Origin of the sequence: Streptomyces sp. NPDC058240, from assembly GCF_042882135.1 — a bacterium.
Lineage (GTDB): Bacteria > Actinomycetota > Actinomycetes > Streptomycetales > Streptomycetaceae > Streptomyces.
In genome coordinates, this window is record NZ_JBHVWT010000016.1 from 71735 (window position 1) to 155384 (window position 83650).

Here is an 83650-nt window from a genome sequence, read left to right on the forward strand (position 1 = left end):
ACCGGGGGGGGGGGGGGGGGGGGGGGGGGGGGGGGGGGGGGGACAGCACACCCCCCCTGGGGGCGGGGGAGGGGGGGGGGGGGGCGGGGACACCCACCGGGGGCCCCCCGGCCCTCTCTACGTGTCCGGGACGGCTACAGCCCCTGCCACGACGGCTTAGCCGCGTACGTGGCGCGGAAGTAGTCCGCCAGCTTCAGCTTCGACGCCGCGGCCTCGTCCACCACCACTGTCGCGTGCGGATGCAGCTGGAGCGCCGACGCGGGCACGATCGAGGCGACCGGCCCCTCCACCGTCTGTGCCACGGCGTCCGCCTTGCCCTCGCCGGTGGCCAGCAGGATCGGGTGACGGGACTCCAGGATGGTGCCGATGCCCTGGGTGATCACGTGGTGCGGCACCTGCGCGATGTCGTTGTCGAAGAAGCGCGCGTTGTCGATCCGGGTCTGCTCGGTCAGCGTCTTGATCCGGGTACGGGAGGCGAGCGAGGAGCACGGCTCGTTGAAGCCGATGTGCCCGTCGGTGCCGATGCCGAGGAGCTGCAGATCCACCCCGCCGGCCTCGGCGAGTGCCTGGTCGTACGCCAGGCAGGCCGCCCGGACGTCCTCGGCGGAGCCGTCGGGGCCCATGAAGGACGCCTCGGACAGGCCGAGCGGTTCGACGACCTCGCGCAGCACCACGGAGCGGTAGGACTCGGGGTGGCCCGCGGGTAGCCCGACGTACTCGTCGAGCTGGCAGATGCGGGCGCGCGAGGCGTCGACGGCACCGGAGCGGACCTTGGCCGCCAGCGCCTGGTAGATGGGCAGCGGGGTCGAGCCGGTGGCAACGCCGAGAAGGGCGTCGGGCTTGCGGCTCAGGAGGGTGCCGATGGCCTCCGCGATGAGTTCGCCGCCTGCCTTGGCGTCCGGGACGATGACAACTTCCACGCGGGGCCTGCCGATCTGAAGAGTTGAGTCAGGTGGTATAGACCAATCGGTCTCCAATCTAGCAGACCCCGGCAACGCGGGCACGGGGGATGTGCCCGTCCCGGACGCGGTCCGCTGGCGGCCGTCCGGTCCTGCGTGGTCGACTGGTCCGGACGGCGCTGCCGCGACGCACCGGGACCCCGCTGGGAGGCACTCGACATGTCCGCCACATCTCCGGCCGAGGAGAGCGAGCAGCCGGGCCGGATCATGTCCGGCGAGATGGCCGAGCAGCCCGCGATGCTCCGGCGCATCCTCGACCGGGGCGCCCCCGGGATCCGCGAGGTGGCCGCCGCCGTCGCGGCGAGGAAGCCGCGCTTCGTCCTGCTCACCGCCCGGGGCACCTCGGACAACGCCGCGCTGTACGCCAAGTACCTGCTGGAGATCCGGCTCGGCCTGCCCTGCGGTCTCGCCTCGATGTCGACCACCACCGCGTACGGTGCGAAGCCGGACCTCAGGGACGTCCTCGTCATCACCGTCAGCCAGTCCGGCGGCTCGCCCGACCTGGTGGCCTCCACCAGGGCGGCGCGCGAGGCCGGCGCCATCACCCTGGCCGTCACCAACAACCGGGACTCGCCGCTGTCCGCCGTCTCCGAGTACCACATCGACATCCTGGCCGGCCCGGAGAAGGCCCTCCCGGCCACCAAGACGTACACGGCGTCACTCCTGTCCCTCTACCTCTTCGTGGAGGGGCTGGCCGGCGGCGACGGCTCGGCGGCCGAGGTCCTGCCGGAGCGGGCCGAGGAGATCCTGGCCCGCAAGGACGAGGTCAGGGCCCTGGCGTCGCGCTACCGCTTCGCCGAGCGCATGGTCATCACCTCCCGCGGCTACGGCTACCCCACCGCCAAGGAAGCCGCCCTGAAGCTGATGGAGACCAGTTACATCCCGGCTCTCTCGTACTCGGGCGCCGACCTGCTGCACGGCCCGCTCGCCATGGTCGACAACATCTCCCCGGTGATCGCCGTGGTCACCGACGGCCGGGGCGGCGAGGCGCTCCAGCCGGTCCTGGACCGGCTGCGCGGACGCGGCGCGGACCTCTTCGTGGTCGGCCCGAAGGCCCAGGTGGAGGCGGCGTCCGCGGGCTTCGTACTGCCGACGGCCGGGGTCGCCGAGGAGCTCCAGCCGGTCCTGGAGATCCTGCCGCTGCAGATGCTGGCGTACGAGGTGACGATCGCCCGGGGTCAGGACCCGGACGCGCCCCGCGCCCTGGCCAAGGTCACCGAGACCCGCTGAACGCGGCGAACGGCCCCGGGAACACCCGCGGGCCACGGCGCCGGGACGGGACCCTCGGCCCGTCCGGCACCGCAGCCCGGAGTAAGACCGGCCATCACGGACGGTCTGCTCGGCCGGCGGTGTGCGGTGCCCCCGGCCGGGGAGAGGTACCGACGCGGTCAGGGCAGAGAGCGCGGTACCTCGATCCGCCCTCCTGTGCGGGGAGAGCGGAAGATCTGTCTTCAGCATTGTGGACTAGACCATTCGCCCGTGTCCATCCATAGGAGAGCCGCAATTTTCCGGCCTCCTCCCCTTGCACGCGCGGCCAGGTCGTTCGGTTCGGAACCATTGCCCATCCGCGGGTACGCTCGCACACGTGCCCTCCATGAACGACCTCGTCCGCCAGCACACAGCCCTCAGCGACACCGACCTGGAGTGGCTGCATCTGCTGGTCTCGGAGTGGCAGCTGCTCTCCGACCTGTCCTTCGCCGACCTCGTGCTCTGGGTTCCCACCCGCGACGGCACCCGCTATGTGTCCGTGGCACAGATGCGCCCCAACACCGGCCCCACCTCCTACCAGGACGACATGGTCGGGCACCTGGTGCCGCGCGGCCGGCGTCCACTGCTGGACGCGGCGCTGGACGAGGGCCGGATCGTGCGCGAGGGCGACCCGGAGTGGCGCGAGGAGGTGCCGGTACGGGTCGAGTCGATCCCCGTACGCAGGGAGGGCCGGGTCCTCGGGGTCATCGCCCGCAACACCAACCTCCTCACCGTCCGGACCCCGTCCAGGCTGGAGCTCACCTACCTCCAGTCGGCCTCCGACCTGGCCCAGATGATCGCCGCCGGGTCCTTCCCCTTCCCCGGCCAGCAGGTCGACATGGACGCCTCGCCGCGCGTCGGCGACGGGCTGATCCGGCTCGACGCCGACGGAGTCGTCCAGTACGCCAGCCCCAACGGCCTGTCCGCGTACCACCGGCTCGGCCTCGCCTCCGACCTGGTCGGCCAGCACCTGGGCGGGATCACCGCCGAACTCGCCCCTTCCCGGGGCCCGGTGGACGAGGCCCTGGTCAAGCTGGCCAGCGGCTACGCGCCCAGGGAGTTCGAAGTCGAGTGCGCGGGCGGGGTGATCCAGCTCCGGGCGATCCCGCTCAAGCCCAAGGGCGTCCGCATCGGCTCCCTGGTCCTGCTCCGGGACGTCACCGAACTCCGCCGTCGCGAACGTGAGTTGATCACCAAGGACGCCACCATCCGGGAGATCCACCACCGGGTGAAGAACAACCTCCAGACCGTTGCCGCCCTGTTGCGGCTCCAGGCCCGGCGGATGGACTCCGTACGGGGCCGCGAGGCGCTCAACGAGGCGGTACGGCGCGTCGGTTCGATCGCCATCGTCCATGAGACGCTGTCCCAGAATCTGGACGAGCGGGTGGAGTTCGACGAGATCGCCGACCGCGTCATCGCGATGGTCGCCGAGATCTCACCGGGCAAGGTCACCTGCCGCCGGACGGGACGCTTCGGCATCCTCGACGCCGAAGTGGCCACGCCGCTGGCGATGGTGCTCACGGAAGTCCTGCAGAACGCCCTGGAACACGCTTTCACGCCCGCCGAGTCCGGCACGGTGGAGGTGTCCGCGGTGCGCGGCGGCTCCTCCGCCGGGACGCGGCTGCTGATCACGGTCCAGGACGACGGATGCGGCCTGCCCGAGGGATTCGACCCGCAGCGCGCCGGCAATCTGGGGCTGCAGATCGTCCGGACGCTGGTGGAAGGCGAGTTGGGCGGAACCTTCGGCATGGTCCCGGCCCCCGAGCGCGGCACCCAGGTCGTGCTCGACATCCCGGTCCGGTCCGAGAAGTAGCCCTTCGGGTCCGCCTGCTCGTCCGTTCGCCCGCGTGGACGGACGGGCGGCGGCATGAACGCGGCCATGAACACAGCAGTGAGCCCGGACCGTTGTCACGGTCCGGGCTCACTGTTCATGCATGCGCTTCGGGGGTACTGCGCGCTGCGACTCGGGGGGCGGGGTTGTGCGTACGCTCTGTACGCGCCGCCTGGCCGAGGCTCGTAGCGGTGGCGTCGGTCAGGCGCTGGCGTTACGCGCCCGGTTGCGAGCGGCACGGCGCTTCATCGCGCGGCGCTCGTCCTCGCTGAGGCCACCCCAGACGCCGGAGTCCTGGCCGGACTCGAGCGCCCACTGCAGGCACTGCTCCATGACGGGGCAGCGACGGCAGACGGCCTTGGCTTCCTCGATCTGCAGCAGCGCAGGACCGGTGTTGCCGATGGGGAAGAACAGCTCGGGGTCTTCCTCACGACAAACGGCGTTGTGACGCCAGTCCATGGCTGCTACCTCTCCTTGGTATTACATACTGTTGCTTGTGAATGTGAACGCTTTCACGAATCCCCCCGCGGATGACGGGCCGACGCCCAGATGAACTGGTTGTGGTCCTGTGCAGTGAGGAGGGGTTCTGGCTTTCAGTGGAGGCTGGTGTTGCGGGCCGTCCCGATCGCCATGTAGAGATTCGCAAACCTCAGCGGCGGATACAACCCCTTCTGGAAACTTTTTTTTGATTCCTCGGTGTCGACTAGGTCACAGCCGTACTTCTATGGGGTGGAGCCCAGCCCAAACGTTCGAGTTAAAGGACTTTGGTCCCTTCCACTCACACAATCACACGCAGTGCACGGCGTACGCCTGTGAACGTCACACTTGTGCGCACTCCCAGGTGGTCGCCGTCCATCTGGAAAGGTAGTGGCACCTTTGAATGCAAGGTGAAGTCCGTGAGGTCATGAAGTGAAACGGCGTGCTTGCCGGACGGGCCTTTCTCCGGGCTCGAAGTGAGCAACTGGGTGCCGTAACGAGCGACCGCCGGAGTGGAGAGCCGCTTCAGTCCGAGCACGTCCAGGCCGGTGTCGAAAGTGGCCTTCGGGGACGCGTACAACGGACGATTGCCCAGGTAGGACCAGGGTGCGGTATTGGAGATTATGGACAGAGCCAGGTCGGTGACCGGTTCCTGCCCGGGGGTCTCCAGGGTCATCACGCCCTGTCTGCGGTGCGGCTCGTCGAGGAATTGCCGGACCACCTGGCGTACATAGAGCGCGTGCGTGGAACGCTTGCCGCGTTCGCGTTGCTGTTCGACCCGGCCGACCACGCCCGCGTCGAATCCGAGTCCGGCACAGAAGGTGAACCAGCGCTCCGGGACCGACTCGTCCTCGGTGCCGGGGGTGCCGGCCGCCAGTCCGAGGCCGACCGTGCGTTCGGTCCGGTTGGCGAGCGCGTCCAGGATCGCGCCGGTCGCCTCCACCGCGTCGTTGGGCAGGCCCAGGGCGCGCGCGAAGACATTGGTGGAGCCGCCGGGAACCACCGCGAGGCTCGGCAGGCGATCCAGATCGGGGCCGTTGTGGAGGAGACCGTTGACGACCTCGTTGACCGTTCCGTCGCCGCCCAGGGCGACCACCAGATCGATGTCGTCGGCATCCGCGGCCCGCCGCCCCAGGTCCCGGGCGTGGCCCCGGTATTCCGTGGTCACGGCCTCCAGCTTCATCTCGCTGGCCAGCGCGTGGATGAGCACGTCACGCGTCCGCGCACTGGTGGTGGTAGCAGCTGGATTGACCACGAGGAGTGCGCGCATGACCGCCAGACTACCTACCGCGCGGTATCACTCTGAAGTCCCGCCCCATGACATTCACGCTCGGTGACGACCCGGGTGCTGCGGGGCGGGCCGGACGTCCGTTCCCGTAGCGATTCCGACCCCGGCTTCGCTTTCGCGGCGCCAGGATGCCAACCTGCAAGGGTGAGTACTCAGCAGAACACGCCCGCCTCGTCGCCCTCGCCGAGGCTCGAACCGGCGAAGCCGAGCAGGATCACTCTCGTTGCCGCACTCACCGCCCTGGAAGGGGCGGCGCTGGCCATCGGCGGGATCTACATGCTGGTCATGGGTCTGCTCGGACGCCCCGAGAGCCCGCAGCAGGCGGAGATGGGCGGCCTGACGCTGATCGCGCTCGCCCTGATCCCGTTGTTCGCCGCCCGTGGTCTGCTGCGGCGGCGCAGCTGGAGCCGCGGCCCCGCGCTCATCACGCAGATCATCGCGCTCCCGGTGGCCTGGACGCTGCTCAGGTCGCACGGCGTGCTGATCCCGGCCGGGATCGTTCTCGCCGCGGTGACGCTGACGGCGCTCTACCAGCTGGTCAGGCCGACGACCATCGAGGCACTCGGCATCCGCCGGCCGGGCACCACGCCGGAGGGCTGAGCCGACCGCCCGATGTCCGGGCGGAGCGGCACGGCGGCACCGGACGGCCGCGGGCACGGGAGGGCCCGCGCCCGCGAGCGGCCCTGCCCGCTACTCCTCGACGAGCAGCCGCTCGCGCAGCTGTGCGAGCGTGCGGGCCAGCAGCCGCGAGACGTGCATCTGCGAGATGCCGACCTCCTGCGCGATCTGCGACTGGGTCATGTTGCCGAAGAAGCGCAGCAGCAGAATCCGCTTCTCGCGCGGCGGCAGGTCCTCCAGCAGCGGCTTGAGCGACTCCCGGTACTCGACGCCCTCCAGCGCCTCGTCCTCGGAACCCAGCGTGTCCGCGACCGCGGGGGACTCGTCGTCCGTGTCCGGCACGTCCAGCGAGAGCGTGCTGTACGCGTTCGCCGATTCCAGGCCCTCCAGGACCTCTTCCTCGGAGATGCCCAGCCGCTCCGCCAGCTCGTGGACCGTCGGCGAGCGGCCGTGTTGCTGGGAGAGCTCGGCGGTGGCCGTGGTCAGCGAGAGCCGCAGCTCCTGGAGCCGGCGCGGCACCCGGACCGCCCAGCCCTTGTCGCGGAAGTGGCGCTTGATCTCGCCGACGACCGTCGGGGTCGCGTACGTCGAGAACTCGACGCCGCGGTCCGGGTCGAACCGGTCCACCGATTTGATGAGGCCGATCGTGGCGACCTGGGTCAGGTCGTCCAGCGGCTCGCCGCGATTGCGGAACCGGCGGGCCAGATGCTCCACGAGCGGCAGATGCATCCGCACCAGCCGATTGCGCAGCTCCGCCTTCTCGGGCGACCCGTCGGGCAGCGCGCGCAGTTCGATGAACAGCGCCCGCGCCCCGCTGCGGTCGTGTGGATCGTGGTGCCCGTGCTCGCTCATCTGGCCTGCCCGCTCCGCCTGCGACTGCTCCACCGCGACCGTACGGCCCACAGGCCCGTCCGCCCCGTCCACCGGATGGGGCAGGGCCTGCTGTTCCGGGATGCCTGCTGCGCGCACCACCCCTGGTCGCATCGTTTCGTCCCGCACAGGACCGTCCCCGTTCCCGTTGCTCACGCCGGCCCGGGTCCCGCGCCGCGCTGTTTGTAGAGGCTGATGCTGACCGTACGGTCTTCGGCCACCGAGGAGTCGACCTTCCCGGCCAGTGCGGAGAGCACCGTCCAGGCGAAGGTGTCGCGCTCCGGTGCCCGTCCGTCCGTCGTGGGGGCGGCCACCGTGACCTCGAGAGAATCCTCGACGAGCCGGAAGACGCAGCTGAGGACGGAGCCCGGCACGGCCTGCTGAAGCAGGATCGCGCAGGCCTCGTCGACCGCGATGCGAAGATCCTCGATCTCGTCGAGAGTGAAGTCCAAGCGTGCTGCGAGACCGGCCGTGGCCGTACGCAGCACCGACAGGTAGGCACCCGCAGCGGGCAGCCGGACCTCTACGAAGTCCTGATTCCCGGGCTCGCCTGCGATCTGGGACACCCTCACCTCCAAGGTGGCACAAACTCTTTCGAGGATCCGGGAAGGGTGCCCCGGAGCCATGTGGTACGTCTTCGGTTCTGGTCCGCGACGCTATCGTGACCCATGATGCCGTGTCGCCAGAGCCCCAGCCCATGGCTGTCACTCATGGTAAACCCATGAGTACACACAGTGGCTAGAGGTCTGCGGCGGTCAATTACGAACAACCGGCGCCGGTTTGACGTACCCAGACGTCAGACGATCGAACCGTCCTCGAAGCACCAGCGCCAGCTCTCGCCGGGCTCGAAGCTCCGCATCACCGGGTGACCGGTCTCCTTGTAGTGCCCCGTGGCGTGCTGCAGGGGCGACGAATCGCAGCAGCCGACATGGCCGCAGACCAGGCAGAGCCGCAGCTGCACGGGGTGGGTGCCGGCCGCGAGGCAGCCCGGACAGGTCCCGCTGAGCGGGGCCGGTTCGGGGCGCGGCAGTCCGGACACGTGAGGGCAGTCACTCATGATTGTCAGGTTACGACGGATGCGTGGACCGTGAAATGCGGATGCGAGGACCGTGGAATGGACGTATTGCCGCTGGTGGGACTGGTCGCGGTCAGTGCGGCGGTCGCGGGGGCGGCCCGCCGCACCCCGGTGCCGGCGCCGCTGCTGCTCGTCGCCGTGGGCCTGATCGCCTCCTATCTGCCCGGGGTGCCCACGTACACCCTGGACGCGCACGTCGTGCTGCCGCTGCTGCTGCCGCCGTTGCTCTACACGGCGGCCGTCGACAGCTCGTACCTCGATCTGCGGGCCAATCTCCGGCCGGTCGCGCTGCTCTCGGTCGGTTACGTCCTGTTCGCGACCGTCGCGGTCGGCTGGCTGGCGTACCGCCTGGTGCCCGACCTGCCGCTCACCGCCGCGCTGGTGCTCGGCGCGGTCGTCGCCCCGCCGGACGCGGTCACGGCCGCCGCGATCGCGCGCCGGGTCGGGCTGCCCGGCCGGGTCACGACGGTCCTGCAGGGCGAGTCCCTGGTGAACGACGCCACCGCGATCACCGCGTACAAGGTGGCGCTCGCAGCCGCCGTGGGCGAGGGCATCAGCTGGGGCGCGGGGATCGGCGAGTTCTTCCTCGCCGCGGTCGGCGGCGTCGTGGTCGGCCTGGCGCTGATGGTGCCGCTGCACTGGCTCCGCACCCACCTCAAAGAGGCGCTGCTGCAGAACACGCTGTCACTGCTGATCCCCTTCGTGGCGTACGCGGCGGCCGAACGCGTGCACGCCTCCGGGGTGCTCGCCGTGGTCGTCGTGGCGCTCTATCTGGGGCACCGGTCCTGGCAGGTGGACTTCGCGACCCGGCTCCAGGAGGCGGCAGTCTGGAAGATGGTCGCGTTCATCCTGGAGTCCGCGGTCTTCGCGCTGATCGGGCTCCAGCTGCCCTTCGTGCTGAAGGGGCTCGGCGCGTACGCCGTGGGCGAAGCCGCCCAGTACGCGGTGCTTGTGTTCCTCGCCGTGGTCGTGGTCCGCTTCATCTGGGTCTACCCGGCGACGTATCTGCCCCGGTGGCTGTCGAAACGGATCAGGGAACGCGAGCCCGACACCAACTGGACGGCGCCGCTGATCGTCGGCTGGGCCGGGATGCGCGGGGTCGTCTCGCTCGCCATCGCCTTCTCCATCCCGTTCGCCATGTCCGACGGGAGCCCCTTCCCGGCCCGCAACCTGGTGCTGTTCCTGACGTTCACCACCGTCATCGGCACCCTGGTCGTCCAGGGGCTCAGCCTGCCGCTGCTGGTGCGGGTCCTGAAACTGCCGGGGCGCGACGCGAAGGCCGAGACGCTGGCAGAGGCGCAGGCCCAGAGCGAGGCCTCCGCGGCCGCCGAGGCGCGGCTGGAGGAGCTGCTCGCCGATGAGCGCAACCAGCTGCCGGGACCCCTCGCCGACCGGCTGCGCACCGTTCTGGAGCGCCGCCGCAACGCCGTGTGGGAGCGACTGGGTGCGGCCAATCCGGTGACCGGGGAGTCGGCGGACGACACCTACCGGCGCCTGGCCAGGGAGATGATCGACGCCGAGCGCTCGGTCTTCGTGACGTTGCGGGACGAGCGGCGGATCGACGACGAGATGCTGCGGACGCTGCTCAGACGGCTCGACCTGGAGGAGGCGGCGGCCTACCGGGAGGAGTCGGACGCTCCTTGAGAGCCGCCCGTGACGACCGCCGCGACCGTGGTTCCCGGAGGGAACGCACCCTCCTCGGCCAGTTCGGTGAGCGCGTACAGCAGCTTGGCGACGTAGAGCCGCTCGACGGGCAGGCCGTGTCGCTGCTCGAAGTCGTCGGCGAAGGCGTGCAGGGCCGGGGTCGTACGGGCGTAGCCGCCGAAGTGGAAGCGTTCGTCCAGGGACCACGACCCGGCCGGGCCGCCGAAAGCCTCCTCCTGCAGTTCCCGCACCGCGTCCCCGAGGAAGCCGCCGCGCAGCACCGGGACGCCGAGCGCCCGCTGCCCCGGCGCGAGGCCTGCGGCGAGACCGGCCAGGGTGCCCCCGGTGCCGCAGGCCACCGCGACCACATCGGCCCGGCCACGCAACTCGCGCCCCAGCTCTGTACAGCCCTGTGCGGCCAGGGCGTTGCTGCCGCCCTCCGGGATGACACAACACTCCCCGAAGGCGCTCAGCAGCCCCGCCAGGACCTCTGGATCGCCCTTCGCGCGGTAGGTCGCGCGGTCCATGAAGTGCAGGGTCATCCCGTCGGCGGCGCACCGGGCGAGCGAGGGGTTCAGCGGGCGGCCGGCCAGCTCGTCACCGCGCACGACTCCGACGGTGGGGAAGCCGAGCAGCCGCCCGGCCGCGGCGGTGGCCCGCAGATGGTTGGAGTACGCGCCGCCGAAGGTCAGCACGGTGCGCCCGGCGGCGGCCCGCAGGTTGAGGGAGAGCTTTCGCCACTTGTTGCCGGGCAGGTCGGGGTGGATGAGATCGTCGCGCTTGAGCAGCAGCCGTACGCCGTGGCGTGCGAAGCGCTCGTCCTCGACCGGCCGCAGGGGCGAGGGGAGCACCGGCCGCAGCCGGGAGAGGTCGAGAGCTTCGGAGGGCATGCCGCAATTGTCGCCGGGCCGGGCGGGCACCGGTCACTTGAGGCGCTCGTGGATCCGGGATCGCATGGAGTCCATCGTGAAGCCGCGCGGGTCGACCTTGCCCGGCTGCCACTCCTTGTGGCCGATCACCGAGCGGGAGCCCCAGTCGTGGTGACGGCAGATCGCGGCGGCGGTCTTCTCGACGGCTTCGAGCTGGACGTCGGGCCAGGGGTCCTTGCCGTCGCCGAGGTTCTCGCACTCGAAGCCGTAGAAGTGCCTGTTCCCGTCGGTATTGGCCTCGTTGTCGCCCGGGAGGCGCTTCTCGGCGACGACGGCGCGCAGTACGTCGTCGTCGCCGAGTCCGGCGTGGTTGGCGCGGCCGTAGCCGACCAGATGGACCCGGCCGTCCTTGGCGATCACGCCGTGGCAGAGCGGGCCGGGCAGATCCGGGTAGCCGTCATGGCAGATGCGCACGGTGGACTCGGTGCCCTCGGTGACCGTGTGGTGGATCATCACGCCGTTGACCGGGCCCCAGGGGCCCTTGTCGTCGCGGTTGTGGGTACGCCAGTCGCCGACCTGGACGACGGTGAGCCCTTCGTTCATCAGGACTTCCAGGAACCTGCTCGCGGACATGGGGGAGGACATGGCCGTCTCCTTCGTGCGTGGGGGGAACCAGCCTTGATCCGCTTTTACCGGAATGTCGCTCTCCGGACCATCCCTTCGGCGGTTGTTCGGGCTGTGTGCGATCCGATCCGGTCAACTCCGCGAGCAGTGGGCCGGATTCAGTCCTGGGCCAGCCACATGTCGGGGCCGAACACCTCGTAGTGGATGTCGGTCGCCGGGATGCCCTTGGCCAGCAACTGGGTGCGTACGGCGCGCATGAAGGGCAGGGGGCCGCAGAGATAGGCATGGGTGCCGGGGGCGACGGCGAGGCCGCTCAGATCGACCTGGCCGGTGCGGTCGGCGGGGTGGCCGGTCTCGGGGTCCTCGTACCAGAAGTGGGCGGCGGCGTCGGGGAGTTTGCCGGTGAGCAGGGCGTGGTCGGTGCGCATCGCGTGGGTGGCGGGGGAGCGGTCGCCGTGCACGACGGTGACCGGGGCGCGGTGGCCGGTCGCCGCGAGGTGTTCCAGCATCGACAGCATCGGGGTGCAGCCGATGCCCGCGGAGGCGAGCAGGAGCGGTGCGTCGGTGGAGTCGAGCACGAGATCGCCGTACGGGGCGGAGACCCGCAGCACGTCACCGGCCGCCACCTCGGTGTGCAGATGGCGGGAGACCTCGCCGTCGGGCGAGCCGCCGCCGTGCACCCGCTTGACGGTGATCGAGCGGAGCCGCGAGCCGGGGGCGCAGGAGAGGCTGTACTGGCGTATCTGGCGGGCCCCGTCAGGGAGTTCCACCTGTACGGAGACGTACTGGCCGGGCCGGAAGGCGGGCGCGGGCGCTCCGTCGGCCGGGCGGAGCTGGAAGGTGGCGACGTCGGCGGTCTCCTCGATCCGGGCGGCCACCTCCCACTCGCGCCACACGTCGCCGGCGACGACGCCCTGCTGCGCGTACAGCCGCTCCTCGATCGAGATCAGGGCGCCGGCCATCAGCCAGTAGACCTCGTCCCAGGCGGCGGCGACCTCCGGGGTGACCGCGTCGCCGAGCACCTCGGCGATGGCGGCGAACAGGTGGGTGTGCACGACGTCGTACTGGGCGGCGTTGACGCCGAGCGAGGCGTGCTTGTGCGCGATCCGGCCGAGCATCACGTCGGGGCGGGTGTCCGGGTGCTCGATCAGCTGGCTCGCGAAGGCGGCGATGGAGCCCGCGAGGGCCTGCCGCTGGGCGCCGGACGCCTGGTTGCCGCGGTTGAAGAGGTCGCGCAGCAGTTCGGGGTGGGCGTCGAAGAGCTTGCGGTAGAAGAGATCGGCGATGTCTCCGACGGCCGCGCCCACGGCGGGGAGGGTGGCACGGACGGTGACGGTCGACGTCTCGGAGAGCATCGGGACTCCTTGGATGTTAATTGGTATTTGAGATTCGTATTTTTGGGCAGTGTGGAACCGGGCAGCGCGAAACCGGGTGGAGCGAGGTTGGGTGGAGCGAGGCCGGGCGTGGGGCCCGTGGTGTGGTCGGCGGCGGCTCAGAGCCTGTGGCTCTGAGCCGACAGGCTCTCAGCCGGTGTCCGGGCGGCCGCGGCTGATGCCGATCAGCAGCGGTCCGGTGGGGGATGCGACGAGTTCGGTGATGGTCAGCGGATCGAGGGCGGCGTAGAAGGCCTCCTCCGCGCGGCGCAGGGCGCCGCGCAGCCGGCAGGCCGAGCGCAGCGGGCAGGGGGTGGTGCCCTCGCAGTCGACGACGTCTCCGGGCCCTTCCAGCTCCCGGACGAGCCCGCCGATCGAGGCGGAACGGCCCGCTCCGGTGAGGCTGAGCCCGCCGCCGCGGCCCCGTCGCGCCTCGATGAGGCCGAGGTGCTGGAGCCTGGCGACGACCTTGGCGGCGTGGGTGTACGGCACCTGCATGGTGGCCGCCACCTCCCGGGTGGTCGGCGGGTCCTCGTTCTCCGCGACGGCGAGGCGCATCAGTACGCGCAGCGCCACGTCGGTGAATCTCGTCAGCCGCATGACAATCACCGTAGATAAGTTGCATCGAGGATGCAAATTAAAGTGTCGCGCGGGTATCGCTGTGCGTGGTGCCCAGCCCAAAGCCGATTAATCACACTCTTTTGTGTAATGGCGTGGGTGCTCTCCGTGCTGAAAGGCTTCTTCTCGCAGGTCAGCCGAAATCGAGAGGACCACAGATGTCCGTTGGTGAAGAGGTTCAGAACGCGTCGGTGCCGCCGCAGCAGAGTCTGGGGACGGCAGCGGCGCGGAACCTCGCGACGACCACCAAGTCCGCCCCGCAGATGCAGGAGATCACCTCGCGGTGGCTGCTGAAGATGCTGCCGTGGGTGCAGGTGCAAGGTGGTACCTACCGGGTGAACCGCAGGCTGAGCTACTCGGTCGGGGACGGCAGGGTGACCTTTGTGCAGACCGGTGACCGGGTCGCGGTCATCCCCGCCGAGCTAGGAGAGCTCCCCGCCCTGCGGGACTTCGGCGACGAGGAGGTGCTGGACGAGCTCGCCCGGCGGTGCGAGCAGCGCGAGATCGCGGCGGGACAGGTACTGGCCGCGTCGGGGGACGCGGCGGACAGCGTCCACCTCCTGGCGCACGGCAAGGTCGAGAGGATCGGCACCGGCCCCTACGGGGACGAGACGGTGCTCGGGGTCCACGCCGACGGGGCCTACTTCGGGGACCAGGCCCTGGTCGACGGCGACGCCGTCTGGGAGTACACGGCCCGTGCCGTCACCGCCTGCACGGTGCTGACGCTGAGCCGGGCGGACGTGCTGAACCTCGCCGAGCGCGCGGACTCGCTCCGCGAACATCTCGACGGACTGCTCAGCATCCCGGAGCAGCGCACCAACAAGTACGGCGAGGCGGCGATCGACCTCTCCGCCGGCCATGTCGGCGAAGCCGTCGTCCCGCACACGTACGTCGACTACGACGCGGCGCCACGGGAGTACGAACTGAGCGTCGCCCAGACCGTGCTGAAGGTCCACAGCCGGGTCGCCGACCTCTACAACCAGCCGATGAACCAGACCGAGCAGCAGTTGCGGCTCACGGTCGAGGCGCTGCGCGAGCGCCAGGAGCACGAGCTGATCAACAACCGCGAGTTCGGGCTGCTCAACAACTGCGACTACGGGCAGCGCCTCCAGCCGCACGACGGTGTGCCCAGCCCCGACGACATGGACGAGCTGCTCTCGCGCCGCCGCGGCTCGAAGCTCTTCCTCGCCCACCCGAGGGCCATCGCCGCATTCGGCCGCGAGTGCAACAGGCGCGGCCTGGTGCCGGAGAGCGTCGACATCGGCGGACACCATGTGCCGGCCTGGCGGGGGGTGCCGATCTTCCCGTCCAACAAGATCCCGATCACCGACGCCCGGACCACGTCGATCATCTGCATGAGGACGGGTGAGGCCGAGCAGGGCGTCATCGGACTCCAGCAGTCCGGCATCCCCGACGAGATCGAGCCCAGCCTCTCGGTCCGTTTCATGGGGATCGACGAGCAGGCGATCATCTCCTACCTGGTGACGGCCTACTACTCCGCGGCCATCCTCGTGCCGGACGCCCTGGGCGTACTGGAAAACGTCGAGGTCAGCCGCTGGCGGTAGCCCCTCGGGGGCCCGGACGACGATGTCCGGGCCCCCGTCAACCTCCGCCACCGGGCAGCCGTGCCCGGGGCGGCCTCGGGAGGACGCCCCAGTGAAGACCCACCACGCACCCCAACCACCCACACCCCGGGCCCCGGGCGACAACGCCCCACCCGTCAGTGCCCCGACCGCCCCCGCGGCGCAGGGCCAGGAGGCCGAGGTCCTCCTGGAGCAGACCAGGGCCCTCGTGGATCCCCAACTGCGCGCCGCCGTCGAATCCCTGCCCGGATCGATCCGCCGCGTCGCGATGTACCACTTCGGCTGGCAGGAGGCCGACGGCAGCCCGTCCTCGGGACCGGCGGGCAAGGCGATCAGACCCGCACTGGTCCTCGCCGCCGCCCGCGCACTGGGCGGCGACCCGGCACAGGCGGTACGGGCAGCCGTCGCCGTGGAGCTGGCCCACAACTTCACCCTGCTGCACGACGACGTCATCGACGAGGACCGGACCCGTCGGCACCGGCCCACGGCCTGGGCGGTCTTCGGCATCCCCGACGCGGTCATCGCGGGCGACGCCATGCTCGCCCTCGCCCAGCGGCTGCTCGCCGAGGATCCGTCCCCGGCCGGGGCCCGTGCCTCGGCACGGCTCTCGACCTGCGTCATCGAGCTGTGCGCGGGCCAGCAGGCCGACTGCGCCTTCGAGGACCGGGGCCCAGACGAAGTCACGCTGGACGAGTGCCTGACCATGGCCACCGCCAAGACCGGCGCCCTGCTCGGCTGCGCCTGCGCGCTGGGTGCGTTGTACGCGGGCGCGGGGGAGCGGGCGGTCGGCGCGATGGACGGATTCGGCCGGGAGGCGGGCCTCGCCTTCCAGCTCATCGACGACCTGATCGGCATCTGGGGGGACCCGGCACGGACCGGGAAGCCGGTCGGGGCGGATCTCGTCGCCCACAAGAAGTCCCTCCCCGTAGTCGCCGCGTTGACCTCCGGCACCCCGGCGGCGGCCGAACTCGCCACGCTCTACCGGGGATCGATGAGCACACCCGGCGAGGTGAGCAGCGCCGCCGACGCCGTCGACCGGGCCGGCGGCCGGGACTGGGCGCAGATCGCCGCGGCGGACCGGATGGCCCGCGCGGTCCACCACCTGTCCCGGGCGGTCCCCGACCTGGCCGGTGCCGGCGACCTCCTGACCCTGGCGGAGTTCGTCACCCGCCGGACGCACTGAGAGCGGGGAGCGGAGAGCAGAGCACGGAGCCGAGAACGGTGAAGGGGGCGGAGGAAGGAGAACGGAACAAGGTGCCGAGGTCACAAGGCCCGTGAGCCGAAACGGAGGGCGAGAGGGCGACTGTCATGGGCACGGGCTACAGTCCGTGCCCATGACAGATGAGTCATGGGCAGGGTGGTACCGGGACCGACAGGGTTCCGACGCCGTCGTCCTCACCACCGACGGACAGCAACTACGCCTCCGGACAAGGGGCATCGACTTCGAGGGCGCGAGCTTCGACGGCCTCACCCCGGCCGATGGCACGCCACCGGCCGACGACCGGTTCACCCTGGTGGACGGTGCGCTGAGCGACTGCGTCCTGGAGTGGGACCTCCCGCTCCCGGTCATCTGGGAGGGAGCCGTCCACCAGGCCACGCTCAGTTGCCTGTTGTCGCTGCGCCGCCCCGATTCGTACCTCGGCCTGGAACTGCAGTTCGGCGGTGCGGCCTACACGTCCCATCGCGCCGAGAACGACTTCGCGTCCGCGCTCGCCACGATCCAGCGCGCCCTGCCGCCCGGCGTGCGCCTCCAGACCTGCATCGCCTGCGCCTTCTCGGACTACTTCCCGGCCCCGGCCGCGGTGCGCGGACTGTCCGGCGGCCTGGCATGCTTCCGGGGCGCCAAGGACGCCTACCGCGGGGCGGCAGGTGAGGGCGATGTCCTGGACCTGTGGGACCGGCGCACGGGATTCGTCCAGGAGATCTGGAGCTGCCGCGAGTACGAGCCCCGCCCGGAGCAGGGTGCCGGTACGGGGCACCGCGGCGCGTTCCCGTTGGAACACGCCTGATCGTCCCGGCCCCGGGCCGTGACCGACTGCCGGGTTCGGCCCGGCAGTCGGTCCGTGGGCCCGGCCCGGCCGGGAGGACGGCGTGGTGCCGTGCCACCTGACCCGTACCGCGTTCGGAAGCCGGTGGGCAGGGCGGAGGGGCCACCCCGTCCTACGAGGTGGCCCCGATGGTGCGACGCGTCCGGACCGGGGTCAGGAGGCGCTGCGCGCGAGTGCGGCCGCGAAGCCGTTCTGCCACAGGTAGTTGACCTGGCTGCGCTCGTTCGCGTCGGGATACGGGTTGGTGCAGGACGGGCCGGGGCCGCCGCCCGACATCAGCTCGCTGCACGGACCGGAGTAGTGGTCCGGAAGGCCGAGCACATGCCCGGTCTCGTGCGTGGTGACGCGGGTCGAGTCGTACTGCTGGTTCTGCGCGTAGTCCAGGAAGATGTATCCGTTGCCGTGCCCGTCGGTGCTCGCGTACGAGCCCCTGGAGTCATTGCCCTCGTAGTAGGTGAAGTCGGCGTTCGAGCCTTCCTGCAGCCGGACGCTGGAGACGGAGCTGTTCCAGATCTGCGCGCTGTTGGATATCTGGGTGCGGAAGCTCGGCGCGTTGGCGGTGCTGTAGACGACGGTGACCGACTGGGCGCCGGGGTTCGCCGCACGCTTCTTCGCCACGGACTTGGCGACCGCCTCGAAGAACGCCTTGTTCGCGGCGGCGTTCTCGTGCGACCCGGCGTAGGCGGTGTAGCCCGCCCGGACGTCCGACGTGGTGGTGACGGGTGCTGCGGCGGGGGCCGAGGAGGCGATCGCCGGTGCCGTGCCCAGCGCGGCCGCGAGGCCGAAGCCGAGGCCGACCACGGCCGACATGACGGTCCTGGGGTGTCTCATGGGGGGTCTCCTACCGTTACCGGTCCGATGAACCCGTCCGATGATCGGACTCGGACGGGTGCGGTACGGAGAGAGTGTCGGGGAGCGGAAGCCGTGGCGGATGATGTCAACCGGCGATAGCACCGAACTATCGCCAACTCCGGTACCGCCGTCGAAGAGTCCCACAACTCCAGGTGAATTAACGGACTTTGGTGCGATTGGGGAGTCTGGTGCGACAGCCGCCCGCCGCCCTACGCTCGACCGTATGGAGCTTGAGGTGAGACACCTCAGGGCGCTGTGCGCCATCGCGGATACGGGCAGCCTGCACCAAGCCGCCCGCAGGCTGGGCGTGAGCCAGCCCTCCCTGACCACCCAGCTGCGCCGGATCGAGAACACCCTGGGCGCCGAGCTGTTCCGCCGTGAACGGACCGGCTGCCGCCCGACGTTGCTCGGCCGTTCCGTTCTCAGCCGGGCCCGCCCCCTGGTCGACGGAATGACCGCGCTGGTCAGCGACGCGAAGGCGGAGGCGGATGCGGATGCGGTCCGGGCCTCCGGGCCCCGGCTGCGCATCGGCTGTACGGCGAGCCGGGTCATCGGCGGCTGGCTGCGCAGGCTGCGGCTCCGGCTGCCCGGTACGGACATCTCGCTGCGGGTCGACGTATCGGCCGGCGCACTGCTGCGCGATGTCGGGGCGGGCGGGCTCGACGTCGCCTTCGTGCACGAGGTCGAGGGCTGCCCGCTGGCCGTCCCCGACGGCCTGGAACAGCGCGTACTCCTGGACCGCGAACCGCAGTTCATCTCCATGGCCCGGGACCACCCGGCCGCCGCCCGCCCCGTGGTCGACCTCGTCGACCTGGCGGCCGACCGGTGGATGGTCGACCCCACGGTGGACGGCGAATGGGACGGGCTGCGCCGGGTGTTCGGCGAGGCCGGCCTGGCACCGACCGTCCTGCACGGCGACTACCTCACCGCCGCCTCCCTCGTCGTGCTCGGCGAGGCGGTCGCCCCCTGCCAGCCCACCTCCGGACCGCGCGACGACATGGCGATCCGCCCGCTGCGCGACGACCCCCTCGCCGTACGGCTGCTGCTGGTGTCCCGGCCGGGCACCGACACGGCCACGGTGTACGGGGAGTTGGAGGCGGCCTACCGGGAGGCGGCCCGGCGCGCGGCCGGGTACCACCAGTGGCTGCTGCGCAACCGCAGCCCGCTGGCCCGCACGCCGTGAGGGACCGGTTCCCGATTCCGCCGAGAGCGAGGACCGGTTCCCACCGGGCCGCCCGGCGGGCAGAGTCGGTCCCATGAGGCTTCTGATGCTGGGTGGTACGGAATTCGTGGGGCGCGCCGTCACCGAGGCGGCGCTGGCGCGCGGCTGGGACGTCACGGTGTTCCACCGCGGCCGGCACGCACCCCCGCCGGGCGTGACGGAACTCCTCGGCGACCGCACCACCGAGGACGGCCTCGCGGCCCTGGCCGGATCCGGCGAGGGCCCCGGCGGGTACGCCTGGGACCTGGTGGTCGACACCTGGAGCGGTGCCCCCTCGGCCGTACGGGACGCGGCCCGTCTGCTGGCCGGCCGGGCCGCCCGGTACGCCTATGTCTCCAGCCGCTCCGTGTACGACTCCCCGGCCCCGGCCGGTCTGCCGGAGGAGGGCCCGGTGGTGTCCGGCGCCTCGCCCGACGCGGGCGGGGACGTCTCGTACCCCCTGGCCAAACGCGGCGGCGAACTGGCCGCGCTCGACGCCTTCGGCGACCGGGCCCTCCTCGCCCGCGCGGGGCTGATCCTGGGTCCCTGGGAGAACATCGGCAGACTGCCCTGGTGGCTGCTGCGGATCGCCCGCGGAGGACCCGTACTGGCCCCGGGCACACCGGATCTGATGCTTCAGTACATCGACGCCCGCGACCTCGCGAACTGGCTGCTGGACGCGGCCGGCAGCGGTCTGCACGGGCCGTACAACCTGGTCAGCCGCTCGGGCCACGCCACCATGGGGCAACTGCTGGACGCCTGCGTACGGGCCACCGGCTCCGACGCGGCACTGCGCTGGACGCCCGCGGAGAAGATCCTCGCGGCGGGTGTGGAGCCGTGGACCGATCTGCCGGTCTGGCTGCCGCCGGGCGAGCTGTACGACACGATCCACGGGGGTGACGTCGGCAAGGCGTACGCGACCGGCCTGCGCTGCCGCCCGGTCGAGGAGACGGTCGCCGACACCTGGAAGTGGCTGGAGGAGCTGGGCGGGAAGCCCCCGCAGCGACCGGACCGGCCCGCGGTCGGCCTGGACCCGCGCGTGGAGGCCGAACTCCTGGCGGACTCGGCCTGACGCACCGCCGGACACCATGGGCACGCTGCCGGGGACGGCCCGGCGCGCGCTCGCACGCACGGGCGTACCCGGTCGCGGCCCCGTGTATCCGGGTGCATAGGGCTCGATCCGGGCGTGGCATTCCTGTCACTTGGTACACAAAGCTGCATATTGCCCCTTATGGCAACACAAGTGCGGAGGCGCGGCAAAGGTATCCGAGCGGCGGTGGCCACGGCGGCAGCCGCGGCCATGGTGGGCACGACGGCGTCCATCGCTCTCGCCGACCCGCTGCCCGGCGGGCTCGGCCCGTGTCTGGGCAGCGACTGCCCGACGACCTGGCTCGATCCGAACAACGGGCCCGTCACCCATCACGACAGCAACATCAACATCTTCGTCGGCGGCGACTTCCTGGTCCGGGAGGCCGCCGCCGAGGCCGAGGGGAAGATCGTCACCCTCGGACAGTTCGACATGAACAAGCGCGAAGGCGCCTCGCAGATCTACAACGTCGGCGTGGCGGGCGTGGGCTCCCGGGTGCCGCCCCCCAACGGCTCCGACCATCTGACCGTGGGCGGGGACCTGACCGTCGCGAACGGGCAGCGGCTGCTCGCCGAGGAGGGAGCGAACCACGGTGTGGTCAAGTACGCCCGGAACGTCGGCGGAACGGTGATCCCGGCCCCGGTCCGCGACCCGGCCGCCACGGACCCGTACACGGCGCTGCGCGACCAGCTGACCGCGGCCAGCCACTGTTACGCGTACGACGACAACCAGGACCACCGCCGTCCCGCCACGGGCGCCGTGGTGAACTCCGGTTTCGAGACCGTCTTCACCGGTGACGGCACTTCGCCCCTCCAGGTCTTCGCCGTGGACGCGGATGTGGTGTCGGCGCAGGGCGGCCAGCAGGGCATCTCGTTCAACGCCATCCCGGACGGTGCGACGGTGCTCGTCAACGTCTACGGGAGCAGCCGCAACATCAACACGCTGATGGGCTCGCTGCCGCAGGCCGGACTCCGCGAGCACCTGCTGTGGAACTTCCCGGACGCCACCGAGGTCGGGCTGCACGGCACCGGTCAGTTCCAGGGCAGCGTGCTGATCGGCCAGCAGTCGAGTACGGCCACCTTGGACATGAGCGGCACCAACGGCCGCTTCTGCACCGCCGGTTCACTGACCCACACGTCGGCGGGCGAGTCGGGCGGCCAGGAGCTGCACGCCTACCCCTTCGACGGGGACCTGCCGACCTGCGGCGAGGAGCCGACGGACACGCCGACCCCGACTCCGACGGACACGCCCACGCCGACCCCGACCCCGACCCCGATCCCGACTCCGACGGACACCCCCACCCACACGCCGGGGCCGAAGCCCACGCCGACCCACACCTGGCCGCACAAGCCCGACGAGCTCGACGAGCCCGGCACCTGGCCGCACAAGCCCCATCCCGGAGGGGAGCTCCCGCACACGGGTGCGCACGGCGGTGAGTGGATTCTCGGCGGGATCGCCGCCGTTCTGCTCGTGGCCGGATCGGCGGCCACGCTGATGGCCCGCAGGGCGCGTCGACGCGGCTAGTTTTGGCCCATGGCCGAACTGCTGCTGCACCTCACCGAAGGCCCCCTGTGGGAGGCGGCCCGCGGGATCGGGACGTACGAGATGTCCACCCGCGGCCGCACCCTGCACGAAGAGGGCTTCATCCACTGCTCGCTGCCGCACCAGCTCACCGGCGTGGCCGAGATGCTGTACGGCGCCGGGAGCGGGGCCGGGACCGGCGACCAGGAACTCGTGGTCCTCGTCATCGATCCCGACCGGCTCCCGGTGTCCGTACGGTACGAGTCCGTCGCGCCCGGCGGCGAGGAGTTCCCGCACATCTACGGCCCCGTCCCGGTGGACGCGGTCGTGGAGGTGCGGCCCTGGCCACGCAAGGAAGGTGACCCCGCATGAACAACCCACCCCCCACCGTCCCGGAAAATCCGGGCGCCCCCATCGTCGCGGTCACCGGCGCGAGCGGAGCCGTCGGCGGCCGTGTCGCCCGGCGCCTGGCGCGCGCCGGAGTGCCCGTGCGGCTCCTCGGGCGCGACCCGTCCCGGCTGCCCGAACTGCCCGGCGCCGTCGCCGCCCCGCCCGCCCCGTACGGCGACGGGGAGGCCATGCGCCGTGCCCTGGCCGGGGCGCACACGCTGTTCCTCGTCTCGGCGCACGAGAGCCCGGACCGGGTGCGCGAGCACATGACGGCCGTGGACGCGGCGGTCGCCGTGGGCGTCGAACGCATCGTGTACGTCTCCTTCCTGGGCGCGGCACCCGACGCCACGTTCACCTTCGCCCGGGACCACTGGCACACCGAGGCGCACATCCGGGCCGCCGATGTCCGCTACACCTTTCTCCGCGACAGCCTGTATCTCGCCGGGATCCCGGCCATGACCGGCGCCGACGGGGTGCTGCGCGGCCCCGGCGGCGACGGCCGGGTGGCGGCGGTGGCGCACGACGACATCGCGGACGTCGCGATCGCCGTCCTGCTGGCCGACACCGAGAGTGCCGACACCCGCTACGACGGGATCACCTACGATCTGACGGGCCCCGAGGCGTTCACCCTCGCCGAGGCTGCCGAGGAGCTCGGCAGGGTCACCGGCCGGACCATCACCTACGTGGCGGAGACCCGTGAGGAGGCCTACGCCTCCCGGGCGCAGTACGGTGCCGAGGACTGGGAGGTGGTCGGCTGGGTGACGTCGTACGAGGCCATCGCCACCGGCGAGATGGCCACGGTCTCGGACGCCGTGCCGGACCTCACCGGCCATCCGGCGACGAGCCTGGCCACCTTCCTGAGGGAGCATCCGGACAGCTACCGGCATCTGCTGAAGACGGACTGACCCCACAGCGGGCGGTGCCGGAGAGGGAAAGGGGCCTGCGGCCATGCGTACGGAAACTCCGTGGGGTCCCTGGGATCCGCCCCCGCCGGACGAGGCCGCCCGCCTCTTCGCGCCGTTGCGCGTCCCCTGGTGGATCGCCGGGGGATACGCGGTCGAATTCGCCGTGGGCCACACCTTCCGGGACCACGGCGACATCGACGTGCTCCTGCTCCGCCGCGACCAGCTCGCCGCCCAGCGTCTCCTGGCGGGCTGGGAGTGGTGGGCCGCGGACCCGCCCGGCACCCTGCGTCCCTGGCTCGCCGGCGAGGTGCTGCCGCCGTACGTGCACGACATCTGGTGCCGCCCGGGGCCCGACGAACCCTGGCGCGTCCAGCTCATGCTCGACGACGCGGAGGGCGACGACTGGCTGTTCCGCCGCGATCCCCGCATCCGCCTGCCGCTCGACCGGCTCGGCCGCGTCTCCGGGGACGGCGTTCCGTACCTCTGCCCCGAGGTACAGCTCCTGTACAAGGCCGGGTCCCCGCGCCCCAAGGACGAGGAGGACTTCGCGAAGGCGCTGCCGGTCCTCACCGCGGACCAGCGCGCCTGGCTGACCGCGACCATCACCCTGGCCCAGGGCGCCGGGCACCCGTGGGCGGTCCGTCTGCGCGCCCACCCGGCGGGCTGACGGGGCGGCCTGCCGTCAGCTCACGTACGCGCCCGACCGTGCCGCCGCCTCGGCGGCCTCGGCGGCACGGTCGGCCGCCGCTTCGTCGAGCGGGTCGCCGCTGGCCAGCAACCGGTAGTAGAGCGGTGCCGATACGGCGCGGATCACCTCGTCCGGGTCCGTCCCCGCGGGCAGTTCCCCGCGCTCGACGGCCTCGGTGACACAGCCGGACCACTCCTTGATGCGGATCGCGTAGAACCGGTGCAGCGCCTCGGCCGTGCGCGGGTCGCAGGTGGCCGCGGCGATCACGGACTTGAAGAGCGCGCCCTGCCGCGGGTCGGAGAGGGTCGTGACCACCAGCCGCGCGTTGGCCCTGAGGTCCTCGGCCAGGGAACCCGTGGCCGTACGGGGCGAGGACTGCTCGGCCATGTCGTCGAGCAGGTCCGCGATCAGACCGGTGGGGGTGGACCAGCGCCGGTAGACGGTCGTCTTGCCGACCTCCGCCCGGCGCGCGACATCGGCGAGGTCCAGGCGGTCGAAGCCGTGCTCGGCCAGGGCGTCGCCCGCCGCGCGCAGGACCGATTCGCGGACCCGGGCGGTACGCCCACCGGGCCGGACGCTGCCCGGCTCCACACCCTCAGAAGCCATAACGGGTCTCCAGTTCCATTAGTAACTCTTCCTCTGCTACGGTGACTCCACCTTAACGGAACTCAAGCCCCGTTAAAACCTCTCCCTGAGGAAGACCCATCATGTCCGCACCCAGTCACGCCCCGTCGGATACGACCGGCCTCGCCGCTCCCGCCGTTTCCCCGTCGAAGACCCGCATGACCGGACGGCAGAAGCTCGTCCTCGCACTCCTCCTCGGCGCCCAGTTCATGATCGCCGTGGACTTCTCGATCCTGAACGTCGCACTGCCCGTCGTCGGTGAGGGGCTCGCCTTCTCCCTCTCCCACCTTCAGTGGATCGCCACCGCGTTCGCGCTCGCCGCCGCCGGCTTCACGCTCCTCTTCGGCCGGATCGCCGACCTCGTCGGCCGCAAGCGGCTGTTCCTCGTCGGCATGGCCGTCCTCGGCCTCTCCTCCGCCCTCGGCGGGCTCGCCACCTCGCCCGAAGTGCTGCTCGTGGCACGGGTGCTGCAGGGACTCGCCACGGCGGCCGTCACCCCGGCCGGACTCGCGCTGCTGACCACCGCCTTCAAGGAGGGCCCGCTGCGCGAACGCGCCCTGGGTCTCAACGGGGCGCTGATGTCCGCCGGATTCACCGCCGGCGCCATCCTCGGCGGCCTGCTCACCGATCTGCTCTCCTGGCGCTGGGCGTTCTTCATCAATGTGCCCGTGGCCGCCCTGGTGGTCGCCCTCGCCCCGTCCGTCATCACCGACGCGCGGCCCGCCGGGCGCCCCCGGCTCGACATCCCCGGCGCCGTGACCGTCACCGGCGGCCTGCTGCTGCTCGTCCACGGTCTGACGCAGGCCGGCGAGTCCGGCTGGACCACGCCCACCACCCTGGCCGCACTCCTCGCGGGGCTTGCGCTGCTCATCGCCTTCCGGGCCGTCGAGAAGAGGGCCGCGGCGCCGCTGGTCCCCGTACACATCCTGAAGCGGCGCAGCGTCATCTGGGGCAACACCGCGGGCCTGATCGCCTTCGTCACCGAGACTTCGCTGGTCTTCCTGCTCACCCTCTATCTCCAGGAAGTCCTCGGCTACTCACCGCTCGCCACCGGCCTCGCCTTCGGCGTCCTGGGCATCGGCACCGTGATCGGCGGCACGCTCGGCGGCCGTGCCGTCGGCCGGTTCGGGAGCCGTACGACCATCGTCACCGGCGGAGTCGTCCAGGCCGTCGCGACCCTCTCCCTGGTGGCGCTCGGAACGTCGGGGGAGTGGATCACGCTTCTGCTGGTGGCCACCTTCGTCGGTGGCATCGGCAACATGCTGATGATCGTCGGCTTCATGGTCACCGCGACCTCCGGACTCCCCGACGAGGAACAGGGGCTGGCCACCGGCCTCGCCACCATGACCCAGCAGGTCGGCATCACCATGGGCATCCCGGTCATGAGCGCCGTCGCCACCGCCCGGATGTCCCGCCCTCGGCGACACCGGCCCCGAAGGCGTCCTCTCGGGGGTCTCGGTCGCGATCCTGGTCAACTCGGCGCTGGTCCTGGCCGGTGCGCTGCTCGCGGGCGCCTTCCTCGGCCCACGACGTGCGAGGAGCGGCGCGCGGCGGTGACGGCGGGTGGAGCGCCCACCGCGCCACCCGCTCACCCTCGGCGCGGAGATGCCGGCCGGATCCACCGGCTTCCGTCGGATCCGTCCTCCGGTATCTCCGCGTCCGCGCGTCTCAGCCCTCGTCGTGCGCCTTCCGCAGCGCGGCGACGTCCAGCTTCTTCATGGTCATCATCGCCGCGGTGGTCCGCGCGGCCTTCTCGGCGTCCTGATCGCCGATCAGGTCGATCAGCGCCTCGGGGACGACCTGCCAGGAGACGCCGTACCTGTCCTTCAGCCAGCCGCAGGGTCCCTCCTCGCCCCCGTCGGTGAGGCTGCTCCAGTAGTAGTCCACCTCGTCCTGGTCCGAGCACCGGATCTGGAACGAGATGGCTTCATTGAAGGTGAACTGCGGCCCGCCGTTCAGCCCGACGAACTTCTGGCCATTGATCTCGAACTCGACCGCCATCGCCGATCCGGCAGGCCCGGGTCCCGCTTCGGTGTAGCGGCCGGTCCTGCCGAGGCGGGAGTTCTTGAAGACCGAGAGGTAGTACTCCGCCGCCTCCTCTGCCTGCCCGTCGAACCACAGACATGTGGTGAAGCCCTCGGTGGTCATCGCTGTCTCCCCTCGTGTACGCAGCCCCGACGTCTGCGCATGTCCACCCATATCGACCGATCCTGCCCCGAGAACTCATCGGTGGTACGAGGAGCGAATCGACGGGGGACCGCCATCGGCCGACTTCATATGGTCCCCTCGGGAGAGGCGAAACCTTCGGCGACACGGCCGCGTTCCAGGTAAACGGCTTCGCAAACACCTTCGCGAACGGCTTCGCACACACCCCCGCACACGCCTTCGTAAACGGCTTTCTCGGGCTGGGGAGTTGCCCCTACGATCACCGTAGCGGGATCGCGCGGTCCCACAGACTGCGGCGCCGTGGCAGAGCGGCCCATTGCGATCGGCGTCCGGAGGTCACCCGTACGCCGACTGAGGGGAACAGGGCGGACCTGCCCTCCCCGTCCGCGGGTTCGAATCCCGTCGGCACCGCAGTCGACTCCAGGCTCCGTCCGGGCCCTCGATCCGGGTGGCGCTCACCGCAGGACCGGCGGCCGATGGCCGGCGCGGCCATCGAAGCAGTGGATTACGCCCACCTGCGATCGGGCGAATAGGACCGCACCCGGTCCGTCATGGACGCCGTGCTCGGCGGCCTGCGGGCCGGGTGCGGGGAGGTGGGCGATGCGAGCCGCGAAACCGCGGGTCGGACAGCCCGGCCGAAGATCAGGCCTTCTTGGTCTCCCAGAAGATCTTGTCGATCTGGGCGATGTAGTCCAGCGCCTTCTGGCCGGTCGCCGGGTCCGTGGAGGCCTTCGCGGCCGACAGGGCCTTGAGGGCGTCGTTGACCAGCTGGTGCAGCTCCGGGTACTTCTCGAAGTGCGGGGGCTTGAAGTAGTCGCTCCACAGCACCGAGACGTGGTGCTTGGCGAGCTCGGCGCGCTGCTCCTTGATGACCACCGCGCGGGCCCGGAAGTGCGGGTCCTCGTTGGCCTGGTACTTCTCCTGGACGGCCTTGACGGACTCCGCCTCGATGCGGGCCTGGGCCGGGTCGTACACGCCGCAGGGCAGGTCGCAGTGGGCGCTGACCTTCACCTTGGGGGCAAACAGGCGGGAAAGCATTGAGCTGTCCTTCCTCGTGATCGTCTTCTCAGGTGGGACATTACTCCGTGAGAGACGTGTTTTCGTGGGTGCCCCCATGGGCTTAGGCCAAAAGTCCAGGGCGAGGATGGGACCAGTGGCCGAATGCGCGGAACGCTGTACAGGACGTGTACTGGACGGACCGGGGAGGTGCCGGAGAGATGCGGGAGGTGCCGGAGGTGCCTGAGCTGACGCAGGAGCAGCCCGGCCGAGGGTTGGCGGCGCGGGTGCCGTTCCAGGTGGTGGAGGTGACCGGGCCGTCGATGGTGCCGACGCTCCATCACGGGGACTGGCTGCTCGTGCAGTACGGGGCGACGGTGCGCCCCGGTGACGTGGTGATCCTGCGGCATCCGTTCCAGCAGGACCTGCTGATCGTGAAGCGGGCCGCCGAGCGCCGTCGGGGCGGCTGGTGGGTGCTGGCCGACAACACCTTCGCGGGCGGGGACAGTACGGACTACGGGGCGGTGCCCGAGGAGTTCGTACTGGCCAGGGTCCGGGCGCGCTACCGGCCGCTGAAGAAGGATCAGCGGTCGGTGCGGGGCGTGGTGGCCTGGGCGGTCTCCGCGCTCCGGCCGGTGCCGGCCGCCCGTTCCGTCTCCAGGCGCTTGCGGGCCCGGTAGGCGGCCACATTGGCGCGGGTCGCGCAGCGGTCCGAGCAGTAGCGGCGGGACCGGTTGGTCGAGGTGTCGAGGTAGGCGTTTCGGCACGGCGATGCCTCGCACAGGCCGAGCCGGTCGACCCCGTACGAGGTGAGGTGGAAGGCGAGGCCCATCGCCGCGATGGCGGCGTACCCGGCCGTCGCGTTCGACGGGTGGTCGGCCAGGTGCATGTGCCAGTCCGGCTTGCCGTCCTCGTCGCGGATGTCGTGCCCGGAGATCTGCGGGCTGACCGGGAACTCCAGCAGCAGCGAGTTGAGCAGGTCGACGGCGAGCGTCTCGTCACCGCCGTCGGCCGCTTCGAAGACCGAGCGCAGCCGCCCCCGTACGGACCTGAATCGGGTCACGTCCGCGTCGGTCGCCCGCCGGGCCGCCTGGCCGTTGGCGCCGAACAGCTCGCGGACCGCCTCCACGGAGGTGAGGGAGTCCTTGTTGCGGGCCGGCTCCTCGGTGTTGACCAGACGTACGGCGTAGTCCGAGTAATAGGCCAGTTCCACTTGTAGTCCTTACGGCGTCGGTCTATGGTCGATGCAGCGAACGGTGTAATGGTTGTTTGTGGTTCCAGGGTATTACATGGAGGTTCCTGGTGGCGGAGACATCGACAGGTACGGACTGGCGGGCCTGGCAGGAGAGCTGGGACCGGCAGCAGGAGTGGTACATGCCCGACCGCGAGGAGCGGTTCCGGGTGATGCTGGACATGGTCGAGGCCCTCGTGGGGCCGCGGCCGAGGGTGCTCGATCTCGCATGCGGTACGGGAAGTATTACGGACCGGCTGCTCAAGCGGTTCCCGGAAGCCACCAGCACCGGGGTGGATCTCGACCCGGCGCTGCTCGCCATCGCGCGAGGCTACTTCGACGGCGACGAGCGCGTCACCTTCGTCACCGCCGACCTCAAGGACCCCGAGTGGGCGGGGCAGTTGCCGTACGACTCGTACGACGCCGTGCTCACCGCCACCGCCCTGCACTGGCTGCACACCGAACCGCTCACCGCGCTCTACGGCCACATCGCCGGGCTCGTCAGGGACGGCGGGGTGTTCATGAACGCGGACCACATGATCGACACCGCGACGCCCCGGATCAACGCGGCCGAACGCGCCCACCGGCACGCCGCCATGGACCGCGCCAAGGCCGCGGGCGCGGTCGACTGGGCCGACTGGTGGGCGCTGGCCGCCAAGGACCCGGTCCTCGCCGGACCGACCGCCGAGCGGTACGAGATCTACGGTGAGCACGCGGACGGCGACATGCCCTCCGTGCACTGGCACACCGACACCCTGCGCGAAGCGGGATTCGGTGAGGCGCGGGCCGTCTGGGCCTCGCCCTCGGACACCCTGGTGCTCGCCGTGAAGTAGCGGCGGCACCCGCGAGGAGGGGCGGTACGGGCCGGTTGCCCGTACCGCCCCTCCTTTTCTGTCCTCTGCTGCAACCCGCCGCGCCTCCCGCCGCACTGGAAGGGTGAGACGGTCCGCACCCGCGGACCCGGAGAGGGGCGCCGACGATGCGGATCGATGACGATGCCGCGCTGCACGCCTTCGTCGAAGGCGGACGAACCGCGCTGTTCCGCAGCGCGTACCTGCTCTGCGGCGACCGGCACGAGGCCGATGACCTGGTCCAGGCGACGCTGGTCAAGGTGGTGCTCGGGGGGCGGCGGTACGGACGGCTCGACAACATCGAGGCGTACGCGCGCAAGACGTTGATCAACACCTTCATCGCATCCCGTCGCCGGTTCTGGCGGCGCGAACAGTCCTACGGCGAACTGCCCGACCGCGCCGACCGGGCGCCGGACACGGACACCGGGCTGGCGGTACGGGCGGCACTCGCCCGGCTCACGGACAAGCAGCGGGCCGTACTGGTGCTGCGCTACTGGGAGGACCTGAGCGTCGAGGCCACGGCCGGACTGCTCGGGATGCGGGAGAACACGGTCAAGAGCCACGCGGCTCGGGGGTTGGCGGCGCTGCGCGCCGAGATGGCGGAGGAATTGGTATGAACAACGACGTGCACGAGCTGCTGGGGCGGGCCGCGGAGGACGCGGGGCAGCCGGCCACCTCCACCCGGACGGTGTACGCCGGAGCCGCCCGGGTGCGGCTGCGGCGCCGGGTCGGCGTCTCGGTCGCGGCAGTCGCCGTGGTCGCGGCCGGTGCCGTCGCCGTGCCGAACCTGGCCCCGAAGGGGGACACGCAGGAGACCACGGTGGCGGCCCCGGTCGAGCTCGCGGGGAACGGCGGCCGGGCGAAGGAACTGGTGAAGGTGCTGCCCAAGGGCGTCGGGGACGTCGAGCAGGTCTCGCTCTCCGTCATCCTCAAGGGCGACACCTCCGAACAGGAGATGCCGCATCTGGCGGGACCGCTGGACGGGCACTACTCCGTACGCAAGGACGGCGGCGTCGGCTATCTCGTCATCGGCTACCTGGACACCGGGAGCCGCGTCGCGGGGAGTGATCCGTGCAAGCCCGCCCACGGGGTGCCGGGCATGGCGGACTGCGTGAACGAGAAGGTGCCGGGCGGCGGGGTGCTGACGATCTGGAGCGACCCGATGAACTACGACGGTGCGCCGAAGTGGGGACGGGAGCTGGTCGGCCGGCTCGTGCTGAAGGACGGCGGTGTGCTGAGCATCCGTGACAGCACCGGCTTCAAGGGCGAGCAGGCGCAGGGGCCTGTCATGAAGACGCCGCCGCTGACCCGTGCCCAGTTGCGGGCGCTGCTGCTCAGCCCGGAGCTGCTGCCCAAGAAGTAGGAGGTACGGAAGAGGGCGGTACGGACGCCGGGTCCGTACCGCCCTCCTCCCGCGCTCCTACAGCACCTTCGACAGGAACGACTTCGTCCGGTCGTGTTGCGGGTTGGTCAGCACGTCGCGCGGGTGGCCCGACTCGACCACCACACCGTCGTCCATGAAGACCAGCGCGTCGCCGACCTCACGGGCGAAGCCCATCTCATGCGTCACGACGATCATCGTCATGCCGTCCTCCGCGAGACCGCGCATGACGTCCAGGACATCGCCCACCAGCTCCGGGTCGAGCGCCGACGTCGGCTCGTCGAAGAGCATCAGCTTCGGCTCCATGGCCAGGGCGCGGGCGATGGCCACCCGCTGCTGCTGTCCGCCGGAGAGCTGGGAGGGGTAGTTCTTCGCCTTGTCGCCGAGGCCGACCCGGTCCAGCAGCCGCTCGGCCCGCGCCCTCGCGACGGCCCTGGACTCGCGCCTGACCTGGACGGGGGCCTCCATGACGTTCTCGATCGCCGTCATGTGCGGGAAGAGGTTGAAGCGCTGGAAGACCATGCCGATGTCCCGGCGCTTCAGCGCGACCTCGCTGTCCTTGAGCTCGTAGAGCTTGTCGCCCTTCTGGCGGTAGCCCACCAGCTCGCCGTCGACGTACAGCCGGCCGGCGTTGATCTGCTCCAGGTGGTTGATGCACCGGAGGAACGTCGACTTGCCGGAACCGGACGGGCCGATCAGGCAGAAGACCTCCTGCGGCGCGACCTCCAGGTCGATGCCCTTGAGGATGTGCGCGGCGCCGAAGGACTTGTGGACGGCCTCGGCCTTCACCATGGCGGTCATGCCATGCCTCCCTTCGGGCGGCCCAGGGACAGGAGATTGGCCCTGACCTTCTGGAACGGGGTGGGCGGCAGGCTGCGGCTCGAACCCCGCGCGTAGTACCGCTCCAGGTAGTACTGGCCGATGCTCAGCACCGAGGTCATGATCAGATACCAGGCCGCGGCCAGGAAGTACATCTCGACCGGGGCTCCGGACGCCTGCCCGATGTCCTGGGCGTTCTTGAACAGTTCGTAGAACTGCACGGCCGCCACCAGCGACGTGGTCTTGAGCATGTTGATCACCTCGTTGCCCGTGGGCGGCACGATCACCCGCATGGCCTGCGGGATCACGACGCGGCGCAGGGTCTTGCCGTGGCTCATGCCCAGCGCGTGCGACGCCTCCGTCTGGCCCTCGTCGACCGAGAGCAGACCCGCGCGGCAGATCTCGGCCATGTACGCGGCCTCGTTGAGACCCAGGCCGAGCAGCGCCGTCAGCAGCGGCGTCATGAAGCTCGACCAGTAGTCCTTGTAGATCGGCATCAGGTCGATGTACTCGAAGACCAGGCCCAGGTTGAACCAGACGAACAGCTGGACCAGGACCGGGGTGCCGCGGAAGAACCAGATGTAGAACCAGGCGATCGACGAGGTCACCGGGTTCCTGGACAGCCGCATCACGGCCAGCAGGATGCCGCCGACGATGCCGATGACCATGGACAGCGCGGTCAGCAGCAGGGTCTGGCTGACGCCCTTGAGGATGCGGTGGTCGAAGAAGTAGTCGGGGACCGCACCCCAGTTGATCTTGCCCTGGCTGAAGGCGTAGACGATCGCGGCGAGTGCCCCGATCGCGACGACCGCCGAGACGTACCGGCCGTAGTGGCGGACCGGAATGGCCCTGATCGCCTCGGGTCCGGATGGTGGGGTGGAGGGTATGGGTGGCTGGTCGGCCGGCCCCGTCTTCTCGATGTCAGTCACAGGAAGAACCTTTCAGCGCCGGTGCCTGCTCAGGATCCGCCGTTCAGCTTGGCCTCGGTGACCGCGCCGGCCCCCACACCCCACTTGGAGATGATCTTGTTGTACTCGCCGTTCTTGATGATCGCCTCCAGGGCCGCCTGAATGGCCTTGGTCAGCTGGTCGTTGCCCTTGGCGACCGCGATGCCGTACGGGGCGGCCTCGACCTGCTCGCCGACGATCTGGAAGTCCTTGCCGCCGCCCGAGGTCTTCACCGCGTACGCGGCCACCGGGAAGTCGGAGGAACCGGCGTCGACGCCACCGCTGCGCAGCCGGGTCTGGGCCTCCAGGTCGTTGTCGAAGGTCTCGATGGCGATCTTCTTGCCGCCGGTGCACTTCTTCGACTCGGCCTTGGCGAGGTTGTGCGAGACGGTGCCGCGCTGGACCGCGATCTTCTTGCCGCAGAGGTCGGCCCAGGTCTTGATGGACTGGTCGTCGCCCTTCCGGGTGTAGATCGAGACACCTGCGGTGAAGTAGTCGACGAAGTCGACGCCCTCGCCGACCTTCTTCTTCGTCTCGGAGTCGACGCCCTGCTGGCGGTCCTTGGTGTCGGTCATCGAGGACATCGCCAAGTCGTAGCGCTTGGAGCGCAGGCCGGTGATCAGTGTGTCGAACGTGCCGTTCTGGAACTGGAGGGTCACGCCGAGCTGCTTGCCGATCGCGGCGGCGATGTCAGGGTCGATGCCGACCGTATTGCCGGACTTGTCCTTGAACTCGACCGGTGGATAGGCGATGTCCGAACCGACCTTGATGACTCCCTTGTCCCTGATCTCCTTGGGCAGGAGGTCGGAGAGCGGGGCCGACGAGCGGTTCGTCGACCCGTTCTTGGTCTGGTCGCCACAGGCGGCCAGCAGCATGGTGCCGGCGACCGCGATGGCGCCGACCGCTGCGATCCTGGATTTCGCGGCCGGGCGACGTGTGGTGCTTGCGGTCATGATCGGGGTTCCTCCGGCAGGTGAGGGTGGTGTTACCAGGCGGTATGGGCACACGACTGTGGACTCGCCCCCCTGTGTGATTAGGGCATCTTGCCATTCGGACTGGCTCAAACTTGCCGCTGCTCATATCAAAATCGGATAACGGGCGATCCCCGAACCTCAGGAGGCCGGTACGCGAGGCCGGACCATCCGCGGGGTTTCCCTCTTCACGCCGGAAGATCTGTGGCGCGTCTCGACTGGTGGACGCTTTCGTCGCTCGGCGGACTTGTCCAGATATTCGACTATGAGTCACGTCACCGAGTCGATTTGGACTCGTCCATGACGTGGTCCTTCGGGTAAGAAAGACCTTTACACCCCTCATCCGGGGCTCAGGGCGCGTGTGCGGCGCGCCCGCGCGTATGTATTTCCCCCTGCCGGGGCGGGCCAACCGTCGACGCGGGGCACGTACGCGGTGCCCGCCCACCCCTCCTCAACCAGGAGTGGCCACCCTCAAACGATGAAGACTTAAGGGGTCAACACCATGGCAGCGGAGATCGTCAATCCTCGCAGCGACAGCACCACTGACAGCACCACCGATGAGCCGTTCGATCCGGCCTTCGCTCTCCACCGCGGGGGGAAGATGGCCGTGCAGGCCACCGTTCCCATCCGTGACAAGGACGATCTGTCCCTCGCCTACACGCCCGGCGTCGCCAAGGTGTGCAGCGCCATCGCAGAGAATCCCGAGCTGGTCCACGACTACACCTGGAAGTCGCAGGTCGTCGCCGTCGTGACGGACGGCACCGCGGTGCTCGGCCTCGGTGACATCGGACCCGAGGCGTCCCTCCCGGTGATGGAGGGCAAGGCCATCCTCTTCAAGCAGTTCGGCGGTGTCGACGCGGTGCCGATCGCGCTCGCGACCACCGACGCGGACGAGATCGTCGAGACGGTCGTCCGGCTCGCGCCCTCCTTCGGCGGCGTGAACCTGGAGGACATCTCGGCGCCGCGCTGCTTCGAGATCGAGCGCAAGCTCCAGGAGCGGCTCGACATCCCGGTCTTCCACGACGACCAGCACGGCACCGCCGTCGTGACGCTCGCGGCCCTGCGGAACGCCGCGAAGCTGTCCGGCCGCAGCCTCGGCGATCTGCGCGCCGTCATCTCCGGCGCCGGCGCCGCCGGGGTGGCCATCGCGAAGTTCCTGCTGGAGGCGGGGCTCGGCGATGTCGCTGTGGCCGACCGCAAGGGCATCGTGAGCCGGGACCGCGAGGACCTGACCGAGGTCAAGCGCGAGCTGGCCGAGCTCACCAACCGGGCCGGGATCTCCGGCCCGCTGGAGAGCGCGCTGGCGGGCGCGGACGTCTTCATCGGCGTCTCCGGCGGTACGGTCCCCGAGGCGGCCGTCGCCTCGATGGCGCCCGGCGCGTTCGTCTTCGCCATGGCGAACCCGAACCCCGAGGTCCACCCCGACATCGCGCACAAGTACGCGGCCGTCGTGGCGACCGGGCGGTCCGACTACCCGAACCAGATCAACAATGTGCTGGCCTTCCCCGGCATCTTCGCGGGCGCCCTCCAGGTCCGGGCCTCCCGGATCACCGAGGGCATGAAGATCGCCGCGGCGAACGCGCTGGCCGACGTCGTGGGCGACGAGCTCGCGGCGGACTACGTGATCCCGTCGCCGTTCGACGAGCGGGTGGCCCCGGCGGTCACCGCCGCGGTGGCGGCCGCCGCACGGGCGGAGGGCGTGGCCCGGCGCTGACGTCGGGGCGGGTGGGGTGCGGGTTCCCGGGTGCGGGGTGCGCCTGCGGCGGGCTTGTTCCCCACCCCGCACCTTCCCATAACCGGGGGCTCCGCCCCCGGACCCCCGCTCCTCAATCGCCGGAGGGGCTTGAATGCGCGGCGCGCGTCACACCCGTGGCCGGTTACGCCCGGCCGCGCCCCGGCCTATCGTCGGGGCCATGTTCGCCGCCTACGCATCCCGCATCGACCGCGACCAGCCCCTCAACGGCCTTGAGCTGGGTGAACGCCCGGCCCCCGAGGCACGCCCCGGCTGGACCACCGTCAATGTCCGGGCCGCCTCCCTCAACCACCACGACCTCTGGTCCCTGCGCGGCGTCGGCCTCGCCGAGGACAAGCTGCCGATGATCCTCGGCTGCGACGCGGCCGGAACCGACGAGGACGGCAACGAAGTCGTCCTGCACTCCGTCATCGGCCAGACCGGTCACGGCGTCGGCCCGAAGGAACCCCGCTCCATCCTCACCGAGCGCTACCAGGGCACCTTCGCCGAACAGGTCACCGTCCCCAGCTGGAACGTGCTGCCCAAGCCGAAGGAGCTCACCTTCGAGCAGGCCGCCTGTCTGCCGACCGCCTGGCTCACCGCGTACCGGATGCTCTTCACCAACGCCGGGGTGCGCCCCGGCGACTCGGTCCTCGTCCAGGGCGCGGGCGGCGGCGTCGCCACCGCCGCGATCGTGCTCGGCCGGGCGGCCGGGCTGCGGATCTACGCCACCAGCCGCGACGAGGCCAAGCGCAAGCGCGCCGTCGAACTCGGCGCGATCGAGGCGTTCGAGCCGGGCGCGCGGCTGCCGCAGCGCGTCGACGCGGTCATCGAGACGGTCGGGGCGGCCACCTGGTCCCACTCCGTGAAGTCGCTGCGCCCCGGCGGCACGCTCGTCATCTCCGGCGCGACCAGCGGTGACCGGCCCTCGCACGCCGAGCTGACCCGGATCTTCTTCCTGGAGCTGAAGGTCGTCGGCTCGACCATGGGCTCCAAGGACGAGCTGGAGGACCTGCTGGCGTTCTGCGCGACCACCGGTGTGCGGCCCGTCATCGACGAGGTGCTGCCGCTGGACCGGGCCCGCGAGGGGTTCGAACGGCTGGAATCGGGCGACCAGTTCGGAAAGATTGTGCTCACCTGCTCTTGAGGTGTGATGGGTGAGCTGCTCTGATCTGCGCCATGCGAATGCGGACGCGGATGCGGATGGGCAGCGTACTCACCTCGATCGTCACTTCGTTCGTGCTCGCGGCGGGGGCCCTCGCCCCCGCCGCCGACGCACACCCCGCACCACCGGAACAGCGGACCGGCATCCCCCGCCTCACCGACGACGAGGGCCGCACGCTCACCCTGCGCGGCTGGAACGTCGAGGACAAGGCGAACCGCGGCGACCAGGCGCTGACCGCCATCACCGAGAAACACTTCCGGGATCTGCGGGCCAAGGGCTTCGATTTCGCCCGGCTGCTGATCTTCTGGGACGACCTGGAACCGCGCCGGGGCCACTACAGCGCCGCCTATCTGCGCCGTATCGAGCGGATCCTGGACTGGGCGCGGAAGTACGACATCCAGGTGCTGCTCGACGCCCACCAGGACGTGTTCGGCCCGGCGTTCGGCCATCGCGGCATCCCGGCCTGGGCGACCCGCACCGATGGTCTGCCCTTCGCACCGCACCCCGACGACTGGTTCGCGGAGTACTTCGAGCCGGCCGTGCAGCGCGCCTTCACTCATCTCTACGAGGACCCCGACCTCCAGCGCGCCCAGGCGCGGATGTGGCAGGTCGTCGCCGAACGCTTCGGACACCACCCCGCCGTCCTCGGCTACGACCTGATCAACGAGCCGATGGGGGAGCTCGGGCAGGGCGAGGACCTGGCGACAGCCGCCCGCCGCATCGAGGCCCGGCAGCTCACCCCGATGTACAACCGGCTGGCCCGCGCGGTCCGTTCGGCCGACCGCACCAACTGGCTGTTCGTCGAACCCACCCCCATCGTCGGCGAGGGCGTCCCCACCGGGCTGGGAGCGATCCGGGACCAACGGACCGTCTACGCCCCGCACTTCTACAACACCGCGATGGAGGCGGGCGCCGACTACGACCCCTCGGCCCGCTGGATCGAGTCGTACGAGGCCGCCGTCACCGCGTACCCGGAGCAGCGGCACATCCCGGTCGTCGTCGGCGAATGGGGCCCGCTGAACAACGGGCTGCCGATGATGGGCCGCTTCTACCGGGACGCGATGGCCTCCCTGAGCCGCTACACCTCGGGCTGGGCGGGCTATGTGTGGTGCTACGGCGGCGGCTACTGCGCCCTGGACGAGAACGGCGCCTTCGCGGCCAACAAGGACCGGACCGCCACCCCGTACGCCCCCGCCGTTGCCGGAACCGTCCACTCCGACACGTACGACGACGACGCGCGCGTCTACCGGCTCACCTATACGGCGGGCCGCCGCGGCACCACGGAGATCTCCCTGCCGCCGACGGCCGGGCGGTGGCGGGTCTCGGTGGACGGCCGTGCCGAGGTCCGCAGGCACGGGGGAGAGGTGCGCGTCCACGCCCGCAAGGGGTCGCGTGTCACGGTGACGGTGACCGGGACCGTGACACGGTGACGGTGACCGGGACCGCGCGCGGCTGAGACGTTCGTACGACAGGGCTGTCAATCACGGTTGACAACCCTGCCGTGTCAACGTAGGTTGACAGCATGACTGAAGCGACGGATCTCGCCGCGCGCGCCGGTGACCGCGACCCCCGGGTGGGGCTGCGGGCGGTCGCCGCGCTGCGCCGGCTGCTGGAGCAGCTCGAAGCCGTACAGGTCAAAAGTGCCCGCGTGCAGGGCTGGTCGTGGCAGGAGATCGCGGCCGAACTGGGCGTCAGCCGGCAGGCCGTGCACAAGAAGTACGGGAGGCATTGATGTTCGAACGTTTCACCAGGAGCGCCCGGGAAATCGTGACCGGCGCCGTGGCCCATGCCGAACGGACCGATGCCGCATCGGTCACCGAGGAGCATCTGCTGCTCGCGCTGCTGGACCGTCAGGAGGGCCGGGCCGCCTTCGCCGCCGCCTCGCTGGGCCTCGCCGACCGCCGTGCGGACGTGGCGGCCGATCTGGTCACGGCCCGCCGCCACGGCGGGCTGACCCGGGCCGATACGGACGCGCTCGCGGGCCTCGGCATCGATGTGACCGAGATCGTCGCCCGTGTCGAGGAGGCCCACGGGGAGGGTGCGCTGGACAGGGCCCGGCGGCGTGGCGCGGGGCGTCGCCCGTTCACCCGCGGGGCGAAGGACGTCCTGACGAAGTCGCTGCGGATCGCGGTGGGGCGCCACGACCGTTGCATCGGCGACGAGCACCTCCTCCTGGCGCTCACCGCCTGCCCCGGCGTGGTCGCCGACGTGCTCGCCGCACATGGCGCGACGTACGGAACGGTGAACCGCGCGCTGTACGGGGGCGGGGACGGGGAGGGAGACGCGGGGCAGCTCAGGAAGGCGGGCTGAGCCCCGGGGCCGGGGCCACCCGGGTCGTGCCCCGGGGTCGGCGCCCGCCCCCGCCCCGTCACTTCTCCCCGCCGTCGCCCTTCCGTAGCAGGGCCCCGATGTGGGCCGCCGCCGTCGACAGATGGTGGCGGGCCTCCTTCAACTGCTCCTCCGTGACACCTCGGTCCCGGGCCGCGTCGCGGATGTCGTCGCGGAAACGGTCGAGCAAGCGGTCCAGGTCGCGGGCCGGGTCGCCGGTGCCGGCGGTGTCCTTGCCCCAGTCGGGGTCGGCGGGCTCCGGCTTGATGTACGGGGGCCGGCCGCCCGACCTGGCGAGGCCGCTCAGCTGGCCGGTGATCTCGGCCAGCCCCTCCCTTACGCCCGAGGGCCAGTCGCCCCGGGCGAAGTGCTCCTGGACCTGACGGGCGGCGTTCTGCATCTGCTCACGCGCCCGGTCCTGGGCCTCCTTGGCCTGGCGGCGGGCCTGCTGGGCCTCCTCGCGGGCGCGGCGGGACTCGTCCTTCGCCCGGCGGGCCTGCTCCTTCCACTCCTGCTTGGCCTTGCGCAGCTCCTCCTTCGCGGCGCGCCACGCCTCCTTGTCGCCGAAGTCCCCGAGGTCGCCGAAGGCGGACTCCCAGTCACCCTTGCGGCCGGAACCGGAACCGGAACCGGAACCCGTGTGCCTGGTCTCGTCCGCCGCGGCCCGCATCTCGCTGCGCAGCTTCCCGGCGGCGCCGCGTACGTCGTCCCGTATCTCGGCGGCCAGCTCGGAGACCGAATCCCGGATCTCCAGTTCCAGATCGGCCAGTTCGCCCGTACGGCCGGCCAGTTCGGCGCGGCCCGCGTCGGTGATCGAGTAGACCTTGCGGCCGCCCTCGGTGGCATGGGTGACGAGGCCCTCGGCCTCCAGTTTGGCGAGGCGCGGGTAGACCGTGCCCGCCGAGGGGGCGTACAGCCCCTGGAAGCGCTCCTCCAGGAGCCGGATCACCTCGTAGCCGTGGCGGGGGGCCTCGTCGAGAAGTTTCAGCAGGTAGAGGCGGAGGCGGCCGTGGGCGAATACGGGGGGCATGTCAGAGCACCTTTCCGGTCGGCTCGGCATCGTAGGGACCGTCCTCGGCCGGCGGGCGGCGCAGCAGGGCGATCGATCCCGAGACGGTCGTCGCCCTCAGCTTCCCGGTCCCGGCGCCGAGCGTGCCGGTGATCTTCTTCGCCCCCCACTGGCCGCTGACCCGCAGGTCCTCGAACCCGTTGGAGACGGAGCCGCTCGCGGTGTTGGCCTCGACCGTCGCGTCCGCCGGGTGCGGCAGCCGGATGGCGACCTCGCCGGAGACCGTGGTCAGCCGGATGTCCGTGGGCTTCCCGGTCGGGTCCAGGTCGATCACCATGTTGCCGCTGACCGATTCCGCCCGTACCGAGGCCCCGGCGCCCTCGACGACCGTCAGATCGCCCGAGACCGAATGGAAGCGGAGCTCGCCGGTGACCGACTGGGCCTCCACGCTGCCGGAGACCGTCTCGGCCAGGACCGGCCCCGCGAGCCCGACCAGCGTGGTGTCGCCGGTGACGCCGCGGACGTCCGTACGCCCGCGGATCCCGGACACGACGGCGCCCGCGCCCACGACGCCGACCTCCACCGCCGACCCGGCCGGGACGGCGAGCGAGACGACCGCGCTACGGTGCCAGCCCTTGTGGTCGAACCACTTGAGGAAGTTCTGCCAGGGCAGGTCCTCGTACGCGACCGTGAGCGTGCCGTCCTCCTGGGTCACGATCAGCGGCGGTCCTTCGATCCCGGAGATCTCCAGCCGGGCGGTCGGTTCCTCGGTGCCGACGACATTGACGGCGCCTCCGACGATGCGCACGCTGAGTGACGTCACGGGGTCGTCGAAGGTCAGCTTCTGGGGCTCGGCGATGGCCCATGTCGACACAGGCATGGATCTGACCTCCCGGGGGGCACGGAATGACGCAACATATCGCGTCTCTTGCTGAACACGATATATCGCGGATTGGGGAAGTCAAGGCGCGTCGTGCGGTCGCCGATGGACCAAAGAGCGCCAAATATGGGCAAATTGCCCTAGCGTGTGGAACATGAACGCGACATCCCCCGCGGGGGCGCTGCTGCTGTGCCGTGCCGAACCGGAGACCGTACGGCCGGTGGCCCATCTGCTGCGCGAGCGGATGCTGCTCGCTCCCGCCGGAGACGGCTGGTCCGTCCTCGTACCCGAGGGAAAGCCCTGGCAGGGCGGTGCCGGTGCCGGTGATACGGACGTGGAACCGGTCGACCGGGTCGTGGCCGGCTGGGTCACCGCGCTCGCGGTCGGCTCGACGTGGCCCGTGCTCGCCCTGTGGTGGGACGGCGACCGGGCAGGCTACACGCTCGCGTCCGGATTCCGCCGTCCGGTCGGCTACGTCTGGCTCGCCGACGGCACCCCGGCCGGCGAGGACGAGGCCATGCGTACGTTCGCCGAGCGCCTCGGCCTCGATCCCGTGCTGGACGTCCAGTCGCTCGAAGGGCTGACCCGCCCGGACCCGGACGTCGACGCGCGCATCCGGCTGCGCGGGCTGCTCGCCGTCCTGACCCGGATCGGGCTGGTCCTTCCGCCCGGCCTGGACCCGGACACCCCCGGCGACCGGCTGTACGCGGCGGCCGACGACCGGCCCGAAGCGGAACCGCTCGTCTGGACCGGGTGGCGCGAGGTGGTGCGGGCCGAACTCGACGCGGTCGAGAGCAGCCGCCTCGGCCCCTGGATACGCGGCCCCAGGGCCCGGGCGCTGGCCGGTGCCCAGATCGCGGCCGGACTGCCGCTGGCCCTCTGGGGGCTCCGCCACCGCGGCGGCGGATGGGTGCTCGCGGGGGCGCTGCTGCTGGCGCACGGGGCGCTCGGGCTCGCCTACGACCGGATCAGGGATGCCGAGGACGGGCGCGGGTGACTACTCGTCCTCGTCCTCGTCGTCGAGCCGGGCCAGCCAGGTCGCGAGGCGCTCGACCGGCACCTCGAAGTCGGGGTTGAGATCGACGAACGTACGGAGCTGCTCGGCGAGCCACTCGAAAGTGACCTCTTCCTCGCCTCGCCGCTTCTCCAGCTCCTCGATACCGCGGTCGGTGAAGTACATGCGGCCAGCCTAATGCCTGGTGACAGCCCCGCGAAGGCCGGGAGCGGGACCCCGGGCCGCGGTTCCCGGCAGCCGCGCGAGCCCGCCGAGAACCGGCCCGCACCACCCCCGCGTCCTGGTCCATGTACCTCGCATCGGGCGCGTACTGCCGTTAACCTGCGGGTAGTTGGGGAACGGGGGGTTTCATGGGTGACAGTGACGCCCGTATTACGCGCATTGAGATGCCCGACGGCACGGAGGTCTGGGCGCGGATCTCCGGTGCCGAGGAGGAGCTGGCGCAACCCGGCTCGGGCCCGTCGTTCACGGACATCGGCGCCGGGAACATCGCCGATCGGGTGCAGGCCCGGGTCGAGAGCCTGCAGGGGGTCGTGACCAGCGTCGCGCGTTCGCTCGCCGAGCCGCTGCGGGCCGTGCGGCCCGACGAGGTCAGCGTCGAATTCGGCATCGAACTCACCGCGAAGTCCGGCAAGGTCGTCGGACTCCTCGCGGACGGCGAGGCCAAGGGGTCCATCAAGGTCACGCTGACGTGGAGCGGCGGCGGGCCGCCCCTCGACCCACCGCCGCCGGCACAGGTGCCCGCGCAGGCGCCGGGGCAGCAGCCGGCCGCCCCCTCCGCCTCTCCCGCTCTTTCTGCTTCTCCCGCTCCTCCCGCTCCTTCCGCCGGGGCACCCGCCGGCGCATCGGCGCACGCGAGCGGCACCGGGCCGGACGACGGAAGCGGATCGTGACGCACCCGCCGGGCGGGGGCGCGTGGCAGGGGCCGAACGACGCGGAATCCGCGCTGATGAGCCTCGTGAAGGACGCGACGGTGCGCATCCATCGTCCGGAGCCCGGGTATGCCCCTGAAGGATCCGACGGCGACTTCCTGGGGAGCGGCTTCTTCATCGCCCCGAACTGGGTCCTCACGTGCGCGCATGTCGCGATGGAGGGGAGGGGGCGTCAGGTGAACGTGGTGTACAAGACCGCCCGCGGCGGCGACGCCGTCCGGGTCGGGGGCACGGTCAGGGCGGCCCTGCCCGAGGAACGGCCCGGCACGGGCGGCTGGCCGGCCCCCGACCTCGCCCTCATCCAGCTGCTGCGCCCCGTCGAACACCCCTGTGTGTACCTCAGCGAGCGTTCCACGGGCATGAACCGCGGCGCGTACTACTTCGCGGGCTGGGCGGACGGCGGCGCGGGCACGCTCAAGCGGCTCGGCCGGGAGTGCCGGGTGGTGGGCACCGTCGACGACTGGGCCGACGGCGACGAACAGGTCCTGATCGAGGCGAGCCAGCTGTACGCGGGCATGTCCGGCGGACCCGTCGTGGACCTGGTCCGGGGCGAGGTCGTCGGCGTACTCAAGTCGCGCGCCACCGATACGAACGGCGGTACGGCGATCGGCGTGGAGCGGCTGCGCACGCTGCCCGTGCCGGAGCGGGCGGCGACGGCCGAGTCCGACGACCCGTACCAGGCCGTGTTCCACGCCCACGACCGCTACCACGCCGACCGCCACAACAACCCCGTCGACGACGAGGAGACCTGGGCGGACGTCCAGCGGGACCTGGGCTCCGTGGCGGGCCCGGCGCTCACCCCGCAGCAACGCGTCGACCTGCTGGGGCGGCTCGCCAAGCTCCCTCCACCGGTCAGTACCCGCAGCCTTCTCGACATCCTCGGCGGCCTGGGCCACGGGTACCGGACCGTCGGCGTCCCGGCCCCCCGCGGCTGGCGCGACGGGCTGGGCGTCCTCTACGACGCGCGCGAGGGCGACGAGGCGCTGGAGCGGATCCTGCGCTACTGCATGAGCGCCATCGCCGCCGAACGCCCGTACGTGGTGCCGTCCACCAAACTCGCCGAGGACGCCCTGTGGGACTGGGTGAAGGAGACCGCCGAGGACCGGCTCCGGCGGCCGTTCCGCCGTGAGATGGCCCGGCTCCGGTACCAGGGCCGGTACGACCGGGGCGCCGAGCACCTGCGAACCCCCGAACCGGCCGACGAGCCGGTCCGGCCACCGCGCTCCCCGTCGTCCGTCGTGCTGTACCTGGAGCCCCGCGCCTGGCAGCCGGACCACTACGACTGGCGGGTCGTCGCCCGCCTGTCCGCCGACGACCTGCCCGTGACGGAGAACTACCAGGGCACCAGGGCCGACGAACTGCCGGCCAGGCTCGCCGCCTCCCTCGGGAAGGCGTTCCGGATGTGCGACGAACCCGACAACCCCGCGATCCTCCAGGTCGTGGTGGAACCGGCGCTGCTCGACCTGGAGATCGAGAAGTGGCAGCTGCCCGGGGACAGCAGGCCGCTCGGAGTCCAGCGGCCGGTCGTCATCCGCTGCTCGGACGAGCGTTCCGCCCCGTCCGAGGACGCCCTCCCGGAGCGCGAAGCGCGCTGGAAGCGCATCCACACCGGCCCGATGCGGGCCGCCGTCGTCGACTGCGACGACGGTATGCGGGTACCCGTGCCCATGATGGCGGAGCTGCGCGGACTGGCGTACGAGACCGTCCCGGTGCTCTGCCGGTACGGCGGACGGACCGACGCCCAGAGCGTCGCGGGGTTCGGGCGGGTGCTCGACGGCGGGTTCGGCGTGGTCCTGTGGCGGCGCCCGAGGACCGAACGGGCCGCGTCCTGCACGGAGTTCCACCTCCGTGTCGTCGACACGGTCGACGGGGCGGGCGTGGCCGACCGGCTCCCGCAGAAGATCCATGAGCTGAGAAGAGGGGTGCGCGAGGGCCGTACCGACATGTTCTGGTCGGACGGCATTGCCCTGATCTACGGCAATCCGCAACCGCCGCCGCCCGGACCGTTGTTGCAGGCGCCGTGAATCCCCTTACGGGGTGTGGACCGGATGGCTACGGTGAACCACGTTCGACTGCTGCCCCTGGCGGAAGAGTGATGACGAGGAACACGTTATGAGTGAACCCAGCGAGTGGCTCATCTACCGAGGGGCCGGCGAACCGCACGAAGGCATCGAGCAGTTGCCGCCGCCGCCGCCCTGGCGCGACTTCGCGAGCCGCGGCACCCCGGCCCCCGACGAGTCGGACGGGGACGGTTCCGCCGACCGCCGCCTCGGCGGCCACCGGCACATCGCCGAACTCCACCGGCCGGGCGCCGAAGAGCTCGAAATGATCAACGCCGCGCTCTATCTGCGGCGCCCGCTGCTGGTCACCGGCACCCCCGGCGCCGGGAAGAGCACCCTGGCCCACTCCGTCGCCCATGAGCTGGGGCTGGGGCGGGTCCTGCGCTGGCCGATCGTGAGCCGGACGACGCTGCTGGACGGCCTCTACCACTACGACGCGATCGCCCGGCTCCAGGACGTGCAGATCGCCGCACACGGCGCGGCAGCCGGCACGGGCGGTGCCGAGGCCGCCGACGGCGTGGGCAGCTACATCCGGCTCGGGCCGCTCGGTACCGCGCTCCTTCCCTCGGACCGGCCCCGGGTCCTGCTCATCGACGAGCTCGACAAGAGCGACATCGATCTGCCGAACGACCTGCTCAACGTGCTGGAGGAGGGCGAGTTCGGCATTCCCGAACTGGAACGGATCGCCGACCGGCTGCCCGACGGCGAGGCCGAGGTCCTCGACGACGACGGCAACAAGGTGAAGGTGCGGGGCGGCCGGGTGCAGTGCACGTCCTTCCCGTTCGTGGTCCTCACCAGCAACGGCGAACGGGACTTCCCGGCGCCCCTGATGCGCCGCTGCATCCATCTGGAGCTCGGACGCCCCGACCACCAGCGTCTCGCGACCTTCGTACGTGCCCACCTCGGCGACGAGGCGGCGCGCTCCGGGGACGATCTCATCGCCCACTTCCTGGAGCGGTCCCGCAGCGAACTCCTCGCCACGGACCAGTTGTTGAACGCGATCTACCTCACCGACGCCGCCGCCCCGGCCGGCCGCGACCGCCTCGCCGACCTGCTCATCCAGCGACTCGACCGGCCGAGGTGATGTGCTGATGGCGGGCGCCGGACCCGAGGGCTCCCCCGACGCGCGTGGCGCCGACGACGCGGGGCTCTACCCCGCGTTCGTGGCACGGCTGCGCGAGGCCGGGCTCGACCCCGACGTCGAGCAGCTCCGCGACGCGCTCTGGCTGGCCCGCTGGGCCCGCCACCCGGACGCACCGCCGGAGGACGACGAGGTGCGGGGGAGTGCTCCGCTCCTCCTCCTTCCCCCGGAGCGGGCGGACGGGCGGCCCGCCGACCCCGGGCCCGACGCCGTGGGACCCGCGCGCTCCGCGCCGCGCGAGGAACCTCCGCCGCGCGCGGACCCCGGGGACGCGGACCGGATCACTCTCTACCCCGTACCCCGCAACGGCCCCTCGGGCCACGCCCGTACCGGCGGCCCGTCGGGGGCGGGCCCGGGTGCCGCCCGGGAGGGCCGGACGGCCGCCCTCACCTTCGGCGTGCCCGCCGCCCCGGCACTTCCCGCACCCCTCGAACTCCAGCGGGCACTGAGACCGTTGCAGCGCTACCACCCCGCCTCGCCACCGCTGCGCAGCACCCTCGACGAGACGGCGACCGCCGAACTCAGCGCCAGGGCAGGCGGGTTGATCCTGCCGGTGTTCCGCGGTGTGTCCCGGCGCGAGGCGGTCCTGCAGTGCGTCATGGACGCCTCGTCCTCGATGCTGGTGTGGGACCGCATGTTCGGTGAACTCCAGCAAATATTCGGCCAGTTGGGTGCCTTCCGGGACGTCCAGGTGCGCTATCTGCACCAGGGGCCCGACGGCGCGGCCGCGGTGAGCCGCAGTCCCGACCCGGCCGCGGCGCCCCTGCACTCCGCGGACCGGCTCAGCGACCCGACCGGCCGCCGCGTCACCGTCCTGGTCAGCGACTGCGCCGGTCCGCTCTGGCACAGCGGACGGGCCCACCGGCTGCTGCACCAGCTGGCCGCACAGGCCCCGGCCGCCGTGCTCCAGCCGCTGCCGCAGCGGATGTGGAACCGGACCAGACTGCCGGTCACCCACGGTTCGCTGTCCCGGGGCGACGGACCCGGCGGAGCCGCCGTGCTCAAGGTCGTGGAGCAGCCGGGCACGGGTCCCGCCGTGCACCCGGGGGCCCTCGCCGTACCCGTGCTCCCGCCGGTCGAAGGGGCGCTGGCGGCCTGGGCGAGACTGCTCTCCGGCACCGGCTCGGGACAGATCTCCGGCGCGGTCGGCTGGGTGCGGGCCGATCATCCGGCGGCGGCCGCGCAGCGGCCGGGCGGCGGACTCTCCTCGCTCCAGCTGGTCAGCCGCTTCCGTGCGGCGGCCTCACCGACCGCCGGGCAGCTGGCCGTCTACCTCGCGGCGGCCCCGCTGCACCTGCCGGTGATGCAGCTGGTGCAGCGCACGATGCTGCCCCACTCGGGCCCTTCCGAACTCGCCGAGGTGCTGCTGAGCGGTCTGCTGTCACGGAGCAGGAGCGAGGGCGGCGGCGCGTACGACGGCCAGTGGTACGAATTCGTGCCCGGCGTCCGGGAGGCGCTGCTCGGGCCGCTGGGCCGCGACGAGGCGCTGCTCGTGCTCAAGCACTGTTCGCAGTACATCGAGCAGCGGTTCGGCAAGGGCGGGCCGAACTTCCCGGCCCTGGCCTTCGCCCAGCTCGGCGAAGGCAGGTACGCGGCCCCGTCGGCCGCCCGCGGCACGGACCCCATGCAGAACGGCGCACCCGACGAGGAGATCGAGGAGGGTGGCGAGAACGGGGAGGGCGACGCAGGCGGCGGATCGCGCGTCCCGCATCCCTTCGCCGAGGTCGCGGTCCGCGTACTGGAGCGTTTCATGCCACTGCCCGAGCAGTTCGTGATGCAGACCGGACGGGGCGGCCACCGCGGCCCCGACCGGACCCCGAACGCAGCAGTGGAGAGCGCCCGCGCACTCCTGCGGCAGTTCGAATCGGACAGCATGGTGCAGTACCTGATCGACGCCGTGCAGCTGCTGCGCGGCGCCACCGAACGCGAGGAGCGGCCGGGCGCCGACCCCGGACTGTGGGCGGAGTACTCCCGCTGCGTGCTGCGGCTGTGGGAGGTCCAGGGCGACGCCGAACTGCTCCGCGAGGCCGAGTACGCCGCCGAACGGGCCGCCGCACACCCCGCCGCCGTGCGCGAACGGGCGGTACTGGCCAAGGTGTTGCACGCCGCGGCCGACGACCGGCGGCGGCGCGGCGACCGGCGCGGCGCGCTGGAGCTGCTGCGCCGCGCCGACCGCGAGTACACGGCCGCCTGTGCCGCCCCCGGACTGGAACCCGCCGAGGCCCTCCGGCTGACGCTGGAACGGGTCCGGGCCCTGGAGGCACAGTGGCGGCTCGACGGCGACACCGCCCTGCTCCAGGCCGCGTGCGGCATGCTGGAGGCGTTCGCCGATGTCTGGCCCGACCAGGAGAACCGCCCCACCACCCTGCCCCTGGCACACGGACGGACCCTGCTGAAGCTGGCCGGGGCCACCGTAGACACCGAACAGTCCCGGGTGTACGCGGGCCAGGCGGCACGCTCCCTGCGCACCGCGTTCGAGCAGGGCGGCGGCCGGCACACCATGGGCACCGAGGTGCGCATCCTGCTGGACCTGGTGGACGCCCTGCTCGTCTCCGGCGCCGAACCGGACGAGGCCGCGACCCTGATCCAGCAGGCCCTGGCGACCGTACGCGAACAGCGGCTGCGCGCCTCGCTCCAGATCAGGGCGGGCCGGGTCGGTGTCGCGCGGTACGAGCACACCGGTGAACCGGACGAACTCGTCGAAGCCGCCGACTGGTTCGCCCGCGCCGCCCGGGGCGTCCCGCGCGACTCGCGGGCCCACGCCGACCTGCTCGCCGAATGGGGCGGCACCCTGCTGCGCCGGGCCCGGCTGCCGGACGGGCGCCCGCACATCGGCGCCGCGATCCGGGTGCTGCGCGACTGCCGTACGGAGACGGCTGCGGGGAGCGCGCGCCAGGCCGAGCGGCTGCTGATGCTGGGCCGGGCACTGATGCTGCGGCACCGGGCCACCGAGGACCGGGTCGATCTCAGGGAGGCCGAGCATCTCTTCGGCCTCGCCGCCCAGGAGGCGGCCGACCCGCTGACCGAGGCGCGCTGCTGGCTGGAGCTGGGCCGGTCCCACCTCGACGCCTCCCGGGTGCTGGACCGTCCGGCCCGGCTGGACGAGGCGGCCGAGGCGTTCCGGGGCGCGGCCGAGGCGGCCGGCACGGCGGAGGCGGAGCTGGACAGTCCGCAACAGTTCGGACAGGCAGTCGAGTTGAGTGCTACAGCCAACCACTGGCGGGGTATGACGTACGAGAGGGCGGGACGCCCCCGGGCCGCACGCGAGGCGTACCGGGCGGCCCACCGGGAATGGCGCAAACTGCCGGACGGCGGCGGCGCGGCGGGTGAGGCGACCGCCGAGCGGCTGGCGGAACTGGAACGCTGAGCCGCTCGAAGGAGAGCACCCGGCGGAACGGTGCTGCCGGTGCGCGGGTGTGCCGCCGTCGTACGACCGGCGCACGACCGGCGCCGGTGGACGGCATGCTTCACGAGGCGTAGGCCCGGTCGTGCGGGGCATCCGTACAGGGGCGGCCGGTGCGGGCGGGATCCGCACCGGTGCACGGGTCAGGGACGCGGGCTCGACGGGGTGCGCTCAAGGGCGAGCACACCACCGCGAGCACGATGCGGTGTTACGGGGAGGAACGATGAGCGAGACGGCACACCAGGGCATACCCGACGGCAGCGCGTCCGGCGGGCCGGGCGCGCTGCCGGATCTGCTGGGACTCGATCTGGAGTCGCTGCGGACGCTGGACCATCCGGTGCTCGCCGAGGTGGTCGCGGATCTGCGTGGGCGGGCCGAACAGCCGCGGGAGATGCTGTGGGGTTTCACCAACGCCTTCTGAGGCCGCACGATTTCGGTCCGGGGCCCGGTTGAACAGGACATCGTGGTGAGGGACGGGTTTGCCCCTGTGGCAGGCCAGGGATACTCGCCTCGGGACGGCGACGGGGGCCGTACCGGCGGATGTGAACGGCGCGGGGGTGCGGGAGTGTCTCGACAGGCGACGCCGAAACCGCGCCCGTGTGCTGAGGGCGGCCGACTTCCGTTCCCCTTCGGGCAGTTCATCGTCAAGGTGCACGGCCGGTGCAATCTCGCCTGCCGCTACTGCTACCTCTACGAGGGCCCCGACCACACCTGGCGCGACCGTCCGGCCGCCGCCGCACCCGCCGTCCTCGACCGCACCGCGCACCGCATCGCCGAACACGCGGCGACCCACGGACTGCGGGACGTGGCGCTGGTCCTGCACGGCGGCGAACCCCTCCTCGCGGGCGCCGACCGGCTGGCCGCCTTCGCCGACCGGGTACGCGGCCTGACGCCCGGCGACTGCACCGTCCACACCACCGTCCAGACCAACGCCACCCTCCTCACCGAGGCCCGCGTCGCCACCCTCGCCCGGCACGGCATACGCATCGGCATCAGCCTCGACGGCGGCCGGCCCGCCCACAACAGTCGGCGCACCGACCACGCCGGACGCCCCTCCTGGCCCGCCGCCTCGCGCGGCGCCCGGCTCCTCGCCGACCGGCACCCCGACGCGTACGCGGGCATCCTCACCGTCGTCGACCCGGACACCGACCCGATCGAGATGTACGAGTCGCTGCTCGAACTGCACCCCCCGGCCCTGGACCTGCTGCTGCCGCACGGCAACTGGACGACCCCTCCACCGGGCCTGCCGCTCGCCGGACCCGGCCGCCCGACCCCGTACGGCGACTGGCTCACCACCGTCTTCGACCGCTGGTGGCGCACCGGACGGCGGGAGACCCGGGTCCGGCTCTTCGAGGAGTGCATCGCCCTGCTGCTGGGGCTGCCCGGCGCCACCGAATCCCTCGGCCTCGACCCGGTCGACGCGATCGTGATCGAGACGGACGGGGCGATCGAACAGGTCGACTCCCTCAAGTCCGCCTACGACACGGCCGCCGCCACCGGGCTCGACGTCTTCCGCCACACCTTCGACGACGCCCTGCGCCACCCCGGCGTCGCCGCCCGCCGGGCAGGCGCCGACGCACTCGCCGCAGCCTGCCGCGCCTGCCCGCTGCTGACCGTCTGCGGGGGCGGCCACTACGCACACCGCTACCGCGCAGAGAACGGCTTCGCCAACCCGTCCGTCTACTGCGCAGATCTCGAACGGCTGGTACGCCATGTCGCCGCCCGGCTGTCCGACGCAACCGCAGGAGAACGCCGATGATCCCCCCACTCCCGGACCACATGCTGCGCCAACTCGGCCGCACCGAGGGCGACTCCGACACCCTTCAGGTCCTCGTACGCGATCAGGACATCCGCCGGCTCCTCCTGCTGAGGGCCCTGCTCGACGCGGCCGAGGCGGCCCCCGCGGCCGTCTGCCCGCCCCGGTCGCTCGACCGCCTGCGCCAGGACTGGGCGCTGCTGGAGACGGCCGAGCGCGCCGACCGGACCGCCGTACGCACCGTCCTGCTCCACCCCCTCGCCGGCCCCTGGGCGCAGCGCTGCCTGCGCGGCCTCTCCGGCTCCGGTCCCCTCGCCGGACCCGGACCCGAACTCCGCGCCGACCTCGACCACCTGAGCGCCCTGGCCGCCGCGGCCGCGATCCGTGCCGGAATCCCGTTCACGACCCGGCTCACCGCACACGACGGGCTCCTGTCCCTGCCCACCCTGGGTGCGCTGCGCACAGCGTCCGAGGCAGTCGACATCACCTTCTCCGACGGCGACCTGTCGATGCGCCAGGAAGCGGGTGAACCCCTGTCGGCACACACGCAGCCGGACGGCACGACCGGATCGGCCGACCCGCGCTGGCTGCCGGTGCTCGCCCTGCCCGCCGTGCAGTCCGGCAGCGGCCCCGTACCCCTGGACGACGTCGACCCGTACCGCACCGACGGCACTGGACTCCAGCCGCACGGACTGAGCGCCGCCACCCACATCGACGACCACGAACGCAAGGCGTGGGCCGATTCCTGGACCGGAGTGGCGCCCCTGCTCCGCGTCGGCGGCGAACACCGCCTCACCGAAGCGGCGGTCCTGCTGCGCTGCCTGGTGCCGCTCGGCCCGCCGCCCGGCTCCGGGCCCATGGGCGAGAGCGCGGCACACTGCAGCGGCACCAGGCGCGAGGCGTTCGGCGCCGTCCTCAGCAGCAAACCGGCCACCCCCGCCTACTTCGCCTCCACCCTCGTCCACGAACTCCAGCACACCAAACTGGCCGCGCTCGGCGCCCTCGTACCGCTGCACCACGAGGACCCGGAGCCACGTCACTTCGCACCGTGGCGTTCCGACCCCCGCCCCTTCGACGGCCTCCTCCAGGGCGCCTACTCGCACATCGCGCTCGCCGACTACTGGCAGCGGTTCGCGCTCTCCGCGCGGCGCGTCACCCACCGCGACCTGGCCTGGGCCGAGCACGCCCGCTGCCGCGAACAGGTCGGAGCGGTCCTGCCCGTGCTGGCCGGATCGGCGGCGCTGACCCGCGAAGGCCGGGTACTGGTCAACGAGATGATCACGCTCTACCACCGTCTGGACGATTGCCCGCCTCCTACGGGGCACCTCGCGCGCGCGGAGGCGTACGTGGCCACCGCCAAGGTGATATGGCAGCAGAGGAACGGTCCGCACAGGCCGTGAGAGACCCCGGGATTGTCCGCCGGAACGACCATGCTCCGGTGTATGTTGACAAGGCTCGAATCGAGGCAGGGAGACGGTTGAATGCCCGGAACGCGTAGGCAAGTTGGAGCAACCGGGGCGCAAACCGTCACCATCAGTTTCGCCGGTTTCAACCGGGCCTGGGCGACGTGGATCGGGGACCGTCTGGAGCGGCGCGGGGTGACGGTCGTCCAGCAGCGCTGGGACCCCCCGGTGGAGATTCCGCTGGAGGAGTCCCTGCGCGATCTGACGCTCTCCCGGGGCCGCGTCCTGGTGATCCTCAGCGACTGGTACTTCCAGCTCGGCCCCCGCAGCCACGACGAGTGGAACAGGGCACTGCGCGAGGTCGTCGCCCCCGACCCCGACCGCTTCACCGCCGTCTGCGTCACCACGTCCGTGCTGCCCGGCGCCACCGCGGCCCTCGGTGCGGCCGACCTGACCAACGTCGGCGCCGACGAGGCCGAGCGACGGCTCCTGGTGCGCCTGGGCCTGCCCACCGACCCGCTGCCCGAGCCCGTCGAGGCCAGGCAGGCGCCCCGCTATCCGGCCGACACCCCCGAGGTGTGGGGCGGGGTGCCGCGCCGCAACACCCGGTTCACCGGCCGCGAGGAGCTGCTCAGCAAGGCGTACCAGGCCCTCCAGGACGCCGGGCCCGGCGCCGGGGTCGTGGCCCTGCACGGCATGTCCGGGGTGGGCAAGACCCAGCTGGCGGCGGAGTACGTCTACCGGTTCGGTTCCGAGTACGACGTCGTGTGGTGGGTGCCCGCCGACCGCCGCGCCCTCTACCGCCAGAAGCTCGCCGAACTCGCCCCCGAACTGGGCCTGTCCACGGGCGCCGAGTACGGGGAGCGGCTGCGGGCCGTCCGGGACGCGCTGCGCCGCGGCGAACCGCACTCCCACTGGCTCCTGGTCCTGGACGGCGCGGACGAGCCCGAACACATCTGGGACCTGGTACCGACCGGCCCCGGCCATGTGCTGATCACCTCCCGCAACCCGGAGTGGAGCGAGCACAACAGCAACCTCGTCGAGGTCCCGGTCTACGAACGCGACGAGTCCGTCGCCTTCATCCGCCGCCGGGCACCGCGACTGACCCCGGACGACGCCGACCAGCTGGCCGAGGCCCTCGAAGACCTCCCGCTCCTCCTCGACCAGACGGCGGGCTGGCTCAACGACTCCGACATGTCCGTCGAGGAGTACATCGAACTCCTCGAAGGCGGCATCGACCAGGACGTCGTCAAGGTCTCCGCCGACTTCCCGCTCGCCTTCCAGACCGCCTGGTCGATACTGCTGAACAAGCTCAAGGAAACCGTCCCGGAGTCCGTCGACCTGCTGCGCCTGTGCAGCTTCTTCGGCCCCGGCTCCATCCCCGTGCGGCTGCTGAGGGAAATGCCTCCCGGCGAACTGCCGGAACAGCTCTCCGGCCTGATGAACGACCCGCTGCTGTGGAACAGGGCGATCGGCCAGCTCCGCCAGTACTCCGTGGTCCGCCTGGAGTCCCACGAGACGGCCGTCGAGGAGGCCTCGTCCGGCGAATCGCTCTACATGCACCGCATGGTCCACCAGATCGTCCGCAAGGACATGCCGGAACGCGACCGCCACGAGTTCATCGACGTGGTCCGCAGGGCCCTCGCCGGCGCCGACCCCGGCCGCCCCACCGACACCCGGCTGTGGCCCGCCTACGCCGAGATCACCCCGCACCTGAAGTGGGCCGACGTACTCAAGAGCACCGACCCGGCCGTGCACACCCTGGTGCTCAACTGCCTGCGCTACATGTATCTCTCCGGCGAGTACCGGGCCGGCATCAAGCTGGGCGAACGCGCCATGAAGGCCTGGCGCGAACTCCTCGGCGAGGACCACCCGAGGGTCTGGGACCTCAGCTACAACTACGCGAATCTGCTGCGCGCCGTCGGCGACTACGCCGGCACCGAAGCCATCGAACGCGCCGCCGTCGACCACCTCCGCGTCGAGCGCGGCGCACAGGACCTGGAACACCTCCGAGCCGCCGGCGGCCTCGCCGCAGACCTGCGGGGCCTCGGCCGGTACGACGAGGCGCTGGAGATGTCCGGCTGGATCCTCGCGTCGTACCGCGAACTGCTGGGCGACCAGGACTCGCGCACGCTCAACGCACAGAACAACCTGGGTACGTCGCTGCGTCTGCTGGGCCGGTACGAGGAAGCACTCGAACTCAACCGCCGCACTCTGGAGGCCCGCCGTCAACTGCTGCGGCCACGGCACGGCTGGACGCTCTACTCCGAGATCAACTACGCCACCGACCTACGGCTCCTCGGCCGCTACAGCGACGCTCTCTCGCTCCAGAACCAGAGCGTCCGGGTGCACCGGCTGGTCATGGGACCCGACAACCCGCAGACCCTGCGCGCCGAACACAATCTCGCGCTGTGCCAGTACCGCGCGGGCGAGCGCGCCAAGGCCGCGACCCTGTTCACCCGCGTTCTCGAACGAAGCGAGCGGGTGCTCGGCGAGAACGACCCGCTGACGATGATGTTCGCGGCCAGTCAGAGCTTCTTCGCCCGTGAGCACGCCGACATCGACCAGGCCAGGGCCATAAGCGAGAAGGTGGTCGACGGCTATGTGGACATGCTCGGTGAGGAACACCCGTACGTGGCGGGAACCCGGGCGAACCACGCTCTGATCCTCCGCAACGTGGGTGAACGCGACCACGCGCACGCCCTGTTGGAGGAGGCGCTCGCCGACATGACGCGAGCCGTGGGCGAGCACCACCCCTGGACCCTGGGCTGCGCGGTGAACGCCTCGGCGCTGCGCAACCTGGTGGGCGACCCGGAATCCGCAGCCGCGCTGACGGACGCGATCATCGCCAGGGCCACCGAGGTCCTCGGCCGGACCCATCCGCTGACGCTCTCCGCCCGGATTGCACACGCCGCGGACCTGCGCGGCATCCGTGACCGCGAGCGTGCGGAGAAGGTCGAGCGGGAGGCATTGGGCGACCTGGTCACGACGCTGGGCGCCCAGCACGTCCACACGGTGTCGGCCCGCTCCCGCAACCGTCCGTACTGGGACTTCGAGCCACAGATGATCTGACGCGGGGCGCCCCGCCCGCGCCGAAGGGCCCGCCCCCGCGATCGTCTCGCGGGGGCGGGCCCTTCGGGTTGTGTACGGCGACCGGTCAGGCCTCGAAGACCTCGGCGACCAGCTGTGCCTGCTCGGCCTGGTGGCGCTTGGCCGAGCCGACCGCCGGGGACGAGCTGTGCGGACGCGAGATGCGGCGCAGGCGCTCACCGTGCGGGACGTCGGCGCCGACGGCCAGGTCCAGGTGGTCGATCAGGTTCAGGGCGATGAACGGCCAGGCGCCCTGGTTGGCCGGCTCCTCCTGGGTCCAGAGGTACTTCTCGGCGTTCGGGTACTTGGCGATCTCTGCCTGGAGCTCGGCACCCGGCAGCGGGTACAGGCGCTCCAGACGGATGATCGCGGTGTCCGTGACGCCGCGCTTCGTGCGCTCGGCCTCCAGGTCGTAGTAGACCTTGCCGGCGCAGAAGACGACCTTGCGGACGTCGGCCGGGTTCACCGAGTCGTCGCCGATCACCGGGCGGAAGCCGCCGGTGGTGAACTCCTCCACCTTCGACGCGGCCGCCTTGAGGCGGAGCATCGACTTCGGGGTGAAGACGATCAGCGGCTTGTGGTGCGGGTTGTGCACCTGCCACCGCAGGAGGTGGAAGTAGTTCGACGGCAGGGTCGGCATGGCAACCGTCATGTTGTTCTGCGCGCACAGCGTGAGGAAGCGCTCCGGGCGGGCGGACGAGTGGTCCGGGCCCTGGCCCTCGTAGCCGTGCGGCAGCAGCAGCGTGACGCCGGAGGTCTGGCCCCACTTCTGCTCGGCCGAGGAGATGAACTCGTCGACGACGGTCTGCGCGCCGTTGACGAAGTCACCGAACTGGGCCTCCCAGACGACCAGCGACTCCGGACGGGCCAGCGAGTAGCCGTACTCGAAGCCCATCGCCGCGTACTCGCTGAGCAGCGAGTCGTAGACGTTGTAACGGGCCTGCTCGTCGGAGAGGTAGAGCAGCGGGGTGTGGTCCTCGCCGGTCACCTGGTCGACGAGGACCGCGTGCCGCTGGCCGAAGGTGCCGCGGCGGGTGTCCTGGCCGGCGAGCCGGACCGGGGTGCCCTCCATCAGCAGCGAACCGATGGCCAGGGTCTCGCCCATGCCCCAGTCGATCGTGCCGTTCTCCACCGAGGCCGCGCGGCGCTGCATCTGCGGCATCAGGCGGGGGTGGACGGTGATCCGGTCGGGGATGTTGACCTGGGACTCCGCGATGACCTTGACGACCTCCGGGGAGATCGCGGTGGTCACGGCGACCGGGAACTCGGCCTGGACCTCGGGGGTGTGCGCCGGGGCCGGCAGCGAGGTGGCCTCGCGGACCTCCGCGAAGACCTTCTCCAGCTGGCCCTGGAAGTCCTGGAGCGCCTGCTCCGCCTCTTCCAGCGTGATGTCGCCGCGACCGATGAGGGACTCGGTGTAGAGCTTGCGCACCGAGCGCTTCTTGTCGATCAGGGTGTACATCTGCGGGTTGGTGAACTCCGGGTTGTCGCCCTCGTTGTGACCGCGGCGGCGGTAGCAGATGAGGTCGATCACGACGTCCTTGTTGAACGCCTGCCGGAACTCGAAGGCGAGCCGCGCGACGCGGACGACGGCCTCGGGGTCGTCGCCGTTGACGTGGATGATCGGCGCCTCGATCATGCGCGCCACGTCGGTGGCGTACATCGAGGAGCGCGAGGACTCCGGGGCGGCGGTGAAGCCGACCTGGTTGTTGATCACCACGTGCACGGTGCCGCCGGTGCGGTAGCCGCGCAGCTGCGACATGTTGAGCGTCTCGGCGACGACGCCCTGGCCCGCGAAGGCCGCGTCGCCGTGGAGGGCGACGGGCAGGACCGTGAAGTCCGTGCCGCCCTTGTTGATGATGTCCTGCTTGGCGCGGGCGATGCCCTCCAGGACCGGGTCGACCGCCTCCAGGTGCGAGGGGTTGGCGGCCAGCGAGACCTTGATCTGCTCGCCGTCCAGACCGGTGAAGGTGCCCTCGGCGCCCAGGTGGTACTTGACGTCGCCGGAGCCGTGCATCGACCGGGGGTCGAGGTTGCCCTCGAACTCGCGGAAGATCTGCGCGTACGACTTGCCGACGATGTTCGCCAGCACGTTCAGCCGGCCGCGGTGGGCCATGCCGATGACGACCTCGTCGAGGCGGGCCTCGGCGGCGGAGTCGATGACCGCGTCGAGCAGCGGGATGACGGACTCGCCGCCCTCCAGCGAGAACCGCTTCTGGCCGACGTACTTGGTCTGCAGGAACGTCTCGAACGCCTCGGCGGCGTTCAGCCGGCGCAGGATGCGCAGCTGCTCCTCGCGCTCGGGCTGCTGGGCGCGCGGGCGTTCCACCCGGTCCTGGAGCCACTTGCGCTGCTTCGGGTCCTGGATGTGCATGAACTCGATGCCGGTGGTGCGGCAGTACGACTCGCGCAGCACACCGAGGATGTCGCGGAGCTTCATCATCGACTTGCCGGCGAAACCGCCGACCGCGAAGTCCCGCTCCAGGTCCCACAGAGTGAGGCCGTGCTCGGTGATGTCCAGGTCGGGGTGCTTGCGCTGGCGGTACTCCAGCGGGTCGGTGTCGGCCATGACGTGGCCGCGGACCCGGTAGGAGTGGATCAGCTCGAAGACCCGCGCGGCCTTGGTCACGTCGTTGTCGTGCGAGGCGTCGATGTCCGTGAGCCAGCGGACCGGCTCGTACGGGATGCGCAGCGACTTGAAGATCTCGTCGTAGAACTCGTTCTCGCCGAGCAGGAGCTGGGCGACGATCCGCAGGAACTCGCCGGAGGCGGCGCCCTGGATGACCCGGTGGTCGTACGTCGAGGTCAGCGTCATGACCTTGGAGATGCCCAGCTTGTTCAGGGTGTCCTGCGAGGTGCCCTGGAACTCGGCCGGGTAGTCCATCGCGCCGACGCCCATGATGAGGCCCTGTCCGGGCATCAGGCGGGGCACCGAGTGAACGGTGCCGATGCCGCCGGGGTTGGTCAGCGAGGCGGTGACCCCGGTGAAGTCGTCCATGCCGAGCTTGCCGTTGCGGGCGCGGCGGACGATGTCCTCGTAGGCCTGCCAGAACTCGAAGAAGTTGAGCGTCTCGGCCTTCTTGATGGCCGCGACGACCAGCTGGCGGTCGCCGTTCGGCTTCACCAGGTCGATGGCGAGACCGAGGTTGACGTGCTCCGGCTTGACCAGGGTCGGCTTGCCGTCCTTCAGCGCGAAGGAGTGGTTCATCGCCGGCATGGCCTTGAGGGCCTGCACCATCGCGTACCCGATGAGGTGCGTGAAGGAGATCTTCCCGCCCCGGGCGCGCTTGAGGTGGTTGTTGATGACGATGCGGTTGTCGAAGAGCAGCTTCACCGGGACGGCGCGGACGGACGTGGCCGTCGGCAGCTCCAGCGAGGCGTTCATGTTCTTCGCGACGGCGGCCGACGGGCCGCGCAGCGTCACGTACTCCGGGCCGGCCGCGGCCTCGGTGGCCGGCGCTGCCGCGGTCTTGGCCGGGGCGGGCGCGGCGGCCTGCGCGGCCGGAGCCGGGGCGGCCTGCGCCGGGGCTGCCGGAGCAGCGGCGGCGGGGGCGGCCTGTGCGGGCGCCGGAGCCGCGGGAGCCGGGGCGGGTGCGGCCGGAGCCGGGGCCTGCGCCGGGGTGGCCTGTGCGGGCGCGGCCGGGGCCGGGGTCACCGCAGCCCCTGTGGCCGGGGCGCCGGGAACGGGCTTGTCCGCCGTGCCGGAGGTACCCGGCTTGTAGTCGGCGAAGAAGTCCCACCAGGCGCGATCGACCGAATTGGGATCCTGGAGGTACTGCTGGTAGATCTCGTCGACGAGCCACTCATTGGGCCCGAAAGCAGCAGCCGGGTTCGAACCCGGGCTGGCTTGGTCGGTCGAGATGCTCGAGTTACTGGGGGACTGAGACGACACGGCGGCAACCGCCCTCTTCCGCTTCACAAGGTGATGGACAGCGGAAATCAAGGCTACGCCTCCCCAGCCGTTCCACGCAGGCCGGGCCGGTCTTCGTCGCGCAAGTCACATTGGAAGGCGGGTTTCGGTGCAGGAATTGGCGGGAAACATGCACGGTTCTGCTTCACTTTGGGTACGCGGCACCGCGGCTACGGCCCCCTGCGCCGTACCCCCTTGAACGGAGCACGTAGAACGTGCCCTTCCGGTTCGAACCCTATGTCAACCTCGCGGTTGAGGGACCCCCGGAAGAGTGACCTGGATGCGGCAGCCGCGAACGGATTCGGCCACACCGATGCGTCCGCCGTGCAGATCCACCGCCCAGCGGGCGATCGCCAGGCCCAGGCCCGTACCGCCGTCGCTGCCCGGCCCGTGCGGGGAGGGCACCTCGCCGCGGTTGAAGCGCTCGAAGACCCGGTACCGCTCGGACTCCGGAATGCCCGGCCCCTCGTCCAGGACCTCCAGCGTCAGGGACTCCGGTCCGGGCCCGCGCCGGGCCAGCACGGTGACCCGGCCGTGCGGCGGGCTGTGCTTGACGGCGTTGTCGATCAGATTGGCCACCACCTGGTGCAGGCGTTCCGCGTCCGCGTGCGCGGTCAGCTCCGGCGGCGACACGTCCAGATGCAGATGCACGTCCTTGCGCATGTGGTTCCCGGAACCGGACGACAGCCGGCGGTGCGAGGCGGCGAGGTTCGCCTCCTTCAGCACGCCCGACAGATACGGCCACACCTCGAAACGGCGGGCCTTGAGCGTGACCACCCCGTTGTCCAGGCGGGACAGGTCCAGCAGCGTCTCCACCAGCCTGCCGAGCCGCTCGGTCTGCTTCAGCGCGGTACGCATCGTCTCGGGATCGGCCGAGGACACCCCGTCCACGACGTTCTCCAGCACGGCTCTCAGCGCCGCGATGGGTGTTCGCAGCTCGTGCGAGACATTCGCCACCAGTTCCTTGCGATGCCGGTCCACGGCCTCCAGATCGTCCGCCATGCGGTTGATCGTCTGGGCCAGGTCGCCGAGCTCGTCGCGCCGGCCGGCGCCGCTCACCCGTCTGGTGTAGTCGCCGTGCGAGACGGACCGGGCCACGGTGGTCATCTCTTCCAGCGGCGCGGTCAGACCGTGCGCCACGAACTGGGTGATCAACAGGGTCGCGATCACCGAGAACACCGTGATGAACCGCAGCTCGGTCCTGGTGCGCACGGCCACCATCAGCAGGCCGGTGGTGATGAAGACCGAGACCACGACGAGCGTGCTCATCTTGGCCTTGACCGAGAAAGGACGCAGTCCGGAACCGGGCCGGGTCATGGAGCCGGGGTCTCCAGGGCGTAGCCCACACCGTGCACGGTACGGATCCGTTCCGCGCCGATCTTCCGGCGCAGCGCCTTGATGTGGCTGTCGACCGTACGGGTGCCGGAGGCGTCCGCCCAGTCCCAGACCTCGGCCAGCAGCTGCTCCCGGGAGAGCACCGCGCGCGGCGTATTGGCCAGACAGACCAGCAGGTCGAACTCGGTCGGTGTGAGGTGGACGTCGTCGGCGCGCACCCTGACCCGGCGCTGCGCGTGATCGATCTCCAGCTCGCCGAGGCGCAGGATCCCGCTGCGCGGCGTCACCGCGGCCAGCGCCGCGCGCTCGACCCGGCGCAGCAGGACATGGACCCGGGCCGCCAGCTCGCGCATCGAGAACGGCTTGGTCATGTAGTCGTCGGCGCCGACCCCGAGGCCGACCAGCATGTCGGTCTCGTCGTCCCGGGCGGTCAGCATCAGCACCGGCACCGGCCGCTGGGCCTGCACGCGGCGGCAGACCTCCAGGCCGTCGAAGCCGGGAAGCATGATGTCGAGCACCATCAGATCGGGTTGCCACGCCTCGGCCGCGTCCACCGCCGCCGGGCCGTCGAGTGCGGTCTGCACCAGAAAGCCCTCGGCCCGCAGCCGGGCGGAAATGGCATCGACGATCGTGGGGTCGTCCTCGACCACCAGCACCCGGCGCTGCGCGCCAGGGGTGGCCGCGACGCCGTTGTGGGTGGTGTGTGTCTGTTCCATCGCCCCGCCCCTGCCCCGTTCTCACGGGGGCCATTCCCCCGGACGCACGGTCTTCGCTTGTGGATTTCGTGGGTGATCCCGTTACCGGTCAGCAGCGTAAAGGCAGCGGACTGTTCTCGGCTACGCAGGGTGTAACGCCTCGGGTGCAAGGAAGTGGCGGAGTGTCTGTCTTGTGCCGCTTGGCCCCCGGGCTTCCGGGGGCCGGCGATACCCGGTGGGGAATCTCAGTCTGTCCGAAGTGCGAGATGCACCACGTCGGGCACACCTCGGGCAACAGCGACCTCTTCGGTTCTTACCCCATCGAATCCGGCATTCCGCAGGGCTTGTTCGAAATCGGCGGACGGTTGTGCGGACCACACTGCGAGAACGCCGCCCGGTGTCAGCCGCTCCCGGCAGTCCGCGAGACCGGCGGGGGAGTAGAGGCTCGTGTTGTCGTCGGTGACGGTCCAGTCCGGCCCGTTGTCGATGTCCAGACACAGGGCGTCGTAACGGTCCGTAGTCGTTCTCAGGTACTCGACGAGATCCGTCGTCAGGATCCCGGTCCGGGGATCGGCGAGCGCCGCACCGGAGATCGCGGCCAGCGGCCCCTCCAGGTGCCAGTCCACGATCGCCTGCTCCCGCTCGGCGACGACGATCCGGCCCCACCGCGGCTCGGCGGCGGCCCGGACGAGCGAGAAGCCGACGCCGAGACCCCCGATGAGCACCGACGGGGCCGGCCGGCCGGTGGGGAGGGCGGCCAGCGCCGCGTCGATCAGCAGCCGTTCGGAGCGTCCGTCCGAGGTGTCCATCAGGAAACACCCGTTGGCGATGATCTCGAAGTCGTCGCCCCGCTCCCGCAGAACGACCTCGCCGTGCGGGCCTTCGCGGCGGTCGAGCGTGACGGGGGCGAGAGCGTCGGAGTGGTGAATATCGGGCATGGTGCGGGTCTCCGGTGGATGGCGGACACGGGGCCCCGCCATCCTGTCCGGTCGGCGCGGCCGGAGGCCAGCGGATTGCCGGATCCGTCCGAGGAGTCACCCGCCGCCGGGGCTACCCGCGCTCCGGGCGCGGGCCACGCACAGTGAGGAACACCGCCCCGGCCACGTACGCCGTCACGGCCACCGCCCACGCAGCGACCTGCGGGCCCGGCTGCATCGGCCAGGCCCACACCGCCGCCGCGCCGCCCGGGGTGCGGGGCGCCGCCAGGTAGACGGCGCCGCCGTAGACCGTCATCGGAAGCCAGCTCAGCCGGGCACCGAGCAGGGCGACGGAGGCGGCGGCCACCCCGGTCGCGCCGAGCACGTTGCGCACCATGGCCGGTACGCCGAACTCCTCCGGGTGCCCCGGGACCGCCGCCGCGAGCACTCCGGCCGTCAGCACGGTCAGCGCCAGCAGATGCAGCAGCCGGCGCGGCCACCAGCGGCCCACGGCGGTCCGGTCCAGCTCGTCGGAGTGCGCGTGCAGGCTGGTGCCGATCGCCGAGGAGGCGAGCAGCGGGGCCAGCACGACGACCGGGACACGGGCGGTGTGGTCGAAGTGCGGCTGGCTCTGCAGCCAGTGGGCGGCCCAGGCGGCGACGAGGGCGACGCAGATCAGGGTGGCGGTGGTGAGGGGGAGGGCGCGGGAGCGGAGGTAGCGGAGGGGGAGAGCGGCGTGGGCCGGCTGAGCGCTCACAGGGCCGGCACCTCCGCGGGCTCGCAGCTCTTCAGGGTGGCCAGGAAGTGGCCGAGCCAGGCCCTGCGGTCGGCGTCCGGCATGGTCGTGAGGCGGGTGACGAGGGGGCGGGCGTCCGGGTCCCATGGGGAGTCGTCGCCGGCCAGCCAGGTGCGTACCGCGTCGTCCGTGAGATGCACTCGCTCGGACACCTTGCGGTCGCTCGTTCTCAAGCCGTCCGGACAGTCGCGGTCCACCAGGGTCAGGGCGGTGTTCGAGGCGTACGCCTGAGGATCGGTCAGCCTGTTCCGCGTGATGCCCCAGCCGCGCATGACATGGGCGAGCGCGGCTTCGCCGGCCTTCGGATCGGACTCCGGGTCCACGTATCTGACCGGTGCGCCCGGGACCCCCTCCAACCGCGAGAACATGCCGGCCAGGGCTTCGGACGCGCTGGGCAGCACAAGGGCATCGGGCGCCTTCACACAGATCTGTGGCCTGCCGGGTGCCGGTGCCGAGCAGACCCTGCGCGTCGCGGTCGGGTCGGCCCGGAACAGGTTCTCGCCCGCCGGCGCGATCACCGCTCCGGCCGTGACCGCCAGCGCGAGCGGTACGACGGCCAGCAGGCGCCGCCGGGCCGCGTACGCGAGCAGCACGGTGGCGGCGATGCCGCCCGTCCAGGCCAGCTGGACCGGTGCGAACCACCACACCGGGACGGACCCTTCGAACGCGTACTGCTCGGCGGGGCTCAGGAACCGGGCATCCGATTCCACATAGTTCGGGGCCCCCAGGAGCACGTAGAGAACGGCCGCGAGCACCGGGGCGATCAGCCGCCACCGCACCAGCCGCCCGGCCACGAAGCCGACGAAGCCGATGGACAGCAGGGAACCGAGATCCGCGACGACGACCGAGAGCGACGGACCGCCTGCCCCGGTGTACGGAGCCGTGGCCGCGAACACCACGCCCAGCGCGAGCAGGTACCCGGCCGCCGCCCACAGCAAGATCGGCGTCGCGGCCGTCATCACCTGCGCGAGCCGGCTGCGGGGGACCGAGAGCAGCAGTTCGGCGGTGCGCCGGCGGTGCTCCCGGCCGCCCTGCCAGCAGGTGGCCGCTGCGACGAGCGGGCCGCCGAGCAGTGCGGTCGCCGTGTGCAGTTGGTTCTGGGTCTCGCCCCAGCTCCCCTGCCACTGGGCCGACTTGCTCCACAGCGGAACGAGGAGGGTGAGCATGACGGCGAGACCGGTCCAGGGGGCGATCCCGCGCCGGAGTTCGGTCCGCAGGGCGGTGAGTAGGGCGGTGCGGGCCGGGGCCCTCCCGGACGGGGGCTTCCCGGCCGCGGTCTTCACGGACGTGGCGGAGGCTGTCATCGGCTCGCCACCGCCGCCCGGTGCGCCCGCAGCGCGGCGGTGTAGCCGCGCTCGATCGGGTTGCCGTCCGGCCGCTCCGCTCCACCGTCCGCGGTGCCGCCGAGCTCCGTCAGCTCCCGCGTCGTACCCCGGTACGCGATCCGGCCCGCCTCGATCAGCGTGACATCGGTGCAGGCCGCGGCGACGTCCTCGACCAGGTGGGTCGAGACGATCACGGTGGTGGCGCGGCCCAGCTCCCGTATCAGCGCCCGGAACTCGACCCGTTGCTCCGGGTCCAGACCGGCGGTGGGCTCGTCGAGCAGCAGCAGGTCCGGATCGTTGACGATCGCCTGGGCGATGCCGACGCGCCGCACCATGCCGCCCGACAGGGTCTTCACCCGTGAGTCGATCCGGTCCGCCAGACCCACCCGGTCCACCGCGCGTTCCACGGCCGCCGGGACCGCCGCCGCGTCCATCTCCTTGAGCCAGGCCACATAGGAGACGAATTCGCGGACCGTGAAGCCCGGGTAGTAGCCGAACTCCTGCGGCAGATAGCCGAGCCTGCGCCGGACCGCCGCCCGGCTGCGGTGGTCCGACTCGGAGCCCACCTCGCTGCCGAGCAGCTCCACCCGGCCGCCGGAGGGCGCGGCGACGGTGGCGAGCACCCGGATCAGCGAGGTCTTGCCCGCCCCGTTCGGTCCGAGCAGCCCGTGCACGCCGGGCGCGAAGTCCAGATCGACGGCGTCCAGCGCGGTCGTCCTGCGGTGCCGGACGGTCAGCGCCCTTACCTCGACCGTGTTCACGGCCTCGATACCGCTCATGCGTTCACGCTCACAACTTCTCCAGATGATCGAAGGATCTACGGCGTACGGCGAGCAGCGCGGCGCACCCCAGCGCGCCCGCCGCCCAGCCGGCCTGTGCGGCGGGCCCCGCGAAGTACCGCGCGGCCTCGGCCGCCGCCTCGGCGGTCGCCGGGGGCGACGCGGCGAAGGCAGGAAGGACCACGGCGGCCGCCCAGGCCGCGGCGATGGACGTGGCACCGGTACGGCAGCCGACGTACGAACCGAGGGCGAGCGCCGCCAGCGTCATCGCGAGTCCCGGCAGCAGCCATGCCGCCGCGCCGGGCCACCCGGTGGACGGGGGCAGCGCCGCCCCGGCGAGCGTGAGCGCCGGGATGCTCACGGCGAGCACCGCGGCGGTCCTGGTCAGCAGCAGCGGCAGCCCGCCGGACGGGGTGGTGGCGGTGATCTCGTGCATCGGGTCCGCGTGCCGGCCGTAGGAGAGGGCGACCCCGGCCAGCGGCAGCACCGGCGCGACGACGAGGAGCAGCGGGCGGATGGTCTCCCCGGCCCCGGCCCCGGCCCCGTACGCCAGCGCGAGAGCCCCGACGGCCACCAGCACCAGCGCCAGCAGCCACGGCCTGCGCAGCGCGGGCCCGGCGGCCCACAACAGCCGCCCGGCGCGGGTCGCGGCCCCGGGGAAGCGGTGCCGGACGCTGCGGGCGGGCCCCCTCGCCGGCACCCCCTCCGCCGCCACCGCGGCCAGTACCCCCGCGCGCACCGCGTCCAGCGCCGCCCCCGCCTCCGGCCGCGTGCGTACCGCCGCCGAGATCCGGGCCGCGCATCCCCCGCACGCCTCCACGTGCTTCTCGACGGACCACGCGTCCGTCTCCGGCACCGGACCGGCGGCGTACCGCCCGGCCAGCTCCTCGCTCACGTGCCAGTGGGGCATGCCGGCACCTCCCGTCGTGGTCATGCCGTTCCTCCCAGCGGTCCGGCCTCCGCGGCCGACAGCTCCAGTGCGGCGCGCAGCTCACGTCTGGCCCGCATCGCCCGGGTCTTGACCGTGCCCTCGGGTATGCCCAGGAGCCGGGCCGTCTCGCGGGTCGTCAGCCCGTCGATGACCGTGGCGCGCAGGACCTCCCGCAGCTCGGGCGAGATCCGGTCGAGCGCGGCGCCCACATCCCCGTACTCCAGCCCGGCGAGCACCCGCTCCTCGGCGGACGGCGCGGTGGCGGCCCACTCGTTGCTCCCGGTCCGCCCGGCCCGGGTGGCGAGATCGGTACGGGCGTGGACCCGCTGCGCGTCCACCAGCCGGCGCGAGGCGATCACCCACAGCCAGCCGCCGACCCGGGCTCCGCGGTGCGATCCGGCGGAGCGCCAGACCGTCACGAAGGTGTCCTGGAGAACTTCCCGTACGGTCTCGGCATCCGCGCACCGCCTGCCCAGTCGGGCCAGCAGCCAGCCGGCGTGCCGGTCGTAGAGCGTCGCCAGGGCTTCCGTGTCCCCCTGCGCGACGGCACGCAGCAGGGCGTCGTCGTCGTCCGGGTCCTCCCCCGAGGGGCGCAACAGCTTCACACCTCTCTATCGGGCGACGGACCCGGGCCGGTTCACGGACGGCGCGTGTGGCTCACGCCATGGACGGCGCGGGGGATGATCACAGAAGGTAGGACGTTGCTTTGGGGGGCTTGTGATGGAAAGGGGCCTCACGCGGTGCATCAGCGTACGGACAGGGCGGTCCGCGAAGCCCCCTTCGCGGCTCCGCTGCTCGACGCCATCCCGTGCCAGGGCCGCACGGGCGACACCGCGGCCCCGCCGCCTCCGGTCCGCAGGGCCCGCCGATGGCTGCGGCTGCTGCCGACGCCCACCGGTACCCCGTTCACCTTCGGGTACCTGCTGGTACTGGTCGTCACGTCCCTCTTCATGGAGTACGCCGATCCCGACACCGTCGCCGCCGTGCTGCGCGAGTCGAGCACGGACGTCGCGCACCTCGGCGAGACCCCGCTGCTCGTCCTGGTGGCCAGCGCCCTGTGGGTCGTCGGCGGGCTCACCTCCCCGTACGTCTTCGCCTTCGCTCTCGTGCTGACCGCGCTGGAACGCCGCATCGGCGGGTGGCGGACCGCCGCGGTGTTCCAGCTCGGTCATGTCGTGGCGACGCTCGCCACGGAGATCCCGGTCGGGCTCTCCGTGGTCGTCGGGCATCTGCCGGAGTCGTCGCTGCACCGACTCGACTACGGCATCAGCTTCGGGCTGCTGGCGAGCGTGGGCGCGCTCACCGGACTGCTCACCCCGCTGGTGCGGGTGCTGGTGCTCGGCGGGGTGGGCGCGATGCTGGTGCGCGACCTGCTCGATCTGGACAACCCGCTCACCAACTGGGGCCATCCGCTGGCGCTGCTGCTCGGTGTGGCCTGCTGGCCGCTGCTGCGCCGGGCCGGTGCGGCCGGGGGAGCGGTGGTCAGGGGCGTGGTGCCTTCTCACCGTGCACCGCGAGATACTCGGCCGCCAGCCAGGGGGCCAGGTCGTCGATGAGTGCCGCGACGACGGCCGGGTCGGCGGAGGGGTTGCGGCCGATGTGCGCGGCCAGCCGCATCTGCTCGATCCGCTCCGGGTGGTCCGGGTAGTAGCGGGCGAACACCTCGGCGGACTCGGCCAGGTCGCTGGTCCAGCCGCGCCACCGCGGCATGACCAGGGTGAAGCCGGACCGGACGAGACGGCGGGCGACGCCCCGGCTCAGATATCGGCGTTCGGCGTCCGTGGTGGCTTCGGCGGCCCTTCGCCGCCAGCGGGGGAGCAGGAGAAACAGGTCCCCGTTGGTCTCGCGGGCGAGCAGCGGGGTCGGGGGGCCGGGGCCCGGCGATCGGGGGTCGGGGGTCGGGGCGCGAGCGCGACCGGTCGATCGCTCACAGCGAACACCCTCCGGGGAACAAGGAGCCGCTCAGGAGCATTGAGTCTGGATAGCTCAACTTGACTGCCGAAGGGGAGATCATGGCTATCGATTCCAATGCGGTCACTCCGCTCGCCCTGCCCGTGCTGCCGCTCGACGACGAGGTCGTGCTGCCCGGGATGGTGGTGCCTCTGGACCTGTCCGACACCGATGTACGTGCCGCCGTGGAGGCCGCACAGGCCGCGGCCCGGGACGGCGGCGGCAAGCCCGAGGTGCTTCTGGTGCCGCGGATCGACGGGACGTACACCGGTACCGGTGTCATCGGCACCGTCGAGCAGGTCGGACGGCTTTCGGACGGAGATCCGGGCGCGCTGATCCGCGGCCGGGGCCGGGTGCGGATCGGGGCCGGGACCAGCGGGCCGGGTGGAGCGCTCTGGGTGGAGGGGACACGGGTCGACACGGTCGTTCCCGACCCGCTTCCCGGTGCCGCCGCCGAGCTGGTCAAGGAGTACAAGGCGCTCGCCACCAGCTGGCTGAAGAAGCGCGGCGCCTGGCAGGTCGTGGACCGGGTCCAGCAGATCGAGGACATCTCCGCGCTCGCCGACAATTCCGGTTACTCGCCCTTCCTCACCACGGCCCAGAAGGTGCAGCTCCTGGAGACCACGGACCCGGTCGCCCGGCTGAAGCTCGCCATCCAGTGGCTCGGTGAACACCTCGCCGAGCAGGACGTCGCCGAGTCCATCGCCAAGGACGTCCAGGAGGGCGTCGACAAGCAGCAGCGCGAATTCCTGCTGCGGCGCCAGCTCGAAGCCGTCCGAAAGGAGCTCTCCGATCTCAACGGCGGTCCTGGTTCCGGCGCAGACGAGTCCGACGACTACCGGGCCCGTGTCGAGGCCGCCGACCTTCCCGAGCATGTCCGCGAGGCCGCGCTCAAGGAGGTCGACAAGCTGGAGCGCTCCTCCGACCAGAGCCCCGAGGGTTCCTGGATCAGGACCTGGCTCGACACCGTCCTCGAACTGCCGTGGACCGAGCGGACCGAGGACGCCTACGACATCCGGGGCGCCCAGCGCATCCTCGACGCCGAGCACGCGGGGCTCCAGGACGTGAAGGAGCGCATCACCGAGTACCTCGCCGTCCGCAAGCGGCGCTCCGACCGCGGACTGGGGGTCGTCGGCGGGCGGCGCGGCGGTGCCGTGCTGGCGCTGGTGGGGCCTCCGGGCGTGGGCAAGACCTCGCTCGGGGAATCCGTCGCGCACGCCATGGGCCGCAAGTTCGTCCGCGTCGCGCTCGGCGGTGTGCGGGACGAGGCGGAGATCCGCGGCCACCGGCGTACGTACGTCGGTGCCCTGCCGGGACGTATCGTCCGGGCCATCAAGGAGGCCGGTTCGATGAACCCGGTCGTCCTGCTCGACGAGATCGACAAGGTCGGCTCCGACTTCCGGGGAGACCCGGCCGCCGCCCTCCTCGAAGTCCTCGACCCGGCGCAGAACCACACCTTCCGCGACCACTACCTGGAGGTCGAGCTCGACCTCAGCGATGTCGTCTTCCTGGCCACGGCCAATGTGCTCGAAGCCATCCCGGAGGCCCTGCTCGACCGCATGGAGCTGGTCAGGCTCGACGGCTACACCGAGGACGAGAAGGTCGTCATCGCCCGGGACCACCTGCTCCCGCGCCAGCTGGAGCGGGCCGGTCTGGAGAAGGACGAGGTGACGCTCGACGAGTCCGCGCTGCGCAAGCTGGCCGGCGAGTACACCCGTGAAGCGGGCGTACGGAACCTGGAGCGGGCCGTCGCCCGGCTGCTCCGCAAGGTCGCGGCCCAGCACGAACTGGGCGACCGGGAGCTTCCGTTCACGGTCACCGAAGCGGATCTGCGCGGTCTGATCGGACGTCCGCACCACGTCCCCGAGTCCGCCCAGGACCCGGCCGAGCGCCGCACCTCGGTGCCCGGTGTGGCCACCGGACTCGCGGTGACCGGCGCGGGCGGCGACGTGCTGTTCGTGGAGGCGTCGCTGGCCGACCCGGAGACCGGGGCGTCCGGACTGACCCTCACCGGCCAGCTCGGCGACGTCATGAAGGAGTCCGCGCAGATCGCGCTGAGCTTCCTGCGCTCGCACGGCGCGGAGCTGGAACTGCCGGTCGCGGACCTGAAGGACCGCGGCGTGCACATCCACTTCCCGGCGGGCGCGGTCCCGAAGGACGGCCCGAGCGCCGGTATCACCATGACGACGGCGCTGGCCTCGCTGCTCTCCGGACGGCTGGTCCGCACGGACGTGGCGATGACCGGTGAGGTCTCGCTGACCGGACGGGTGCTGCCGATCGGCGGCCTGAAGCAGAAGCTGCTGGCCGCACACCGCGCCGGGATCACCACCGTGGTGATCCCGAAGCGGAACGAGGCCGACCTGGACGACGTCCCCGCCGAGGTCCTGGACACGCTGGAGGTCCACCCGGTGACCGATGTCCGCCAGGTCCTGGAGATCGCCCTGGCCCCGGCCTCCGCGGCCAGGCCCGAGGAGAGGATCCCGGCCGCGGCGTAGCCGCCACGGCGTGACGGACGTGGCACCGCGTACGCGGCCGGTACGGACGGCCCGCCTTCCCGGCAACGGGTGGGCGGGCCGTTCCGCGTGATCCGCAGGTGCGTACCGGCGGGCCGTTCCGCGTGATCCGCAGGTGCGTACCGGCAACCGGTCCCGGCCGAGCCGACTGCTTCGGCAACGCCATCGACGTCACCGCCTCCGGGCGACAGGGCCTAGTAGCTCCGCTACGAGACCATTCCGGCGCCTTGCGATCGCACGCACCAGACGCCGCGCGGCCGCCCTCCGGGCGACGACGGCAGTTTGACGACAGGGCCCAGGGTCTCCCGCTCGCCGGCTCAGGGGCGGTAGATGGTCCCGGGGACCGGCTCGGCGGGAGCCATCAGCTGCGGCACGGTGACGAAGGTGTAGCCCTGCTTCTTCAGTGCGTCGATGATGCCGGGCACCGCGGGCACCGTGCCCTTGTAGATGTCGTGCAGCAGGATGACGCCGTCCTTGCTCGCCTGGTCCAGGATGCGCTTCTTGATCAGCGCCGAGTCGGTCGTGGAGTAGTCCTTCGCGGTGGCGCTCCACAGGATCTGGGAGAGCCCCAGGTCCTTGCTGATGTCCGAGACGGTGTCGTCGGTGCGGCCCTGCGGCGGGCGCATGAGGCGCGGCTTCTTGCCGGTGATCTCCGCTATCGCGTCCTGCGTCTTCGCCAGCTCGGCGCGTATCTCGGCCGGCTTACGGTCCGTCAGGACCTGGTGGGTCCACGTGTGGTTGGCCACCTCGTGCCCCTCGGCGGCGATCCTGCGCACGGTGTCGGGGTGCTTCTTGACGTGGTTCTTGCCCAGCAGGAAGAAGGTCGCGTGCACCTTCTTCTCCTTGAGGATGTCCAGCAGGTGCGGGGTGTCCTCGCCCGGTCCCGCGTCGAAGGTCAGCGCTATGCACTTCGCCTTGCGGCAGTCCACCGGGCCGAAGGAACCCTTGGCGTCGGAGCCCGCGTCACCACGCGCCGAGGCCGGCGCGGTGGTCTGCATGGAGCAGCCGCTCAGCGTCAGGGTGAGCGCCGTCACAAGGGCAGCGGCCAACCCTGTACCGATCGACTTCGTCTTCATGGACAAGGCGGGTCACTCCTCCGTGGCTGAACAGGGCGCGCGGTGTGCGGCAGAGAAGGACTATACATAGGGTGTATACGCTGAATGCATAGGGGGTCCGCTGCCGCCCTGGAGGGCGAAATCCCTGGTCGGAGGGGTGAAAGCGAAGAGCCCCGGTGGACCACCGGGGCTCTGCTGGGTGAAGCGGTGCGGCGGGCGGGCTCAGCCGTTGGCGAGGGCCTGGACGCGGTCGAGGGCGCCGTTGAAGCGGTCGTGGTCGCCGACGGTGGGGCCGGACGAGGTGTACTGCCATATCGTGTAGAAGCCCCAACCGGCCGGGAGCTCGCCGACCGTGGAGTCGTAGCGGGCCACCCACAGCGGGTTGGTGGCGCCGAAGCCCGCGTTGTTCCCGGTGCAGGTCTTCCACCAGCTGGTGGCGGTGTAGATGACCGCGTCGCGTCCGGTGCGCGCCTTGTACGTGTTCACGAAGTCGCGGATCCAGGAGACCATGCCGGCCGCGGTCTTGCCGAAGCACTGGTCGCCGTACGGGTTCCACTCGATGTCGAGCACGCCGGGCAGCGTCTTGCCGTCCCGCGACCAGCCGCCCCCGTGGTCCACGAAGTAGTTGGCCTGGACGGCGCCGCTCGTGGTGTTCGGGGTGGCGAAGTGGTACGCGCCGCGGATCATGCCGACGTTGTACGAGCCGTTGTACTGCTGCGCGAAGTACTCGTTCGTGTAGTACGTGCCCTCGGTGGCCTTGGTGTAGGCCCACTTCACGCCGCTGTTCCAGAGCGTCGACCAGTTGACGTTGCCCTGGTGGCCGGAGACGTCCACGCCTTCGGTCTGGACGGCGCGGGTGTCCCGCGGCAGTCCGCCCTGGCCGTCGTGGGCGACGACACCCATGCCCATCGTGGCCGTGCCGCGGGCGGGCTTCTTGGCGGCGGCCGAGTCGTGGGTGCCCGCGGCGCTCGCCGCGCCGGGCAGGGTGAGCAGGAGGGAGAGGGCTGCGAGCAGGGTTCCGGCCGCCGCGAGGCGCGAGCGGCGGGACGCCTTGGAAGTGGATCTGAGCACCGGCATGGGGAATGCCTCCGAGGACGTGGTGGGGGGACGTGCTGATCCCAGGGGGGCGCCGGGCGCACCCCTGTGACATGTAATGGTGTGAACATGCCATGCATGACGCTACGCACGTAGACCCGTGCCGCGGAAGGGGGCCTGGTCGCTGCCGTTGGTCTATGCCTACGAAATACTGGCGGAGCTGCGGCGATGACCAGCGGCGAAAGAAATTTTCAGCGACAGGAAAGCTCACGAGGGGTGTTGACGTGCACGGGAGCGAAAGCGGTAGTGAACCCGGCGCGACCGGGGGGAGTGGTGTGGACCACGCATTCCTTGCCCTGGAGCGGGAGTTGGCCGTCTTTCTGCGCCGGGCACGTGCCAACTCGGGGGAAATGGCACGCGAGGTCCACCCGGAACTGGAGGCCGCCGCGTACGGACTTCTCGTCCGGCTGGAGTCGGCGGGACAGCAGCGGGCCACCGATCTCGCGGCCTACTTCGGGGTGGGCAAGGCGACCATGAGCCGTCAACTGCGCGCCCTGGAAGACCTCGGACTGGTGGCCCGTGAACCCGATCCGGCCGACGGCCGGGCCTTCCTCGTCCACCTCACCGTCGAGGGGCTGGCCCGTTACCGCAGTGTGCGTGATGCCCGCCGTGAGCGCTATGTCCGCAAGCTGGACGACTGGGACCGGGCCGAGGTGGCCGAACTGGCCAGGCTGCTGCACCACTTGAACGCCCGAGCCGAGGACTGACGCCCGCCGGGCCGGCCTCCTGGTGTGCCGTCACAGCACCGCGTACACCGCCGTCGCGTCGTCGTGTGTCTTGCTGTGGCGCAGACGCACGCGTCCGGTGTCCGCGTCCTCCAGGGCCCTGACCCGGTCGATCAGCGCCTGCGTCCCCTCCTTGTGGAGAACGCCGAGGCAGTCCGCCCAGTCGCCCTCGTGGAACATCTCGGTCCAGCGGGCCGCCCCGTCGGTCAGTGCGGCGATGGACCGCACCTGGTCGAGCGGGGTGCGCCCGGTGACCGCGCGGGCCGCCACGGAGGGGTCGGCGGCGGCGGTGAAGAAGCCGCCCTCCTTGTTCCGCACCCGGGTGTCGGCGACCGCCTCGGTGCTCAGCGAGCCGGGCGGCAGCCGGTCGAGCCGGTCGTCGAGCAGGGGGCGCACACCTCCGTCGTGTGCCTCGAACAACAGTACGGAATCGGAGAGCACCAGGTGTTCGACCTCGCGGTCGTCCCAGCGCGCCATGACGACCGTTGCCTGAGGTGTGCGTACGTGAGAAAGGTCACATGGGGAACGGTGCGTGTCGGCGGTGCGCCGGATGGACACTGCCAGGATCTCCTGAAGAGTCAGATCCCGCCGTGAACCGGACAGTTCGACCAGTGCGCCGCCCAGCCGGGCGGTGAACCAGGGGACCGAGTGCACACAACCGTCGTCCCCCCGGGGTGGGGTCACTCCGTCGAGCAGGATCAGCGCCCCGCCCTGGCCGGAAGCGGGAAGCACGGTGGCGGCCCAGTCCTCGTTCGGGCGTTCCGGGCTGCCGGGGACGGTGGCCAGTTCGATGCGCATGCGGCCAGTCTGCACGACGCCTTCACGAGCCCTGCACCCGCCCGGGATTGGCCTGCACCAGCAGGTCAGACGAGTGCCCGGAGCGGAAGGAATGACTCCGTGGGGCGTGCGGGCGGGCATCCTGCCAAAGCCTGCGCGGAAGTTCCAGCCGACGGGCCAGGTGTGGCCGAAGGCCTCCCAGGGCAAACTTGTTCGCCAACTCTGGAGTGTTGTTCACTCGTTCAGGTGGCGGAGTGGTTGATGCGCGCCCCCCTCTCAAAAGCACTGGAATGGTCGGAAGCCGTACCAGGGGTCGGGGCGCTCGTTACATGTGACCGTGCGTCACCTCTGCTTCAAGGGCGGACGAGTCAAGATTGCGAGCACCGGTGCAGAAGAAGCGGCCTCGGAGCAAGGGCGGCAAGCAACGCGGTTCCGGGGCGACGCCACCGGCACCTGCCGAGAGCGAGGGCACCCGGCGCACCGCGCGCGTACGGAGCCGGCTGGTCGCCGGTGTCGCGGTCGTCGGTATCACCGTCATCGCCGCGGGCACGCCCGCGATCCTCGCCGCCTCCTCCGAACTGAACGAATCGCAACGGCTGGTCACCCTCGCCGAGCTGAACCAGCAGGCCCTCGCCCTCGCCCACGCTCTCGCGGACGAGCGCGACGAGGTCACCGCCGGGCTCGCCGCCGGACGTGACGGGAAGTCCGGCGCGACGGACGGCAAGGACGACTCCCGTGGCCGGAGCGCCCGTGTCGACCAGCAGGTCGACGAGATCAGGGGCACGGCCCCGGAGGCACTGCGCCGCGACCTCTCCACCATCCCCTCCCTGCGCCGCGACGCGCTCAGCGGCAAGGGCACGGCACTGGAGGCCCACCAGGCCTACTCCGAGGTCATCGCCAAGCTTCACGACCTCGCCGACGAACTCGCCGAGAAGACCCCGCCGCGCGCGGCCGAGGCCACCCGCGCCCCGCTCGCCCTCGGACAGGCCACCGAGCAGGCCTCCGCCACCCGCGGGCTGCTGATCGCCGCGCTCTCGGTGCCCCGCAAGGACACGGTCCCGCAGACCGACCCGCTGACCGGGCTCCCGATGCAGCCCCAGGACAGCGGCAGCGACAAGGACGACCGCACCCGTGACGAGCTGAGCGCCGCCGCCCAGCAGGCCCGGGTCCGCGAACTCGGCTCGCTCGCCGACTTCGACCAGGCCGCGGGCGCCACCGCCCGCGACAAGCTGTCGTCCACCGTCACCGGTCCCGAGGTCAACAGCGCGGAGAAGTACCTCAACTCCCTCACCGGCCGCCCCGAGCTGTCGGACTCCGACCAGCAGACCAACCGCAAGAAGGCCGAGGCGGCGCTCTCCGCCCGGATCGACCGGATGCGGAGCGTCGAGTCGGCCCTCGGCACCGAACAGATCCAGCGCCTGGAGCAGTTGCGCGACGACGACGTCACCGCGCTCGAACTGCGCATCGCGCTGCTCGGCGGCTGTCTGCTGATCGCCGTCGGCGTCTCCACCGCCGTGGCCCGCACCCTCACCCAGCCGCTCGCCGTCCTGCGGATCGGCGCCGCCCGCCTCGCCACGGAGCCCGACACCGCCGAACCGATCCGCTACACCGGTCGCAACGACGAGTTCGCCCAGGTCGTACGGTCCCTCAACAGCCTGCACGGCAAGCTCCAGGGGCTCCTCCACGAGTTCAACGGCCGTTTCGAGAGCCTGCAGACCGAGCGCGGCGAGCTGATCGCCGGGCGCGAGGCCCTCACCGTCCAGCGCGCCGAGCTCCAGGTCCTGGCCTCCGACCTCACCGCCCAGCTGGAGCGGCTGAAGAACACGGTCCACCACACCTTCGTCAACCTCTCGCTGCGCACCCTCGGCCTCGTCGAGCGCCAGCTCGGGGTCATCGAGAGCCTGGAGGAGCGGGAGCACGACCCGGAGCGGCTCGCCACCCTCTTCAAGCTCGACCACATGGCCACCGTCATGCGCAGGCACAGCGAGAACATGCTGGTCCTCGCGGGCGCCGAGCACGGCCACGGGCACGCGGGGCCGATCCCGCTGGTCGACGTGTTGCGCGCGGCCGTGTCGGAGATCGAGCGGTACGAGCGGGTCACCATCCAGTCCCTGCCGCCGCACGCCCAGATCGCCGGCTTCGCCGCCGACGACCTCAGCCACCTCGTCGCCGAACTCCTGGAGAACGCGACCTCCTTCTCGCCGCCGGACTCCCACGTCCAGCTCTCCGGCTGGCTGCTGGAGAGCGGCGAGGTGATGCTCTCCGTGCAGGACGAGGGCATCGGGATGTCGGCCGTGCGGATGGGCGAGCTCAACACCCGGCTGGGCGACCCCACCCTGTTCGATTCGGGCGAGCCGGACGACAAGGGGGCGTCCGGGGCCGGTCTCGGCCTCCAGGTCACCTCCCTGCTGGCCGCGCGCCACGGCGTACGGGTCCAGCTGCGCGACCACAAGGGCAGCGGGGTCACCGCGGTCGTCGTCCTGCCCCAGGCCCTGCTGCCGAAGGCGCCCCCGGCCGCCACCCCGCCGCCGGTGCAGGTCCCCGGGGAGGCGCCCGCGCTGAACCTGCCGGGTTCGGTCGCCGAGGCCAACTCCAACGCACTGCCGGGCCGTACGCTCGGCCTGCCCGGGGACCCGCTGATCGCCGCCGCCGAGCAGACGATCCGCGAGGCGGGCGCCGAGCCGGCACCCGCCGCTCCCCCCGCGCCCGCCGCCACCCCCGGGCCTGCCCCGGCCCGGACGGAGGCCCCGGCCGCGACGGAGCTTCCGGTCGAGGCGGAGTCCGAGGTCACGATGCAGGTCCGGCTCCCGGTGGTGCCGGAGTTCGCGGACGCACCCGAAACCAAGGCGCCCGACCCGTACGCCATCGGCCCCGACCGCCATGAGCACGTCGCGGACGAGACCCCGGAGCCGTACACCGCCGCTCCTGCCCCGGCCCCCACGCCCGTGGCCGACGCACTGCCCGGCCCCCGGCAGCCGGAACAGCAGTCGCAGCCGCAGCAGGCCGAACGCATCACGGACAAGGGGCTTCCCAAGCGCACCCCCAAGGTCGTCAAGCCCACCGCTGCACCCACCACCGAGCGCAAGGGCAGTCTGGACAAGGAGGCGCTGCGCCGTCGGCTCGGCGGCTTCCACCAGGGCGCGAAGGAAGGCCGCCGTGACGTCGAGGCGGAGATCGCCGAGATCACGGCCACGCAGTCCCTCCCGGGAGCCACCGGACCAGGTGGACACCCCGTACGTACCGATCAGACGGATGAGACGGGGGACACAGTCGAGGAGGCACGCAGTTGACTGCGCCCAGCACATTCGGGCTGAGTACCGAGGCCCGTAACCTTCACTGGTTGCTGAGCAATCTGGTGGAGGAGGTGCCAGGGGTCCACTCGGTCACCGTCGTCTCGTCCGACGGACTGATGCTGCTCTCCTCCGACCCCGGCCATCTGGTCGCTCGGAGCACCGGCGGTCAGGACGGCCCCAAGGGCTCCAGCGCCGACCTGGCGACCATTGTTTCCGGCATCGGCAGCCTCACCATCGGCGCCGCCAAGCTGATGGACGGCGGCGGCGTCAAGCAGACGATGGTCGCCATGGACGAAGGCAGTGTCTTCGTCATGTCGATCAGCGACGGCTCGCTGCTCGGTGTGCACGCCACCCCGGACTGCGACATGAGCGTCATCGCCTACCACATGGCGCTCTTCGTCGGCCGGGCCGGACATGTACTCACCCCCGAACTCCGCAGTGAACTGCGCAAATCGATGGAGAGCACCCAGTGAAGCCCGCTGCTGAACCCGCCCGCAGGCTCCCCGTCCGCGGGTCCGACCGAAGGCCCGCACGGGTCCGCCCGTACTCGCTCACCGGCGGACGCACCCGCTTCGGCCACGTCCTGCTCGTCGAGACGTTCGTCGCCGCGCTCGAAGCGCCCGAGGAGCGCCGGGAGCTGACCAACGGCAACCTGGCCGGCCGCGTCATGCCGGAGCTCCAGGCCATCGTCGAAATCTGCCGCCGGATGCGTACGGTCGCGGAGATCTCGGCCTTGTTGAAGATGCCGCTCGGCGTGGTCCGGGTGCTGCTCAGCGACTTGGCCGACCAGGGAAAGATCCGCGTGTACGGGACCGGTCACGGCACCGGCCAGCCCGACCGCGCACTGCTCGAAAGGGTGCTCAATGGACTCCGCCGTCTCTGAGTCGCCGCTCTTCGCCCCGCGGCAGCCGGGCGCCAGGGACCAGGCCGAGGAATCGCTCCAGGCCTGGCAGTTGGACCACACCAGGGCCCCCATCGCCACGAAGATCGTGGTCGCGGGCGGGTTCGGCGTGGGCAAGACGACATTCGTCGGGTCGGTCTCCGAGATCACCCCGCTGAAGACCGAAGCGATGATGACCCAGGCCAGCGAGGAGACCGACGACCTCTCCGCGACGCCCGACAAGGTCACCACGACCGTCGCGATGGACTTCGGCCGGATCACGCTCGACGACGACCTCGTGCTGTACGTGTTCGGCACACCGGGCCAGCAGCGCTTCTGGTTCATGTGGGACGACCTGGTGCGCGGCGCGATCGGCGCGGTCGTGATGGCCGACACCCGTCGGCTCGCCGACTGCTTCCCCGCCCTCGACTACTTCGAGAGCTGCGGGCTGCCGTACATCGTCGCCGTCAACCACTTCGAGGGAACACCCGGGTTCGAGGCCGCGGACGTCCGGGAGGCCCTGACCGTCCCGCCGCATGTGCCTGTTGTGATCATGGACGCGCGCAACAAGATCACCGTCATCGAGTCGCTGCTGGCCCTGGTGGGCCTCGCTCTCGATGCCACCCCGGCCTAGGCCGTGTCGTCGGACTGCCGTCTGCCGCACGACGTCCGACAACACGACCCAGCTACACACAACGGAGAACCGCGATGCGGAAGATACTCATAGTCGGAGCCGGCCAGTCCGGACTCCAGCTGGCCCTCGGACTGCAGTCCCGTGGGTACGAAGTCACCCTGATGTCCAACCGCACGGCCGACGAGATCCGCTCCGGCCGGGTCATGTCGACGCAGTGCATGTTCCACACGGCGCTCCAGCACGAGCGTGACTACCAGCTCAACTTCTGGGAGTCCCAGGCCCCGCACATCGAGGGCCTCGGCGTCTCCGTCGCGGCGCCCGACTCCTCGCGCGCCGTCGACTGGGTCGGCAAGCTGGACGGCTTCGCCCAGTCCGTCGACCAGCGCGTGAAGATGGCCGGCTGGATGGAGACCTTCGCCCAGCGCGGCGGACAGCTCGTCATCCACGGCGCGGCCGTCTCCGACCTGGACTACTTCTCCCGCACCTACGACCTGGTGATGGTCTCCGCGGGCAAGGGCGAGCTGGTCTCCATGTTCGGCCGGGACGCCTCCCGTTCGCCGTTCGACGCCCCGCAGCGCGCCCTGGCCGTCGCATACGTCCACGGCATGGGCCCGCGCCCGGAGCACCCCGAGTTCGACGCGGTCCGCTGCAACCTGGTCCCCGGTGTCGGCGAGCTCTTCGTGATGCCGACGCTGACCACGTCCGGCCGCGCCGACATCCTGTTCTGGGAAGGCGTTCCGGGCGGCCCGCTCGACGTGTTCCAGGGCATCAAGGACCCCTCCGAGCACCTGGCGAAGACGCTGGAGCTCATGGAGCGGTTCACGCCGTGGGAGTACGCCCGCGCCACCAAGGTCGAACTGACCGACGCCAACGGCACCCTGGCGGGCCGCTACGCTCCGACCGTCCGCAAGCCGATCGGCCGGCTGCCCGGCGGCGGTCTGGTGCTCGGCGTCGCGGACGTCGTCGTCGCCAACGACCCGATCACCGGCCAGGGCTCCAACTCGGCCTCCAAGTGCGCCAACGCCTACCTGGACTCGATCATCGAGCACGGCGACCGGGAGTTCGACGCGGAGTGGATGCAGGCCACGTTCGACCGTTACTGGGACACCGCGCAGCACGTCGTGAAGTGGACCAACGCGATGCTCGGCGTTCCGCCGGAGCACGTACTGAACCTGATCGGCGCCGCCGGCCAGCTCCAGCCGGTCGCCAACCGCTTCGCCAACGGCTTCAACGACCCGGCGGACTTCGACAACTTCTTCTTCGACCCGGAGAAGACCAACGCGTACCTCGCCGAGGTCTCCGGGGCGGCGCAGACCGCCTGACCGACGACAGCAGGGCCGGGGCCTGTCGGACATCCGACCGGACCCGGCCCTGCTGTCGTTCCCGCTCCGCGCCGCCTACTGCCCGGAGCCAGAGGGGGCCGACGACGAGCCGTACCCCGCGTCCGAGCCGGAGGAAGCCCCCTGCGGGAGCTGCGGCGGCCTGTACGTGGACAGCGGCGCGCTCTGCGGGTCGGGCCGTACGGCGCCGAGCAGCGGATTCGACGCCACCGGCGAGACCTTCACCTGCGAGCCCGGCCGGGGTGCCTGCACCACCAGACCGTTGCCGATGTACATCGCCACATGCGTGGCCTTCGGGAAGTAGATCACCAGGTCACCCGGGCGCAGCGCGTTCGTAGGCACCTTCCGCAGCTGCCGCCACTGCTCCTGCGACGTCCGCGGAATGACCCGGCCCGCCTTCGCCCAGGCCTGCGAGGTGAGCCCCGAGCAGTCGAAGGAGTCCGGCCCCTCCGCGCCCCACACGTACGGCTTGCCGACCTGGCCGATCGCGTACTTCACCGCCTCGCCGCCCGCCTCGGACGGCGGCCTCGTCGAGGACAGGGCCCCCGAGGTGACCAGGGCGCCCTGGGCCTTTTCCATGTCCCGCTGTTCGAGCCGGGACAGCTCGGTGAGCTGGGTGCCGGAGAGCGTGGCCAGCATCGACTCGACGGCCTTCAGCCGCGACCGGACCGTGTCCCGCTGCTTCTTCTGCTTCGCGGCCAGCACCTGCTGCCGGTCGAGGACCTTGCGGGACTCGGTCGCCAGCTCGTCGGCGCGCTTCTCGGCGCCGGTGAGCCGCTTCACCGTCGCCGCCCGCCCGGCCGCCGCGCGCCGGATCACATGCTCCTGGTCCAGGAGGTGTTCGGGGTCCCGGGACAGCAGCAGCCGCATGTACGCGGAGAAGTCGGACCGGCCCTGGTACTGCTCCCGGGCCAGCCGCCCCGCCTCGTCGCGGCTGTCGGCCAGCGCGGTCCGGGCGGCGACGAGAGCGATGTCGAGCTTCGTCGCCTGTGCCGCGCGCTTCTTCAGCTCGGCGGCGGTCCCGTTGTACGTCTCGGTGGCCTCCTCGGCCTGCTGGTACAGCTGACGCAGTTCGGACAGGAGCTGGGCGACGCTCTTTCTCGTACCTGTGGGCGTGGACCCCGCAGCGGGCGGCACGGGCGCGGCGGCCGCCGGCGAGGTCACGACGAGCGCGGCCAGGGCAGTGGTGCAGACCGCACGCAAGATTCCGCCTGACACGACATCACCTCCGGAGACGGGGCGATCACGGGACTTCCCCATAAGTGGGCGCAACGCGTCAATACGGTCACCCGGTGTCCGGAGATGCAAGAACCGCACGGTGTGGCGGCAGGCGGGTTAGCCCGGAAGGCCGTGGGCGGGCTCCGGCCGGGTCTGCTTGTGTGCCAAACACAGTAAGGCCACCGGGGCCTTCGAGGTCCGCCTGCGCCGGCCGGAGTGTCCAAGAGGTCGAGCCCCGTGACTCGATTCGTTCGGTTGCGCGAGTCTTTCAGTTGATCTCCGGCATGCACATGACGGAATGTGTGTATGTTGTGACGGCCTGCATGGGGAGTGTGGGTCTCGTGGTCCTGTTGTGGCTCATGTGTTTGTCCTGGGGAGGGCGCGGTGCGTGTGCGCGGCGAACGGTTCGGGGTACGACTTTCCACGCTCTGGCGGTCATTGACTGTTGGCGTCCTGGCGCTCGCGCTGGCAGGTGGCGCGATCTCTGCGGAGGCGGCTCCGGACCCATCTCGTCCGCCTGTTCCGGTCCCGTCCGCAGCAACCCGTGCCGAGGGGACGCTGTCGGAGGTCCCCAGTAGCCTGCCAAGTGGCAGCCCGTCCTCCTCCGCGCTCCCCTCGAAGCCTTCACAGCCCGGGACGGCCGCGCCGAAGGGTGAGACCGGGGCGGCCGATGCGCCGACGACCAGCGACGCGGTGTATGCCTACGACGCGGCCGGGCGTCTGGTCGGGGTGAGCGATCCGGGTGGTGAGACCGCCCGCTACCGTTACGACGAGGCCGGCAACCGCCTGGGAGTGGACCGCTTCGCTTCCAGCACACTGTCCGTGCTGTCGGTGGTCCCCGTGAGAGCTGCGGCCGGGGCGAAGGTGACGCTGTCGGGCACAGGCTTCTCCGTGACGGCCGCGAACAACGCCGTCTCTTTCGGCGGCAAGGCGGCCACGGTCACCTCTGCGACAGCCACGCGGCTGGTCGTGACTGTTCCGGTGGGTGCGGTCGACGGCAAGGTCTCGGTGAAGGTGGGCAGTTCAAGTGCCCAGTCGGCTGAGTCGTTCGCCCTCGCGCCCTCGGGCCCGGTTGTCTCCACGATGGAGCCCGTATCCGGGGCACCTGGCACGCGGGTGGTGCTGACGGGCTCGGGGTTCGCTTCGGCCGCGACGGACAATGCGGTGCGCTTCAACGGCGGGACGCTGGGCGAACTGGTCGGAGTCACGGCCACGTCGGTGACGGTGAAGGTGCCCGAGGGGGCTACCACCGGCCGCGTTCAGGTGGAGACGCCGGACGGAATCGCTATGGTGCCGTCGGACTTCAGGATCACGGCCGGCAGCGATGACGGTACGTTCGAGACCACAGTGCGTACCTCGGTGACGGACGACAACCCGCCGACAGTGGCGATCACGACGCCGGGCAGGCGTGCGCAGGTGCTGTTCGATGCCGAGCAGGGTGACGACATCGGGTTCGGGATCACTGCGTCGACGTTCAACTCGACTGTCGGGCTCCGGTTGTACGACCCGCAAGGCGTCCAGGTGGGTAGCACCGGTTATGTGGCGGCGGACGGTGGAAACTGGCAGGCCCACGACCTTGCCATGACCGGTACGTATTCCCTGGTGATTGATCCGGGATCGGCCAACATCGGTGCGGCCACGGTGACAGTGTCCAAGGCGTCCGGCGGTGCGCTGGACCTGTCGGCGCCGACCGCTGACACGCCGATGCTGGGGACTGCAAAACGATCGGTGTAACTCCTGATCAAGGAAGATGCATCGATGACCAGTGAGAACGTGACCGAGGCCGAGTCCGTCGAGCCGTCCGAGGCGGCTC

At 71.2% G+C, this 83650-nt stretch carries 74 protein-coding genes, 1 tRNA gene and 2 pseudogenes; 42 read left to right on the forward strand and 35 right to left on the reverse strand.

Annotation, left to right across the window (positions count from 1 at the left end):
* Positions 1–134: 134 nt before the first annotated feature.
* Positions 135–920, reverse strand: coding sequence for a glucosamine-6-phosphate deaminase (gene nagB, locus ACFVX4_RS24105; protein ID WP_389980697.1), 786 nt, complete (start codon positions 918–920; stop codon positions 135–137).
* Between the two features lie 198 nt (positions 921–1118).
* Here nagB and ACFVX4_RS24110 point away from each other — a divergent pair, with 198 nt between their 5' ends.
* Positions 1119–2189: an SIS domain-containing protein gene (locus ACFVX4_RS24110; RefSeq protein WP_266414487.1), complete on the forward strand. Its 1071-nt coding sequence runs from the start codon at positions 1119–1121 to the stop codon at positions 2187–2189.
* A gap of 364 nt (positions 2190–2553) precedes the next feature.
* Positions 2554–4020: a sensor histidine kinase gene (locus ACFVX4_RS24115; protein ID WP_389980813.1), complete on the forward strand. Its 1467-nt coding sequence runs from the start codon at positions 2554–2556 to the stop codon at positions 4018–4020.
* A gap of 219 nt (positions 4021–4239) precedes the next feature.
* Here ACFVX4_RS24115 and ACFVX4_RS24120 read toward each other — a convergent pair whose 3' ends face one another.
* Positions 4240–4497 carry a WhiB family transcriptional regulator gene (locus tag ACFVX4_RS24120; protein WP_003953983.1) on the reverse strand — a complete coding sequence of 86 codons (258 nt, stop codon included), beginning with the start codon at positions 4495–4497 and terminating at the stop codon, positions 4240–4242.
* A gap of 319 nt (positions 4498–4816) precedes the next feature.
* Positions 4817–5785, reverse strand: coding sequence for a diacylglycerol/lipid kinase family protein (locus ACFVX4_RS24125; RefSeq protein ID WP_389980699.1), 969 nt, complete (start codon positions 5783–5785; stop codon positions 4817–4819).
* A gap of 162 nt (positions 5786–5947) precedes the next feature.
* Here ACFVX4_RS24125 and ACFVX4_RS24130 point away from each other — a divergent pair, with 162 nt between their 5' ends.
* A complete protein-coding gene (locus ACFVX4_RS24130) occupies positions 5948–6403 on the forward strand; it encodes a hypothetical protein (protein ID WP_385552345.1) in 456 nt (151 codons plus the stop codon).
* 90 nt (positions 6404–6493) lie between these two features.
* Here ACFVX4_RS24130 and ACFVX4_RS24135 read toward each other — a convergent pair whose 3' ends face one another.
* From ACFVX4_RS24135 to ACFVX4_RS24145, 3 genes are all read right to left on the reverse strand, one after another.
* Positions 6494–7447 (reverse strand): RNA polymerase sigma factor SigF, encoded by a 954-nt coding sequence (locus tag ACFVX4_RS24135; protein WP_371095424.1) that lies wholly within the window; start codon positions 7445–7447, stop codon positions 6494–6496.
* Positions 7444–7857: an anti-sigma regulatory factor gene (locus ACFVX4_RS24140; RefSeq protein WP_389980701.1), complete on the reverse strand. Its 414-nt coding sequence runs from the start codon at positions 7855–7857 to the stop codon at positions 7444–7446. The genes ACFVX4_RS24135 and ACFVX4_RS24140 overlap by 4 nt, the downstream gene beginning before the upstream one ends.
* A 230-nt stretch (positions 7858–8087) precedes the next feature.
* Complete coding sequence (locus tag ACFVX4_RS24145) at positions 8088–8348, reverse strand: UBP-type zinc finger domain-containing protein (protein ID WP_385329345.1); 261 nt, start codon at positions 8346–8348, stop codon at positions 8088–8090.
* 57 nt (positions 8349–8405) lie between these two features.
* Between ACFVX4_RS24145 and ACFVX4_RS24150 the strand changes: the two genes are divergently transcribed.
* Positions 8406–10010 carry a Na+/H+ antiporter gene (locus ACFVX4_RS24150; protein ID WP_389980703.1) on the forward strand — a complete coding sequence of 535 codons (1605 nt, stop codon included), beginning with the start codon at positions 8406–8408 and terminating at the stop codon, positions 10008–10010.
* Here the strand turns inward: ACFVX4_RS24150 and ACFVX4_RS24155 are convergent.
* From ACFVX4_RS24155 to ACFVX4_RS24170, 4 genes are all read right to left on the reverse strand, one after another.
* On the reverse strand, positions 9983–10900 hold the full coding sequence (locus ACFVX4_RS24155) for a 1-aminocyclopropane-1-carboxylate deaminase/D-cysteine desulfhydrase (protein ID WP_389980705.1): 918 nt from the start codon (positions 10898–10900) through the stop codon (positions 9983–9985). The two genes, ACFVX4_RS24150 and ACFVX4_RS24155, sit on opposite strands and share 28 nt — an antisense overlap.
* A 33-nt stretch (positions 10901–10933) precedes the next feature.
* Positions 10934–11524, reverse strand: coding sequence for an N-acetylmuramoyl-L-alanine amidase (locus ACFVX4_RS24160; RefSeq protein WP_389980707.1), 591 nt, complete (start codon positions 11522–11524; stop codon positions 10934–10936).
* 137 nt (positions 11525–11661) lie between these two features.
* Positions 11662–12858, reverse strand: coding sequence for a globin domain-containing protein (locus ACFVX4_RS24165; RefSeq protein WP_389980709.1), 1197 nt, complete (start codon positions 12856–12858; stop codon positions 11662–11664).
* Positions 12859–13026: 168 nt separating this feature from the next.
* Positions 13027–13476: an RrF2 family transcriptional regulator gene (locus ACFVX4_RS24170; RefSeq protein WP_389980711.1), complete on the reverse strand. Its 450-nt coding sequence runs from the start codon at positions 13474–13476 to the stop codon at positions 13027–13029.
* Between the two features lie 176 nt (positions 13477–13652).
* Here ACFVX4_RS24170 and ACFVX4_RS24175 point away from each other — a divergent pair, with 176 nt between their 5' ends.
* The 3 genes from ACFVX4_RS24175 to ACFVX4_RS24185 all read left to right on the forward strand — a co-directional run bounded on the left by ACFVX4_RS24175 (position 13653) and on the right by ACFVX4_RS24185 (position 17086).
* Positions 13653–15059, forward strand: coding sequence for a family 2B encapsulin nanocompartment shell protein (locus tag ACFVX4_RS24175; protein ID WP_389980713.1), 1407 nt, complete (start codon positions 13653–13655; stop codon positions 15057–15059).
* A 22-nt stretch (positions 15060–15081) separates the two neighbouring features.
* The gene (locus ACFVX4_RS24180; protein ID WP_389980715.1) at positions 15082–16260 is read left to right on the forward strand and encodes a family 2 encapsulin nanocompartment cargo protein polyprenyl transferase; all 1179 of its coding nucleotides are present in this window, start codon (positions 15082–15084) and stop codon (positions 16258–16260) included.
* Between the two features lie 151 nt (positions 16261–16411).
* Positions 16412–17086: a DUF6304 family protein gene (locus tag ACFVX4_RS24185; protein ID WP_389980717.1), complete on the forward strand. Its 675-nt coding sequence runs from the start codon at positions 16412–16414 to the stop codon at positions 17084–17086.
* A gap of 192 nt (positions 17087–17278) precedes the next feature.
* Here the strand turns inward: ACFVX4_RS24185 and snpA are convergent, their stop codons facing one another.
* The gene (gene snpA, locus ACFVX4_RS24190) at positions 17279–17956 is read right to left on the reverse strand and encodes a snapalysin (RefSeq protein ID WP_266414460.1); all 678 of its coding nucleotides are present in this window, start codon (positions 17954–17956) and stop codon (positions 17279–17281) included.
* 244 nt (positions 17957–18200) lie between these two features.
* On the opposite strand from snpA, the gene ACFVX4_RS24195 reads away from it, so the two are divergent.
* From ACFVX4_RS24195 to ACFVX4_RS24220, 6 genes are all read left to right on the forward strand, one after another.
* A complete protein-coding gene (locus ACFVX4_RS24195) occupies positions 18201–19160 on the forward strand; it encodes a LysR family transcriptional regulator (protein ID WP_389980719.1) in 960 nt (319 codons plus the stop codon).
* Positions 19161–19245: 85 nt separating this feature from the next.
* A complete protein-coding gene (locus ACFVX4_RS24200) occupies positions 19246–20250 on the forward strand; it encodes a reductase (protein ID WP_389980815.1) in 1005 nt (334 codons plus the stop codon).
* 204 nt (positions 20251–20454) lie between these two features.
* Complete coding sequence (locus tag ACFVX4_RS24205) at positions 20455–21789, forward strand: choice-of-anchor A family protein (RefSeq protein WP_389980721.1); 1335 nt, start codon at positions 20455–20457, stop codon at positions 21787–21789.
* A gap of 9 nt (positions 21790–21798) precedes the next feature.
* Complete coding sequence (locus ACFVX4_RS24210) at positions 21799–22158, forward strand: DUF952 domain-containing protein (protein WP_389980723.1); 360 nt, start codon at positions 21799–21801, stop codon at positions 22156–22158.
* Positions 22155–23081, forward strand: a complete 927-nt coding sequence (locus tag ACFVX4_RS24215; RefSeq protein ID WP_389980725.1) for an NAD(P)H-binding protein — start codon at positions 22155–22157, stop codon at positions 23079–23081. Before ACFVX4_RS24210 ends, ACFVX4_RS24215 begins: the two co-directional genes overlap by 4 nt.
* A gap of 43 nt (positions 23082–23124) precedes the next feature.
* A complete protein-coding gene (locus tag ACFVX4_RS24220) occupies positions 23125–23748 on the forward strand; it encodes a nucleotidyltransferase domain-containing protein (RefSeq protein WP_389980727.1) in 624 nt (207 codons plus the stop codon).
* 15 nt (positions 23749–23763) lie between these two features.
* Here ACFVX4_RS24220 and ACFVX4_RS24225 read toward each other — a convergent pair whose 3' ends face one another.
* Positions 23764–24375: a TetR/AcrR family transcriptional regulator gene (locus ACFVX4_RS24225; protein WP_389980729.1), complete on the reverse strand. Its 612-nt coding sequence runs from the start codon at positions 24373–24375 to the stop codon at positions 23764–23766.
* Positions 24376–24476: 101 nt separating this feature from the next.
* On the opposite strand from ACFVX4_RS24225, the pseudogene ACFVX4_RS24230 reads away from it, so the two are divergent.
* A pseudogene (locus ACFVX4_RS24230) lies at positions 24477–25950 on the forward strand (MFS transporter).
* A gap of 111 nt (positions 25951–26061) precedes the next feature.
* On the opposite strand, the gene ACFVX4_RS24235 reads toward ACFVX4_RS24230, so the two are convergent.
* The gene (locus ACFVX4_RS24235; RefSeq protein WP_389980731.1) at positions 26062–26541 is read right to left on the reverse strand and encodes a VOC family protein; all 480 of its coding nucleotides are present in this window, start codon (positions 26539–26541) and stop codon (positions 26062–26064) included.
* Positions 26542–26853: 312 nt separating this feature from the next.
* Here ACFVX4_RS24235 and ACFVX4_RS24240 point away from each other — a divergent pair.
* Positions 26854–26970: transfer RNA gene (locus ACFVX4_RS24240), tRNA-OTHER, on the forward strand.
* A gap of 231 nt (positions 26971–27201) precedes the next feature.
* On the opposite strand, the gene sodN is transcribed toward ACFVX4_RS24240, so the two are convergent.
* Positions 27202–27597 (reverse strand): superoxide dismutase, Ni, encoded by a 396-nt coding sequence (sodN, locus tag ACFVX4_RS24245; RefSeq protein ID WP_093899557.1) that lies wholly within the window; start codon positions 27595–27597, stop codon positions 27202–27204.
* A 179-nt stretch (positions 27598–27776) separates the two neighbouring features.
* On the opposite strand from sodN, the gene sodX reads away from it, so the two are divergent.
* Positions 27777–28235 carry a nickel-type superoxide dismutase maturation protease gene (gene sodX, locus ACFVX4_RS24250; RefSeq protein ID WP_389980733.1) on the forward strand — a complete coding sequence of 153 codons (459 nt, stop codon included), beginning with the start codon at positions 27777–27779 and terminating at the stop codon, positions 28233–28235.
* Here the strand turns inward: sodX and ACFVX4_RS24255 are convergent.
* The gene (locus ACFVX4_RS24255; protein ID WP_389980735.1) at positions 28139–28768 is read right to left on the reverse strand and encodes a CGNR zinc finger domain-containing protein; all 630 of its coding nucleotides are present in this window, start codon (positions 28766–28768) and stop codon (positions 28139–28141) included. The two genes, sodX and ACFVX4_RS24255, sit on opposite strands and share 97 nt — an antisense overlap.
* An 89-nt stretch (positions 28769–28857) precedes the next feature.
* On the opposite strand from ACFVX4_RS24255, the gene ACFVX4_RS24260 reads away from it, so the two are divergent.
* The 3 genes from ACFVX4_RS24260 to ACFVX4_RS24270 all read left to right on the forward strand — a co-directional run bounded on the left by ACFVX4_RS24260 (position 28858) and on the right by ACFVX4_RS24270 (position 31000).
* Entirely contained in the window at positions 28858–29619 is a 762-nt protein-coding gene (locus ACFVX4_RS24260; RefSeq protein WP_389980737.1) for a class I SAM-dependent methyltransferase, read from the forward strand.
* A gap of 146 nt (positions 29620–29765) precedes the next feature.
* A complete protein-coding gene (locus ACFVX4_RS24265) occupies positions 29766–30254 on the forward strand; it encodes a sigma-70 family RNA polymerase sigma factor (protein ID WP_389980739.1) in 489 nt (162 codons plus the stop codon).
* Positions 30251–31000 (forward strand): hypothetical protein, encoded by a 750-nt coding sequence (locus tag ACFVX4_RS24270; RefSeq protein ID WP_389980741.1) that lies wholly within the window; start codon positions 30251–30253, stop codon positions 30998–31000. Before ACFVX4_RS24265 ends, ACFVX4_RS24270 begins: the two co-directional genes overlap by 4 nt.
* A gap of 57 nt (positions 31001–31057) precedes the next feature.
* On the opposite strand, the gene ACFVX4_RS24275 is transcribed toward ACFVX4_RS24270, so the two are convergent.
* From ACFVX4_RS24275 to ACFVX4_RS24285, 3 genes are read right to left on the reverse strand one after another with little or no spacing between them, the layout of a single operon-like run.
* Positions 31058–31819 (reverse strand): amino acid ABC transporter ATP-binding protein, encoded by a 762-nt coding sequence (locus ACFVX4_RS24275; protein WP_389980743.1) that lies wholly within the window; start codon positions 31817–31819, stop codon positions 31058–31060.
* On the reverse strand, positions 31816–32766 hold the full coding sequence (locus ACFVX4_RS24280; RefSeq protein ID WP_389980745.1) for an amino acid ABC transporter permease: 951 nt from the start codon (positions 32764–32766) through the stop codon (positions 31816–31818). Before ACFVX4_RS24280 ends, ACFVX4_RS24275 begins: the two co-directional genes overlap by 4 nt.
* Positions 32767–32795: 29 nt before the next feature.
* On the reverse strand, positions 32796–33737 hold the full coding sequence (locus ACFVX4_RS24285) for an ABC transporter substrate-binding protein (protein WP_389980747.1): 942 nt from the start codon (positions 33735–33737) through the stop codon (positions 32796–32798).
* Positions 33738–34257: 520 nt separating this feature from the next.
* Between ACFVX4_RS24285 and ACFVX4_RS24290 the strand changes: the two genes are divergently transcribed.
* The 5 genes from ACFVX4_RS24290 to ACFVX4_RS24310 all read left to right on the forward strand — a co-directional run bounded on the left by ACFVX4_RS24290 (position 34258) and on the right by ACFVX4_RS24310 (position 38962).
* On the forward strand, positions 34258–35469 hold the full coding sequence (locus ACFVX4_RS24290) for an NADP-dependent malic enzyme (protein ID WP_385329419.1): 1212 nt from the start codon (positions 34258–34260) through the stop codon (positions 35467–35469).
* A gap of 199 nt (positions 35470–35668) precedes the next feature.
* Positions 35669–36634, forward strand: a complete 966-nt coding sequence (locus ACFVX4_RS24295) for a zinc-binding dehydrogenase (protein ID WP_385329421.1) — start codon at positions 35669–35671, stop codon at positions 36632–36634.
* A gap of 32 nt (positions 36635–36666) precedes the next feature.
* Positions 36667–38082, forward strand: a complete 1416-nt coding sequence (locus ACFVX4_RS24300; RefSeq protein ID WP_389980749.1) for a cellulase family glycosylhydrolase — start codon at positions 36667–36669, stop codon at positions 38080–38082.
* Positions 38083–38174: 92 nt separating this feature from the next.
* Positions 38175–38384: a sigma factor-like helix-turn-helix DNA-binding protein gene (locus ACFVX4_RS24305; protein WP_389980751.1), complete on the forward strand. Its 210-nt coding sequence runs from the start codon at positions 38175–38177 to the stop codon at positions 38382–38384.
* On the forward strand, positions 38384–38962 hold the full coding sequence (locus ACFVX4_RS24310) for a Clp protease N-terminal domain-containing protein (RefSeq protein WP_389980753.1): 579 nt from the start codon (positions 38384–38386) through the stop codon (positions 38960–38962). The genes ACFVX4_RS24305 and ACFVX4_RS24310 overlap by 1 nt, the downstream gene beginning before the upstream one ends.
* A 58-nt stretch (positions 38963–39020) precedes the next feature.
* On the opposite strand, the gene ACFVX4_RS24315 is transcribed toward ACFVX4_RS24310, so the two are convergent.
* Together ACFVX4_RS24315 and ACFVX4_RS24320 are read right to left on the reverse strand one after the other, a co-directional pair.
* Positions 39021–40010 carry a helix-turn-helix transcriptional regulator gene (locus ACFVX4_RS24315; protein ID WP_389980755.1) on the reverse strand — a complete coding sequence of 330 codons (990 nt, stop codon included), beginning with the start codon at positions 40008–40010 and terminating at the stop codon, positions 39021–39023.
* Position 40011: 1 nt separating this feature from the next.
* Positions 40012–40869, reverse strand: a complete 858-nt coding sequence (locus ACFVX4_RS24320) for a DUF4097 domain-containing protein (protein ID WP_389980757.1) — start codon at positions 40867–40869, stop codon at positions 40012–40014.
* Positions 40870–41023: 154 nt separating this feature from the next.
* On the opposite strand from ACFVX4_RS24320, the gene ACFVX4_RS24325 reads away from it, so the two are divergent.
* Complete coding sequence (locus ACFVX4_RS24325) at positions 41024–41866, forward strand: hypothetical protein (protein ID WP_389980759.1); 843 nt, start codon at positions 41024–41026, stop codon at positions 41864–41866.
* Here ACFVX4_RS24325 and ACFVX4_RS24330 read toward each other — a convergent pair whose 3' ends face one another.
* On the reverse strand, positions 41867–42049 hold the full coding sequence (locus ACFVX4_RS24330) for a DUF6104 family protein (RefSeq protein WP_003961784.1): 183 nt from the start codon (positions 42047–42049) through the stop codon (positions 41867–41869).
* 185 nt (positions 42050–42234) lie between these two features.
* Here ACFVX4_RS24330 and ACFVX4_RS24335 point away from each other — a divergent pair, with 185 nt between their 5' ends.
* The 8 genes from ACFVX4_RS24335 (at position 42235) to fxsT (ending at position 55651) form a co-directional block, all read left to right on the forward strand.
* Positions 42235–42777, forward strand: a complete 543-nt coding sequence (locus ACFVX4_RS24335) for a CU044_2847 family protein (protein WP_389980761.1) — start codon at positions 42235–42237, stop codon at positions 42775–42777.
* Complete coding sequence (locus ACFVX4_RS24340) at positions 42774–44840, forward strand: trypsin-like peptidase domain-containing protein (RefSeq protein WP_389980763.1); 2067 nt, start codon at positions 42774–42776, stop codon at positions 44838–44840. The genes ACFVX4_RS24335 and ACFVX4_RS24340 overlap by 4 nt, the downstream gene beginning before the upstream one ends.
* 88 nt (positions 44841–44928) lie before the next feature.
* Positions 44929–45960, forward strand: a complete 1032-nt coding sequence (locus ACFVX4_RS24345; protein ID WP_389980765.1) for an AAA family ATPase — start codon at positions 44929–44931, stop codon at positions 45958–45960.
* A 7-nt stretch (positions 45961–45967) separates the two neighbouring features.
* On the forward strand, positions 45968–49384 hold the full coding sequence (locus ACFVX4_RS24350; protein WP_389980767.1) for an SAV_2336 N-terminal domain-related protein: 3417 nt from the start codon (positions 45968–45970) through the stop codon (positions 49382–49384).
* A gap of 259 nt (positions 49385–49643) precedes the next feature.
* Complete coding sequence (gene fxsA / locus ACFVX4_RS24355; protein ID WP_266414400.1) at positions 49644–49841, forward strand: FxSxx-COOH cyclophane-containing RiPP peptide; 198 nt, start codon at positions 49644–49646, stop codon at positions 49839–49841.
* Between the two features lie 144 nt (positions 49842–49985).
* On the forward strand, positions 49986–51179 hold the full coding sequence (locus ACFVX4_RS24360) for an FxsB family cyclophane-forming radical SAM/SPASM peptide maturase (RefSeq protein WP_389980769.1): 1194 nt from the start codon (positions 49986–49988) through the stop codon (positions 51177–51179).
* The gene (locus ACFVX4_RS24365; RefSeq protein ID WP_389980771.1) at positions 51176–52576 is read left to right on the forward strand and encodes an aKG-HExxH-type peptide beta-hydroxylase; all 1401 of its coding nucleotides are present in this window, start codon (positions 51176–51178) and stop codon (positions 52574–52576) included. The genes ACFVX4_RS24360 and ACFVX4_RS24365 overlap by 4 nt, the downstream gene beginning before the upstream one ends.
* A gap of 81 nt (positions 52577–52657) precedes the next feature.
* Positions 52658–55651 (forward strand): FxSxx-COOH system tetratricopeptide repeat protein, encoded by a 2994-nt coding sequence (gene fxsT / locus ACFVX4_RS24370; protein ID WP_389980773.1) that lies wholly within the window; start codon positions 52658–52660, stop codon positions 55649–55651.
* An 85-nt stretch (positions 55652–55736) separates the two neighbouring features.
* Here fxsT and ACFVX4_RS24375 read toward each other — a convergent pair whose 3' ends face one another.
* From ACFVX4_RS24375 to ACFVX4_RS24415, 9 genes are all read right to left on the reverse strand, one after another.
* Positions 55737–59561 carry a multifunctional oxoglutarate decarboxylase/oxoglutarate dehydrogenase thiamine pyrophosphate-binding subunit/dihydrolipoyllysine-residue succinyltransferase subunit gene (locus tag ACFVX4_RS24375; protein WP_389980775.1) on the reverse strand — a complete coding sequence of 1275 codons (3825 nt, stop codon included), beginning with the start codon at positions 59559–59561 and terminating at the stop codon, positions 55737–55739.
* 258 nt (positions 59562–59819) lie between these two features.
* Positions 59820–60896: an ATP-binding protein gene (locus ACFVX4_RS24380; protein WP_389980777.1), complete on the reverse strand. Its 1077-nt coding sequence runs from the start codon at positions 60894–60896 to the stop codon at positions 59820–59822.
* Complete coding sequence (locus tag ACFVX4_RS24385; protein ID WP_056794186.1) at positions 60893–61630, reverse strand: response regulator transcription factor; 738 nt, start codon at positions 61628–61630, stop codon at positions 60893–60895. The genes ACFVX4_RS24380 and ACFVX4_RS24385 overlap by 4 nt, the downstream gene beginning before the upstream one ends.
* A gap of 224 nt (positions 61631–61854) precedes the next feature.
* A complete protein-coding gene (locus ACFVX4_RS24390) occupies positions 61855–62547 on the reverse strand; it encodes a spermidine synthase (protein WP_389980779.1) in 693 nt (230 codons plus the stop codon).
* 112 nt (positions 62548–62659) lie between these two features.
* The gene (locus ACFVX4_RS24395) at positions 62660–63283 is read right to left on the reverse strand and encodes a hypothetical protein (RefSeq protein WP_389980781.1); all 624 of its coding nucleotides are present in this window, start codon (positions 63281–63283) and stop codon (positions 62660–62662) included.
* Positions 63280–64626 carry a hypothetical protein gene (locus ACFVX4_RS24400; RefSeq protein ID WP_389980783.1) on the reverse strand — a complete coding sequence of 449 codons (1347 nt, stop codon included), beginning with the start codon at positions 64624–64626 and terminating at the stop codon, positions 63280–63282. The genes ACFVX4_RS24395 and ACFVX4_RS24400 overlap by 4 nt, the downstream gene beginning before the upstream one ends.
* On the reverse strand, positions 64623–65426 hold the full coding sequence (locus ACFVX4_RS24405; RefSeq protein WP_389980785.1) for an ABC transporter ATP-binding protein: 804 nt from the start codon (positions 65424–65426) through the stop codon (positions 64623–64625). Before ACFVX4_RS24405 ends, ACFVX4_RS24400 begins: the two co-directional genes overlap by 4 nt.
* A 10-nt stretch (positions 65427–65436) precedes the next feature.
* Positions 65437–66360: a zf-HC2 domain-containing protein gene (locus ACFVX4_RS24410; RefSeq protein WP_389980787.1), complete on the reverse strand. Its 924-nt coding sequence runs from the start codon at positions 66358–66360 to the stop codon at positions 65437–65439.
* On the reverse strand, positions 66357–66962 hold the full coding sequence (locus ACFVX4_RS24415) for an RNA polymerase sigma factor (protein ID WP_389980789.1): 606 nt from the start codon (positions 66960–66962) through the stop codon (positions 66357–66359). Before ACFVX4_RS24415 ends, ACFVX4_RS24410 begins: the two co-directional genes overlap by 4 nt.
* 135 nt (positions 66963–67097) lie before the next feature.
* Here ACFVX4_RS24415 and ACFVX4_RS24420 point away from each other — a divergent pair, with 135 nt between their 5' ends.
* A complete protein-coding gene (locus ACFVX4_RS24420) occupies positions 67098–67913 on the forward strand; it encodes a rhomboid-like protein (RefSeq protein WP_389980790.1) in 816 nt (271 codons plus the stop codon).
* Here the strand turns inward: ACFVX4_RS24420 and ACFVX4_RS24425 are convergent.
* Positions 67840–68223 (reverse strand): annotated as a pseudogene (locus ACFVX4_RS24425) (nucleotidyltransferase); the annotation flags it as partial. The gene ACFVX4_RS24420 and the pseudogene ACFVX4_RS24425 sit on opposite strands and share 74 nt — an antisense overlap.
* A gap of 146 nt (positions 68224–68369) precedes the next feature.
* On the opposite strand from ACFVX4_RS24425, the gene lon reads away from it, so the two are divergent.
* Positions 68370–70802: an endopeptidase La gene (gene lon, locus ACFVX4_RS24430; RefSeq protein ID WP_389980792.1), complete on the forward strand. Its 2433-nt coding sequence runs from the start codon at positions 68370–68372 to the stop codon at positions 70800–70802.
* Positions 70803–71137: 335 nt separating this feature from the next.
* On the opposite strand, the gene ACFVX4_RS24435 is transcribed toward lon, so the two are convergent.
* Positions 71138–71896 (reverse strand): polysaccharide deacetylase family protein, encoded by a 759-nt coding sequence (locus ACFVX4_RS24435; RefSeq protein WP_385329871.1) that lies wholly within the window; start codon positions 71894–71896, stop codon positions 71138–71140.
* A 201-nt stretch (positions 71897–72097) separates the two neighbouring features.
* On the reverse strand, positions 72098–72952 hold the full coding sequence (locus tag ACFVX4_RS24440; RefSeq protein WP_389980794.1) for a lysozyme: 855 nt from the start codon (positions 72950–72952) through the stop codon (positions 72098–72100).
* A 242-nt stretch (positions 72953–73194) separates the two neighbouring features.
* On the opposite strand from ACFVX4_RS24440, the gene ACFVX4_RS24445 reads away from it, so the two are divergent.
* Positions 73195–73677: a MarR family winged helix-turn-helix transcriptional regulator gene (locus tag ACFVX4_RS24445; RefSeq protein WP_385329491.1), complete on the forward strand. Its 483-nt coding sequence runs from the start codon at positions 73195–73197 to the stop codon at positions 73675–73677.
* A gap of 30 nt (positions 73678–73707) precedes the next feature.
* Here ACFVX4_RS24445 and ACFVX4_RS24450 read toward each other — a convergent pair whose 3' ends face one another.
* Entirely contained in the window at positions 73708–74493 is a 786-nt protein-coding gene (locus ACFVX4_RS24450; protein WP_389980796.1) for a hypothetical protein, read from the reverse strand.
* Between the two features lie 365 nt (positions 74494–74858).
* On the opposite strand from ACFVX4_RS24450, the gene ACFVX4_RS24455 reads away from it, so the two are divergent.
* The 5 genes from ACFVX4_RS24455 (at position 74859) to ACFVX4_RS24475 (ending at position 80601) form a co-directional block, all read left to right on the forward strand.
* Positions 74859–77762 (forward strand): nitrate- and nitrite sensing domain-containing protein, encoded by a 2904-nt coding sequence (locus ACFVX4_RS24455; RefSeq protein WP_389980798.1) that lies wholly within the window; start codon positions 74859–74861, stop codon positions 77760–77762.
* Complete coding sequence (locus ACFVX4_RS24460) at positions 77759–78238, forward strand: roadblock/LC7 domain-containing protein (RefSeq protein WP_266414361.1); 480 nt, start codon at positions 77759–77761, stop codon at positions 78236–78238. The genes ACFVX4_RS24455 and ACFVX4_RS24460 overlap by 4 nt, the downstream gene beginning before the upstream one ends.
* The gene (locus ACFVX4_RS24465) at positions 78235–78648 is read left to right on the forward strand and encodes a DUF742 domain-containing protein (protein WP_266414359.1); all 414 of its coding nucleotides are present in this window, start codon (positions 78235–78237) and stop codon (positions 78646–78648) included. Before ACFVX4_RS24460 ends, ACFVX4_RS24465 begins: the two co-directional genes overlap by 4 nt.
* Positions 78629–79279 (forward strand): ATP/GTP-binding protein, encoded by a 651-nt coding sequence (locus tag ACFVX4_RS24470; RefSeq protein WP_389980800.1) that lies wholly within the window; start codon positions 78629–78631, stop codon positions 79277–79279. The genes ACFVX4_RS24465 and ACFVX4_RS24470 overlap by 20 nt, the downstream gene beginning before the upstream one ends.
* Positions 79280–79353: 74 nt before the next feature.
* The gene (locus ACFVX4_RS24475) at positions 79354–80601 is read left to right on the forward strand and encodes a styrene monooxygenase/indole monooxygenase family protein (RefSeq protein WP_389980802.1); all 1248 of its coding nucleotides are present in this window, start codon (positions 79354–79356) and stop codon (positions 80599–80601) included.
* A 75-nt stretch (positions 80602–80676) separates the two neighbouring features.
* On the opposite strand, the gene ACFVX4_RS24480 is transcribed toward ACFVX4_RS24475, so the two are convergent.
* Positions 80677–81837, reverse strand: a complete 1161-nt coding sequence (locus ACFVX4_RS24480; RefSeq protein WP_389980804.1) for an NlpC/P60 family protein — start codon at positions 81835–81837, stop codon at positions 80677–80679.
* A 693-nt stretch (positions 81838–82530) separates the two neighbouring features.
* Here ACFVX4_RS24480 and ACFVX4_RS24485 point away from each other — a divergent pair.
* On the forward strand, positions 82531–83571 hold the full coding sequence (locus tag ACFVX4_RS24485) for an IPT/TIG domain-containing protein (RefSeq protein ID WP_389980806.1): 1041 nt from the start codon (positions 82531–82533) through the stop codon (positions 83569–83571).
* The last annotated feature ends 79 nt before the right edge of the window (positions 83572–83650 follow it).

Bases quoted from the DNA above. Each gene is read 5' to 3' on its own strand.
- ACFVX4_RS24110 (WP_266414487.1), top strand. From the start codon at position 1,119: ATGTCCGCCACATCTCCGGCCGAGGAGAGCGAGCAGCCGGGCCGGATC.
- ACFVX4_RS24115 (WP_389980813.1), top strand. From the start codon at position 2,554: ATGAACGACCTCGTCCGCCAGCACACAGCCCTCAGCGACACCGACCTG.
- ACFVX4_RS24120 (WP_003953983.1), bottom strand. From the start codon at position 4,497: ATGGACTGGCGTCACAACGCCGTTTGTCGTGAGGAAGACCCCGAGCTG.
- ACFVX4_RS24125 (WP_389980699.1), bottom strand. From the start codon at position 5,785: ATGCGCGCACTCCTCGTGGTCAATCCAGCTGCTACCACCACCAGTGCG.
- ACFVX4_RS24145 (WP_385329345.1), bottom strand. From the start codon at position 8,348: ATGAGTGACTGCCCTCACGTGTCCGGACTGCCGCGCCCCGAACCGGCC.
- ACFVX4_RS24150 (WP_389980703.1), top strand. From the start codon at position 8,406: ATGGACGTATTGCCGCTGGTGGGACTGGTCGCGGTCAGTGCGGCGGTC.
- ACFVX4_RS24155 (WP_389980705.1), bottom strand. From the start codon at position 10,900: ATGCCCTCCGAAGCTCTCGACCTCTCCCGGCTGCGGCCGGTGCTCCCC.
- ACFVX4_RS24160 (WP_389980707.1), bottom strand. From the start codon at position 11,524: ATGTCCTCCCCCATGTCCGCGAGCAGGTTCCTGGAAGTCCTGATGAAC.
- ACFVX4_RS24165 (WP_389980709.1), bottom strand. From the start codon at position 12,858: ATGCTCTCCGAGACGTCGACCGTCACCGTCCGTGCCACCCTCCCCGCC.
- ACFVX4_RS24170 (WP_389980711.1), bottom strand. From the start codon at position 13,476: ATGCGGCTGACGAGATTCACCGACGTGGCGCTGCGCGTACTGATGCGC.
- ACFVX4_RS24175 (WP_389980713.1), top strand. From the start codon at position 13,653: ATGTCCGTTGGTGAAGAGGTTCAGAACGCGTCGGTGCCGCCGCAGCAG.
- ACFVX4_RS24180 (WP_389980715.1), top strand. From the start codon at position 15,082: ATGTCCGGGCCCCCGTCAACCTCCGCCACCGGGCAGCCGTGCCCGGGG.
- ACFVX4_RS24185 (WP_389980717.1), top strand. From the start codon at position 16,412: ATGACAGATGAGTCATGGGCAGGGTGGTACCGGGACCGACAGGGTTCC.
- snpA (WP_266414460.1), bottom strand. From the start codon at position 17,956: ATGAGACACCCCAGGACCGTCATGTCGGCCGTGGTCGGCCTCGGCTTC.
- ACFVX4_RS24195 (WP_389980719.1), top strand. From the start codon at position 18,201: ATGGAGCTTGAGGTGAGACACCTCAGGGCGCTGTGCGCCATCGCGGAT.
- ACFVX4_RS24200 (WP_389980815.1), top strand. From the start codon at position 19,246: ATGCTGGGTGGTACGGAATTCGTGGGGCGCGCCGTCACCGAGGCGGCG.
- ACFVX4_RS24210 (WP_389980723.1), top strand. From the start codon at position 21,799: ATGGCCGAACTGCTGCTGCACCTCACCGAAGGCCCCCTGTGGGAGGCG.
- ACFVX4_RS24215 (WP_389980725.1), top strand. From the start codon at position 22,155: ATGAACAACCCACCCCCCACCGTCCCGGAAAATCCGGGCGCCCCCATC.
- ACFVX4_RS24220 (WP_389980727.1), top strand. From the start codon at position 23,125: ATGCGTACGGAAACTCCGTGGGGTCCCTGGGATCCGCCCCCGCCGGAC.
- ACFVX4_RS24225 (WP_389980729.1), bottom strand. From the start codon at position 24,375: ATGGCTTCTGAGGGTGTGGAGCCGGGCAGCGTCCGGCCCGGTGGGCGT.
- ACFVX4_RS24235 (WP_389980731.1), bottom strand. From the start codon at position 26,541: ATGACCACCGAGGGCTTCACCACATGTCTGTGGTTCGACGGGCAGGCA.
- sodN (WP_093899557.1), bottom strand. From the start codon at position 27,597: ATGCTTTCCCGCCTGTTTGCCCCCAAGGTGAAGGTCAGCGCCCACTGC.
- sodX (WP_389980733.1), top strand. From the start codon at position 27,777: ATGCGGGAGGTGCCGGAGGTGCCTGAGCTGACGCAGGAGCAGCCCGGC.
- ACFVX4_RS24265 (WP_389980739.1), top strand. From the start codon at position 29,766: ATGCGGATCGATGACGATGCCGCGCTGCACGCCTTCGTCGAAGGCGGA.
- ACFVX4_RS24270 (WP_389980741.1), top strand. From the start codon at position 30,251: ATGAACAACGACGTGCACGAGCTGCTGGGGCGGGCCGCGGAGGACGCG.
- ACFVX4_RS24275 (WP_389980743.1), bottom strand. From the start codon at position 31,819: ATGACCGCCATGGTGAAGGCCGAGGCCGTCCACAAGTCCTTCGGCGCC.
- ACFVX4_RS24285 (WP_389980747.1), bottom strand. From the start codon at position 33,737: ATGACCGCAAGCACCACACGTCGCCCGGCCGCGAAATCCAGGATCGCA.
- ACFVX4_RS24290 (WP_385329419.1), top strand. From the start codon at position 34,258: ATGGCAGCGGAGATCGTCAATCCTCGCAGCGACAGCACCACTGACAGC.
- ACFVX4_RS24295 (WP_385329421.1), top strand. From the start codon at position 35,669: ATGTTCGCCGCCTACGCATCCCGCATCGACCGCGACCAGCCCCTCAAC.
- ACFVX4_RS24300 (WP_389980749.1), top strand. From the start codon at position 36,667: ATGCGAATGCGGACGCGGATGCGGATGGGCAGCGTACTCACCTCGATC.
- ACFVX4_RS24305 (WP_389980751.1), top strand. From the start codon at position 38,175: ATGACTGAAGCGACGGATCTCGCCGCGCGCGCCGGTGACCGCGACCCC.
- ACFVX4_RS24310 (WP_389980753.1), top strand. From the start codon at position 38,384: ATGTTCGAACGTTTCACCAGGAGCGCCCGGGAAATCGTGACCGGCGCC.
- ACFVX4_RS24315 (WP_389980755.1), bottom strand. From the start codon at position 40,010: ATGCCCCCCGTATTCGCCCACGGCCGCCTCCGCCTCTACCTGCTGAAA.
- ACFVX4_RS24320 (WP_389980757.1), bottom strand. From the start codon at position 40,869: ATGCCTGTGTCGACATGGGCCATCGCCGAGCCCCAGAAGCTGACCTTC.
- ACFVX4_RS24325 (WP_389980759.1), top strand. From the start codon at position 41,024: ATGAACGCGACATCCCCCGCGGGGGCGCTGCTGCTGTGCCGTGCCGAA.
- ACFVX4_RS24330 (WP_003961784.1), bottom strand. From the start codon at position 42,049: ATGTACTTCACCGACCGCGGTATCGAGGAGCTGGAGAAGCGGCGAGGC.
- ACFVX4_RS24335 (WP_389980761.1), top strand. From the start codon at position 42,235: ATGGGTGACAGTGACGCCCGTATTACGCGCATTGAGATGCCCGACGGC.
- ACFVX4_RS24345 (WP_389980765.1), top strand. From the start codon at position 44,929: ATGAGTGAACCCAGCGAGTGGCTCATCTACCGAGGGGCCGGCGAACCG.
- ACFVX4_RS24350 (WP_389980767.1), top strand. From the start codon at position 45,968: ATGGCGGGCGCCGGACCCGAGGGCTCCCCCGACGCGCGTGGCGCCGAC.
- fxsA (WP_266414400.1), top strand. From the start codon at position 49,644: ATGAGCGAGACGGCACACCAGGGCATACCCGACGGCAGCGCGTCCGGC.
- ACFVX4_RS24365 (WP_389980771.1), top strand. From the start codon at position 51,176: ATGATCCCCCCACTCCCGGACCACATGCTGCGCCAACTCGGCCGCACC.
- fxsT (WP_389980773.1), top strand. From the start codon at position 52,658: ATGCCCGGAACGCGTAGGCAAGTTGGAGCAACCGGGGCGCAAACCGTC.
- ACFVX4_RS24380 (WP_389980777.1), bottom strand. From the start codon at position 60,896: ATGACCCGGCCCGGTTCCGGACTGCGTCCTTTCTCGGTCAAGGCCAAG.
- ACFVX4_RS24385 (WP_056794186.1), bottom strand. From the start codon at position 61,630: ATGGAACAGACACACACCACCCACAACGGCGTCGCGGCCACCCCTGGC.
- ACFVX4_RS24390 (WP_389980779.1), bottom strand. From the start codon at position 62,547: ATGCCCGATATTCACCACTCCGACGCTCTCGCCCCCGTCACGCTCGAC.
- ACFVX4_RS24400 (WP_389980783.1), bottom strand. From the start codon at position 64,626: ATGACAGCCTCCGCCACGTCCGTGAAGACCGCGGCCGGGAAGCCCCCG.
- ACFVX4_RS24405 (WP_389980785.1), bottom strand. From the start codon at position 65,426: ATGAGCGGTATCGAGGCCGTGAACACGGTCGAGGTAAGGGCGCTGACC.
- ACFVX4_RS24410 (WP_389980787.1), bottom strand. From the start codon at position 66,360: ATGACCACGACGGGAGGTGCCGGCATGCCCCACTGGCACGTGAGCGAG.
- lon (WP_389980792.1), top strand. From the start codon at position 68,370: ATGGCTATCGATTCCAATGCGGTCACTCCGCTCGCCCTGCCCGTGCTG.
- ACFVX4_RS24435 (WP_385329871.1), bottom strand. From the start codon at position 71,896: ATGAAGACGAAGTCGATCGGTACAGGGTTGGCCGCTGCCCTTGTGACG.
- ACFVX4_RS24440 (WP_389980794.1), bottom strand. From the start codon at position 72,952: ATGCCGGTGCTCAGATCCACTTCCAAGGCGTCCCGCCGCTCGCGCCTC.
- ACFVX4_RS24450 (WP_389980796.1), bottom strand. From the start codon at position 74,493: ATGCGCATCGAACTGGCCACCGTCCCCGGCAGCCCGGAACGCCCGAAC.
- ACFVX4_RS24470 (WP_389980800.1), top strand. From the start codon at position 78,629: ATGGACTCCGCCGTCTCTGAGTCGCCGCTCTTCGCCCCGCGGCAGCCG.
- ACFVX4_RS24475 (WP_389980802.1), top strand. From the start codon at position 79,354: ATGCGGAAGATACTCATAGTCGGAGCCGGCCAGTCCGGACTCCAGCTG.